Raw genomic sequence first — 112,973 nt, forward strand, 5'->3', positions numbered from 1 at the left:
TTCTGCGTCCGTAGCTCAGTTGGTTAGAGCACCACCTTGACATGGTGGGGGTCGGTGGTTCGAGTCCACTCGGACGCACCATTTCAGTCCTGAAATGGTGCAAATCCTCTTCTTAAGCCCTGATTTTTCTTAATACCCCAATTTCATCATTATTCTCCTGCTACGCTTTTCTTATGGAAAAAAAACAGGAAGACTGTCGATGAAGAAAATCGCCATTATCGGCTCCGGCCCTACAGGGATTTACACCTTTTATTCTCTTCTTAAGAACGCGTCGCCGCTCTCTGTCTCCGTTTTTGAACAGGCAGACGAAGCTGGCGTGGGAATGCCCTACAACGACGACGATAACTCTCGCCTGATGCTGGCCAACATTGCCAGCATTGAAATCCCGCCCCTTTTTATGACCTACCTCGACTGGCTTAAGCGCCAGAGTGAAGCCCATCTGGCGCGCTTTAAGGTTGATAAAGCCACCTTGCATGACAGACAGTTTTTGCCCCGTATTCTGCTGGGCGAGTATTTTCGCGACAGTTTCCAGACGATAGTCCAGGAAGCTAAGAGGCGGGGATTTCAGGTTGAGATCCACACGTCTGCCACCGTCACCGATGTTGCCCCGTCTTCCTCCGGCGTGACGCTTTCGGTCAATGACACGCCGTTTCCGGAACAATTCGATCTCGCCGTGATCGCCACCGGGCATGTCTGGCCAGAAGAAGAGGAAGCCACGCGCGCGTATTTCCCAAGCCCGTGGTCAGGGTTGATGGATGCCCGCATCCGCCCCTGCCGCGTCGGTATTATGGGAACATCCTTAAGCGGGCTGGACGCGGCGATGGCCGTGGTCATGCAGCACGGTGAGTTTCGCGACGGCACGTTCCTCCTCGATAAAGGAAGTGAAGCGTTAAAAATTGTACTCATGTCCAGGACCGGGATTCTGCCAGAGGCCGATTTTTACTGTCCTATTCCGTACGAACCGCTGTCGGTATTAACCGAATCGGTACTCGAAGCCGAAATCGCCAAAGGATCAGACGGTCTGCTTGACCGCATTTTCGCCCTGATGGTGAAAGAGCTTGAACTCGCCGACCCGGCCTGGTGTGAGAAAATATCGCTGCGCATGCAGACGGCGGACAGCCTTCGCGAAGCGTGGTTTGAGGATCGAAAACAGCACGGCCCGTTTACCTGGGCTGAAGAGAACCTGATTGAAGTCGAGCGGAACAAACGTGACCGGCGCACGGTGGCCTGGCGCTACACCGTGCTTCGACTGCATGAAGTGGTCCAGGAGATGGTTCCTCATCTTACCGAAAAGGACGCTGAACGCTTTAAAAACGGGCTGGCACGCGTCTTTATCGACAACTATGCCGCCATTCCCCCGCAGTCGATTCGCAGGCTTCTCGCGCTTCGTGAGGCCGGCATCATTAGTGTTGTGGCGCTGGGTGATGATTACACGCTGGATATTGGCAACGCGCAGACGGTCATCGCCACAAAAGAGATGACCTACCGTTTCGACGTTTTTATTGATGCCCGCGGGCAAAAGCCGCTTAAAACAAAAGATCTGCCCTTCCCTACGCTGCGCAAGCAGCTACAGGCGACGGGCGATGAGATCCCGGATATTGGCGAGGATTACACGTTAAAAGCGCCGGAAACGCTTCGCGGACGCATTGCATTTGGCGCAATCCCGTGGCTGATGCACGATCGCCCTTTTGTTCAGGGACTGGCGGAATGTGCAGAGATAGCAGAGGCGATGGCAAAAGCCGCAGAGAAAACCGCATCGGGTTCAAGACGGAAATTACCGTACAGTGATGACTGACAGGGCATCCGTGCCCTGCAACGCGGGATTACTCGAAGTAAACCTGCGGGTTATCGGATAAAGAGACGAAGGTTTTCGTCTCTTTATCCAGTGCAAGAATTTTGCCGCTTTCAATGTCATACACCCAGCCGTGAAGACGGATGGCGTTGTTGCGCAGGCCCACCGCCACTGACGGGTGAGTCTTAATGTTGCTCAGCTGCGCAAACACGTTTTCCTGCACCATCGCATTCACTTTATCGATTGGCTTATCCCAGGTTTTCTTCTCAACCACCGCTTTTGCCGCATCGGAATAGCGTAACCAGTGAGAAACCGCCGGCATAGGTTCGAGGTCCGCATTGTCAGCAATGGCTTTCATCGCCCCACAGTTGGAGTGGCCGCAGATAACAATATCGGTCACGCCCAGCGCAACAACCGCGTATTCAATCGTTGCGGAGACACCGCCTGGCTCAGGGCCGAACGGTGGCACGATGTTGCCAGCATTACGAATGACAAAGAGTTGTCCTGGCTCTTGCTGAGTGACCAGTTCTGGGACCAGACGGCTGTCAGAGCATGAGATGAACAGCGCTTTGGGATTCTGGCTGGACGCTAAACTGCGGAAGAGCTCTTTACGTTGCGGGAAAATCTCTTTTTGAAAGCTGAGAAAACCTTCAATGATATGTTGCATAGCAATTTCTCTTTTATCTGTTTTAGTTTAGGTATGATCGGGATCACACAAGTAAAGTTTACCCACCGGACTTTACTTCAGACAAGCAATATATTTCTGGCCCGACCGCTGCACAATCTCATCCGCATTCGCCAGGATATTTTGCCCTTCAAAAGCGCCGTACAGGCGAGCGAATTTTTTCCCCACCAGCCGCCCGGTCACGTCTTCGACGCTGCGGGCGGGCAACGGCAGCATATTCGGATAGCTCCACATAAACGAGACGGCATCTTTGCCCGGCGTGACCTGTAGAATATCGCCTGCCAGCAAGACACCACCACCCTCCTGCCAGTGCAGCACCGTTCCGCCAGCGAAATGCCCTCCGAGACGTAATAACGTTACCGCGGGGAAAATGTCCAGCGTATCGCCCTGCCAGAAGTGGAGCATCGGGCTGTCGCGCATAACCCACTCGCGATCGTTCGCGTGCAGGTAAACCGGCGCATCGAAAGCCCCGGCCCACTCCTGCATCGTGGTGTAGTAGTGAGGATGTGAAATCGCGATCGCGCTGATGCCGCCGAGCGCCGTGATGATGGTTCTGGTTGCCGGGTCGAGATTCGCAATGCAATCCCAAAGGATATTGCCGTGGGGGGTACGCAGAAGCAGCGCGCGCTGGTTGATGGCAAAAGCGGGCACCGTTTTGATACTGAGCAGCTGCGGCTCCAGCTGCTGCCATTTATTGCTGTGTGTGGCCGTCACCGTCGCAAAATCACTCCACGCCTGGCCGCTGGCCGGAACATACTGGCGTTCATCCTCGCACACAGGGCATCGCGCCGGCGTTGCGTCATAAGAGGTACCGCAGGTTTTACACAGTATAATCATGAGCTCTCCTCAGCGATAAAGCACTGAGTATGGCAGGGATTATCGTTATGTGCTGCGCGGTACATTGCCGGCTCTTTTTGCCCTATACTGTGCCAGTATCAAAAACCGAACAAAGCAGGTGCCATATGGAAATTGATCTCGAAAACTTGGTCTTTAACGGGCTGGATGAAGCTGAAGAGCGTAACGCGGAACGTCTCGACGACGCTGATAAAAAAGCGCAGTCGATTATCGCCGATGACGACTGCGGTGATGCCTGCAAGATCTGATGATAAAGCACCGGAAAACCCGGTGCTTTTTTATATTATTTCTTCAGCCCGTCAATCGCCGCCTGCGCGCACGCTTCATCCAGATGACCACCCGGCGCACCGCCGATCCCTATTGCGCCGATCACCTCATCCCCCTCTTTCACCGGCAGACCACCGGCCAGCAGCAGGAAGCCCGGAATATCACGCATGTTTTGTGCGCCGGCATTGCTCTGCGCGGCTTCCATAACCTTGCCTGACGCATTTTTTGCACTCAGCGCGGTATAGGCTTTCATTTCGCTGGCTTTTACCGTGTGGGGCCCGGCATTGTCGGTACGCTGCACCGCTTTGACCACACCGGCGCGGTCCACCACGGTGACCGTCACCTGGTAGTTTTTCGCTACGCAGGCCTGAATGGCGGAGGTCGCCAGCGCGTTGGCCTGCGCCAGGGAGAGATTTTTCTGGTTCAATGCGTCGGCCTGTGCCGTCAGGCTTACGCTACCGGCGACAAGCGCGGCTGCCATCATTACTTTTTTCATCGCACGTCCTCGAATGATTGAATACCGTTCGATCGTACTCAGACGCGCGATGAAGCGTAATTCGGTTGATTACGCAATTATCCTGGTAGTTATACGGATTGTAATTTGTCGTAATCGCGGATTGCCTGCACCAGGCTGGTCACGCCAAGCTTGGCGAACGCCGCGGCCCGGTGCGCTTCAACCGTTCTGGGCGAGAGGTTCAACTGCAGGGCCACCTCTTTATTGCTGCGTCCTTCCATCAGCACCGCCAGCACCTCGTGCTCACGCGCCGTCAGTTGTTCGAAACGCGCTTTAATCCGCGACGTTTCCTGCCAGCGGGTCAGTCGTCTCTGGCTCTCTTCGAAGGCGAGCCCTACCGTTTCAATGAGCTTATCGGCATCCAGCGGCTTGGTGAAAAACTCAAAGACGCCATTGCGAAAGGCGCGGCGGCAGGCATCAACGGTGCCGTGTCCGGTCATGACGATAACCGGCAGCAGCGGCCAGGGCCATTTGCCCTCCTCCAGCCAGGTCAGCCCGCCTTTTCCCGGCATGCGCATATCCAGCAGCAGACAGCCGACGAGCGCCGCGCGCCCACCGTGCGCTGACGTAAACGCGTCCACGCTTTCAAACCCATTGACCTGCCAGCCCATTCCCGAGAGTAAGAAGGCCAGCGACTCACGGATGGATTCATCGTCATCAATCAGCCAGACTGTGTTATCCACGTGTATTTACCTCTCCACTCGCCAGTTGTAACCGGACCTGCGCCCCGCCCTGGGGCGCATTGCCCAGCGTAATTGATCCATTCATGCGCGTCATCAACGACTCCGTTAACGTCATTCCCAGCCCTATTCCCTCCGTCCGCCCGCTGTAAAACGGCATAAAGGCGTTCTGCAAGGCCTCCGGGCTAAAGCCAGGTCCGCCATCGGTGAGGGTGATATAAATCCAGTTTTCCCGTTTCTCGCTGGTTATTTTCACCCACCCTTGCGCGCACTCTTGCTGGGCCTGAATGGCATTACTGAGCAGATTATGCAGCACCTGTTCAAGCCAGAGTCGGTCTGCCAGAACCCGCGTGGCACCTGCCGCGAACGCATGGCTCACCGCGATATGCTCAGAGCGGCGTTCATGTTCCAGGAGATCGACCACCTGCTGCCAGCACGGTTTCAGGTCGATATCGCGCAAGGTGACTTTTTCCTGAACCACATGTTCGCGAAAGCGGGTTAAGAGCGCGCTGATACGCTGGGTTTGTACCAGCGCGGCAGCCAGCGCCTGCGATACGGCCTGCGGATTCGCCTGCTGTTGCTGGCGCTGAGCACCCTGGATCCAGGTCTGAACGGCAGTCAGCGGCTGGTTTATCTCATGCACGATCCCAGCGGTGATCTCTCCCAGGGTGTTGAGCCTTGCATGCTGGTAATAGTGTGCGCGCTGTTCGGCGTGCTGGCGCTGCCGCCGTTGCCAGAGCAGCAGGCTGGCCGCGGCGATAAGCACCGCCCAGCCGAAGAACAGGAACGGATATACCCACCAGGAGACGGCCAGCCAGTGCGGCTTTGCCGTGGCCATAAGGGTAAAAGGTTGTGTGGGTTGCGTGAAGGTCCGCTGCCAGTGCCAGAAAGCCCCGGCAGGGGGCGCGTTATCTGCGTCATTGAAGCGAATGGCAAGTGCATCAAAGGTATGTTGGGTGCTGAGCAGCGGCGCAAGATCGATAAGTACGCGGATCTGACGCCAGGGATTATACAGCCAGTACTGACAATCGCGGGTCGATTCCACACGGGCAGCGTTCAGCGCACGGCCTGAAGTTTTCTCAAGGGCGAGGATGTGCGGGAATTTTTTGCGCAGGGCCGCGAGGTCTTCCTCACCGTTGAGTAACGGCAAAACAGATTCATTTTGCGTCAGTACGGCGCTAAGGGTGGAATAGCGTGTCGAAAACTCACGATCGCGTTCCCAGAACTGGCGGCGGATCTGTTCGGCATAAAGCAAAACGCCGCTGATGAGGCACGCCAGCAGCCAGACAATAACCGTGCGCCTGAAAAGAGTGTTATTCATTCCGTTAACGGGTCAGGAGATTCATCCTGCCGACATTAGCAGTTAACCGTTGTCAGAACAAAATTTCGCACAGCTCATTCCAGTACATTTCGCGCGTGCGGCGCAGTTCAGCGTGACGTTTTATCATGGAACCACTCCGGATCAATGTTGGCAACGTCTACGCCATACAGGCTGGCGACAGGCAGTACGGACTCAAGAACACGTTGCGCGCTGTTCTCCGCATTCGCTGGTCGGGTCGCAAAAAACCGCCGTAACGTGTTTATCCACTTTTTCATCGTCTTTCCCCCTTTCGCTTCACTTGCCCTAAGTTAAACACCCAACACCCGCGCAGGGGAAATACCAAAATCCACTGTCGATGTGCAGGATTTGCAAATAGCCTTCCATTCTTTTACTCACCATTAACACCTTGTTCAATAATGCTTTTTTGCTAATAGCAAAGAACGATTTCTTATTTGGCGAGAGCTTTCGCTTATGGGAGCGTAACGGGGTAAAACAAAAACAACGGGATGAACAATCACTATGGCAGCAAACACGAAAGGGTTTAAAAAAAGGACACTGGTGCTGGGCTTACTGGCGGCAGGCGGTCTGTTCTCGATGCAGGTGCAGGCCGATAAACTGGCGGATATTAAAGCCGCAGGCGTGGTCAAAGTTGCCACCTTTGATGCCAATCCACCGTTTGGCTCCATCGATGCAAAGACCCATGAGATTGTCGGCTACGACGTCGATTTCGCCAGAGCGCTTGCCAGTGCACTTGGCGTGAAGCTTGAACTGGTCGCCACCAACCCGGCTAACCGCATTCCCCTCCTGCAGTCCGGTAAGGCGGATTTGATTGTGGCAGATATCACCATTACCCCGGAACGGGCGCAGGTAGTTGATTTCTCCCTTCCCTATTTCGTGACCGGCCAGCAGTTCCTGGTACCGGTAAAAGCTGCCGATACGCTTGAGGCCTATAGCCGGGCGCGCATTGGCGCGGTAAAAGGCACAACGGGTGAGCAGGCGCTGCACCAGCGTTTCCCGCACGCCCGCGTGCTCTCTTATGACGATATTCCGCTGGCGCTGACGGCCCTGCGCAACGGTAACGTGCAGGCTATCACTCAGGACAGTACGATTCTGGCCGGTCTGCTGGCGCAGGCGCCGGACAAGGCGAACTTCAAAATCCTGCCCGATCTGCTCAGCAAAGAAGAGATTGGCGTGGGGGTAAAAAAAGGCGAAACCGCACTGCTGAAAGCCGTCAACGACGAGCTTGTTAACCTTGAGAAGAACGGTCAGGCGGCAAAAATCTATGACGTCTGGTTCGGTCCGGATACCCCCTCCCCACAGCCTCGTGCCTTTAAAATAGAAGCTCAGTAATATGCTCTCAGCGCTTTTTTCACACTCCGCGGCCGGTGCCGCGGATTTTTCACATCTGGAACACGCCAGCGTCGAGTTTCGCGATGTGCAGAAACATTACGGTAACCATCAGGTCTTAAAGGGCATTAACCTCACCATCACGCCAGGTGAAGTGGTGGCCATTCTCGGGCCTTCGGGTTCCGGTAAATCTACCCTGATCCGGCTTATCAATCAGCTTGAAACCCTGAGCGGTGGCGAGATCCTGATCGATAACAAACCCACCGGACGGCTCTCCGGTACCGCGCTGCGTCAGTTGCGCAGCCGCGTCGGGTTTGTGTTTCAGCAGTTCAATCTTTACGCCCACCTCACCGCCAGTCAAAACATCACTCTGGCGCTGGAGCATGTTCACGGCTGGAAGGCCCAGCCAGCTCAGGCGCGGGCGCTGGCACTGCTGGAAAAAGTGGGGATGCTGGAAAAAGCACACCATTTTCCTGCCGAACTTTCCGGCGGTCAGCAACAGCGCGTGGCGATTGCCCGCGCGCTGGCCTCTTCACCGCAAATCATTTTGTTCGATGAGCCGACCTCCGCGCTTGACCCGGAGATGATTGGCGAAGTGCTGTTCGTGATGAAGGCGCTTGCGCACAGCGGGATCACCATGATTGTGGTGACGCATGAGATGCAATTTGCCCGGGAAATTGCCGACCGGATTGTGTTTATCGACGCCGGGCACGTTCTTGAAACCGCGCCACCGGAGCAATTTTTCAGGCAACCGTCGCACCCACGCGCTCAGCGATTCCTGCAAAAAGTCCTGAACCCGCTGCATCAGGAGCATCTCTAATGCCCGCACTTGACTGGCAGGGCGTGCTGACCGGACAGCCCCTGCAGTGGATCGTATCCGGATTTCTCACCACCTTGTGGGTGACGCTCGCGGGGATGCTGCTGGCAACCCTGCTCGCGCTGCTTTTTCTGCTTCTGCGCCTGACGGGTGGACGTGTCGGGAACGCGGTCGTCAGTAGCTGGGTGTCGCTGTTTCGCAATACGCCGCTGCTGGTGCAACTGCTGTTCTGGTATTTCGCCGCCTGGAACGGGTTACCGCAGGCGTTCCGGGATGCCGTGAATGCGGATCACCGCTGGTCCGTTTTACCCGGTGACGTCTGGTGGTTTACCCCTGAGTTTTTATGCTCTGCATGGGGGTTAGGCGTATTCACCTCGGCTTTCTTGATTGAGGAAGTGGCATCGGGACTACGTTCAGTCCCTGCCGGGCAACGGGAAGCGGCGCTCGCACAGGGATTTTCCGCGTGGCGCTTGTTTCGTTACATCCTTCTGCCGCAAGGGCTGGCCAACGCCTGGCAACCCGTTGTCGGGCAGTATCTCAATCTGATGAAACTCTCATCGCTCGCCAGCGGCATTGGCTTTGCCGAACTGACCTATCAGGTGAGACAGATTGAAAGCTACAACGCCCATGCGCTGGAGGCGTTTACCGTCGGCACCGTCCTGTACCTGCTTACCGGTATGCTGATGGGGGCGGTGCTGGTGCGCCTCGGCCCAATCTCAGGGAGGGGAAACCATGCTTGCCGGACTTAATGTCATTACCGATAACCTGGATTACCTGCTCTGGGGACGTGCAGCAGTCGGTGAGCCTGGCGGGGTCTTGCTCTCGTTGCTGATGGCGCTGGGCGCGGCGGCTCTCGCCCTGCCCGGTGGAATTGCTCTCGCGTGCCTGGCCTGGCGTTTTACGGGGCTTGTGCGCAAGGCGCTCTTTGTATGGGCGGAGTTAATTCGCGGGATCCCGTTAATCTTTGTGATTTTCTGGATGTGGTATCTGCTGCCGCTCATCACCAGCGGCGATCTCCCGGGGGCGCTCACCGTCACGCTGGCCCTGGCCTGGTTTACCACGGCTTCGGTTATGCATTCAGTACTGGCCGGACTCAGCGCCTTACCGTCAGGGCAGTACGAGGCCGCCCTGTCTCAGGGTTTCAGTACCCGGCAAACGCTGTCGCGCGTGCTGCTGCCGCAGGCGCTGCGCAATATTCTGCCGTCACTGGTGGGGATTTTTATCAGCCTGCTGAAGGATACGTCGCTGGCGTTTATTGTGAATGTCCCTGAGCTCACCACGGTGGCCGGCCAGGTGAACAACCGGGTGCAAATTTACCCGGCGGCCATTTTTATCTTTACGGGTGTGGTCTATTACCTGCTCTGCTGCTCCCTTGAGCAGCTTGCGAAACGCTGGCGCTTCAACCGGCCAGCGCTTTGACCACGGTTTCCATCGCCTGGGTGGTTAACTCGCTACGTTTTACGCGCTGGTTCGCCAGCGCCGTACGCAGCACCCCCGCAATGACAATATGCTTCGGCTCCTGCCCCAAATCACGCATCTCCAGAACGACCTTCCCGACCACCCGACACATCTCCTGATACAGCGCTTCGTCTTTGGTCACATTACCCATCGTCATCACTCCATTGCCCTAAACTCTCAGCTTAAATGATTCATCGCCCGGATACAAAAAAGAAGCCCGGCGAGAGTCCCGCCGGGCTTCATTCGTAAAATCAATAAATTAGTTGTTTACCGGGATCACTGCGCCTTTGTATTTGGTGCGGATCCAGTCCTGAATCGCTTTGGAGTGCAGAACGTTCACCAGCGCGACGATATCTTTCTTCTTCTCGTCACCACGATGCACGGTAATGATGTTGGCATACGGGTTATTTTCACCACTCTCTACCGCAATCGGGTCATGTACAGGATCAAGGCCCGCATCAATCGCGTAGTTGGCGTTAATCACGACCGCGTCACCTTCGTCGTTGTTGTACATCTGTGGCAGCAGAGAGGCTTCCACGTTAGGCGTGAACTGCAGTTTTTTCGGGTTTTCCACGATATCGCTGATACGCGCGGTCACTTTGTCGATGCCCGGCTTCAGTTTGATCACCCCCTCTTTTTCGAAGATAGAGAGAATACGGCCCTCTTCAGATACAGCATCACGCATGATGATTTTGCCGCCCTGCGGCAGATCTTTCAGGGATTTGTATTTTTTGGAGTAGATCCCGATTGGCTCGATGTGGATCGCGCCCGCGCTGACAAAATCATAATCCTTATCACCGGCGTGATCTTTCAGCACGCTGTTCAGGTAAGGAATATGCTGGAAATAGTTAGCGTCAATATCATGACCCGCCAGCGCGGTGTTGGGCAGAATGTAGTCCTGGAAAGGTTTGATCTCCAGATCGATACCCTGCTTCGCCAGGATAGGCTTCGCCTGCTCCAGAATTTCGGCGTGCGGCGTGTTGGATGCCCCCACGGTCAGGGTATCAGCCCAGGTGGCAAAGCTCAGGGCGCTCAGGGTTGCTGCGGCGATCAGTGTCAGTGTTTTTTTCATGATGATGGTTCCTGTGTGTTATTAGAGATTATCGTTTATCTAACAGTGAGGTCAGGACGTCGCCGCAGAACTGGATAATGAAAACGATGATCAGAATGGTCACCGTCGCCACCAGCGTGACGTCGCCATGGTTGCGCTGGAATCCTTCCAGATAAGCCAGATTTCCCAAACCGCCTGCGCCAATCACCCCCGCCATGGCGCTGTAACTCACCAGCGCAATCAGCGTTACCGTAATACCTGATACCAGTGCAGGGGATGACTCCGGCAGTAAAACCCGAAACACCAGGGTGCTCAGTCGTGCGCCCATTGAGCGCGTGGCCTCAATAACCCCCTTGTCCACTTCACGCAGGGCAATTTCGACCAGGCGTGCGTAGAACGGTGCCGCACCGACAATCAGAGCCGGCAGCGCCGCGTTTGCGCCAAGAATGGTGCCGACAAGGGTTTTCGTGAACGGGATCAACAGCACAATCAGAATGATGAACGGGATAGAACGAAACACGTTCACCACAATTGAAATCACGCTGTAGACCGCGCGGTTGTGGAACAACCCGCCGCGCGCGGTTAAAAACAGCGCCAGGCCAAGGACGATCCCAAGAACAAAGGTTGCCACGCCGGAAAGCGCAGTCATGTACAGCGTTTCCAGCGTCGCCGCCCAGAGTTGCTCCCACTTCAGATGAGGAAAAAGCGTCTCAGCCATGTTTAATTACCTCGCCTTCAATATCGCTGTGCTTCAGGTCGGCGAGGATATTGCTCAGTTGTTCATCCGATGCCACGACGTGTACCCAGAGTTGCCCAAATACGCCGTGGGCCGTTTGGGTCATTTTTCCGTGCAGAATGTTAAACGGCAGGCCGTAGCGCAGAGTCAGCTCGCCCACGATCGGCTTATGGGTGCTGTGGCCCGTAAAGGTCAACCTGATGACGCTACCTTCAAGGTCCGCTGCCAGCTCCGTATTAAACGTCTCTTCCTCGGCATACTGGCTCACCTGGCGGACAAACTGCTGAGTGATAGGTTGCTGCGGACGGGTAAAGACGCTCAGCACCTCCCCCTCCTCCACCACTTTGCCGTTCTCCATCACCGCCACGCGGTCGCAAATTTTGCGCACCACGTGCATCTCGTGCGTGATCAGCACAATGGTCAGCCTGAAGCGGCGGTTAATGTCCAGCAGCAGATCGAGGATTTGATCGGTGGTCTGCGGATCGAGGGCTGACGTGGCTTCATCGCAAAGCAATACGTCGGGGTTATTGGCCAATGCACGTGCAATCCCCACACGCTGTTTTTGCCCGCCACTCAGCTGCGAGGGATAGGCGTTCTCGCGTCCCTTCAGCCCAACGAGATCGACCAGTTCGGCCACGCGGGCCTTAATGTTGGCTTTTGGCACACCGGCGATTTGCATTGAGAACGCGATATTCTCACTCACCGTGCGCGACCAAAGCAGATTGAAGTGCTGGAAGACCATGCTGATCTTCAGACGCGCCTGGCGCAGTGCTTCGCCCTTTGCGGCAGAAATGTCCTGTCCGTTGATGGTCACACTGCCGCGAGTGGGTTTTTCCAGTCCATTCAGCAAACGAATAAGAGTACTTTTACCCGCGCCGCTGTAACCGATAATGCCGTATATCTGCCCCTGCTCTATCGTCAAATTGACGTTATCAACGGCAGTGAGTGCAACCTTCCCGTTGTCAAAAACCTTCGAAATATTGCTGAGTACAATCATTCTTATGTGTAATCCGTCCCGCGCATGGCGGTTTAGCAGTATGGATGTCCAAATGATAGTAAACAGGCGTTATCACCTTTTAAATGAACAAAAAGGAATTTGTTATAACTTGCAGGAATAAATAGCGATTTTCGTACCGGCAGGCATTTAGACCAATTTCAGAAATGATTATCTGGCATGTGCATATCAGTGGTTCATCACCTGATGAAAACGGTTAATTTTTCAGCATTTTTGACTGATATAGCCATCCTCACATCCAGAGCACTTTACGTCTTGCTATCCCTCCATCCAAAAACGGCATTTATATTCTTTTCTGTTCTAAAACGGAGTGAAGGATTCTTTAAGGGGTTAATTTCCCCGCCCTATCATCCTGTCATGACCTCCTGAAAGGAAAACACCATGACGATTTACCACTCCGTCACCGAACTGATTGGCCACACCCCGCTTATCCAGCTGCATAAGCTTGATACCGCTCTCTGCTCGTTGTTTCTGAAGCTGGAAAACCAGAACCCGGGCGGTTCGATTAAAGACCGCGTTGCACTGTCGATGATTAACGAAGCGGAGCGCAACGGTCAGCTGCAGCCAGGCGGTACCATCATTGAGGCGACGGCGGGAAATACCGGTCTTGGCCTGGCCTTGATCGCCGCGCAGAAAGGCTATTCGCTGATCCTGGTGGTGCCAGACAAAATGAGCCGCGAGAAGATTTTCCACCTGCGGGCACTGGGGGCTCAGGTGGTACTGACCCGCTCCGATGTCAATAAGGGCCACCCTGCCTACTATCAGGATTACGCGCAACGTCTGGCGAATGAACTGCCGGGGGCGTATTACATCGATCAGTTTAATAACGAAGCCAACCCGCTGGCGCACCGCACCACCACCGCGCCTGAATTGTATGAACAGCTTGACGGTAAGATTGACGCCATCGTCGTCGGCGTGGGGTCTGGCGGGACGCTGGGTGGGCTACAGGCGTGGTTCGCTGAGCACTCACCGCAGACTGAATTTGTACTGGCCGACCCGGCCGGTTCGGTCCTGGCCGATCAGGTAGAAACGGGACGCTATCAGGATGCGGGTTCGTGGCTGGTTGAGGGGATTGGTGAAGACTTTATTCCTCCGCTGGCACACATCGAAGGGGTGAATCGTGCCTGGCGCATCACCGATCGCGAAGCTTTCACCACCGCCCGCGAGCTGCTGAAAACGGAAGGCATCCTGGCAGGCTCCTCCAGCGGCACCCTGCTGGCGGCTGCGCTGAAATATTGCCAGGCCCAGACCACCCCGAAACGGGTTGTGACCTTCGCCTGCGACAGTGGCAACAAATATCTCTCAAAGATGTTCAACGATGACTGGATGCGCCAGCAGGGTTTGATCTCCCGGCCGCAGGCTGGAGATCTCTCCGACTATATTGCCCTGCGCCACGATGAAGGCGCAACCGTCACCGCCGCGCCGGATGACACCCTCTCCACCGTACTGGCGCGGATGCGTTTGTATGACATCTCCCAGCTGCCGGTCCTGGAGAACGGTCAGGTCGTGGGCATCATCGACGAGTGGGATCTTCTGCGCCATATCGGTGGCGATGGCGACCGCTTCTCGCTTCCCGTGACCGCGGCAATGACCCGTCAGGTGGAGTTCCTCGATAAAAACGCCCCGGAAAGCGCCCTGAACGCCATTTTCGATCGCGGTCTGGTGGCGGTCATTAATGACAATGACCGCTTCCTGGGCCTGATTACGCGCAGCGATGTTCTTACCGCCTGGCGCAACCGTCTTCAGCAATAAAGGAATACATGATGAAAAATCTGGCAACCCTGAGCGTACACAGCGGTGAGTTTAACGATCGGCATGGCGCGGTCATGCCCCCGATTTACGCCACCTCCACGTTTGCGCAACCGTCACCCGGCGAGCACACCGGCTATGAATATTCGCGCAGCGGCAACCCGACCCGCCATGCGCTGGAAACCGCCATCGCCGAACTGGAAGGCGGGACCCGCGGCTATGCCTTCGCTTCCGGCCTCGCCGCCATCTCTACCGTGCTTGAACTGCTGGATAAAGACAGCCATATCGTCGCCATTGACGATGTCTACGGCGGGACCTGGCGCCTGATTGAAAACGTGCGCAAACGTAGCACCGGCCTGCAGGTGAGCTGGGTCAAGCCGGACGATTTGGCCGGTCTTGAAGCCGCCATTCGGCCGGATACGCGGATGGTATGGGTTGAAACGCCAACCAATCCGTTGCTTAAACTGGCGGATCTGGCGGCTATCGCCGACATCGCCCGTCGTCATCACGTCATCAGCGTGGCCGATAATACCTTCGCGTCGCCCATCATCCATCGCCCGCTGGAAACGGGTTTCGACATCGTCGTGCACTCTGCCACCAAATACCTGAATGGTCACTCGGACGTGGTCGCCGGACTGGCGGTTGTGGGAAATAACGCCGCGCTGGCGGACAAGCTTGCCTACCTGCAGAACGCGGTCGGCGGTGTACTGGATCCGTTTAGCAGCTTCCTGACGCTGCGCGGTATTCGTACGCTGTCGCTGCGGGTAGAAAAGCACAGCACCAACGCGCTGGCCATTGCGCAATGGCTGGAGCAACAGCCGCAGGTCGAAAAGGTATTTTATCCTGGGCTGGAATCACACCCGCAATATTCGCTTGCCCGCACGCAGATGGCGCTGCCGGGCGGCATGATTTCTCTGGTGGTGAAAGGCGATGCGCAACGGGCCACAGAGGTGATCCGCGCACTGAAATTATTCACCCTCGCCGAAAGCCTGGGTGGCGTGGAAAGTCTGGTCAGCCAGCCTTACAGCATGACTCACGCTTCGATTCCGCTTGAACAGCGGCTGGCCAACGGCATAGTACCGCAGCTGATTCGCCTGTCCGTGGGCATTGAAGATGCCAAAGATCTGATTGCCGACCTCAGCCAGGCGCTGAAAAACTAAGCAAAACGCGGCAGGTCACGCACCTGCCGCGATAAGATGTCATCTAACCTTAACGCCTTGATAACAATCTCATGTGGATCTGCACAGATTATTTTTGAAACGCTGTTTTCATTTTCCTTTTATCTTAAAATCAGCGTATAATGCGCGCCTAATCCCTGGTGAATGGTTTCAGCGCTTGGAATACAAAAAACAACGTACAACTACTCCTCTCCTTCGTTGGGCTGTCACTCAGGCACACTTTCTTCTGCACGCTCATTTGATGTCTCCTATCCTTAGTGCGTGTCATATACTCTTTTGCAACACAGGTTTGACTCCGCGGCGGTGCGCCCCCGGAGCGAGATTTCCATATCCTTCCCAACTTAAAGACTAAGACTGTCATGAAAAAGACGAAAATTGTTTGTACTATCGGCCCGAAAACCGAATCTGAAGAGATGCTGAGCAAAATGCTGGACGCCGGCATGAACGTTATGCGTCTGAACTTCTCCCACGGTGACTATGCTGAACACGGTCAGCGTATCCAGAACTTGCGCAACGTGATGAGCAAGACCGGTAAAAAAGCAGCCATCCTGCTGGATACCAAAGGTCCAGAAATCCGCACCATCAAACTGGAAGGCGGTAACGACGTCTCTCTGAAAGCCGGCCAGACCTTCACCTTCACCACTGACAAGACTGTTGTCGGTAACAACGAAATCGTTGCGGTCACCTATGAAGGTTTCACCAGCGACCTGTCCGTTGGCAACACCGTGCTGGTAGACGATGGCCTGATCGGCATGGAAGTGACCGCCATCGAAGGTAACAAGGTTATCTGTAAAGTGCTGAACAACGGCGACCTGGGTGAAAACAAAGGCGTTAACCTGCCAGGCGTTTCCATCGCGCTGCCAGCCCTGGCTGAAAAAGACAAACAAGACCTGATCTTCGGTTGCGAGCAAGGCGTCGACTTCGTTGCGGCATCCTTCATCCGTAAACGTTCCGACGTGGTTGAAATCCGTGAGCACCTGAAAGCGCACGGCGGCGAGAAGATCCAGATCATCTCCAAAATCGAAAACCAGGAAGGCCTGAACAACTTCGACGAAATCCTCGAAGCATCAGACGGCATCATGGTTGCACGTGGTGACCTGGGTGTTGAAATCCCGGTTGAAGAAGTTATCTTCGCGCAGAAGATGATGATCGAGAAGTGTGTTCGCGCGCGTAAAGTGGTTATCACCGCAACGCAGATGCTGGATTCCATGATCAAAAACCCACGCCCAACCCGCGCAGAAGCTGGCGACGTGGCTAACGCCATCCTCGACGGTACCGATGCAGTCATGCTGTCCGGCGAATCCGCGAAAGGTAAATACCCGCTGGAAGCCGTTGGCATTATGGCGACCATTTGCGAACGTACTGACCGCGTGATGACCAGCCGTCTGGACTTCAACAACGACAGCCGCAAACTGCGTATTACCGAAGCAGTCTGCCGCGGTGCGGTAGAAACCGCTGAGAAACTGGAAGCGCCTCTGATTGTGGTTGCCACCCAGGGCGGTAAATCTGCTCGCGCAGTCCGTAAATACTTCCCGGACGCGACGATCCTGGCGCTGACCACTAACGAAACCACTGCCCGTCAGCTGGTGCTGAGCAAAGGCGTGGTTGCGCATCTGGTGAAAGAAATCGCGTCTACTGACGATTTCTACATTCAGGGTAAAGCGCTGGCGCTGGAAAGCGGCCTGGCACAGAAAGGCGACGTTGTGGTCATGGTTTCTGGTGCGCTGGTACCAAGCGGAACCACCAACACAGCATCTGTTCACGTGCTGTAATAATTCCCGAACGAATTAATTTTCATAAAAAGCGTCCTCCGGGACGCTTTTTTTATTTCATGCATTAGCCAAAGTCATTCAAAAAGCAAATCGGGTTTCTCTATTTAATTGCGAATTATCTAAGATGAATCCGATGAAAAATGCCTTTTTTTACAGAGCTTTTTGCCAAAAAAGGGCCGATTCGATGCTTCTTTGAGCGAACGATCAAAAATAGGCGTATTCCCATCAAAAAAATATTCTCAACCTAAAAAACTTTGTGTAATACTTGTAACGCTACATGGAGATTAACTCAATCTAGAGGGTATTAATAATGAATCGTACTAAACTGGTACTGGGCGCGGTAATCCTGGGTTCTACTCTGCTGGCTGGTTGCTCCAGCAACGCTAAAATCGATCAGCTGTCTTCTGACGTTCAGACTCTGAACGCTAAAGTTGACCAGCTGAGCAACGACGTGAACGCAATGCGTTCCGACGTTCAGGCTGCTAAAGACGACGCAGCTCGCGCTAACCAGCGTCTGGACAACCAGGCTACTAAATACCGTAAGTAATAGTACCTGTTAATAAAATGGCGCACATTGTGCGCCATTTTTTTTGTCTGCGTCAAACCCCTACTGCGTCACCTTCTCACCGTCATTTTCCGCGACCACAGCGGATGTCCGACTGTTCTGTACTGACAACACGTTCTGACGCGCTGACGCGCCGTTATCGGCCGACACGGCTACCGGGATCCCCGCGCGGCGTGACAAGGCTTTATCGATAAGCGCTTTATCACTTCCTGACTGCGAGACAAACGTCGCAAAGTCTGCGGAATGCGAAATGGGTGTCATCTGGGGGTTTTCACCCTCAACCTGCGCCAGCGGACGATGCACTTCAATATAGCGTTTACCGTCAGGCTCAACGGAGAACTTCACCGGCTCATTAATGATTTGCACCCGCGTGCCGACCCGCACCTGCTCAAACAGCGCTTTGATATCTGGCGCGTTCATGCGCATACAGCCGGAGCTGACCCGCAGGCCGACGCTGTCCGGCGCACTGGTGCCGTGTATCAGGTATTCCCCGTGCCCCACGCCTAAACGCAATGCAAAGCGTCCTAGCGGGTTATTTGGCCCGGCCGGGACCACGGGCGGTAATTTAATGCCCTGCTCCAGAGAGCGCGCTCTGATGCCCGGTGTTGGGGTCCAGGTAGGATTAGGGATCTTCTGGCTGACCCGGGTGGTGGTGACCGGCGTTTCAAGTCCCAGTTGCCCAATGCCGAGCGGGAAAACCTGAACGATGTTTTCGCCCGGCGGGAAGTAGTAAAGCCGCAGCTCCGCCAGGTTCACGACAATCCCCTCACGGGGCGTGTCGGGCAACAGCATCTGCGAAGGGATCGTGATCACCGTCCCCGGCGCAGGGTTTACCGGCGCAATAGTATTATTGGCTTCAAGGATAAGCTGCGCTGCAGTATTAAACCGGCGAGCGATGGTCTGAAGTTTATTATCCCCTTCCTGTATCGTGTAGGTTTGATTTTGCCCAATCAGACGGCTGCCTGCGGGCGGCAACGGGTAATCCATCGCGCGGGCCGAATTAAGAGCACCGAGCGAACCCAGGAGTAATAGAGTTATTAGAGACGCGCGCTTCATGCTGAGATTCCTTATTCACTGGCCGGATGCCAGAAAGCTGAAAAACCAGCGAGGCGGGAACCACCTCGCGAAACAGAATGAATGCTGTTCTGTAAGTCTAGCTAAGGATTGCAGCTTTGGCGCGGATGGCGCGAATCATCGCTTCCAGCCCCTGGGAACGGGACGGAGTGAGGTGTTGGGTCAGGGCCATTTTTTCAAACCACGGGCGGACATCAAAAGCGACAATATCCTGCGCTGACATCTGGTGATAGAGAATAAATACCAACGCAATAAGCCCTTTCACAATAGCGGCATCACTGTCGCCCTGTAATTCGATCACGCCGTCGCGCGTCTGCTCCATCACAATCCAGACCTGGCTCTGACAGCCCTGTATAATATTTTCCGGGTTGTGTGCCTCTTCGCTGAGCGGCGGTAAACGCTGGCCCAGTTCAATGATATAGAGGTACTTCTCTTCCCAGTTTGCGCAACGCCCGAAGTTACGCAGTAATTTTTCTTTATCCGGCAAATCTGCCATCTTTCGCCTCTCCGTTAGCCCAGCAACTGGTGAATGCGTTTAAGCCCCGCCACCAGCCTGTCGACCTCTTCCGTTGTGTTGTACATCACCAGCGATGCGCGGCACATCGCCGGCACCTGGTAAAACGCCATCAACGGCATAGCACAGTGGTGTCCGGTACGCACGGCCACGCCGTAATTATCGAGGAAACTGCCCACATCGTATGCATGGTGTTTACCGAGATTGAACGCAATTACCCCCTGGCGGTCCGCCGGGCCGTACAGGGTCAGCGCCGGTACGCTGGCAAGCTCCTGCAGCGCGTAGTGCATCAGCAGTTGTTCGTACTCCTGAATCGCGTCAAGGCCAACAGACGTGACATAGGCGATGGCCGCCCCCAGCCCGATAATCCCGCCGGTATTCGGCGTGCCAGCTTCAAAGCGCCACGGCGCGCGTGCATAGGTGGTCCCTTCCGACAGACTGACGGTCGCGATCATCGAGCCGCCCCCTTCCCACGGTGGCATCGCCTGCAGAATATCTTCTTTCACGTACAGCACGCCAATCCCGGTCGGCCCATAGAGCTTGTGCCCGGAGAAGACGTAGAAATCGCAGTCCAGCGCCTGGACGTCGACCGCGTGGTGCATGACCGCCTGCGCACCATCAATCAGCACCTTCGCGCCGGCCTGGTGGGCTTTCTCAATAATCGCTGCCACCGGGTTCTCGGTTCCCAGCACGTTAGAAACCTGGGTCACGGCCACCAGCCGCGTACGCGCATCCAGCAACGCGTCGAGTTGCTCAAGCTGCAGGGTGCCATCAACATTCAATGGGATCACCCTCAGTTGCGCACCGACACGCTCACAGAGCATCTGCCACGGCACGATATTGGCATGGTGCTCCATCTGGGTGATGATGATGTTATCCCCCGCGTGGACCTGCGCGTTGCCCCAGCTGTTGGCGACGAGGTTGATCCCCTCGGTGGTACCGCGCACAAACACCAGTTCCTCTGGCGAGCGTGCATTGAGGAAAGCGGCGATTTGGGTACGCACATTTTCCATACGCTGGGTCGCCTCCGCACTCAGGGTGTGGATCCCCCGGTGCACGGCAGCATAACCGTGGCGGTAGAATTCCGCTTCCGCTTCGATCACCTGATTCGGTTTCTGCGCGCTGGCCGCACTGTCCAGATACGCCAGGGGCAGACCGTTCACTTCACGGGTCAGAACCGGAAAATCTGCCCGTACTTTCTCTACGGGAAAACTCATGCTTCGCCTCCAGGCAGACGCTGCCCGATACGGGCCAACACCTGCTGTTTTAACAGGCCATCGTGCAGCGCTTCCGTCAGTTCAGCGGCAAACGCATAGATAATCATTTGCTGCGCCGCCTGCTGGTCGATACCGCGGGAGCGTAAATAGAACATCTGTTCGTCATCAATTCGCCCGACCGTCGCGCCATGGCTGCACTTCACGTCATCAGCATAGATTTCAAGCTGTGGTTTGGTGTCCACTTCCGCCAGGCGTCCTAACAGCAGGTTGTTGTTGGTCATCTGCCCGTCGGTTTTAATCGCGTGCTGCGCCACGTTAATCAGGCCGTTAAACACCGCCCGCCCTTTGTCGCTGACAATGGTTTTGTGCAGCTGGCGACTGTTACAGTAGCCTTTGTTGTGCTCAAGCCAGGTGCGTGTATCGCACACTTGCGTTTTAACCGGCATCGCCAGGCTGTTGATGCGAAGCGTTGTATTCTCGCCGTTAAGCTGCGTGCTGGTGTTATGGCGCAGTACCGCGCCGCCCAGCAAAAAGCTGTGGCTGTATGCCGCGGCATCTTGTCCAAGCAGCATGTCGTTATGCGCAAAGTGGTGGCTCTGCGGGTTTTCAAACGCCAGTTTGATATGGTGAAGCTGGGCATTGGCGGCAACATGCATTGTCAAACGCGCCCCGGTAAAGTGCCGGGCCTCGTTGAGGCTGACGTAATGCTCAATCACCGTGGCCTCCGCCCCTTCCGCCAGCTCAAGATGGTGGCGGTAGTGAGCAGTGTTGATCTCGTCGCCGTCTGCTCCCTGAGTGATGTGCATCAGCAGCAGTGGTTTTACCGGACGCTGGTTACGCTTAACGCGAATATGCGTCACGCTCCGCGCCAGGCTCTCGGTGAGATGCAGGAAGACCTCAGGCTGTACCGGGGCGCTCAGGTTCTGACGGTCATCGTTAATGGCAATCTCAAACCCACAGTCCTGGGTGCTGTCACTCAGCTCAGGGCGGAACTGACCATCGACGAAGACCAGACGCACGGCATCCACGGTCAATGCCAGGGCATCGCGCTGCGCCGGGCTGATGTCTGCCAGGCGGGTGACAAACTCGCCGTTCAGCAGGCCATCAAGCGGCGTGTACTTCCAGTTCTCCTGCTTGCGTGACGGCAAACCGAGACGCAGCATCTGCTGCAGGTGCTGTTGCGCCTGTTCCGAGCGCGTATTGCCCTGCGCTTCAAACAGACGGTGCCACTGCTGGAGCGCATTACTGCTGTTCGGTAAGCCAGCCATAACCCTGCTCCTCCAGTTGTTTAACCAGCGTGAAATCACCGGATTTCACAATACGCCCCTGGTAAAGCACATGGACGTAATCCGGCTTGATGTAATCCAGAATACGCTGGTAGTGAGTGACGATGATGAACGCGCGTTTGCCGTCGCGCAGGGAGTTCACCCCGTCGGCGACAATCTTCAGGGCATCGATATCCAGACCGGAGTCGGTCTCATCCAGAATACACAGTTCAGGCTCAAGGACCGCCATCTGCAGAATGTCGTTACGCTTTTTCTCACCGCCTGAGAAACCGACGTTGACCGAGCGGGTCAGCAGGTCTTCCGGCATTTTCAGCAACTTAATCTTCTCTTCCATCAGGTCCTGGAAATCAAAGCGGTCCAGCGCTTCCAGTCCGCGATATTTACGTACCGCGTTCAGCGCCGTTTGCAGAAAGAACTGGTTACTCACCCCCGGGATCTCCACCGGATACTGAAAGGCCATAAAGATACCTTCACCGGCCCGCTCTTCCACCGACATCTCCAGCAAATCTTTGCCGTTAAACTCGACCGACCCGTGGGTCACTTCGTAATCTTCGCGCCCTGCCAGCGTCGCGGAGAGCGTACTTTTCCCGGAGCCATTGGGCCCCATAATGGCGTGGACTTCACCCGGTTTGACGTCAAAATTGAGACCACGCAGGATCTCTTTGTCTTCCACGCTAACCTGTAAATCTTTAATACTTAACATGTGCTTTCCTTAACCGACGCTGTGTTCAAGACTAATGGCGAGGAGTTTCTGGGCTTCAACGGCAAATTCCAGCGGCAGTTCAGAGAACACATCCTTACAGAAGCCGTTCACAATCATTGAGATGGCATCTTCCTCACTGATCCCGCGCTGCAGGCAGTAGAAGAGCTGATCTTCCCCAATACGTGACGTCGTCGCCTCGTGCTCAAGCTGGGCGGTATTGTTACGGCATTCAACGTACGGGAAGGTGTGTGCCCCGCACTCTGCGCCAATTAACATTGAGTCACACTGGGTAAAGTTTCGGGCATTGGTGGCCGTCGGCATGATTTTGACCAGCCCACGATAGCTGTTCTGACTGTGCCCGGCTGAGATGCCTTTGGAAATAATGGTCGACCGGGTGTTTTTACCGATGTGGATCATCTTGGTACCCGTATCTGCCTGCTGATGGCCGCTGGTCAGCGCCACGGAGTAGAACTCACCGATCGAGTTATCCCCACGCAGAATACAGCTCGGGTATTTCCAGGTGATCGCAGAGCCGGTTTCCGACTGGGTCCAGGACATTTTGCTGTTTTCGCCTTCGCACAGCGCACGCTTGGTCACGAAGTTCAGAATACCGCCGGTGTTGCCATCGCCCGGGAACCAGTTCTGCACCGTGGAGTATTTCACCTCGGCATCTTTATGGATGATGACTTCAACCACCGCGGCGTGAAGCTGGTAGCTGTCACGGACCGGTGCGGAGCAGCCTTCAATGTAACTGACGTAGCTGCCTTCATCGGCCACCAGAATGGTGCGTTCGAACTGACCGGTTTTTTCCGCGTTGATGCGGAAATACGTCGACAACTCCATCGGGCAGCGAACGCCTTTTGGCACGTAGATAAAGGTGCCATCAGACGCTACCGCCGCATTAAGCGCGGCAAAAAAGTTATCGTTACTTGGCACCACGGTGCCGATGTACTTTTTCACCAGCTCAGGGTGCTCGTGAATCGCTTCGCCGAAGGAGCAGAAAATAATCCCCTGCTCTGCCAGTTTTTCACGGTAGGTTGTCGCCACTGAGACGGAGTCAAAAATGGCGTCCACCGCCACCTCTTTCCCTTCGCGAACGGGCACCCCCAGCTGGTTAAACGCCTCTTCCACTTCTTTGCTCAGGAAGCTGTTGTCCGCACCGGTTTGCTGCACCGCGCCAGGCTGTGAGGCGCAGGTGTCGTCGCAACTCCCGCAGGATGGCGCAGAGTAGTAGCTGTAATCCTGATAGTTCAGCTTGTCATAATGCGCTTTCAGCCAGTGAGGTTCTTCCATTTCCAGCCAGGCCCGGAAGGCGCTCAGACGAAACTCCAGCATCCACTCAGGTTCATTGCGTTTGGCCGAGATCGCCCGGACGACATCTTCATTGATGCCTTTCGCCAGTTCATCGGTCTGCAGCTGGGTAAAGAACCCCTCTTTATAATTGAGGTGGCCGCCACTCCAGGTGTTAACATCACTCGTTGCTTCAGTATTACGAGACATAGTACCGCCTATACCCCAAAGCTTTCGCCGCACCCACATTCGTTCTGGGCTTTCGGGTTATGAAATTTGAATAACTGGTTTAAACCTTCACGTACGTAGTCCACTTCCGTGCCGTCAATAAACGGCATGGCCTGCAGGGCGACATACAATTTTGCGCCGTCAGTTTCGAATACCAGATCATCTTTCTCGGGTTCTGTGACGGTATCGAGCACGTAACCGAATCCTGCGCAGCCGGTCTGTTTCACCCCCAGGCGCACGCCGAGGATCTCTGGCTTTTTCGCCACAAGTTCGTGAATATGTGCCGCCGCCGCTGGCGTGAGCGTTAAGCCACGCCAGGCGAAGTCGGCAGGATTGAAGGTTTCTGAATGCAGTTCCATAGGTCCACCTCATCTAATAAGCCCCAGGGCATAACACCATGTTAGTGATAACGATTATCACTTCAACCCTCTGTCAGCAGGGGCATTGGGCTAAATCGCCCTTTTTGCATACTTTTATTAAGCATAGACCCTGTCAGCGGATGCGGGCGGGATGGATTTAATTGTGCAATACTTTGAAAAATAATGGGTTATCGAATCAGAAAAGTGGAGTAAAGGGGAAAAGTAAAATATGCATCGGAAATGCCTATTTTTAAGATAGATTTTATCCAGAGAAACGACGGGCAAAAAAAAAGGCCTTCAAGGCCTGCGGAAATTAATGATGAAAGGAGACAACAAAACCCTGTTCACGCCAGTGGTCAAGCAGTTCCTGCTGACGCGGCGTTGGCGCTTTACCGGTCCAGACGAAAATTCTTTGCCCAGGAAAAAGCTCCGGACGAGGGGAATCAATCGGGTCGGCCAGCACGTCAATATGCCACCCCTTTTGTGCCAGACGCGCAGCCTCAAGCCACAGGTGGGTGCGGTCATCACACTCCCAGCCAATAAGCAGAGCATCTTTACCGGCTTTCTTACGTGACTCCGCCAGGCTTGCGACAGCAAACTCTATCAGCACACCGTCAAGCAGGCTCGCCATATGACGCACCGTATTTTGATCCTGATTCATTCGCTGACGAACGGGAGAAATAATATTATCGATAAGCGCATCCATCGCGTGATCGCGGCGGAACTCGCCTATTTTGGCGCGCAGCTTTGCCGGGCTGGCATAACGCAAAACCGTCATCATCTCTTCCTGGATTGATGCCCAGTTACCCTGAGTCATCACTTCTTTGTTTTCCAGCAAGCCTTTGACTTTGCCGACCGAAACGCCGCTTTTCATCAGGCGTTTGATCTCTTCAATACGCAGGATATCTTCATCGTCAAACTGACGATGGCCCCCTTCGCTTCGCTGCGGCTTCAACAATCCATAACGGCGCTGCCAGGCACGCAGCGTAACGGGGTTGATACCGCATCGTTCGGCCACTTCGCCGATACTGTAATAGGCCATTAACTCCCTCACGCTTAGAACTTCCATACCCAACCAGACCAACCTTATCAGATTGTACAAACCATTTGTATAACTAAGGCCTCTTTTTGAGCGGGTGAAGGGTATACAAGTTCCTTCACCCGTTAATGTATTGTTGTACAAATTTTGCCGCGCGTACAGTCAAGCTTGCAGGTTTATGTACAGCTTTCTCAAAATTCAAACTTCTTCTCTGGCCACGCGATCGCCGGAATTCCCCCGTGACGCGGGCTGGCAAACAGATGCCCCTGGAACTGGGAAATGCCTGCAGACTCCAGCCACATCCACTCTTCAGGCTTCTCAACGCCAACGGCACAGAACTGGATCTCCAGCGAGGAACAGCAGGTGATAATCGCCTGAATGATGGCCTGCCGCGGGCCGCTTTTGTGCACATTCGCGACCAGATCGCGGTTAATCTTAATTCTGTCAGGCTGGAATTGCGCCAGTAACTGCAGACCGGCAAAACCGGCACCAAAGTGATCGATGGTTACGCTGATACCGGCACTTTTTAGCTGCCTGACCGAATGGGTAAACTCTTCAAAACGGGAAATCGCTTCGCTCTCGGTGAATTCCACCACAACCTGCTCCGGCACAAAGCCATTCGCGTCAATGGCCGTCAGCAGGAAATCCACGGCGCCAGGCACGTTGACCAGCGTCATGGGCAGCAGGTTAATGGATAATGTCTGATCCTGTAATCCCAGTGCGCTCGCCATGGAGAGCGCGACCTGCTTGCTTTTCAAATCAGAGGCGTACACTTCTTCACGAGGAATTTGGGCAAAATAGGCCCCAGGCGATTCACCGGTGGGCGTGCGGATCAAGGCCTCCCAGGAGACGACCTGCTGCATAAACGGATCCACGATAGGCTGGAACGCAAAGCTGCAATCCGCACCTTTAGCCACCACCTCCGGTTGCGCCGATAAAGGCGTCTCTTCCGGGATAAAATCCCAGGCATCTGCAGGGGGCAGTTCAAAGTAGTTGGCTTTCTCCGTGGCCTCCACGAAAGTGCGGAAAAACTGCAGGGCGCGATCGCTATATGTCAGCTGATACCTGCTGGTGCCTTTGTCGAGAACCTGCTGAAGCACCTCTTCCCTGTCGAACTGACGCAAGTCAAAAAGCTCCATGCCAACCTTGCCGAAGCGTCGGGAGGGGCCGTGATCGCGCATCAGCTCCACCACGTTATGGTGGCGCGTGTCCTGGCAAATCTGCTCGTAAATGGATGAAACGTTTTCCGCTGGGCCTTCGAGCAACTGAAAAAAATGCGTGCCGTTAAACAGCAAGATCCCCGTGACATTGGATTGCCGGTTTTTACTATTTGCAGCAGCTACCATGTTTTCCAGCGCTTTCACTGGAACGTCCTCGCAGATATGACTGCGGTATATGATGGTTGTAAGCATGCTTATCCTGAAGGGGGTTAGGGGTTGGCCACAAAAACACGTCGGTAAACATCTGTTATAGCATATTAATTACGTGACAAATAATTTACATCTCAACCATTTACGGCACCTAATGCATCCGTTTCCTGCGTTGTACAACTTATCCATCACCGGGCGTATTGTACAATATATTCTGTAACGGAAATGCTTCACTTTCATGACTCAACAGACTGATAAACATAGAATTTATAAAATATATCACAATTATTTTAAAAAATTGTACATTTTCTATGTACAGATTTGGAAATTGTGTATACCTTAAATGTAACGTTAGTGATTACATTTTTTTACAGGAGCGAAACATGCAGCAGAAGGACTATGTCGCAGATTCAGCAGCAGCGATCGCGCACTACTTCGAGAAGGCCGCGCTTCCTACCCAACAGGAGACGCTCGGTCAGGTCGTGGTTGAGATTCTTAGCGACGGGCGAAATCTGAATCGCAAATCGCTCTGTACCAAACTCTTAAGCCGCCTCGAAAAGGCCGATGGGCCTGAAGAGGAACAGCATTACCACATGCTGCTTGGTCTGCTTTTCGAACGGTAATGTTATGAACAGCAGTGATGCAGACCGACTGATTGACCAGCTTATCGGTGAAGCCGTTCTTTCTCTTTTGAAAGAGCGAGGCCCCGTCACAACCGAAGCTCTGGTTCAGCGTCTGCGGGATATGAAAGCGCATGAAAAGGATCCCCAGCGGCGGGAGACACTTGCGATGGTGATTGCCGACATCGGTTCAAACAACATCGCCCTGAAACGTCGCAGAACCGCGCAAGGACGAACGGATAGAGAGGGATCTCTCAACGTTAAAAGAGACAATGTAGTGCCGTTATTTGGAAATGGAAAACCGTCCGATCCCAGGAAAATACATTGACTGCAATTTTACAGCTACGGTGAGAACAAATGAGACAAAATATTCAGCTTCAACCCGAATACCATTCCGCTTTTTTAGAAAGCGCGCTGTCGGAATATTTCCGTCACGCAGGCGATCGTTTTGCTGAAGAGTCCGCTGTTTTTTCTACTGCAGTACGCTGTGTTCTGGCTTCTGAAGGACACCTGTCCAACAAAGCGATTATTCTGTGGCTGATCCAGACGCTGGAATCCACAAACGACGTTGTGCAGGCAGATGTCATTCGTAAGACCCTGGAAATCGTTGTGGGTCACACCATGGACGATCTCTAAAAACCCTCCCCTCTGTGAAGGCTAACGTGTCATCGTCAAAACTGACGATCGGGCTGACGATGACACGTTCCCTCCTCGTATAACACCCTGTAAAACCTACAAAGTAAATATGGCATGGTTCCTGCTTACTCCCGTTTACGGGACTGGGCTACCCAGTCAACTTTGCTTCATTTCTTAACAGGTCTGTTATTGATGAAAAAAATCGCCAGCGTCTGCCCCTACTGTGGTGCAGGCTGCAAATTAAACCTTGTCGTCGAAAATAACCGTATCCTCCGTGCCGAAGCGGCCGAAGGCGTAACAAACCAGGGCACCCTGTGCCTGAAAGGCTTTTATGGCTGGGACTTCCTGAACGATACGCGTCTGCTTACCCCCCGTCTGACTCAGCCCATGATCCGCTACCACAAGGGAGAGGCTTTTACCCCCGTCACCTGGGAAGAGGCGATCCGCTATACCGCCCATAAACTCAGGAGCATAAAAGAGCAGTATGGCCCGCGGTCCATCATGACCACCGGTTCCTCCCGGGGAACAGGGAATGAAACGAACTATGTGATGCAAAAATTTGCCCGTGCGGTACTGAATACCAACAACGTGGACTGCTGCGCGCGCGTCTGTCACGGCCCTTCTGTTGCCGGGTTACAGGAAACCCTCGGCAACGGTGCAATGAGCAATTCCATTAACGATATTGAAAACTCAAAATGTCTGCTGGTGTTTGGCTATAACTGCGCCGATTCGCACCCCATCGTCGCCCGTCGGGTCTTAAAAGCCCGCGAAAATGGCGCGAAAATTATCGTCTGCGATCCCCGTCGTATTGAAACCGCACGCATTGCCGACCAGCACCTGCAGCTGAAAAACGGCAGCAACATGGCACTGGTCAATGCGTTTGGCTATGTCCTTCTGGAAGAGGAGCTGTACGACAAAAACTACGTCGCGCGCTTCACCGAAGGGCTTGACGCTTATCGGGAAACGGTTAAAGACTACGCGCCCGAAAACGTCGAACATCTCACCGGCATTCCAGCCCGGGATGTGCGTCAGGCGATGCGGACGTTCGCGGCTGCGCCTTCCGCCACCGTCATGTGGGGCATGGGCGTAACGCAATTTGGTCAGGCTGTAGACGTGGTCAAAGGTCTCTCCAGCCTGGCGCTGCTGACCGGAAATCTTGGTCGACCTGCCGTCGGCGTTGGGCCAGTACGTGGTCAAAACAACGTTCAGGGCGCGTGTGATATGGGCGTTCTGCCCAATATGTTCCCGGGGTATCAGGACGTTACGAACCCGGCGGTCCGGCAGAAATTCGCCACTGCCTGGGGAATCGATGTCGGGATTATGGACAAAGAGGTTGGAACGCGTATCACCGAAGTCCCTCACCTTGCGCTGGAAGGTAAGGTAAAAGCCTATTACATCATGGGCGAGGATCCGCTGCAGACTGAAGCCGATCTGGGGCTGGTGCGCCGCGGTTTTGAAGCACTCGATTTTGTGGTGGTTCAGGACATCTTTATGACGAAAACGGCGGAAGTGGCGGATGTTCTGTTACCTGCCACATCGTGGGGAGAACACGGGGGCGTCTTTACCTGTGCCGACCGCGGTTTCCAGCGTTTCGGTAAAGCCATTGAGGCCAGCGGCAACGTGAAACGTGACTGGGAGATCATCAGCCTGCTTGCTACCGAAATGGGCTATCCGATGCATTACGCATCCAACCAGCAGATCTGGGACGAGATGCGCGAGCTCTGTCCGCTGTTCTATGGCGTGACATACGAAAAAATGGGTGAAATGGGCCATGTGCAATGGCCGTGTCCAACGCTCGATCACCCCGGGACGCCGTATCTCTATAAAGATAACCAGTTCGATACGCCGAGCGGCAAAGGCCAGCTTTTTGCGGCAGCCTGGCGCGCGCCAGCCGAGATACCGGACGAAACGTATCCGCTGGTGCTCTGCACCGTGCGCGAGGTCGGCCACTACTCCTGCCGGTCAATGACCGGCAATTGCGCCGCGCTGCAAAGCCTTGCCGACGAACCAGGCCGTGTACAAATGAACCCCCTCGATGCGGACAGCCTGGGCATTAAAGACGGGCAGCTGGTGTGGGTGCATTCCCGTCGGGGCAAAGTCATTACCCGTGCCAGCATCAGCGAGCGCATCAACGCCGGTGCGGTTTATATGACCTACCAGTGGTGGATTGGCGCCTGTAACGAACTGACGCAGGATAACCTTGACCCGGTCTCCAAAACCCCAGAAACCAAGTATTGTGCGGTTAAGCTTGAGGCGATTGAAGACCAACGCTGGGCGGAAGACTTTGCGGCGTCGTCTTATCAGACCATGAAGACGCGGTTAATCACGGCAGTAAACGTCTGAGGAAAAAGAGGCTCGCCACGGCGAGCCTCGTTATACGTTTGCTTATAATCATATGTAACATCGCTAAATATCAGTAGTCATAGATTTTTTGTTCTTTATATAAACGCCTCAAAACAAGGGCGGTCCTGGAAACCCTGTCTCACAGGATCACGAAAAATATTGGGGGTGCCGTTTTTCTTCACCATCCTGTTGAGCAGCGCGATAAGCTCATAATCACTTCGCAGGTTAAATTTTTGCATGATCATGTACTTGTGTGCAAAAACGGTCTTATAGCTGATCTGTAACGCGTCTGCCGTCTGCATAACGGATAAGCCTTTATACAGGTTCATGACGATGCGTATTTGCTGCGGTGATAATATTTTATGCTCGCAATCGAAACAGGACGTTTTCTGCAGCACATGCCCCTTCAACTGCGTTTTACGCCACGCGCACCATACCGTCTCGCCAATCATGTCAAGAGAGGCCCTGCGGGAGATGAAAATAATATCCTGATAACAGGATTGCGACGCCGTAGACCGTTGCTCATCGTCAACCCAGCCGATCACAATGCCTTTTTGCCGTGACTGTAATTCCGGAAAACAGGTCAGGGTTTCTCCCTGGCATAAAGAGAGGACAATAATATCCGCCGTGCTGACGTTATGCGGCGTCATTTCATAATCAAAGTGAATACAGTCATTAAAATTACGCCAAAAGAAATCCATAAAAAAATACTGCAGACCAGACTGAAATAACGAATCCGTCTCGCTAATTAAAATATTCAACATAGACCACACCGACGGGAAGCAAAAATGCGCGTGAAATCCCGCGCGACTTAATTGTATTGCAGCGTAATGACCACCACTGCGCTGAGGGTGCCGGGCGTCGCCCTGCCTCCGGTGGATATAACCGCAGCCTGCATGGCCATCTTCGCCGTCCGGTCTGAGGCGACATATTCCGTCATGCTGGAGCCGTTCCCTTTCAGTATGCCACTTCCGGCCTCGCGCATTGCTATCGCCACGTGGGTGGCCGTACCGCGGTTAATGTAATAGTCGGCGCCGGCAACAGGGTCGGGTGTACCCGTAAAGGTAGCGGTGACGCTACGCGTCCCCACCGGACATTGGGTAAATAACAGATCAAACGTAACCGGGTCTGAGGATGATCCTGGCGTCACCATATTACTCGCCTGGATATTGCCCAGATTAATATCGAGATTCGTATTGCCGTTATTAAACAGGCAGGGTGAGGCCACGATATTTCCGGTGACCCCGATATTTACGCTGTCTGCACATAGCGCTTTGCCGCACAGTAAACCCGACACAAGCAACGCCGCGGGAATTATTTTCATCATCTCACCGGTTATTGATAGGTTATCGTGAGCGTGGCTGACGCATTTGCCGAGCCTGATTCCACGGTGGTTAACGTCTGGTAATAGCGCGCGGTTAACGGGAGCGTCTCCTGTCCTCCCGCAGACTGTTTTAATAACAGGCGACCGTTCATTACCAAAGGAGAACCGTTATAAAGTAGCTGAACCCCTACCCCTTTTGCCGTACCGGCATTCCCCTGACCGGTTAATGCCATGACGCTGGTATTGGCGCTGTCCGGATTTTGCATACCACTGAGTGACACACTGATATTGGTGCCGGCACTGCAGGTTAACCCCAGATTTTGCGTATTTTGGGCGCCGGATGGCGTGGTTCCAATAACGGAGCCAAACGATGAGGCCGGAATATCGCCTATCGGGAACGTCAACTGCGCCGTCGTTATCGTGCATGCCAGCGCATTAATTGTGCCGTCAGTTAACTGGACCGTCAGACCGTCACGATAAACACCGTCACTTCCCTGAAGCGCCACGGTTCCGATAACGCCCGGCGTTAAAGCGCCCGACGTTACCGGGCCGGTCACCACCAGCTCAACTTTTCCACCAAACCAATCCACATAAGACGTCACCGCGTTATACGAAAACGTGTAAGCCGGGTTTTCAAAATAATTCCCCGAGGAAAAGCGAATACCAATACCGCTGACATTGGTGGCATAAACATGGTTACCGTAGCTGCTCAGGTTCCCATTGTTATATCGCATACTGAATCCCAGCATCAGCGGGTTAGAACATCCCGTTAAATAGGTTCCCGTTGATGAAGCAGCGCGAGAAAAAATAATGGTGCCCACGGGGGCATCACGCTGCACGTTAATCGTGCCCACAGATATCGTCGATATTTGCGGCGTGATGGTTGTACAGGTGCCGGCACGGGCGCTATTCCACCCGCTCAGTAAACAGAGCAGGATCAGAGATAAAGCAAATTTCATTTTTAACCTTCCTGGCGGCAAAGCGCGTTAACGTCGGTTATTCCGCCGTAGGTGGGTTGTGCAGGCAGGCTAAACTGCGCGCGGCACTGCTGACCGGGTTGATTTCCCCAGGTTGCCACGATTTCTCCCTGTCCGGGCAGTCCCGTTAAATAGACCTGACCACGGTCGCCCACAATAAAGCTGCTGTTGCTGTCGCCTTTGAGCGTGACGACCGCACCAAACGGAACGGCATATTGCCCGTCGGACAGGGTCATTAGCACCCGCCGCCCGATTTTAGACACATAATCGGCTTCCACTATCGCCCCGCGAGTCGGTGTTACGGTGCGCGTATTAATCTCAAGTTCCACGTCATCCGGCATAGTTTCCGGCTCAAGAGTGATGTCGTTTTTTCGGTATACCGACAGATTGTTAACCACCGTATACCCGCGGTAATCCGTACGAACCCCGGGTTGATTGCGAATATCGACACCGTGTGCACCCGGCGCTTTCACCAGGATATTGGTTTCACCGAGCGGCTGCGAAAGCGTGATGCCGTCACGGTGAGCAATGACGCCCCCCTGCAACCCGTAATTCAGGCGCTCGCTGTGTTTGTCGTAGCTGTAGCCCGCGACAATTTCGCCATAGGTGCCTTTATAGTCGCCGTTCAGGTTGCCGGTATTTCCCGTGCCCTGTGTGCCATAACCTTGCTGCACGTTCCAGTTCAGGGCACTGTTTTCCAGAGACACGCCGTTCAGCCCGACCACGTGCGTCGTGCCGTTGTGCTTACTGGCGTTCATGCCATAGTTAGCCCAGGTACGCGGCAAGAATTTGTCCAACGGTACGCTGACGTTAAAGGCCAGCAACCGATCGTGGTCCGCGTTTTGCGCGCTCCCGCGTCCATTCTTGCTGTAGGTCCAGGTCAAACCGTAACTGACGTTGTTCCAGTCATTGTTGTAGCCCACGCTCCAGGAGGCCATCGCCTGACCAGAATTCCAGTAATCTTCGCGTGCGGCGCTGAGCGTCAGTGAACCCAGCGCGCCGCCCAGCGCCTGGCTCATGGTTAGTTCAGCACGGTTACGCCGCCGATCCCGCAGGGCGCTGCTGTCGCCGTAGGAATCCAGCACGTCCTGCATCCCGTAATAGCCACGGGTTGAATATCGGTATCCCGCAATTGAAAAGTTTGTCCCGGTCTTCGCCATATTTTTGCTGTAACGCGCGCGCAAGGACTGACCGGATGTTTTGTCGGTGTTATTCGGCGTTGACCAGGCCTGGGTCACGTCGGCAGAGATCGCGCCGATATCCCCCATATTTTTACCGACGCCAAACGCCACTGAACGGTATTTATCAGACCCCTGCATCCCGCCGTAAAGGGTGATGCCGTGCTGAATCCCATAAATACCGGTGATTTGACCAAAAGACGTTTTCTCCACGCGGCTGTTGTAGGCGCGATACTGCCCGGCCGTCACCGCATACTTCAGTCGTCCTTCCCGCTGCAGGACCGGCAGCGAGGCATAAGGCAGCGTGAAATGCTGCTCACTCCCGTCAGCCTCTTTGATGGTCACATCCAGATCGCCTGCGCCGCCGGTGGGATACATGTCCGAGATTTCAAACGCGCCTGGCGCCACGTAGCTCTGATAAATTTGATAACCATTCTGGCGGACCACCACCTGCGCATTGGTTCGCGCGATGCCGCGGACCACGGGCGCATAGCCTTTAAGAGAGTCCGGCAGCATGTCATCATCCGAGGCCAACTGACCGCCGCGAAATGGCATACTGTCGAAAACATCCGCCGGTGCGGTACTGTCCCCGATAATCAGCTGTGCTTTCAGCGGAATGACGGCGCGCTGCGCATAGGTATACACATTGTCCCACCGATCCTCACCGCTGGAATCCCGTGACCAGGTGGTGTAATTACGTAAGCGCCACGGCCCGATATTGACCCCGGGGCGCAGGTTGGCGTACTGGCTATCATTCTGGCTGCCGCGAGTGTTCTTCGCCCACGCGTTTGCGCCGCTCAGACTGTAATTAAGCATGGCGGCATTAATCCCCTCATCCCACATCTCTGGCGGGACCGCGTCCCTGGCAGGCAGGTCGATGGCGGCCTGAGGAATGCTGATCACCAGCCGCTGTGCGCCAAACTGAAAATCGCTGCTGGCCTGCGGGATCGCCTGAAGGTTTGCGCATTCACCGTTGTTCGCCGCCAGCTGCGGGAAAAGCGTGGTTCTCACGCCCCACTGTTTTAACTGGTCAAGACTCAGGCACGGCCGGAGGACGTCATTGCCCTTTTCGTCTTTTACTGCAGTAAAGGTGATATCGCGGGTCGCCATTAGCTGGTCATCAAGAACAATATCGACGTGATAGGTGCCGGGTGCCTGCGATCCGGATTCAAATGCCGATAAATCGGTTCTCCCCCTTCCTGGATTATCAAGTTCAACCAGTTCGGCATTAAATGTCTCACCGGCAAAAAGCGCCTGCGATGAACCTGCAAGTATTAATCCGATCACTGTCGCCAGGGGTGCAGGTCGAGCCCGAAAATAGTGTATTGCCATCGCTTTTAACTCATTTATGACAGGCAATGCCCGCGTTTCACCGGTTATAAGGTTGCCTGATGCGCCCCCCCAGGGCTGCCGAAGTCATTAATCACTTTAAACGTCAGTACACTGCCGCTGGCCCCTTGCGGTAACGTGAAACGGACTGAGCCACCGGGTAAGACATACGACACGTCATCGATTTTTTTACCTCCAAGGGTGATTTCATTAAAATTGATGACATACGCGGTCGGGTTATTAACCTGAAGTTCATTCCCGGTTCTGCGCCAGCGTAATTGACTGGCCTGTTCGTCAGGCGTGGACGCGTGCAGCTCAGCGGGCCGATAAATCAGTTTGATGCGCGTTTTAACCGCAATTTGTAATGCGTTCATCTGCGTTGAGGCAGACGGAATCGCTTTAATATTCAGCCAGAATAAACTTTCCCGATCCTGAGGCAGTGCCCCCGTCATCACGATGCGCTCAACGTTTTTTTGCCCGCCATCCAGACGATACAAAGGCGGCGTAATAATAAAAGGCACCTTGCCTGACGCCCCTTCCTGCACGTCGATCCATGACTGAATTAAATACGGTGTACCATCAGGGTTATTCACACTGAGTGACGTTTCCTTTTTAGCGCCATCAAAAATAATGCGCGTACCACCAATAATGACGCCGGCATGAGCCGTTGACAGCATCAGAGATAACAACGCTGTTGCCAGTAAAGGGGTTCTGAAAAAATACATTCTGTTCCTCATAAAATTGGGGGCCGGGGCGGCCCCGACGTTCAGGCAAAAGAGCTAGTTATAAACCACCCAGAAGTTGGCGACAGAATTCGCCGGGCCCGCCGTGACGCTGGCCGTGGTCGAAATATACTGGGCATAGAAATTGAGCGTATTGTCTGCAGAGCTGCTGAGCATGTAGGTGTAACCATTACTGCCATGCAGAGGCAGGTCGGCTTTATCCGCGGTCATCAGGTTGATCGCCACGCCCGTTGCGGCACCCGCCACGGAGGTGTCAATGGCCAGAAGATTGCTATTAGACGCATCCGGAGTACCGTCAAAGCGCACTTTGGCATTCGTGACCGAGACCGGACAGTTTTTCAAAATAATATCGAATTTCGTTGCCGCGGTTCTCGCCCCCGTCGCGGTAAACTCTGTTTTATAATAATCCCCAAGTACAACCACCTGGTTCAGCGATGCCACATCAACATCACAGGCAGAATCCAGAATATTTCCGTTAAAATTAACGGTACCTGCAGCGGCAAACGCATTGGCCATTGTCAGTACGGAACCTGCTGCGATCGTTGCCAGAAGAAGTGTTTTTTTCATCATGCTATATCCTGTATCACTTTATTTATTATTAACATTCAGACAAAAAGACGCGTCGGTTTTTTCACCCACTTAATGTTTTGTCTTTTACAGACAGCAGCAAAAAAAATGAAATAATTTTATTTCATTAAACGTCTGAAGACGCATATGACTTGCTGTCGATGAAATAAAATTTATACAACTCCGTTGACGTCGACAATCATTTTCGGAGTCTTTCCGTAGACCCGTAATTAACAAAAATAAAACATTGTAAATAAGGAATGCCTTATGCATATAACGGGCAGTCTATTAATAGACCGGAGTGTTAAGATCATTAAATTCAAAATGTTAGTCAGGATAATATTGAAAGTCTACTTTTAGACCTGTGCTGCATATTCCCGTAGTCGCTGTTTTTTAAGATAATTCTCTACGCCGGTCACCCATGATCGCAATGAAAGCAGTGGAGCACCTTATGAACACGCGAATGACAGCGGTCCTCACCGATGTAAAATCTACCGTACTGGATTTAAAGCCGTATGCCCATATTGATAAGTTAATCAGTACTGTGCTGCCTTTTACGGAAAGGCATATTCTCGCGAAAGGCGAAATTATTCAGTATCACAATAATGATGTTCGCCTCTGTTTTTTGCTGTTACACGGCAGCGTTGCGCTGCATCGTCGTGGCGATGGTATTGTTTTAAACTCAGAGTCCTCACCTTTTATTCTGGGTGTCAGCAGCCAGTTCTCCTCTGAACATCTGTACGTCAGAGCGCTTGAAACCTCAGAAATAGCGCATGTCTCTCTGGATAATTTTAATAAGATCGTGGCGGAAAAAAACTTATGGGAACATTTTTCAAAGCTACTCATCTATACCGCCTCCCGGGTATACGAGCACTGCGCGCAAATATCGCAGATGTCAGCCTATGACATTATCCGGTTCCAGCTGGTCGAATTGATGCAGGAGCCAGATGCCGTACGGAAAAACATCACGGCGGCAGCGTATATCAAGAGTCGAACCTACCTTTCACGCAGTGGGATTATGCGTATTCTCGCGGAACTGCGTACCGGAAAGTACATCACGATGGAGCGTGGCGTGCTGCTGGAAATCCGTCATTTACCACGTAAATACTGATTAGCCTCGTGTTTACGATAAGGAGTAACGCTATAATCAGGGGGGTTATCGCTACGGGTTATAGGTTATGTCCTCTACTGAAAAAACGCATCGTGGTTCTCCTTACGCGCGAGAACTGATTTCATTCCTGCAACCCTACTGTACCACGCGCAATGTTGCTCCCGGCGAACAGCTGGATCTCCAGGTTAATGGCCAGAGCGTGTGCTATTTGATCCTCGAAGGCACCGTTGCTATCTACCGCAGAAGCGACAACATGATGCTCACCACCGCACGTAGCCCGGCGCTTTTTGGCCTCGCCAATCTGACAGACATCTACTTCAATGATTATCTTAAAACCGTGACCCCCTGCCTGACGGGTATGCTTACCACCGCTCAGGTGGAAGCCGTTATCAAAGAGAATGGGTTATGGGGGTTGTTGTCTAAGCACCTGATGTTTGTTTATAACCGGCTATACAATAATGTGATGCCTCAGGGCGCGCCCACGGCCTATGAGATGATTCGCCAGCAATTGATAAAGCTGATGGATGAAGATGAGAGTTATCGCAACGCCATCACCGCAGAGCGGTATATTCGCGAAAAAACCCAGCTGTCGCGCAGCGGGGTGATGCGTATTCTGGCGGATTTAAAAACAGGCGGGTTCATTGAGATAGAAGATGGCAGGCTCGTTAAAATCAATAAACTGCCTGCCCGGTACTGAACGTCAGATACAAAAAAGACCGCTGACGCGGCCTTTTTTTTACTGTCACGATCAATGGACGTGAACGCCCAACCGCCAGGCAAAGTAGATCTCTTCTTTAAGCTCATTTGAAGAGAGCGCCAGCAAATCTGTGAACTCCAGTTCAAGCTGTTTCAGCTTTTTCAGGTACTGCGCCGGAGACAGGTTGCTTTTATCACGACGTAAATATTCAATTGCCAGCTGTGTTGGGGTTATTTCAGTATCCATGATGTCCTCGCTTATGTACAAAACCTGACCAGTATATCACAAGAGGCTGGCTAGTTTTTGACCAAAGGCAAAACATCTGAAAACTTTACACGACCGCCGTCGTCAGTCGCGACGAGCAGCAGAGCCGATCCTGCTCGTCAAGAATGTCAATCTGCCACACCTGATGGCGGCTACCGGCGTGTAGCGCGCGACAAACGCCGCGCACCCGTCCACTTCGCACCGAGCGAATATGGTTCGCGTTCACCTCCAGCCCGACGACCTTTTGCTCCCCTTCGGTGCAAAGATAACCCGCCACGGACCCCAGGGTTTCGGCCAGCACGACGGATGCGCCGCCGTGCAATAAACCAAACGGCTGATGCGTGCGATGATCGACAGGCATCGTGGCCTCCAGTTCATCCTCGCCAATACGCGTGAACTGAATGTCCAGCAGCCCTACCATATTCCCCTCGCCCATGGCATTCAGCGCCTGCAGCGTCACGGCTCGTTTCCAGATCATCCAATTATCTCCAGTAAGGCCTGTAATGGGTGACGCACCCCGTTCCCTTCAACCCGTTTCACCTGGCTTCGGCAGGAGTAGCCCGTGGCCAGACAGCGGTTCCTCGGCAAACGCTGCATCGCCTGATGCCACGACAACTCATAGATACCGAGCGAGTTCGCGTGGTTTTTCACTTCGTGCCCGTAGGTACCTGCCATGCCACAGCAGCCCACGTTGACGCTCTCAAGCTTCGCCCCGAAGCGGGCAAAGATAGACGCCCACTGCGCCGGGGCGCCCGGCAGTGCCGTCACTTCCGTGCAGTGACCGAACAAATACCACGATTCACCGCTCACATCCTTCACGGTCGCCTGTTGCAGCGCCGCCGGCAGCCACTCGTGCACCAGCATGACGTGGAAATCACCGCGTTGCTCCCCCAGCGTCTGCTTATACTCATCGCGGTAGCAGAGCACCAGCGCCGGATCGACACCGACCATCGGCATCCCTAGCTGCGCCACCCGGTTGAGGAAGTCAGCGGTTTTCCGCGCCGTTTTCGCAAAACGGGTAAGGAAACCTTTAATGTGCTGCGCTTTGCCGTTTGGTGAGAACGGCAGTACCACCGGCTGATAGCCCAGTTTTTCTACCAGACGGATAAAATCGGCTACCACCTGGGCATCGTAGTAGCTGGTAAACGGATCCTGCACCACCAGCACCACATTGGCTTTCTGCTCAGGGGTCAGCGCCTCAAGCTGCTCCAGCGTCATGTTCGCCGAGCGGTGCCCCACGAGCTGACGCTGTAGCGAAGGGACCGACAGCAGCGGCAGGTCCACCATCCCGATATGTTTTTCGGAAAGCTTTCGCACCAGCGGCTGATTGATGAAGAAGTTAAAGGTCTTCGGCGCACGCGCCATCAGCGGGGCATAGCTCTCCACCGTCGCCACCAGATGGTCACGCATTGGACGCAGATAGCGGGTATGGTAAAGCTGCAGGAACCGTGAGCGAAACTCCGGCACATCAATCTTGATCGGACACTGGGTTGAGCAGGCTTTACAGGCCAGGCAGCCGGACATGGCCTCCTTCACCTCGTGGGAGAAATCATACTCGCCTTTGTTCGCATGCCAGCTGTTGCGGGTACGTTCAATCAGCGAGCGCAGACTGGCGCGTTTTTCCGGTAATTCCTGTTCCAGCTTCAGCGGATCAACCCCGCGGTCGGCCAGCAGACGCAGCCATTCGCGGACCAGCGTCGCGCGGCCTTTGGGCGAGTGAATGCGGTTACTGGTAATTTTCATCGACGGACACATTGGGCTTTTCACGTCGAAGTTGAAACACAGACCGTTACCGTTACACTCCATTGCACCGCGCCAGGAGGCGCGCACCGCAATCGGGATTTGTCTGTCATAGGTGCCGCGCTTGACGGCGTCCACCTGCAGCATTGGGGCATCGACGCCCTCTGGCGGGCAAATTTTACCCGGGTTGAGACGGTTATCCGGATCGAATGCCGCTTTGACCTTACGCAGTTCAGCGTAGAGCGTTTCACCGAAGAACGCCGGGCTGTACTCCGCGCGGAACCCTTTCCCGTGTTCTCCCCAGAGCAGGCCGCCATATTTCGCGGTCAACGCCACCACATCGTCGGAGATCTGTTTCATCAGGATCTCCTGCTGCGGATCGCACATGTCCAGCGCCGGACGCACGTGCAGCACCCCGGCATCCACGTGGCCGAACATGCCGTAGCTCAGACCGTGGCTGTCCAGCAGGGCGCGGAACTCAACGATGTAATCCGCCAGATGCTCAGGCGGGACGCAGGTGTCTTCAGCAAAGGGAATCGGTTTGGCAGCCCCCTTCGCGTTGCCCAGCAGCCCCACCGCTTTTTTACGCATCGCGTAAATACGCTCAATGCCGGAGAGTTCGCTGCAAAGTTGCCAGCCAATGACCCCACCTTCGCCTGCTGCAATCAGTTCGTCCAGCCGCTGACAGAGCGTGGTGACCTGGCTTTCAATCAGCGCTTCGTCATCGCCGGCAAATTCAACGATGTTGAGACCCAACATCTCTTTATCAGGTACATCGGTGATAAGCTCACTCACCGAGTGCCAGACGATGTCTTCCCGAGCCAGATTAAGCACTTTAGAGTCGACGGTTTCCACCGACAGCGCCCGCGCGTCAACCATAAAGGGCGCATTGCGCAGGGCAGAATCGAAGGAATTGTATTTGACGTTCACCAGCCGACGCACTTTCGGCAGCGGCGTAATATCCAGCCGCGCCTCGGTAATAAATGCCAGCGTCCCTTCGGAGCCGGTCAGCACGCGGGTTAAATCAAACTGCGTCAGGTCATCGTTAAAGACATGACGCAGATCGTAGCCGGTTAAGAAGCGGTTCAGTTTAGGGAATTTGTCGAGGATCAGCTGGCGGTTATCGCGACAGCGCTCAAGCACGGTGCGGTAAATCCGCCCGTTGGCCGTGTTGTCTTTACCCAGCGTTTCCGCCAGTTCGACCGGCATCGGCTGGGTATCCAGGATATCGCCGCCCAGCAGCACCGCGCGCACGCCAAGAACGTGATCGGAGGTTTTACCGTAGACCAGCGACCCCTGCCCGGAGGCATCGGTGTTAATCATCCCACCGATTGTCGCACGGTTGCTGGTAGAGAGCTCGGGGGCAAAGAAGTAACCATAAGGCTTGAGGTACTGGTTAAGCTGATCTTTGATGACGCCCGCTTCGACACGCACCCATCCTTCTTCGGGATTGATCTCAATGATGCGGTTCATATAGCGCGACATATCAATGATGATGCCCTGGTTCAGCGCCTGACCATTGGTGCCGGTGCCGCCGCCGCGTGGCGTGAACACCAACGAGGTAAATCGCTCCTGCGTTGCGAGCCGCGCAATAAGCGCCACATCGGCCGTTGAACGGGGAAACACGACTGCATCGGGAAGAAGCTGGTAGATACTGTTGTCGGTCGCCATTGTCAGCCTGTCGGCATAATGTGTGGCGGTATCACCTGTAAAACCCTGTTGCTCCAGTGCCTGCAAAAAATTAAGCACCAGCTGAACGACGCCAGGTGCCTGAGAAATCTGTGGGATCATTACTGTCGACCCTAATTAGAGGTGTGAAATCGTTTGCGTGTATCGTAAAAGTTTTATCACATTTTTTTCTTATACGCTCTGCAGAATTACAGGCAGAATTCGCCTGTCAAAAATCGCTGAAATCATTAATGATTAGAGAATCGCGGTTTTCCGTTCCCGCCAGCCACGCTGGTGTTCAATTAAGGAAAGTTTCATTTATGGTCAATCTTCGCCAGCCCAGGGATGTTGCGCAAATTTTGCTGTCGGTGCTGTTCCTGGCCCTCATGATTATTGCGTGTTTGTGGATCGTTCAACCCTTCATTCTCGGCTTCGCCTGGGCTGCAACCGTTGTGGTTGCCACCTGGCCTTTACTGTTACGGTTGCAGAAACTACTCTTCGGACGTCGTGGGCTGGCGGTCCTGGTGATGACGTTGCTGTTGTTCCTGCTGTTCATTATTCCCGTTGCGCTGCTGGTCAACAGCCTTGTCGACTCCAGCGGCCCGGTGATTCGCGCCGTGACCAGTGGCGATCTGACGCCGCCGGATCTCGCCTGGCTTAACAGCATTCCGGTTGTTGGCGCAAAACTTTACAGCGGCTGGCATGGCCTGCTGGAGATGGGTGGCAGCGCGCTGATGGCGAAAGTGCGCCCGTATATTGGCACCACTACCACCTGGTTTGTGGGTCAGGCAGCGCACATTGGCCGCTTTATGATGCACTGTACGCTGATGCTGGTCTTTAGCGCCCTGCTGTACTGGCGCGGTGAGCAGGTGGCTTTAGGCGTGCGTCATTTTGCCACTCGCCTGGCGGGCAAACGGGGTGATGCCGCGGTTCTGCTGGCGGCGCAGGCCGTGCGCGCGGTTGCGCTTGGCGTCGTGGTAACGGCGCTCGTTCAGGCGGTGCTGGGCGGTATTGGTCTTGCGATTTCTGGCGTGCCGTACGCCACCGTCTTCACCGTGGTCATGCTGATGACCTGCCTTGCGCAACTGGGTCCGTTGCTGGTGCTGGTACCCAGCATTATCTGGCTGTACTGGACCGGCGATACCACGTGGGGCACCGTTCTGCTGGTCTGGAGCTGCGTGGTTGGCACCATGGATAACGTTATTCGTCCCATCCTTATTCGCATGGGCGCAGACCTGCCGCTGATCCTTATTCTCTCAGGCGTCATTGGTGGATTGATTGCTTTTGGGATGATTGGTCTGTTTATTGGTCCGGTGCTTCTGGCCGTGACCTGGCGTCTGTTCTCCGCCTGGGTGCACGAAATCCCGCCTCCGGGAACGGACCCGGACGTGATTTTGAGCGAACTGGAAGAGCTGGAAGATAAGAACAAGCAGTAATGGACAGGCCGGGTAACGCAGTCGCGTACCCGGCCTACATATTCCCCTTTAATACTTAAACATTGCTAAAGTATTTATTCGTTGCGCACTGGTCATACCCGCTATTACGGCTCTAAGTCCCCTATTAACCTCAAGAAATCTTTACGTCTCTTTAACTATTGAGACGAATCTGATCGACGCTAAAAGCTGACATGCCTACTATTAGGACACGGTTATAAATCAACACCTTGATTTATAAGCATGGAAATCCCCTGAGTGAAACAACGAATTGCTGTGTGTAGTCTTTGCCCATCTCCCACGATGGGCTTTTTTTTATCCTGATTACGCGCGGCTGACGTCACAGGTGCTGAGCATCCGCCATTCCGTTGACAATACACGGGTTTCCCCGGTCACATTGACCGTCACCACCTCGCGAATATCCGCCGACGATGCACCAATCTGCAGCTCAAATTCACCCGGTTCGACGATCCGTTTGCCGTCACGACGGGTAAAGTTGAACATCTCAACGGGCAACGTAAAGGTGACCGTGGCGGTTTCACCCGGTGAGAGCGTGACGCGCTGGAACGCCTTCAACTCCTGCAGGGGCCGCACCTGCGTGGCGACGTTATCCCGGACATAGACCTGTACCACCTCGCTGCCGCTGCGCTCACCGCTATTGGTGATATCCAGGCTTACGACCACCTCGCCGTCGATCGGAACGCGGGGTTCAGCCACGCGCGCCGTTCCCCAGCTAAACTGCGTCCAGCCGAGACCGAAGCCAAAGGGATAGCGGGAGCCAAAATGGAAAGCGAACGGTGTGCCGCCACTTTTGAGCTTGTGGTTGTAGTAATAGGGCATTGCTCCCGCGCTTTTCGGCACGCTGACCACCAGACGTCCCTGCGGTTCAGCGCGGCCCGTTAATACATCCGCAATCGCCCAGCCGCCCTCCTGCCCTGGTGCCCAGGCCATCATCAGCGCGGCGACGTTATCTTCCAGCCCCTGAAGGTTGTAAGGCCTCCCGCCGGTCATGACCACGATAACCGGCTTGCCGGTGGCCACCAGCGCAGCCAGCAATTGTTGCTGTACGCCCGGCAGATTCAGAGAGTCGGTATCAGAGCCCTCCCCGACGGTTCCGCTCTGGAACAGCCCGGCGAGATCGCCAACGCAGGCCACCACCACGTCACTCTCCTGTGCGGCTTTTACGGCTTCAGGGATCAGGTCGGTACGCTGCGAGACCGGAGATTGCTGCATGGGTTTACCGCCGCTGTCACCCGGAAACACCGGCGCACCCGCCATCCGTTTTTCGATAATGTGACAGCCTTTGGCATAACGTACCCGCGAGGCCCCCAGATACTGCTCAAGCGCCGCGCGCGGTGTCGTGACCTGCGAGGTCTCTTCCACCATGTCGCTAATAATTAAGTGCACCGGAAAACTGTAACCGCTGAGGAGCGCCAGCGGATCGTCTGCCGTTGGCCCGACGACCGCCACGCGAGGGTTGCCGCCGAGGGGCAAAATGCCGTTATTCTCAAGCAGCGTCAGCGAACGGGTCGCCACTTCCCTTGCAACCTGACGCGTTGCCTCATTTTGCAAATCGATGCCCTCTTCATCGGCATACGGTTTTTCAAACAAGCCAAGACGGAATTTTTCGGTCAGGACGCGTGCCACTATTTCATCGACTTTCGCCATGGAAATCAGTCCGCGCTCAACGGCTTGTGCCAGATGACGCGCGCAGTCATCTTTTGGTAGTTCGACATCCAGCCCGGCATTGAAGGCCAGCGCTGCAGATTCGGCGGCATCGTGCGAGATGCCATGATGCTGGTGCAGCAGGCTCACGCCGCCGTAGTCCGCAACGATGATCCCATCGAACCCCCACTGTTCACGCAGCACGGTTGTCATCAGGAAGTGGTCGCTGTGTCCGGGCTGGTTATCGATATCGTGATAGGCAGGCATCACCGAACCGGCATTGGCCAGCTTCACTGCCATCTCAAACGGCAGCAGGAAGGTGTCGTTCAGTTCGCTAAAGCCCAGATGCACCGGCGCGTGGTTGCGTGCCCCTTCGCTGAAGGAGTGGCCCACATAATGTTTGAGCGTTGCCAGAAGATCGCGCTTATCGCCCTGCAAACCCTTCACGTATGCCGTAGCCATCACCCCCACCAGCCACGGGTCTTCTCCGAAGGTCTCTTCGGTGCGTCCCCAGCGAACGTCGCGAGAAACATCCAGCACCGGGGCCAGCCCCTGCTGGCAGCCAACAGAGCGTGCTTCTTTGCCAATCTGTTCTGCCGCACGCTGCACCAGCTGCGGATCCCAGGTCGAACCGTAGTTCAGCGACGACGGGAACAGCGTGGCATCTTTGCACAACAGCCCCACCAGGCACTCTTCATGGAACAGCGCCGGAATACCGAGGCGCGTCTCTTCCATCATCATGCGCTGCAGGCGGTTAGCGGCACGCACGCCTGTTTTCGCATCAACGATATGGGTGCCCAGTGGACGCGTAATCTGTCCCACCCCCAGTTTCAGCCGTTCGCTAAGCGCAGCCTGTTCGCTCACACCCGCGAATTCATCGCTCAGATCGCTGCGTTCGCGGTGGTTACCGTTTTCATCGAGGATCAACCAGTAGGCATGCATCTGGGCGAACTTCTCTTCCGGGGTCATGCGTGCCAGTAGGTCGGCGACGCGTTCATGCACGGGACGTCCCGCGTCCTTATAAATCGCAGTCATGTGTTACTCCTGTATTGCGGAATGGGTGGCCGGGGTGAGTTGTCCTGTCTCGTCTCGCACCTCGCGTTTGCTGGCCAGCTCGCGGGCGATGGAATTGACGAGCTTGCTGTTGAGTTTGTAAATGGTCAGCAGCGCGACCATACAGAGGAACAGCACGCAGGGGATGAGGGTGAAGAGCGCATTAATGGTAGAGAGCACGTGCGGTGCCTGGGTTGCCTGACCGGGCGCATAATCCACCATCCCGAGAACCCAACCGACCACCGCCCCGCCCAGCGCCAGACCAAATTTGATGGCAAACAGCGCGGTAGAAAAGACCAGACCATCCAGACGACGGCCGCTGCGATGCTCCTCATAATCGACCACATCAGAGAACATGGTCCACTGCAGCGGCGTGGTCAGGTTCTGAAAAAAGCTAAAGATAATGTTGAGGCCAAAAATCAGCCAGATCTGCGAAGGCGGCAGAAAGAAAATCAGCGCGCCGAAAATCACGAAGGAAATAATGGTCCACTGATAGGCACGGACGCGGTCAAATTTCCCCAACAGACGTTCAGATAATAATGCCCCCGTTAAGGACGCCACCATCCCGGAAACAATAAAGGCAAATACCAGCTCCGGGCGCAGAAGCACATATTTCACGTAATACATGGTGGCAGAACCACGCGTCACCACTGCGGTTAACAGCAAAATATTAAACAGGAAAACAATTCGCCACTGGCTATTTCCGGCCAGCAGTTTTAAATCGCCGATCATCGAACCCGAGGTGTCATTGCGCGGGGAATAACGCTCGCGGGTCATCAGAAAACAGCAGAAGAAGAGAATAATACCCAGCAGGCCCATCATGCTCATGGCATAGAAATAGCCTTTCTGAACGTTGCCCTGGCCTAACAGCGAGACCAGCGGTAAGGCGATCACTGTCACAATCAACCCGCCGATGAACGACAGGCCGAAGCGCCAGGACTGCAGCGAGTGACGCTCACGCGGATCCAGCGTCAGCGCCCCGGGCATGGCGCAATACGGGACGTTAATCGCGGAATAAATAAGGCTTAAGATGGCGTAAGTAACGCAGGCATAGACGATTTTCGCCGTCGGCCCGACGTCCGGTACATAGAAGGTGGTAAGGCAGCTTACGCCAAATGGGATGGCAAACCACAATAGCCAGGGACGAAAGCGACCGTGCCGCGTCTGAGTGCGGTCGACCAGCGCGCCAATGCAGGGGTCGACAAAAGCATCCACCACGCGCACCACTAAAAACATGGTGCCCATGATGGCCGCTGGCAAACCGAAAACATCCGTATAAAAATAGGCGAGAAATAAGGTTGCCGTTTGCCAGACCAGCGCACTGGCCATATCACCTAAGCCATAACCTATTTTATCTTTGGTACGCAATACAGAGGAGATTGTCATTGTTATTTGCCTTTTTATCAGGTTAAAACGTATTTCAACCAGTTGCGCATCAGCGAGGGAAATGCGCGGTAAGGCTCAAGTATTAGCAACGCTTTGCGCGCTAACAATTGTCTAAATTAACAGACAAATTATGATATTTGGTTTTTTACTTTATTTGTGATGGGGAGCAAATAAGGCATGAAATAAAAAAGGCGAGGAATATATCCTCGCCTTTTTCTGGTGCTGATGGCGTTACTTGTTGAGTTCGGCCAGGCTCAGCCAGGTTTGCACCACGGTGTCCGGGTTCAGGGACAGGCTGTCAATCCCCTCTTCCATCAGCCATGCGGCAAAGTCTTCATGGTCAGACGGACCCTGACCGCAAATCCCGACATATTTACCCTGTTTCTTCGCCGCGCGGATGGACATCGACAGCAGCGCTTTCACCGCCTCGTTACGCTCATCAAACAGTTCAGAGACCACGCCGGAGTCACGGTCAAGACCGAGCGTCAGCTGCGTCATGTCGTTCGAGCCGATAGAGAAGCCGTCGAAGTACTCCAGGAACTGCTCAGCCAGCAGGGCGTTGGACGGAATTTCACACATCATGATAATCTTCAGCCCGTTTTCGCCGCGCTTCAGACCCTGACGTGCCAGCTCCTCCACCACCGCTTTCGCCTGATCCACGGTACGCACGAACGGGATCATGATCTCAACGTTGGTCAGTCCCATGTCGTTGCGCACGCGCTTCACGGCGTCACATTCCAGCGCGAAGCAGGCACGGAAGCTGTCAGAAACATAACGTCCGGCGCCACGGAAGCCGAGCATTGGGTTCTCTTCTTCTGGCTCGTAACGCTCACCCCCCACCAGATTCGCGTATTCGTTTGACTTAAAGTCGGACAGACGCACGATCACGCGCTTCGGATAAAACGCCGCGCCCAGCGTGGCGATCCCCTCGGTCAGACGACCGACGTAGAACTCTTTTGGCGAGTCGTAACCTTTCATCATCTCGCGGATTTCGTTCTGCAGCTTCGCGTCCTGGTCGTCGAATTCCAGCAGCGCGCGCGGGTGAACGCCAATCATACGGTTGATGATAAATTCCAGACGCGCCAGGCCAACGCCTTCGTTCGGCAGGCAGGCAAAGTCAAACGCACGGTCCGGGTTACCAACGTTCATCATGATCTTCAGCGGCAGATCCGGCATGGTATCGACGCTTGAACTCTTCACGCTGAAGTCGAGAATATCGGCATACACGTAACCGGTATCGCCTTCCGCACAGGAGACGGTCACTTTCTGATCGTCCTTCATGCGCTCGGTCGCGTCACCGCAACCGACAACGGCAGGGATCCCCAGCTCACGGGCGATGATTGCCGCGTGGCAGGTACGGCCACCGCGATTGGTGACGATGGCCGCCGCTTTCTTCATGATCGGTTCCCAGTCCGGGTCGGTCATGTCGGTCACCAGCACATCGCCTGGCTGAATGCGGTTCATCTCGCTGATGTCATGGATCACTTTGACAGGACCGGCACCGATGCGATGGCCAATCGCGCGGCCTTCCGCCACGATTTTGCCCTGTGCGTGCAGGGTATAACGCTCCATCACCTGACCGCGGGAGCGGACAGTTTCCGGACGCGCCTGCACGATAAACAGCTTGCCGGTGTTGCCATCTTTGGCCCATTCGATATCCATCGGACGGCCGTAGTGTTTTTCGATCTGTACCGCCTGTTTCGCCAGCTCCTGCACTTCTGCATCGGTCAGGGAGAAACGGTCACGCATTTCCTGCGGTACGTCTTCAATCTTAACCTGCTTACCATGCTCCTGCGTCGGGGCATAGATCATGCGGATTTTTTTCGAGCCCATCGTGCGGCGAACGACCGCCGGACGGTTTGCGGCCAGCGTCGGCTTATGAACGTAGAATTCGTCAGGGTTCACCGCGCCCTGTACTACCATCTCACCCAGACCCCACGCCGAGGTGATGAACACCACCTGGTCGAAGCCGGATTCGGTGTCGATGGAGAACATCACGCCGGAAGAGCCCACGTCGGAGCGCACCATGCGCTGTACGCCAGCAGAAAGCGCCACGCCGCGATGGTCATAGCCCTGGTGCACGCGGTAAGAGATGGCGCGGTCATTGAACAGGGACGCGAAGACGTGCTTCACCGCCACCAGCACGGCGTCATAACCCTGGACGTTAAGGAAGGTTTCCTGCTGTCCGGCGAATGACGCATCGGGCATATCTTCCGCGGTGGCAGAAGAACGCACGGCAAACGACGCCTGGGCATCATCTGCTGAGAGCTGGTTATAGGCTTCGTGAATGGCTTTTTCCAGTTCCGGCTGGAAAGGTGTGTCGATAATCCACTGGCGGATTTGGGCACCGGCTTTCGCAAGCTCGGTCACATCATCAATATCCGTTTTATCCAGCAGGTCATAAATGCGCTGGTTTACACCGCTCTGGTCTAAAAACAGGTTAAAGGCATCGGCGGTTGTGGCAAACCCGTTCGGTACGGAGACACCCATACCCGACAGATTTGTAATCATTTCACCCAGGGAGGCATTTTTGCCCCCAACTCTGTCTACATCATTCATGCCGAGTTGGTTATACCAAAGCACCAGCGGTGACGAGCCATTGTTGGACATCGAAACAATCCTTTTGTGATATTTGATCGGAGTAAGAAACACCTGACTACGTATTTATACTGGCATAATTATTTCCGCTAAAAAAACGGTGAATCGTGTAAGCAATTTAAATTTTCAACTTTTCGGATACTTTCCCACCATCCGCTAACCCGATGATTCCTATATATTCAGCCAAAAACCCTAAAAATAAAGTCGCTAATTGAAAAATGAAATCCACTTTTCAGGAAAATCAAAAACACCGTTTCATTTATAATTAGGATAAGTTCTTTGCTGTGTAATTTACTTTTTTAATTTATGCTTTCAGACAATTACGTACGATATTCAGGGTGGGTAAAATGGATAATGCTGTCGATCGCCACGTTTTTTATATTTCTGATGGTACGGCGATTACCGCCGAAGTGCTGGGACATGCGGTGATGTCGCAGTTCCCCGTTTCGATTAACAGCATCACGCTGCCGTTTGTGGAAAATGAGAGCCGTGCAAAGGCGGTGAAGGACCAGATTGACGCCATCTTCCAGCAGACGGGGGTCCGCCCGCTGGTCTTCTACTCCATCGTGATCCCTGAAATTCGCGCGATTATTTTGCAAAGTGAAGGGTTCTGTCAGGATATCGTCCAGGCGCTGGTGGCCCCGCTGCAGAGCGAATTGAAACTCGATCCGACGCCTATCGCCCACCGAACGCACGGGCTGAACCCCGGCAACCTCACCAAATACGATGCGCGTATCGCCGCCATTGATTACACCCTGGCGCACGACGACGGTATTTCGCTGCGTAACCTCGACCAGGCGCAGGTGATACTGCTTGGCGTCTCGCGTTGCGGGAAAACCCCGACCAGCCTTTACCTGGCGATGCAGTTCGGTATCCGTGCCGCCAACTACCCCTTTATTGCTGACGACATGGACAATCTGGTGCTGCCAGCCGCCCTTAAGCCGCTCCAGCACAAGCTGTTTGGCCTGACCATCAACCCGGAACGGCTGGCGGCAATACGTGAAGAACGCCGTGAGAACAGCCGCTACGCCTCAATGCGCCAGTGTCGAATGGAGGTTTCCGAGGTGGAGGCGCTGTACCGCAAAAACCAGATCCCGTGGCTAAACAGCACTAACTATTCGGTAGAAGAGATCGCCACCAAAATCCTCGATATCATGGGACTCAACCGCCGCATGTACTAACATGCTAGTACAATAACTCAGAATCGGGTATCATCACCACATCCTCGACGCGCAGACGCGCCGAACTTGAATTCAGCAGGGATTGGTTTAAGGTGATGCCCATCACTTCCCGGTAGTCTGCCGATGAAGCAAAAATTTTTCTGAGACATTTCATGAATAAAACCGATGAACTCCGCACTGCGCGCATTGACAGCCTGGTCACACCGGCTGAACTGGCACAGCGGCATCCTGTTTCCGCGGGTGTAGCGGAACATGTCACGGCATCCCGCCGTCGCATTGAAAAAATCCTTAATGGTGAAGACAAACGTCTTCTGGTGGTGATTGGCCCTTGCTCCATCCACGATCTGGATGCCGCAATGGATTACGCAAAACGGCTTCAGGGACTGCGGGACAAGTACCAGCATCGCCTTGAAATTGTCATGCGCACCTACTTTGAAAAACCGCGCACCGTCGTGGGCTGGAAAGGGCTGATTTCCGACCCGGACCTGAACGGCAGCTACCGTGTTAATTATGGCATTGAGCTGGCGCGTAAACTGCTTTTGCAGGTCAATGAGCTGGGCGTACCGACGGCCACCGAGTTTCTCGATATGGTGACCGGACAGTTTATCGCCGATCTCATCAGCTGGGGCGCTATCGGTGCGCGCACCACGGAAAGCCAGATCCACCGTGAGATGGCCTCTGCCCTCTCCTGCCCGGTTGGTTTTAAAAACGGTACCGATGGCAACACGCGAATTGCCGTTGACGCGATCCGTGCATCGCGTGCCAGCCATATGTTCCTGTCGCCGGATAAGCGCGGTCAGATGACCATTTATCAGACCAGCGGCAACCCATACGGGCATATCATCATGCGTGGCGGGAAAAAGCCTAATTACCACGCGCAAGATATTGCTGCGGCGTGCGAAACGCTGGCCGAGTTCGACCTGCCGGAACACCTGGTGGTGGATTTCAGCCACGGCAATTGCCAGAAACAGCATCGCCGCCAGCTGGACGTGTGTGATGAGATCTGCCAGCAGATCGTCAGCGGTTCAACCGCCATCGCGGGCATTATGGCCGAAAGTTTTATCCGGGAAGGCACGCAAAAAATCGTAGCCGGACAGCCAATGGTTTACGGCCAGTCGATCACCGACCCGTGCCTGAGCTGGGAAGACAGCGAACTTCTGCTGGAGAAACTGGCGGCAGCGGTCGATTCACGTTTTTAGTCCTTGCCTTTTACCCTCTCCTGCGGGAGAGGGTCTACGTTCGCGCACGGCCACATCCGCTTCTGTTTTGATCCCATCACAGTTTTTTCACAAAATCGCTTGCCGTGAATTTTCACTTTGTTGATAATGATTATCATTGTTACATTGATTGTTATTTATAAACATTATGTCACGTACGGATAACAACGCGGCAACGCCCGAAAACACACACACAGCACCTGCCCCAGCGCGCACCGATCGTCGGATCGACAGTAAAAGCCTGCTGGGGGACGAGGGACGCGTGATCATCGAGCATGACGGCCAGCTTTATCTGTTGCGCCAGACCCATGCCGGGAAGCTGATCCTCACCAAATAAATACCACAATACCTTCGCCAGCCACCCAGGTGATCCCCAGGCAGCCAGCGCTTTCGATTCTTTATGGAGAGTTGCTATGCCACACCTGCATTCCGCATTTTTGCGCCCGTCCTGCCTTGCGCTATCCGTTGTCAGCGCCCTGCCGGGCGTCGCGTTTGCGGCCACAGATGACATGACCGTTATCGCCACCGGCAACGCCCGCAGCGCCTTCGAAGCCCCGATGATGGTCAGCGTGATTGACACCGCGGCCCCGGAAAACCAGACCGCCAGCTCGGCCGCCGACCTGCTGCGCTACGTCCCAGGCCTGATGCTTGACGGCACCGGGCGCACCAATGGTCAGGACGTCAACCTGCGCGGTTACGACCGTCGCGGCGTACTGGTGCTGGTGGATGGCGTGCGCCAGGGGACCGACACTGGCCACCTGAACAGCACGTTCCTCGACCCGGCTCTGATTAAACGTATCGAAGTGGTTCGCGGCCCGTCAGCCTTACTGTACGGCAGCGGCGCGCTGGGGGGCGTGATCGCGTATGACACCGCCGATGCAAATGACCTGCTGGAACCGGGCAAAAACAGCGGCTACCGCGTGTTTGGTACGGGCGCGACGGGCGATCACAGTCTGGGCATGGGGGCCAGCGCTTACGGGCGTACCGAAACCCTGGACGGACTGGTTGCCTGGTCGAGCCGCGATCGCGGCGATCTGCGCCAGAGCGACGGTGGAACAGCACCGAATGACGAATCCATCAACAACATGCTGGCAAAAGGCCGCTGGGCCATCGACCCGGCCCAGACGTTGAGCGGATCCCTGCGCTATTACAATAACGCGGCGCAGGAGCCAAAAAACCCGCAAACCCCCGCCGCGGACGCCAGCAGCAATCCCATGACCGATCGCTCCACCATTCAGCGAGACGCTCAGCTGGGCTATCACCTGGCTCCCCAGGGCAACGACTGGCTGAATGCCGATACGAAACTCTACTGGTCTGAAGCGCGCATTAACGCCCAGAACATTGACGGCACCGGCGAGTTTCGCAAGCAGACCACCCAAGGTGGCAAAGTGGAAAACCGCACCCGTCTGTTCAGCGACACGTTTGCCTCACATCTTCTGACCTATGGCGGCGAATACTACCGTCAGGAGCAACATCCGGGGGGCACCACCACCGGCTTCCCGGAGGCTAAAATCGATTTCAGCTCCGGCTGGCTGCAGGACGAGATCACCCTGCGCGACCTGCCGGTCACGCTTCTCGGCGGTACCCGTTACGATAATTACCGCGGGAGCAGTGAAGGATACGACGATGTGAACGCGGACAGATGGTCCTCCCGTGCCGGACTGACCGTCAGCCCGACCGACTGGCTGATGCTGTTCGGCTCTTACGCACAGGCCTTCCGTGCGCCGACCATGGGTGAAATGTATAACGACGCCAAACACTTCTCCATCGGCCGCTTTTACACTAACTACTGGGTACCGAACCCGAACCTGCGTCCGGAAACCAATGAAACGCAGGAATTTGGCTTCGGACTGCGCTTTGACAACGTCATGCTTGCTAACGATGCGCTGGAGTTCAAGGCCAGCTACTTCGACACCAAAGCCAAAGACTACATCTCCACCAGCGTCGATTTTGCGGCTGCGACCACCATGTCCATGAACGTTCCCCACGCCAAAATCTGGGGCTGGGACGTGATGGCGAAATACACGGCCGACCTGTTCAACCTCGACGTCGCCTATAACCGCACCCGGGGAAAAGATACCGATACGGGCGAGTATATCTCCAGCATCAACCCGGATACCGTCACCAGCAAGCTGGATATCCCGGTGGCGCAAAGCGGTTTCTCCGTCGGCTGGATCGGCACCTTCGTCGATCGCTCAACCCATATCAGCAGTAGTTACAGCGAACAGCCTGGCTATGCGGTTAACGATTTCTACGTAAGCTATAAAGGCCAGGAGCAGCTCAAAGGGGTAACCACGACGCTGGTGCTGGGTAACGCGTTCGACAAGGCGTACTGGTCTCCTCAGGGCATTCCTCAGGACGGACGCAACGGTAAGATTTTTGTGAGTTACCAGTGGTAATCCCCACGCCCCGGCCTGCCGGGGCCCTTATTCGAAAGGAAGAGACAATGAATCACTACACACGCTGGCTTGCGCTGAAAGAAGAAAACCCGGGTCAATACGCACGTGACATCGCAGGCTTAATGAACATCAGCGAAGCAGAGCTGACCTTCGCCCGCGTGGGCCACGACGCCTGGCGCCTGCACGGCGACATCCGCGAAATCATCGGCGCGCTGGAAGCCGTGGGCGAGACCAAATGCATTTGTCGTAACGACTATGCAGTTCACGAGCAGGTGGGCGCGTTTACGCATCAACACCTTGGCGGCCACGCCGGGCTGGTACTGAATCCGCGGGCGCTGGATCTGCGCCTGTTTCTCAACCAGTGGGCGAGCGCGTTCCACATCAGTGAAACCACCGCCCGCGGTGAGCGTCAGAGCATTCAGTTCTTCGACCTTCAGGGCGATGCCCTGCTGAAAGTTTACACGACCGATAACACCGATATTTCTGCCTGGGGCGACCTGCTTACGCGCTTTATCTTTGCCGATAATCCGCCACTGGCGCTGAAGCATGCCGATGTCCCTGCCCACAACGAAAAGGCTGATGCCGCCCTCGTTGACCAGGAGTGGCGCGCCATGACCGACGTGCATCAGTTCTTCGGCCTGCTGAAGCGCCACAATCTGAGCCGCCAGCAGGCGTTTCGTCTGGTGGGCGACGATCTGGCCTGCAGGGTAGACAACACCGCTCTGGCACAGCTGCTGGAAACGGTCCGCCTGGAGGGGAATGAAATGATGATCTTCGTCGGCAACCGCGGCTGCGTGCAGATCTTTACCGGCGTGGTGGAAAACGTCGTCCCGATGAAAGGCTGGCTCAACATCTTCAACCCAACCTTTACCCTGCATCTGCGGGATACGTCCATCGCCGAAACATGGGTGACGCGTAAACCCACCGCTGACGGGCACGTCACCAGCCTGGAGCTCTTCGCCGCCGACGGGACGCAAATCGCTCAGCTGTACGGTCAACGCAGCGAAGGTGAACCAGAGCAGCGTCAGTGGCGCAGCCAGGTCGACGCCCTGACCCGAAAAGGGCTGGCCGCATGAAAAAATGGCTCGCCCTGCTCTGCGCCCTGCCGCTGGTGACGTTCGCGGCCACACCGCAGAAAATTGTCGCCCTGGGGGGTGACGTGACTGAGATTGTTTATGCCCTTGGCGCGGGATCGTCACTGGTTGCCCGCGACAGCACCAGCCAGTGGCCGCAGGCGGCGAACGCCCTGCCCGACGTCGGCTATTTGCGCCAGCTTAACGCGGAGGGGATCTTATCCATGCGCCCGACGCTGGTGCTGGCCAGTGCTCAGGCGCAGCCCTCGCTGGCGTTAAAACAGGTCGAGGAAAGTCACGTCAGTGTCGTCACCGTTCCCGGCAGTCATGACCTGAGCGTGATTGACGAAAAGGTGCGAGTCATTGCCGAAGCGACGCATCGCGAAGCACAGGGTGACGCATTGCGCGCTACGCTGCGCCAGGCGCTGGCAGCCCTGCCCACCTCGCCACTCGACAAACGGGTGCTGTTTATCCTCAACCACGGCGGGATGACCGCGATGGCTGCCGGACAACAGACCGCCGCGGATGCTGCCATTCGCGCAGCGGGTTTGCAAAACGCGATGCAGGGCTTTACCCGTTATCAGCCACTGTCCCAGGAAGGCGTGATTGCCAGCCAGCCTGACCTTGTCGTGATTTCGCAGGACGGCGTAAAGGCATTGGGCGGCGAAGCGAATGTGTGGACACTTCCCGGCCTGGCGCAAACGCCGGCGGGACGGAACAGGCAGGTGCTGGCCATCGACGATATGGCGCTGCTGGGCTTTAGCGTGCGCACGCCGCAGGCCATACAGCAATTGCGCACCCGGGCGGAGCAACTGCCCTGATGTCCCGACGGATCGCGTTGTCGCTGTGGATGCTGGCCGCCATCCTGACGATCATGACGCTGGCGGCCTCCGGGGCTGGCGCACTGCATCTGCCGGTCAGTCTGCTGTGGCGCGGCAGTGATGAAACCCTGCGTCAGATCTGGCTGACCATTCGTCTCCCCCGGGTCCTGCTGGCGCTGGTCACCGGCGGCTCGCTGGCGCTGGCAGGCTGCGTAATGCAGGGGCTTTTTCGTAATCCGCTGGCGGATCCGGGGCTGCTTGGGATCAGCAGCGGCGCGGCTCTGGCCGTGGCGCTGTGGGTGGTCATTCCCCTCTCGCTCCCTGCGCTGATGATGCTTTACGCTCCCATGATCGCGGCATTTGGGGGTGCGCTGGCGGCCACTTTGGTCATTTTCGTCCTAAGCCAGCAGCGTAACAGCACACTTTCACGGCTGTTACTGGTAGGCATTGCCCTCAATGCCCTGTGCGGTGCGGCAGTCGGCGTGCTGTCATGGCTCAGCAATGATGCCCAGCTTCGCCAGCTCTCCCTCTGGGGCATGGGCAGCCTGGGTCAGGCACAGTGGTCTACGCTGCTGGCCGTCACCTCGCTGATGGTGCCAGGCGTTCTGATTATCTGGCGTCTTGCCTGCGCGCTCAATTTACTGCAGCTGGGGGAAGAAGAAGCGCACTACCTTGGCGTGGCGGTAGCAAAGGTACAGCGGATCCTGTTGCTGTGCAGCGCCTTACTGGTTGCCGCCGCGGTTGCCGTCAGCGGGGTGATTGGTTTTGTCGGTCTGGTGGTGCCGCACCTGATACGGATGTGGCTGGGCGCCGATCACCGGGCCGTGATCCCCGGCTCCGTACTGGCCGGGGCGTCGCTGCTGCTGGTTGCCGATACGGTGGCGCGCACGCTGGTCGCACCGGCTGAAATGCCGGTCGGTTTACTGACCAGTCTCTTCGGCGCGCCGTGGTTCCTGTGGCTCATTTTTCGTCGTGGAGGCGCACATGGCTGAACGCTACCGCGCGGAACGTCTTGTTTATCAGGTCGGGCAACGGACGCTTATCAACGACGTGTCGCTGGCGTTATCTCCGGGGGAAATGGTGGCGTTGATTGGGCCTAACGGTGCCGGAAAATCGACGTTACTGCGCCTGCTCACGGGCTATCTCACGCCTTCAGGCGGGCAATGCAGCCTGGCGGGTACGCCGCTTGAGGCGTGGCACCCGCAAAAGCTTTCACGCCGCCGGGCAGTGATGCGCCAGAATACGCAGCTCGGGTTCGACTGGCCGGTCGACGCGGTGGTGGGTATGGGCCGCGCGCCCTGGACGCGCTACCCTGAAGCCCCGGTTGTCGAAGCCGTAATGGCGATAACGGGCTGCCTGCCCCTCGCAGACCGACACTTTTCGGCCCTCTCCGGTGGCGAGCAACAACGGATCCAGCTCGCCCGCGCCCTGGCGCAGCTCTGGCATGACGGCGGTCCGCGCGGCTGGCTGTTTCTCGATGAACCCACTTCCGCGCTGGATCTTTACCACCAGCAGCATCTGCTGCGGCTGTTGAAATCCCTGACCCGTCAGGGCGATTTTCACGTGTGCGTGGTGCTGCACGACCTCAATCTGGCAGCGCTGTGGGCGGACCGGATCCTGCTGCTGCATAACGGCACGCTGGTTTCTCAGGGCACGCCGGAAATGGTTTTACAGGCCGACGCGCTGGCCCGGTGGTATGGCGCGCAGGTATACGTTGGCCCACATCCGGTTCACGCCTCACCGCAGGTGTTTCTCGCCCCCTGACCGGGCTGATAAAAATCTTTCAGCGTCTCAAGCAGGGCATGCGCCGCTTTTGAAAGCTGCGTGTGCCCGGGATGGATCACGCCGATGCATTTTTCAATCGGCGGGTTATCGAGTGGAATACAGACCGCGCCTAACGAGGTCATCTGCGCCTCGCACAGTGCCGGGACCGCACTGCCGCCCAGGCCGCTGGCGACCATTCTGCCCACCGTCACCAGTTGATGGCTCTCCAGCGCCACATCCAGTTTACGACCGCTGCGGGCCAGCTCTTCTTCCATCATCAGACGAACGGCCGAAGGGCGTTGCAGGGTAATGAAATCCAGCGTCAGTAGCGCTTCCCATGACAGGCGTTTTTTGGCTGCCAGAGCGGACGATTTCGGCACAATGGCAACAAATCGATCGAGACCCAGCGGCGTAAAAAGCAGGTTATGGGTCGGCGCCGGTTCAAACGCGATCCCCATCTCGACCCGCCCTTCCCGCACCATTTCAATTACCTGCTCGTTGATAACATCGTGCACGGTGACGTTGATCCCAGCGTGGCGATCGCGAAATGCCTTGAGCACCTCCGGCAGGACATTCGCCGCAAATGACGGCATCGCCGCGACTGAGATTTTGCCGCGCTGCAGCGTAAAGCACTGATGCATGGCTTCTTCAGCGTTATCCCAGTCCGCCAGCAGCTGCCGCGCCATCGGTAAAAAGGTCTCCCCCTCCTGCGTCAGCGCCACCTTGCGGGTGCTGCGCTGCAACAGCGGTCCCCCCAGCGCCTCCTCCAGACCCTTGATCGTCAGGCTAAGCGCCGGCTGGGAAAGATTCAGCCGTTCACTGGCATGCGCGAAATTCAGAGTGTGAGCTACCGCTAAAAACGCGCGTAACTGTTTGACACTCATTCTCATTTTTCACCTTGTTAACTAATTGAAAAATTTTAGTTAACAGGAAATTAATAAAAAAACCAAATGAGTGGGTCACAAATTCAAAATTAACAAATGAGTCGCCGCCCCCTAATGATACCGGCACGGATAACGGGAGGGATGATTATGGCGGGACTGGATAAGCGCGTCGGCAGCTATGCGCAGGCGCTGGACGGGCTGACGGACGGAATGACATTGCTGGCTGGCGGCTTCGGCCTGTGCGGCATTCCTGAGAACCTGATTGCCGAAGTCAGACGCCGTCAGGTGCAGGGGCTGACGGTGGTTTCAAACAACTGCGGCGTCGATGGTTTTGGTCTCGGGATACTCCTTGAGACGCGCCAGGTACGAAAAGTGGTGGCGTCGTACGTGGGCGAAAACGCGCTGTTCGAGCAACAGGTGTTGAGCGGCGAGCTGGAAGTGGAACTCACCCCACAGGGAACCCTGGCAGAAAAGGTTCGCGCTGGCGGAGCGGGTATTCCGGCGTTTTACACGGCCACCGGCTATGGCACCCCCGTGGCTGCTGGCAAGGAAGTTCGCCAGTTTGCCGGCAAGCATTATGTCCTCGAAGAGGCCATCACCGGCGATTTTGCGCTGATCAAGGGCTGGAAAGCGGACTGGTACGGCAACGTTATCTATCGCCATACCGCGCAAAACTTTAACCCGCTGATGGCCACCGCGGGCCGGATAACGGTGGTGGAAGTGGAAGAGATCGTCGCCCCGGGCGAACTGCCCCCGTCGGCCATTCATACCCCGGGGATCTACGTCGACAGGCTGATTGTCGGCCAGTTCGAGAAACGCATTGAACAGCGCACGCTGCGCGCAGAGGGAGTCTGAAGATGTTAACCCGTGAACAGATGGCCATGCGCGTCGCCCGAGAACTGCGCGACGGTTACTACGTCAACCTGGGGATAGGGATCCCGACCCTTGTGGCGAACTATATTCCGGCGGGAATGGACGTGATGCTCCAGTCTGAGAACGGCCTGCTGGGGATGGGGGCCTTTCCGGATGAGCAGAGCCTTGACGCCGACATGATCAACGCCGGTAAGCAGACCGTCACCGCGAGGATCGGTGCCGCCATTTTCGACTCGGCTCAGTCGTTTGCCATGATCCGGGGCGGTCATGTTGACCTGACCGTACTCGGGGCGTTCGAAGTGGATGTCGAAGGCAACATCGCCTCGTGGATGATCCCGGGCAAGATGGTGAAAGGGATGGGAGGCGCGATGGATCTGGTCGCCGGGGCGCAGAACATCATTGTGGTGATGACCCATGCCGCAAAAAACGGCGAGTCAAAACTGCTGCCGCGCTGCACGCTGCCGTTGACCGGCGCTGGCTGTATCCGTCGGGTGTTAACCGACCTTGCGTTGCTGGAGATTGAAGACGGCGCGTTCATTCTGCGGGAATACGCCCCCGGTGTCAGTATTGACGACATCGTCAGTAAAACAGCCGGGAAAATCATCGTGGCGGACGACGTGCGCGAGATGCGCTTCAACTGAGGAGTGAACATGAATGAGGTCATGATTGTCGGGGCCACGCGAACCCCTGTAGGCAGTTTTCGCGGATCGCTCTCCTCCCTTTCCGCGGTTGAACTGGGTGCCGTAGCGGTTCGTCGCCTGCTTGAGAACAGCCGGCTGTGCGCAGATCAGGTAGACGAACTGATTTTCGGTCAGGTGCTGACGGCAGGGTGCGGACAAAACCCCGCCCGTCAGACCGCTCTCACGGCCGGATTGCCCGTCAGTACCCCCGCGACAACCGTCAATCTGGTGTGTGGTGCCGGCTTAAAAGCGGTGCAGCTCGCCGCGCAGGCTATCCGCTGCGGCGACGCCGACGTGGTTATCGCTGGCGGCCAGGAGAGCATGAGCAATGCCCCTTACCTGCTGGACGGTGCGCGGTCAGGGTTGCGTTTTGGTCATACAGGAATGCAGGACAGCATGATAACGGACGGCCTGTGGGACGCATTTAACGATTATCACATGGGCATCACCGCGGAAAACGTTGCCCGCCAGTATGGCATCTCCCGCGAGCAGCAAGACGCTTTTGCCGCCCGGTCGCAGCAAAAAGCGGCGTCGGCCATTGAGCACGGTCTGTTTAACGCGGAGATGGCTCCGGTCACAGTGAGCGAGGGTAAAAAGCCGCCGCGCCTGGTTAGCAGTGATGAACAACCCCGGCCGGGAACCACCGCTGAGCAACTCGCTCAGTTGCGCCCTGCCTTTCGTCGTGAAGATGGAACGGTCACGGCGGGTAATGCCTCAACCCTGAACGATGGTGCCGCTGCGGTGCTGTTGATGAGCGGTGAAAAAGCGCGGGAAAGCGGGTTACCGATCCTGGGACGGATCGTGAGTTATGCCGTGACCGGCGTTGATCCCTCGGTGATGGGCATCGGGCCGGTCAGCGCCTGCCAGACGGCTCTGGCCCGGGCAGGCTGGGCGCTGGATGAAGTGGACGTCATTGAAGCAAATGAAGCCTTTGCCGCGCAGGCGCTGGCCGTTGGCAAACTGCTCGGCTGGGATGAACGCAAGGTGAACGTTAACGGTGGTGCGATTGCGCTTGGCCACCCCATCGGCGCCTCTGGCTGTCGGATCCTCGTCACGCTGCTGCATGAGATGCAACGCCGCGACGCGAAAAAAGGGCTCGTCACCCTGTGTGTGGGAGGTGGGCAAGGCATTGCGTTAACCCTTGCGCGCTAACCGCGCCCGGACATCTCGTTGGTACCCGAATATAACAATGATAGTGAGGAGTCATAATGAGTGTGTTGATTGCCCTGGCGGCGCTGGCATTGCTGATGCTTGCGGCCTATCGCGGATACAGCGTTATTCTGTTTGCCCCCATCGCGGCGCTGGGTGCCGTGCTGCTGACCGATCCGGGGGCCGTCGGCCCGACGTTTACCGGTCTGTTTATGGAAAAGATGGTCGGCTTCGTCAAGCTCTACTTCCCGGTGTTCCTGCTGGGTGCCGTGTTTGGCAAGCTGATTGAGCTTTCCGGTTTCTCACGCGCTATCGTCGCTGCAGCGATCCAGATCCTCGGGCGCCGCCATGCGATTCCGGTCATTGTGCTGGTGTGTGCATTGTTAACGTACGGCGGCGTTTCGCTCTTCGTGGTGGCCTTTGCCGTCTATCCTTTTGCGGCCGAACTGTTCCGCCAGAGCGGCATCCCCAAACGTCTTATCCCGGCGACCGTGGCTCTGGGTGCGTTCTCGTTTACCATGGACGCCCTGCCCGGTACGCCGCAGATCCAGAACATTATCCCCACCAGCTTCTTTGGCACTAACGCCTGGGCCGCGCCGTGGCTTGGGCTGATTGGCTCGCTGTTTATCCTCTGTTTTGGCCTGCTCTGGCTGGAGCGTCAGCGGCGAAAGGCGCTCAACAACAATGAAGGTTACGGTTCCGATCTGAAAAATGAACCTGAAACGCCGGACAACATTAATCTGCCCCATCCGCTGATCGCCATTTCCCCTCTGCTGCTGGTCGGGATCCTCAACCTGCTGTTTACCCGCTGGATCCCCGGCTGGTACGGGACGCACCATGAGCTTATCCTGCCCGGACTGGCGAAGCCGATTGTCACCGAGGTCAGCAAAATCACCGCCATCTGGGCCGTGGAAGCGGCGCTGATCGCGGGTATTGTCATGGTACTGCTTTTTGGATTTCGCAATATCCGGGGACGGCTGGCAGAAGGCAGCCGGACGGCGGTCAGCGGCGCCATTCTGGCGGCAATGAATACCGCGTCTGAATACGGTTTCGGGGCGGTGATCGCTGCGCTGCCCGGTTTTCTGGTCTTATCCAAAGCGCTCGCCGCTATCCCGAACCCGTTGCTCAACGAAGCCATCAGCGTGACCGTGCTTGCCGGGATCACCGGTTCGGCGTCGGGCGGGATGAGCATCGCCCTTGCGGCCATGGCCGATACGTTTGTCGCGGCCGCCCACGCAGCCAATATCCCTCTGGAGGTTCTCCACCGCGTGGCCTCGATGGCCAGCGGCGGCATGGATACGCTTCCCCATAACGGGGCCGTGATTACGTTGCTTGCCATTACGGGTCTGAGCCATCGTCAGGCGTATGGCGGCATTTTCGCTATCACCCTCATCAAAAGTCTGGCGGTGCTTTTTGTCATTGCCGTGTTCTATCTCACCGGCATTGTGTAAGGAGAATAAAATGAATCTGAACGGTAAAACCGCACTGGTGACCGGCTCGACCAGCGGTATTGGACTTGGGATCGCTGGCGTGCTGGCGAAGGCCGGCGCGCAGTTGATTCTTAACGGTTTCGGCGACAGTGAATCGGCAAGAGACGAAATCGCGAAACGGGGTAAAACGCCGGGCTATCACGATGCGGACCTGCGTGACGTCCAGCAGATTGAAGCCATGATGCACTACGCCGAAAGCCGGTATGGCGGAGTCGATATTCTGATCAACAACGCCGGTATACAGCACGTCGCACCTGTTGATGCGTTCCCGGTGGAGAAATGGAACGACATTATCGCCATCAACCTCTCTTCCGTCTTTCACACCAGCCGGCTGGCGCTGCCTGCGATGCAGGCGAAAAACTGGGGGCGCATCATTAATATCGCCTCCGTGCATGGGCTGGTCGCGTCGAAAGAGAAATCCGCCTATGTTGCCGCCAAGCATGGCGTGGTGGGCTTTACCAAATCCCTGGCGCTGGAGACCGCCCGCACCGGTATTACCGCCAATGCCATCTGCCCGGGCTGGGTGCTGACCCCGCTGGTGCAGCAGCAAATCGACAGACGTATTGCCGATGGCGTCGCACCGGATGTCGCTCGTGAGCAACTGCTGGCAGAGAAACAGCCCGCCGGTGAGTTTGTTACGCCGGAACAGCTAGGCGAGCTGGCGTTGTTTTTGTGCAGTGACAGCGCCGTACAGGTCCGCGGCGCCGCCTGGAATATGGATGGCGGATGGGTCGCACAGTGACCGCGGTATCGGCATAAAAAAACCTGGCACCGCAAGGTGTCAGGTTTTGTCGGCCCGGGCTAGCTCGAACAGCTCACTTCCAGGCGTTTTCCCCAGTCCGGCGGACGGCTGACATAGTCGTCATCACGGTCAGCAAACGGCGTACGCAGAGCCACATGCAGGCGATGTAGTTCGTCATACTCCCCCTGCTCTGCCTGTTCAATGGCCCGCTGCGCCAGCCAGTTGCGCAACACCATCGCCGGGTTCGCCGCGTTCATTTGTGCCTGCCGGGTTGCGTCGTCGACTTGCTCTTGCTGCAACCGCGCACGGTAAAGCGCAAACCAGTCGTCAAAGCCCTGCCTGTCAATGAACTCGTCGCGCAGCGGTGAGGCACTACTGTGTTGCTCAGTCTGGCTCAGCATCCGGAAGGTGCGGGTGTAATCGCTGCCTTCACGTTCCATGAGGGCAAACAGAGCGTTCAGGATGTCGTTATCGCCCCTCTCCTGCGTCACCAGCCCCAGCTTGTTGCGCATCAACGCGCCGTATTCGCGCAGTAAAATGTCCTGGTAGCTGTCGAGCGCATCATTCAGGGCATCAACGTCGATAAACGGCGACAGAGTTTGCGCAAGGCGCTGCAGGTTCCACAGGCCAACAGCCGGCTGATTGTCGAAACTGTAACGTCCCTGATAGTCAGAATGGTTGCAGATGTACCCCGGCTGATAGTCATCAAGGAAGCCAAACGGACCGTAATCAAAGGTCAACCCGAGAAGCGACATGTTGTCCGTGTTCATCACCCCATGGGCAAACCCGACCGTCTGCCAGCGGGCAATCATGGTTGCGGTAAGGGCTACCACATCGCGGAACCAGAGAATGTACTTATCGGCCTCGTCCTGGAAATGAGACCAGTGATGACGAATGGCATAATCCGCAAGCTGGCGGACTTTTTCCGGCTCACGACGATAATAAAAGTGTTCAAAGTGGCCAAAACGCAGATGGCTTTGCGCAACGCGCATGAGCATCGCCCCTTTTTCCATCGTTTCACGCGCCACCGGGGTGTCACTGGTTACAATCGACAGTGCGCGGGTGGTGGGGATCCCCAGCGCATGCATCGCTTCTGAGGCCAGACATTCGCGAATAGTCGAACGCAATACCGCGCGCCCGTCGCCCATTCGCGAGTAAGGGGTCAGACCGGCCCCCTTCAGGTGCCAGTCCACCGTCTCCCCGTTGGGCAGCCGTTGTTCGCCCAGCAGGATCCCCCGGCCATCGCCCAGTTGTCCTGCCCAGACGCCAAACTGATGTCCGCTATAGACCTGAGCCAGAGGCTGCATACCGGCAAGCAGCGCTTCGCCTCCCCAGACGCCAGCGCCGTCGGAGGGCTGAAACATCTCAGGTGGAACAGCCAGCTCATCTGCCAGCCGATCGTTATGCCAGATAAGACGGGAATTTTGTAACGGTGTGGGTTTGAGTGCGGTATAAAAACCCGGCAACTCGTCATGCCAGTGAGCAGTAAAAGACAGGGTCATAGGTCCTCCTGCTTTTAGTGTAGAGGGTTTACCCGGACTTAAACACGGGCGAAAGAGAGGGTTATCACTGAACGAGCGTGGTGACGTGCTCTGCAGAGACGGCTGGCCAGAGCGCCCCCTGCATTGCGCCAAAGTTAAAGGACAAGACGCGCTGCAATAAACCGTGGTCATCAATGCCGCCGACGAGCACGGACTGACAGTGAGGCGTTATTTGCCAGAGGATTGCGCGCATAAAAGGCTCAAAAGAGAGTTCAGAAGCACGCTGCTGGATAAATCCCTTGTCGAGAATGACCCGTTTAAACAATCCATCATAAACGGCTTTCAACGACGCTGCGCCTGCGCCAAAGTTTGCCAGCACCAGCGGAAAATGGATTGCCATTCTCGCCAGTTGCAGATCGTCCTTCCCGTTATTTAAACCTGGATAATTCTCATTAACAGTAAACTCAAGAAACGGATAACGCTCAAGTATTGAAACAGCGTTCCCATTACTTAATAAAAATTCAACAATTACAGGTGTAATATTGATCCATGCAATTAACTGATGCTGAATAAAAAACAGTTTACAGGTATCAAGCAATTGCAATTTCTCGTTAAACAACGCTAACTCTTCTTCAGCCGAAAGCCGCGGGATAACGAGTTCGGTGGGGATCCGAACGTGGGTACCGACGCCAGTAAAGTTAACCAGAACCTCTAAACCTTTAAGCTCGCCAGCGCTATTACGGGCAGGCAGAAGCATCAGTTCAGACTGGTAAGCATTATCTAGCGTAATAATCATTGCACTCGCCCCGCATTAAAGATGAGAGAGGACATCCTGGAGCAATTGCCGACACAATTCCACTGTCTTGATTTTAATAAGATTAATTTCATTAGTTCCGTATTATTTTTCAGATTTATCCCTGAATCTAAAATAATCTTATCCTGGTTGCTCAGTAATAGCCAGTTTTAGATAAAACAGACTCCTGAGGAGATAAGTCATTTTTCGTAAATTTAACTTTAAACCTCTTATTTGAGAAAAAATGGCATGATTTATTAGTTATCATGCCATCATAAGAGACTGCTCTTTGACAGACTAAATACGTCGTGCCTGCCAGAAGTTTTTACGCCAGTAAACATTATCGAGCGACGAGCGCATCACCCCACGACTGGTCGAGGCGTGAATAAACTGATTATCGGTATCATAAATACCGACGTGAAGCCCACTGTCACCCGAGCCGGTTTTGAAAAAAACCAGGTCGCCGGGCAGCAAATCATCTTTATCGATTTCCGTGCCAATTTCCGCCTGTTTGCGCGTTTCGCGCGGAAGCTGTAAATCAAACTTATCGCGAAACGTCATCAGAACAAAGCCAGAACAATCTACGCCCCCACGGCTCATGCCGCCATAACGATAGGGCGTGCCGCGCCAGTTGCTCAGCTGATCGTTAAGGCTGGCAATGACGGTAATAGAATCTGAAAGCCGCGGGTTAGGCGGCGGCGCACGATGGCTACTGCATCCCGCAAGAAATAACGCGGCCATCAGGAGAAACCAGAATCGCATTTTCAGACGAATCCTCTGCTTTTTTTGTTCTTTTCGTAATTTAGCGTGCAACGGCGTTAACAGGCAAGAAACGGTTACGCCTGCGCGGTAGAAATCAGCATCTTATGCCCTTCTATATCCAGCCTGCGGAAAGACATATTGTACGCGCGGGCAAGATTTGGCGGCGTCAATACCGCATCGCGCGTGCCGCTGGCAATCATCTTTCCTCGCGCCAACAGCCACACCCGGTGGGCGTGACGCAGCGTATGGTTCAGGTCATGACTGCTCATGACCACGCCGATCCCTTTTCTGCTCAGGGAGCTTAACAGGGTGTCCAGCGCGGCCTGTTGTGCCACATCCAGACCGCTCATCGGTTCATCCAGAAGCAGCAGTCTGCCGTGCGGATTGCCGGCCGGGTGAATCTGCAAAATGACGGCCGCCAGACGCACGCGCTGCCACTCGCCCCCCGAAAGCTGGCTGGCATGCCGGGACAGTTTATCTTCTAGCCCTAATCCCGCCGCCACCTCAGTGAGCAGCGACGTATGCTGTTTATCGTGCAGATGCAGCATCAGGTAGTGCCAGACGGGCATCGCAAAGGGCGGGACCTGCTGCTGCACCAGATAGCTGCGCCTGTGCGCCAGCGAGACTGGCGACCAGTCAGCAAGGTTATGCTCCAGCAGGGTTATCTCCCCCGCGCCGGCGGTCAGCCCTGCCATGCGCGCCAGTAAGGTGCTTTTTCCTGCGCCGTTCGGCCCGACAAGATGCAGGATTTCGCCTGCATTGATGGCACCGGTTATCGGCTCCAGACGCCCCGTATCGGCGACGTCCGTGAGCTGCATCAGCAACGTCATTATTTCGCCAGCGCCAGCTTGATAGACTCCATAACAATCGGATCTTCAGGCGTCATGTCCGGTGAAAAACGCTGCACCACCTGTCCGTCACGACCGATAAGGAATTTTTCAAAATTCCACAGGATATCGTCCGGATAGAGCGGCGCGCGTCCTTTACTGGCCATGCGCTCATAAAAACCGCTGCCTTCCGGCGCAACGGCGGTCGGCGCGGCCGCCACCAGCTTGGCATACAGGGGATGGCGATGTTCACCGTTAACGTCGATTTTGCTGAACATCGGGAACGTCACACCGTAGGTGGTGCTGCAAAACGTTTTGATTTCGTCTTCGCTGCCCGGCTCCTGGCCCAGGAACTGGTTGCACGGGAAGCCCAGCACGGTGAAACCGTCTTTCTCCCAGGCTTTTTGAATGTTTTCCAGCTGTTCGTACTGCGGCGTCAGGCCACATTTGGAGGCCACATTCACGATGAGCAGCACGTTGCCTTTATAGCTTTCCAGCGTGGTTTTCTCACCCTCAATGGTGGTCACTTCGGTATTCAAAATATCAGACTGCATAGCATTCCCTCAGGTTATCTTACGGGTAGTGATTTAACGTCCGGATTTTAATAGTAGCCAGATAAATACCGGCGCGCCCAGCGTGGCGGTCACCACGCCTATTGGCAGCTCAGCGGCTGTCAGGGCGAGCCGGGCGATGATATCCGCCACCAGCAGCGTTACCGCCCCGGCAACCGCCGAGGCCGGCAGTAAGGTTCGATGGTCGGTGATACCGCACAGACGCAGCATGTGCGGGATAACCAGCCCAATAAAGCCAATCGCCCCGGCCAGTGCCACACTCACACCAACCAGCCAGCCAATGGCAATGACCAGCACGTTACGCCAGAAGCCTATCGGCATGCCAAGCTGGCGGGCCGAGGTTTCCCCCAGCGCGAGAATATTCAGCGGCTGTGCCTGCAGGCCTGCCCACAGCAAGACCGGTATCAGCAGTGCCATCAGCCAGCCCTGGCGCCAGTCTACGCCCCCGAAGCCGCCCATCATCCAGTACATCAACTGACGCAAGTCAAAGGACGTGGAGAAATACACCGCCCAGGTCATCAGCGCGCTACAGATGATCCCCAGAGCCACCCCGGCAAGCAGCAGCCGACTGGTTGATAAGTGCCGTCTGGCAAAGCGCAAAAGGATTACCGTTATCAGCAACGCGCCGATAATGGCGCTGAGGCTAATCCCCCATGAGGAGAGTTCCCCCCCGCCCAACATCACCGCCGCCACCAGCCCTACGCCCGCGCCATTCGACACGCCGAGCAGCCCGGGCTCCGCCAGTGGGTTATCAAATAATGCCTGCATAATGGTGCCGCACAATGCCAGCGCGGCGCCCACCAGGATCACCGCCAGCGTGCGCGGCAGACGGATTTGCCAGACGAAAAGCTGCCCCTCAGGCTCAAACCAGTGTTCAGGCCCTATCCACTGTTCCCCGGCGCACAGGCTAACGCCTGCGGTAACAATGAGCAGCAGCACGAGCAAAAGCAGGTGTCGTTGATCTAAACGGTGCTGGCGATGGGCATAATCAAGCATGGACATGGTTTTAGTAGCGTGTGATGTAATTGATTTTACGGCGGGTTTGCCAGAGAGCGCAAAGAAAAAAGGCCGCGTGAGCGGCCTTTTTAGTTAGTTCATATTACTCTGCTTTGGGCGTTGCGTTTTCGACACGGCTTTTTAACTTCTGGCCGGGTCTGAAGGTCACCACGCGGCGGGCTGTAATCGGAATATCTTCCCCCGTCTTTGGGTTACGGCCCGGACGTTGGTTTTTGTCACGCAAATCAAAATTGCCAAAACCGGAGAGTTTTACCTGCTCACCATTTTCCAGAGCACGACGGATCTCTTCGAAAAACAGCTCTACCAGCTCTTTGGCATCTCGTTTGCTAAGCCCAAGCTTATCAAACAGATATTCTGACATTTCAGCTTTTGTAAGCGCCATAGGTTCAATCCCTCAATGATGCCTGGAATCGCTCTTTTAATGCCTCTACACATTTGGCGACGGTAGCGGCAATCTCCTCTTCTTCGAGTGTACGGCTGGTATCCTGAAGGATAAGGCTAATAGCGAGGCTCTTGAAACCTTCTGCTACGCCCTTGCCGCGGTACACGTCAAATAAGTTTACGCCAACTACCTGATTTACGCCAACTTTCTTACATTCGGCCAAAATATCTGCTGCGGGCACATTTTCCGCGACCACAACCGCGATATCACGGCGGTTTGCCGGGAAGCGTGAGACGTCACGGGCCTGAGGAATGACGCGGTCCGCAACCGGGCTCCATTCCAGCTCGAACACGATGGTACGGCCGTTCAGGTCCAGCTTACGCTCCAGCTCAGGATGAACAACGCCAATGAAACCAATGCGTTTGCCGTCTAAATAGATAGCCGCGCTTTGGCCTGGATGCAGCGCAGGGATCGCTTCTGCACGGAATTCAATTTCAGATAATTTACCGGTCAGATCGAGAATTGCTTCCAGATCTCCCTTCATATCGTAGAAATCAACCGTGCCTTTTGCCAGGTCCCAGTGCTCTTCGTAACGGTTACCGCTGATGGCACCAGCCAGCATGAGATCCTGACGGATGCCTAAATTTGCCTGATTATCCGGTACAAAGCGTAAACCACTTTCGAAAATTCGTACGCGGTTTTGCTGACGATTCTGGTTGTAAACGATAGTCCCCAGCAGACCGGTCCACAGGGACAGGCGCATCGCGGACATTTCGCTGGAGATTGGGCTTGGCAGGATCAGCGCTTCCTGGCCCGGATGGATCATCTGCTGCAGTTTTGGATCAACAAAGCTGTAGGTGATCACTTCCTGATAGCCTTTGTCGTTCAGCATGGTTTTCACACGCTTAAGAGACAAATCTGCTTCACGGTGACTTCCCATCACCAGACCCGCCTGAACAGGCTCATCGGGGATGTTGTTGTAGCCATATACGCGAGCCACTTCTTCCACCAGATCTTCTTCGATCTCCATGTCGAAACGCCAGGATGGCGCAACGGCTTTCCACTCGTCCTGCCCTTCGGTCACGTCACAACCCAGGCGGCGAAGGATATCGCTGACCTGTGCGTCAGCAACATGGTGACCAATCAGACGATCCAGTTTGCTACGACGCAGGGTAATGGTCGCACGCTTCGGCAACGTCGCTTCGTGGGTGACGTCGATAACCGGGCCCGCTTCACCGCCGCAGATGTCGATCAGCAGACGCGTCGCACGCTCCATCGCTTTGTGCTGCAGTGCCGGATCGACGCCACGCTCATAACGGTGAGAGGCATCGGTATGCAGGCCGTGACGACGTGCGCGACCGGTGATAGAGAGCGGGCTGAAAAACGCACACTCCAGCAGAACGTTTTGCGTTTCATCGTTTACACCGGAGTGTTCGCCACCGAAGATACCGCCCATCGCCAGCGCTTTAACGTGGTCCGCGATCACCAGCGTATCAGCATTCAGTTTTGCTTCGCTACCGTCGAGCAGAACCAGGGTTTCGCCCTCTTTCGCCATACGCACCACAATACCGCCTTCGATACGATCTTTATCGAACGCGTGCATCGGCTGACCCAGCTCCAGCAGAACATAGTTGGTCACGTCAACGACGGCGTCGATAGAACGAATACCGCAGCGACGCAGCTTCTCTTTCATCCACAGCGGGGTTGGCGCTTTTACGTTGATGCCTTTCACCACACGACCAAGGTAGCGTGGGCACGCATCAGCGGCTTCAACCTGAATCGGCAGTGTGTCACTGATGGTAGCGTCAACCGGTACGATTTCCGGTACGTTCAGTTCAGTCTGGTTCAGCACGGCCACATCGCGGGCCACGCCGATAATGCCTAAGCAGTCCGCACGGTTTGGCGTCACGCTGATTTCAATGGTGTTGTCATCAAGTTTCAGGTATTCGCGGATGTCGGTACCAATAGGCGCATCAAGCGGCAGCTCAATGATGCCATTGTGATCGTCGGAAATACCCAGCTCAGAGAACGAACACAACATGCCTTCAGACGGCTCACCGCGCAGTTTCGCTGCTTTAATTTTAAAATCGCCCGGCAGTACAGCCCCCACGCTCGCCACGGCCACTTTCAGGCCCTGACGGCAGTTTGGCGCGCCGCAGACGATATCCAGCAGGCGATCGCCGCCTACGTTAATTTTTGTCACACGCAGCTTGTCAGCGTTAGGGTGCTGACCGCACTCAACCACTTCGCCCACAACGACGCCATTGAAAGCGCCAGAAACCGGCTCAACACCGTCAACTTCCAGACCCGCCATGGTGATCTGGTTGGAAAGCGCTTCGCTATCAAGCGTGGTGTTCACCCATTCGCGTAACCACAGTTCACTGAATTTCATTGTTCTGTCCTGCCCTTATTTAAACTGTTTGAGGAAACGCAGATCGTTTTCGAAGAATGCACGCAAATCGGTCACGCCATAGCGCAGCATTGTCAGACGCTCCATGCCCATACCGAACGCAAAGCCGGAGTAGACTTCTGGATCGATACCCACGTTGCGCAGAACGTTTGGATGCACCATGCCGCAGCCCAGCACTTCCAGCCATTTGCCGTTTTTACCCATCACGTCAACTTCCGCAGACGGTTCAGTGAACGGGAAGTAGGACGGACGGAAACGAACCTGCAGGTCTTCCTCAAAGAAGTTGTTCAGGAAATCGTGCAGCGTACCTTTCAGGTTGGTAAAGCTAATGTTCTTATCAACAATCAGGCCTTCCATCTGATGGAACATCGGGGTATGGGTCTGATCGTAGTCGTTACGGTACACGCGGCCCGGTGCGATGATGCGGATCGGGGGTTCCTGTTCCTTCATGGTACGGATCTGAACGCCCGAGGTCTGAGTACGCAGCAGACGGGTGGCGTCGAACCAGAAAGTGTCGTGGTCAGCACGTGCCGGATGATGGCCTGGAATGTTGAGGGCGTCGAAGTTGTGGTAATCATCTTCGATTTCCGGGCCAGTCGCCACGGTAAAGCCGAGCTCACCGAAGAAACTTTCAATGCGATCAATGGTGCGGGTAACCGGATGCAGGCCACCGTTTTCGATACGGCGCCCCGGCAGGGAGACATCGATAGTCTCTGCCGCCAGACGCGCATTCAGCACCGAGCTTTCCAGCTCAGCTTTGCGCGCGTTCAGTGCCTGTTGCACCTGCTCTTTGGCTTCGTTAATGACCGCACCCGCTGCCGGGCGTTCCTCTGGCGGCAGTTCACGCAGGGTTGTCATTTGAAGGGTCAAATGCCCTTTCTTACCGAGATATTCGACGCGGACATTGTCTAACGCGGCAACATCTGAGGCCTGATTAATGGCGGCTGTTGCACTGGCAACCAGCTCTGCGAGATGTGACATGATTTTCCTCATTATGTCGGTGCAGACACCGATTTGGTGGAGTTATTCTCTCGAATTTAGACACAAAAAAAGCCTCCATCAGGAGGCTTATCTGGCGCTGTTTTTCGTTTCATCTTTCACGCGCTAGCCTCCTGAATTCAGGTGCTAAAGTAAAAGAAGAAGCGGAAAATAGCAGCATTCATGCTTGCGTTACCTTGTGTGGTAAAAAACCGTTAAGACCTTATTGAAAAGGTTGCACGGGTAAAAGTCAATCTTCTGATGGTGTTAAATGAAAAGAGGGAGCGAAGCCCCCTCTTTCAACTGGCTTATGCCAGTGCTGCTTTCGCTTTTTCGACCAGAGCGGTGAACGCTACTTTGTCGAATACTGCGATGTCAGCCAGGATCTTACGGTCGATTTCAACAGAGGCTTTTTTCAGGCCGTTGATGAATTTGCTGTAAGAAATACCGTTCTGACGTGCTGCTGCGTTGATACGCGCAATCCACAGTTGACGGAACTGACGCTTACGTTGACGACGGTCACGGTAAGCGTACTGACCTGCTTTGATAACAGCCTGGAAGGCAACGCGGTATACGCGTGAACGCGCACCGTAGTAGCCTTTAGCTTGTTTCAAAATTTTCTTGTGACGTGCACGTGCAATTACACCACGTTTTACGCGAGCCATATGTGCTCTCCTGTATCTATATTCTTAGTAAAAAATTAAACGTTAACGGCTTATGCGTACGGCAGGCACGCGATAACCAGACCCAGATCGCCTTTAGAAACAAGGCCTTTTGGACGCAGGTGACGTTTACGCTTAGTAGATTTTTTGGTCAGAATATGACGCAGGTTTGCGTGCTTACGCTTAAATCCACCACCACCGGTTTTTTTGAAGCGCTTAGCAGCACCGCGTACGGTCTTAATTTTTGGCATCTTAATTACTTCCACTTCGCATTGTTAAATAAACGAAACATAGGCGAACAAAACCTATGAGACCCGAAGGCTCCACAGGTTTTGCTGCTTGAAGGCCTTACTGTTTCTTCTTAGGAGCGAGCACCATGATCATCTGGCGGCCTTCGATCTTCGTAGGGAAGGATTCGACTACTGCCAGTTCACTCAGATCGTCACGGACGCGGTTAAGCACTTCCATACCAATCTGTTGGTGGGCCATCTCACGACCGCGGAAACGCAGTGTGATCTTGGCCTTATCGCCATCTTCCAGAAAGCGAATCAGGCTGCGGAGTTTTACCTGATAATCGCCATCGTCGGTACCAGGACGGAATTTAATTTCCTTAACCTGGATAACTTTTTGCTTTTTCTTCTGTTCCTTAGAAGACTTACTCTTTTCATAAAGGAACTTGCCGTAGTCCATGATACGACAAACTGGCGGTTCGGCGTTAGGGCTGATTTCAACTAAATCTACTCCAGCTTCTTCAGCCTTTTCGATCGCTTCTCTCAGACTCACAATCCCCAGCTGCTCGCCTTCCAGACCTGTTAAGCGAACTTCCTGGGCGCGAATCTCGCCATTGATACGATTCGGACGTGCCGTTTGAACTCGTTTTCCGCCTTTAATACCTTATTCCTCCAGTTGTTGAAGACTGCGGCTGCGAATCTCTTGTTGCAGCTTCTCAATCACTTCACTTACGTCCAGGCTCCCCAGGTCTTTACCACGGCGGGTGCGAACGGCAACTTTGCCTGCTTCCACCTCTTTATCACCACAGACCAACATATACGGGACACGACGTAAAGTGTGCTCGCGGATTTTAAAGCCAATCTTCTCATTTCTCAAGTCTGCTTTTACGCGAATGCCCGCATTTTGTAGTTTCTGCGTCAATTCTTTAACGTATTCAGCCTGAGAATCGGTAATGTTCATCACCACGACCTGCACTGGCGCAAGCCAGGTTGGGAAGAAGCCGGCAAACTCTTCAGTCAGGATGCCGATGAAGCGCTCCAGAGAACCGAGGATTGCACGGTGAATCATAACCGGTACCTGACGTTCGTTGTCTTCGCCAACATAAGAGGCGCTTAAACGCTGCGGCAGGGAGAAGTCCAGCTGTACAGTACCGCACTGCCATGCGCGATCGAGGCAGTCATACAGGGTAAATTCAATTTTCGGACCGTAGAATGCGCCCTCGCCCAGCTGGTATTCAAACGGAATGCCGTTCTCTTCCAGCGCCACGGCGAGATCCGCTTCTGCGCGATCCCAGGTCTCATCGCTACCGATACGTTTTTCCGGACGCGTTGAGAGTTTGACAACGATCTTCTCGAAGCCAAAGGTGCTGTACATATCGTAGACCATACGAATACAGGCGTTAACTTCATCACGAACCTGATCTTCAGTACAGAAGATATGCGCATCATCCTGAGTAAAGCCACGAACACGCATCAGACCGTGCAATGCACCTGATGGCTCGTTACGGTGGCAGCTACCGAACTCTGCCATACGCAGCGGCAGATCGCGGTAGGATTTCAGACCCTGGTTGAAGATCTGAACGTGGCCAGGGCAGTTCATTGGCTTAATGCAGTATTCACGGTTCTCAGAAGAGGTGGTGAACATCGCATCTTTGTAGTTGTCCCAGTGGCCGGTTTTTTCCCACAGCACACGGTCCATCATGAACGGGCCTTTCACTTCCTGATACTGGTACTCTTTCAGCTTGGAGCGTACGAACGTTTCCAGTTCACGGAAGATAGTCCAGCCGTCATTGTGCCAGAACACCATACCCGGCGCTTCTTCCTGCATGTGGTACAGGTCAAGCTGCTTACCGATTTTACGGTGGTCACGTTTAGCCGCCTCTTCCAGGCGCTGCAGGTAGGCGTTAAGGGCTTTTTTATCGGCCCACGCGGTACCATAGATACGCTGCAACATCTTGTTGTTGCTATCGCCACGCCAGTAGGCGCCCGCGATTTTCATCAGCTTAAAGTGATGACAGAAGCGCATGTTCGGCACGTGCGGACCACGGCACATGTCGACGTATTCTTCGTGATGGTACAAGCCAGGCTTGTCATCATGAGAGATGTTTTCATCAAGAATAGAGACTTTATAGCTCTCGCCACGCTTCACGAAGGTTTCACGCGCTTCGTGCCAGCTGACTTTCTTCTTAATGACGTCATAGTTAGTTTCGGCGAGCTCGTGCATACGTTTTTCGAGCGCGTCGATATCTTCCTGAGTCAGGGTATGGTCAAGATCAACGTCATAGTAGAAACCGTTGTCGATAACCGGACCGATCGCCATTTTGGTGTTCGGCCACAGCTGTTTGATCGCATGACCTAACAGGTGCGCGCAGGAGTGACGAATGATCTCCAGACCTTCTTCGTCTTTCGCTGTGATGATAGACAGCTGCGCATCGCTTTCAATCAGGTCAGATGCATCAACCAGCTCACCATTAACACGGCCAGCGATGGTTGCTTTCGCGAGTCCAGGACCAATGTCCAGGGCAACATCCATTGGGCTTACAGCGTGGTCGTAATGGCGTTGGCTGCCATCAGGAAGAGTAATTACAGGCATTTTATATCCTTATTTGCAGTGATGCCCCACACATAAGAGCATATACAAAGAAAATAATCGTGATTTGACAATAGATTACGACACCATCTGACCAACAATCGTCAAATTGGCTCGCGATCATTCACCCACCGAAAATCAGATAAATGCGGATTTACGGCAAGCCCTGCAATGGTAACACTAACAAAAGAGAGATTGCACCCTTTGCGGGCAGATTGCTGCGCTGGCACTTTCGCATGAATTTGCAGGGCGCATATCTCCGGTGCTCGCATTCCAGAGATGCTGGGCTACTCTTGAACAAGTCTTTAAACCCAAAGGTGCATACCATGAACGTATCAAGTAGAACGGTTGTGATATTGAACATCCTTTCAGCCACCGGTTTATTGTTGATTCTTGCAGAACGATTCCACTGGTTCTAACCGAACCGGAAGCAGGCATAACCTGATTCACCACTGGAGAAGGGGCATTTCCCCGCCCTGTTTGGTAGACTGTTCGCATCAACTTACAAGGATCAGGTTATGCCAACAAAACGATTTGCCGTAAAACACTGGAAAATGGTACTGGTGCTGATTGCCATCTGCGGCGCGATGCTGCTTCTGCGTTGGGCGGCAATGATTTGGGGCTGAATGTGGATATAAATAACTGCGCAGGGAATAACATCGTTATCCGTAATACCCTTTTGCGGACATTCACCGCCAGGACGAAATACGGACGATACGTTTACGTCAAATAGGTTTACCGCGAAAAAACCGGTACCACAAAATCCGGTTTTTTTGGCGCGTTGAATTAGCGTTTAAACGTCAATAACAACACGGCAAAACCCATCAGGACCATTCACCTGCAACCAGTTTATGGACGTCAAAAGCATCATTCATAGACTGACCTGTGGACTGAGAGGCTGGCGCGATGTTAGACCCGGCTTCAACGTCAGCGGCTTTCGCAATGCCGATTTGGCTGTGGGTCTCACTGGCTGTCGGGGTGGTTTCATCAGCAGCAAATACGCCAAAAGACAGTGCGGAAAGCACCATCGCTGCTGCGGCAGTTTTGATTTTTTTCATAATGTTTTTTCTCTTTCTACATTTAATGCTAATAATGCTAAATACCTTAAGGCCGAATTCTGCCCGTGCTAAGAGTGTAGATCCAGATCACACTTTTGCCTAGCCTGTCACGTTATCAATTCGTGTCAAATAAGCCGAAAATTAATGAAAATGCATTATGAAGAAATTATGGAGATATCAGCAGACCAGATATTTCAAAACAGCGTTTAATATAAAACAGCACAGTTTCAAAAAATAAAAAACGGGCCGATAGCGTAATCGGCCCGAGAATATTACATTTTATAACCCAGTGAAACCGTGGTTCTGCGGTCGGTATGATCCGGAGCAGAATCAGGAGGAGAAGAGTTCCAGGTGACGTTGTAGGCCACTTTCAGGCCAAAGTGTTCGTTGATGGCCACGTTCAGCGCTGTTTCTGAGTTCAGCGTCGTATCGTCGGCACCAAACACAGACACCCCCTGGGTAAATTTGGTGTTGTCAGTCATCTGCCAGGCATAGGTGCCGGAAGCGTAACCGAGCGGTTGAGTTTTGGTTTCGCCGTCGGTGTACTCGTCGTAGCGCACACCTGGACCGAATTCAAAACGTAAACTGTGTACCGGACCGTTCAGGAACTGACGACCGTAACCGGCAGTGAACACATCACGCTGGCGATAGCCGTTGTAACGGTCAGTTAACCAGCTGGCCTGACCAAACAGGTAGTCAAAGTCGGTCATGTTGTAACGGCTACGTCCGCCAACCGCATATTTCTCGGAAGAGCGTTCGTCATTCGCGGAGGTGTTACTGGCATTTCCCCACAGAGACCAGGCGGTGGTATTACCGTACCAGGTCAGCGTACTGTCCGCCGTGAGAGAGGAGCTTTTCGTGTTACCGGATTGTGCAAGATAGCCAGCGTTCAGGTTACCTTCAAACGGTTTTTGCGCGGTGGCTGGATCGTCCATGACAGTAAAAACGGAATCATCTGCGGTCGCGTTCATTGCAGCAAACACGCCACCCGCCAGCATCAGTGCAGCGGGTACTGTCTTCAAAAGCTTCATTTTATTAAGGAGTCCGTACAACAAAAAAAGAGACCACACGGTCCCGGAAACTTTCTTGAGGATCAATGACAAGGCGTCCAGAGAAAGGTAACAAATTATAAAAAGCCGCAAATAACATAGCAATGATTTCTTATTTCATTTTTTGAATAAGAACGATCTCAAAAAGCGTTTTATTTTATATAAGCCGCAGCAGACTTTATGTCAGTATTCATATTTAAAATCATACTGTTATTTACATTGCCTTCCTGACAAATGGTGCCAGACTAAAAGGAACCCACGCTAAAAGGAGGTAATGATGGTTTCTATCTACACCCTGACGCTCTCCCCTTCCCTCGACTCCGCCACCCTGACGCCCCAGATTTACCCGGAAGGTAAATTGCGCTGCAGCGCCCCGGTGTTTGAGCCCGGCGGCGGCGGTATCAATGTGGCGCGAGCCATAACGCACCTCGGTGGAAAGGCGACAGCAATTTTCCCCACAGGCGGCGCGACCGGTGAGCACCTGGTCTCTCTGCTGGCCGATGAACAGGTGGCCTCGCAGACCGTCGAGGCCAAAGACTGGACGCGGCAAAACCTGCATGTGCACGTGGAGTCCAGCGGCGAGCAATACCGTTTCGTCATGCCGGGTGCAAAACTCAGTGAAGATGAGTTTCGTCAGCTTGAAGAGAAGGTGCTGGCCATTGAGAGCGGTGCTCTGCTGGTGATAAGCGGCAGCCTGCCGCCCGGTGTCAGCACGGAAAAACTGACGGCGCTGATTCGGGCCGCGCAGCAACGCGGTATCCGCTGCATTGTCGACAGTAGCGGCGAGGCACTGCAGGCAGCCCTGACGCCGGGCAATCTTGAGCTGGTTAAACCCAATCAGAAAGAGTTAAGCGCGCTGGTGAACCGCGAGCTGAACCAGCCGGACGATGTCCTCACCGCCGCGCAGGAGCTGGTTCACAGCGGCAAAGCGCGACGGGTCGTGGTCTCCCTTGGCCCGCAGGGTGCCCTGGCCGTGGACGAAACGGGGTCCGTTCAGGTTGTCCCGCCGCCGATGAAAAGCCAGAGTACCGTGGGCGCAGGTGATAGCATGGTTGGAGCGATGACCCTGAAACTGGCCCAGGGTGCTTCATTACTGGAGATGACACGCTACGGCGTCGCAGCGGGTAGCGCTGCCACCATCAACCAGGGCACACGTCTCTGTTCGCTTAGCGACACGCAAAAAATCGTCGATTACCTGTCCCGAAATTAATCCCCCTTTTCCCCTTCTCTGTGAAGGGGAAATACGCGGCATAGTCGCCAAACGCAGCCTATCGACTATGCTAAGAAAACTTCCAAGATAACAATGAGGTGAATTATGAGCAGTGGTGACATCACCCGCTACGTCGTTACCATCAACATTCATCAAGCGTCGCTGACCGAGCTTAATGAGCTCAACAACGCCTTTACCCGGGCCAATTTCCTGCTCACACTCACGGATGACGAGGGCAATATCCATGATTTAGGCACCCTGACGTTTGGCCTGATCAGCGCCCTGAGTAAAGAAGAGGTTCACGCTCTGGCGGCCAGTCTGGTCGAAAGCGTGACCGACAAAGCGGCAGAAATTGATCTTGATACCTGGGAAAGCTGGCAGAAAAAAGAACAATAAGTGCCCTGCATGAATTTAAACCGCTCAGGTGTGCGTTAGTTCGTATTTTTTTACCGCAATTATGCGCTAACTTTATGATCTGGCAGACAACATGGGAGAGACAACATGTGGCAGGCTATCAGTCATCTTTTAAGTGAGCAACTGGGTGAAGGTGAAATTGAACTGCGGAACGAACTGCCAGGCGGAGAAATCCACGCCGCATGGCACTTACGCTACGCCGGGCGCGATCTCTTTGTTAAATGCGATGAGCGAGAGCTGCTTCCGATTTTCACCGCCGAAGCCGACCAGCTGGAACTGTTGTCGCGCAGTAAAACGGTGACGGTCCCGCAGGTCTGGGCCGTGGGCAGCGACCGCGACTACAGTTTTCTGGTCATGGAATTTCTTCCTGCCCGCCCGTTAGACGCCCATAACGCCTTCATTCTCGGCCAACAGTTAGCGCGACTGCATCAATGGAGCGACCAGCCGCAGTTTGGTCTCGATTTTGACAACGACCTCTCCACCACTCCACAACCTAACGCCTGGCAACGACGCTGGTCGACATTCTTTGCTGAGCAACGCATTGGCTGGCAGCTGGAACTGGCTGCGGAGAAAGGTCTGGAGTTTGGCAATATCGATGCCATCGTCGAACACATTCAGCAGCGTCTGGCATCCCACCAGCCTCAGCCGTCTCTGCTGCACGGCGATTTGTGGTCAGATAACTGCGCGCTGGGTCCTGACGGCCCCTATATCTTCGACCCGGCCTGTTACTGGGGCGACAGGGAGTGTGACCTGGCGATGCTGCCACTGCACCCTGAGCAACCGCCGCAAATTTACGACGGGTACCAGTCCGTGCTGCCTCTGCCGCAGGGTTTTCTTGAGCGCCAGCCGGTGTATCAGCTGTACACACTGATGAACCGCGCCATTCTGTTTGGCGGAGAACATCTGGTCAATGCCCAGAGGGCACTTGAACGTGTGCTTGCCGCGTAATGGCGGGACGGGTGGCTATGTCGCCACCCTTATCGGTTACAGGAATCCCAACAGCGAAAAGAAGAAGTACCCCGCCACGATGATAATGACTGGCAGGATATACAGCGGGAAAATTTGCAGGAAAATGGTGTGACGCGGCACAACAATGCGGGACTCAATCTGCTCGCGGCTCATCCCTTCCGGGCCTTTCGCCTGTTCGAGAATCATCTGGTCTTCCACACCTTCGCGTAAAAAGCGCGTCTGACGGCTCATGCGTGCGCCAGAGGCCTGCAACGCCATACCAATAAAGATCAGCGCGTAGATCACCCAAAACCCGAGATTCAACTGCTGATGAAAATTCGGCGTCGGCGAATTGAACCAAAAGACATTCAGAAACGGCGTGTTAAAACGCATCATTTCAATCATGACATGAGCAAAATCAAGCATTACCGCATTAATACCTGGCTGTTTTTCACTGTGATCGTACATAAATTTGAGCACAGAGATCAGCGTCGAAATGACGGCTGGAATAAAAATTACCCAGCCAGCAATACGTTTTAAGACAGCAATGCGTCCAGCTTGTTGATACGTCATCAGTTCCCCTTCATAAAGACGCGTTATTTCTGCCTAAGTCTACCTGCTGACCATCATTTTCGCCCGCTCTTTAAAGGCAATATGCTAAATTGCAGAGTGCACTTAGCATTTATCGTCTGTCGTACACCCTGGATAAGGAGACGTTGTGATGTCGACACCGCGCCAGATTCTTGCCGCAATTTTTGACATGGATGGATTACTGATCGATTCCGAACCGTTGTGGGATCGCGCCGAACTGGACGTTATCGCCAGCCTGGGCGTTGATATCAGCCGCCGTAATGAACTTCCGGATACGCTTGGTCTGCGCATCGATATGGTGGTGGACCTGTGGTATGCCCAGCAGCCGTGGGTGGGACCCGATCGCGACGAAGTGACCGCGCGCATTATCAGCCGCGCCATCTCACTGGTGGAAGAGAGCAAGCCCCTGCTGCCCGGCGTGCGTGAAGCCGTCGCGCTGTGTAAAGCGCAGGGGTTGAAAGTTGGCCTGGCGTCAGCTTCACCGCTGCATATGCTGGAAAAAGTACTGACCATGTTTGAGCTGCGCGACAGCTTCGACGCGCTGGCCTCAGCGGAAACGTTGCCATACAGCAAGCCGCACCCGCAGGTCTATCTCGACTGCGCCGCTAAACTCGGTCTTGATCCTCTCTGCTGTGTCGCGCTGGAAGATTCCGTTAACGGAATGGTGGCCTCGAAGGCCGCGCGCATGCGCTCGATTGTTGTTCCCGCGGAGGAAGGCCGACACGATCCCCGTTTTGCCCTTGCCGACGTGAAGCTGAACTCACTGGTTGAGCTGACGGCGCAGCACCTGCGCGGCGAGTAACCCGCCCCTTTCAGGCAGCGTCAGGCTGCCTGCTTTAAAAACAAAACATCGTTTCATTTTGTTTGCTTTTCTTATCCCCCGCTTCTATCCTTAGCGTCAGAATGACAATAACCTTACTTCTGAGGCGCGTATGATACTGGATAACTTCACTCTGTCAGGAAAAGTGGCCATCGTCACCGGATGCGATACCGGTCTGGGACAAGCCATGGCCATTGCGCTGGCGCAGGCGGGATGCGACATCGTGGGTGTTAACCGCAAAGCGCCGGAGGAAACGGCTGCCTGCATTAGCGCACTCGGAAGGCGGTTCAGGGCGATTCGGGCCGACCTCAGTCAGCAAGAGAGTCTTCAGAACGTTGTTGACAGCGCGGTTGCTGAGATGGGGCGAGTCGATATTCTGGTGAATAATGCCGGGACCATACGCCGTGAAGATGCTCTCGCGTTCAGCGAAAAGGACTGGGACGACGTCATCAACCTGAATCTGAAATCGCTTTTTTTCCTCTCCCAGGCCGTGGCTAAACAGTTTATTGCGCAGGGCCAGGGCGGGAAAATCATTAATATCGCCTCGATGCTCTCATTCCAGGGCGGCATCCGCGTGCCCTCTTACACCGCGTCCAAAAGCGGCGTGTTGGGGATCACGCGTCTGCTGGCGAATGAATGGGCGACACACGGCATCAATGTTAACGCCATCGCGCCAGGCTACATGGCGACCAACAACACTCAGCAACTGCGAGATGACCAGCAGCGCAGCCAGGAGATCCTCGACCGGATACCTGCCGGGCGCTGGGGAGTTCCGGAAGACCTGCAGGGACCGGTGGTCTTTTTAGCCTCCGCCGCCTCGGATTACGTGAACGGTCATACGTTAGCCGTCGACGGGGGCTGGCTGGCGCGCTAGGCGCGTTTGTGACATACAGTTACACCGTCACCTCTTTCGTCTACTGTATAAAAACCCTATACTGTATGAATTGACAGTTTTGTGGGTTTTATCATGACGGCGGAAGGCCATCTGCTTTTTTCCATTGCGTGCGCAGTTTTTGCCAAAAACGCTGAACTTACCCCTGTGCTCGCACAGGGGGACTGGTGGCATATTGTCCCGTCCGCCGTGTTGACCTGTCTGCTGCCCGATATCGACCATCCAAAGTCATTCCTGGGACAGCGGCTAAAGTGGATATCAAAACCCATCGCCCGCGCGTTTGGTCACCGTGGGTTTACCCACAGCCTGCTGGCCGTATTCGGCCTGCTCACCCTGTTCTATTTAAAAGTCCCTGAGAGCTGGATAGTGCCCGCCGATGCTATCCAGGGAATGGTGCTGGGTTATTTAAGCCATATCCTTGCCGATATGCTGACGCCTGCGGGCGTGCCGCTGCTCTGGCCATGCCGCTGGCGTTTCCGTTTGCCCATTCTTGCGCCGCAGAAAGGTAATCAGCTTGAGCGTGTGTTGTGTATGGCGCTCTTTGCCTACGCCGTCTGGATGCCGCAAACCTTGCCCGAAAACAGTGCAGTGCGCTGGTCATCCCAGATGATCAATTCGCTGCAATTTCAGTTCAATCGTTTCATTAATCACCAGATTGAACATTAAGCACACAAATTATTTCCATTTGTCATAACCCATTCCATTTGAATATAAGCGCCACATCACACTTCTGATAACCTTGCGCCAACAGGATCGGTAAAAACCGACCGTATAATAAATCAGGAGAACGGGGATGAATTTTCCACTCATCGCGAACATTGTAGTGTTCGTTGTATTGCTATTGCTTCTCGCGCAAGCGCGCCACAAACAGTGGAGCCTCGCGAAGAAAGTGCTGGTTGGTCTGGCCATGGGTGTCGTGTTTGGTCTGGCGTTGCAGGCTATTTACGGCTCCGATAATCCAGTTCTGAAAGATTCTATTCAGTGGTTCAACATCGTCGGTAACGGCTATGTCCAGCTGCTGCAGATGATCGTTATGCCGCTGGTGTTTGCCTCTATTCTGAGCGCCGTTGCCCGTCTGCATAACGCCACCCAGTTGGGTAAAATCAGCTTCCTGACCATCGGTACGCTGCTATTTACCACGCTGATTGCAGCTCTGGTCGGTGTGCTGGTCACCAACCTGTTCGAGCTGACCGCTGAAGGTCTGGTCCAGGGTACGGCTGAAACGGCGCGTCTTACCGCGATTCAGACCAACTACGTGGGTAAAGTCGCTGACCTGACGGTGCCACAGATGGTGCTCTCTTTCGTGCCGAAGAACCCGTTTGCTGACCTGACCGGTGCCAGCCCAACCTCCATTATCAGCGTGGTGATCTTTGCGGCCTTCCTCGGTGTGGCGGCGCTGAAGCTGCTGAAAGACGACGCGCCGAAAGGCGAGCGCGTGCTGGTGGCTATCGATACCCTGCAAAGCTGGGTAATGAAGCTGGTCCGTCTGGTGATGCAGTTGACCCCTTACGGTGTTCTGGCGCTGATGACCAAAGTGGTTGCCGGCTCTAACCTGCAGGACATCATTAAGCTGGGTAGCTTCGTCGTCGCCTCTTATCTGGGCCTGGGCATTATGTTCGTGGTGCACGGTATCCTGCTGGGCGTCAATGGCGTTAGCCCGCTGAAATACTTCCGTAAAGTGTGGCCGGTACTGACCTTTGCGTTTACCAGCCGTTCCAGCGCCGCGTCTATTCCGCTGAACGTTGAAGCGCAGACCCGTCGTCTGGGCGTACCGGAATCTATTGCCAGCTTCTCTGCCTCCTTTGGTGCCACCATTGGTCAGAACGGTTGCGCAGGTCTCTACCCTGCAATGCTGGCGGTAATGGTTGCTCCGACCGTGGGTATCAACCCACTGGATCCCGTCTGGATTGCCACGCTGGTCGGGATTGTTACCATCAGCTCCGCAGGCGTTGCGGGTGTTGGCGGTGGCGCAACCTTCGCCGCGCTGATTGTCCTGCCGGCCCTGGGTCTGCCGGTGACGCTGGTTGCCCTGCTGATCTCCGTTGAGCCGCTGATCGACATGGGTCGTACTGCGCTGAACGTGAGCGGTTCCATGACCGCCGGTACGTTGACCAGCCAGTGGCTGAAGCAGACCGATAAAACCATTCTGGAAAGTGAAGACGACGCTGAACTGGCGCACCGTTAATCACGGATGGATAAATGAAAAAAACCGCCTGATGGCGGTTTTTTTTGGCTGTTATTCTTCAATCTCTTCATCCTGGCGGACCTGGTTCGCCCATCGCTGGGCCGACTCCGGCCCCGAAAACGCGGGCGAACGGCGGAAGTGTTCTCCCATCAGAACAAACGCTACGTATTTACCGCGCAGTTGCCAGACATCACGAAAACCATCCACCTTCAGGGCGTGTTCGGGCGGCGCGGGTTCGACGCGGGGCACGTAGCTAATGACAGGGCGGTTTTGTTGACGAAAAGGTTTCATAAGCGACGGGTTCACTAAAGCACATTCTGGAAGCAGGAAAATTCTATGATAGCCGATCCTCCCCCCACGCGTCGCGCCCTGCATCGCTCTGATAGCGCATTCCTTAACCAGGTCATCTGAAAACTCTTAGTTCGCCCGCCCTTTCGCCACATTGTTCTATAGTTAACAAGGTTTTTAGCAATGGATAAAGGAGAAGCGTGCAATGTCGAACAAAGATAAAACACATCAATCACCCATTCATGGCACTGAAGAATCTCAACCAGGCATGGACTCTCTGGCCCCAGCGGACGGCTCTCACCGCCCGTCCCCCGGCCCTTCCGCACCTGGCGAACAGCCTACCGCGCCGGGAAGTATGAAATCCCCGGATACCGGAAACGAGAAGCTGAAATCCCTTGAGTCCCACCGTAAAGGCGGCGAAGGTTTTGCACTTACCACCAACCAGGGCGTGCGCATTGCTGACGATCAGAACTCGCTGCGTGCGGGAACGCGCGGACAGACCCTGCTGGAAGATTTTATTCTGCGGGAAAAAATCACCCATTTTGACCATGAACGTATACCTGAGCGCATCGTTCACGCGCGTGGCTCCGCGGCACACGGCTACTTCCAGCCCTACAAAAGCCTCAAAGAGATAACCAAAGCGGATTTCCTTTCCGATCCAGACAAAATCACACCGGTCTTTGTCCGCTTTTCTACCGTGCAGGGCGGCGCGGGTTCGGCAGATACCGTGCGTGATATCCGCGGCTTCGCCACCAAATTTTATACCGAAGAGGGTATTTTCGATCTCGTCGGTAATAACACCCCGGTGTTCTTCATTCAGGATGCGCATAAATTTCCTGACTTTGTCCATGCGGTAAAACCGGAGCCCCACTGGGCCATACCGCAGGGACAAAGTGCGCATGACACCTTCTGGGATTATGTCTCACTGCAGCCAGAAACGTTACACAACGTGATGTGGGCGATGTCAGACCGGGGTATTCCGCGCAGCTACCGCACGATGGAAGGGTTTGGTATTCATACCTTCAGGATGATCAACGCGGACGGGAAAGCCACATTCGTACGCTTCCACTGGAAGCCTGTGGCGGGCAAAGCCTCGCTGGTGTGGGATGAAGCCCAGAAGCTGACCGGGCGCGATCCGGACTTCCACCGCCGTGAGTTGTGGGAGTCGATTGAAGCCGGTGACTTCCCGGAATATGAACTGGGGTTACAGCTGATCCCGGAAGAGGATGAGTTTAACTTTGATTTCGACCTTCTCGACCCGACAAAGCTGATCCCAGAGGAGCTGGTGCCGGTTCAGCTGGTGGGTAAAATGGTGCTCAACCGTAACCCGGACAACTTCTTTGCCGAAAATGAGCAGGTCGCGTTCCACCCGGGACATATCGTTCCGGGGCTGGATTTCACGAACGATCCCCTCCTGCAGGGGCGATTGTTCTCCTATACCGATACGCAGATCAGTCGCCTTGGCGGGCCCAACTTCCACGAAATTCCGATTAACCGTCCAACCTGCCCGTACCACAATTTCCAGCGCGACGGGATGCATCGCCAGGATATCGATACCAATCCGGCTAACTATGAGCCGAACTCCATCAACGATAACTGGCCGCGCGAAACGCCGCCGGGACCGAAACGCGGTGGTTTTGAGTCGTACCAGGAGCGCATCGATGGCAATAAAATCCGCGAGCGTAGCCCGTCATTCGGCGAGTATTATGCCCAACCTCGCCTGTTCTGGAACAGCCAGACGCCGATCGAGCAACAGCACATTATCGGCGGCTTTAGCTTTGAACTGAGCAAAGTGGTGCGGACTTACATCCGCGAGCGCGTGGTCGATCAGCTCGCCCATATCGATATTCAGCTTGCCCAGAGCGTGGCGGATAACCTTGGCATTACGCTGACGGATGAGCAACGCAATGCGGCCCCACCGAAAGACGTTAACGGCCTGAAGAAAGATCCGTCCCTGAGTCTGTATGCGGTGCCGGGTGGCTCGATAAAGGGCCGGGTAGTGGCCATTCTGCTGAATGACAACACCCGTGCCAGCGACGTGCTGGGGATTATGCAGGCGCTGAAAACCAAAGGCGTTCACGCCAAACTGCTCTATTCCCGCATGGGGGAAGTGACCGCCGACGACGGTTCAGTGCTGCCGGTTGCGGCCACCTTTGCCGGAGCACCATCGCTCACCGTTGATGCGGTGATTGTGCCGTGCGGCGACATCGACAGTCTGCTGAACAATGGCGATGCGATTTATTATCTGCTGGAAGCCTATAAGCACCTGAAGCCGATCGCCCTGTCCGGCGATGCGCGACAGTTTAAAGCGCACCTGAAGGTGGCTGAGCAAGGTGAAGATGGTATTGTCGAAGGCGATAACGTCGATGATGCGTTTATGACGAAGCTGTTCGATCTGCTCGCAGCGCACCGTGTGTGGTCACGCAGCAGTAAGATTGATCGGATACCAGCATAAGAAAAGCCGGGTCTGGCTTTGCCCGACCCGGCGCTGATTGACATCGTTTACTCAGCCCGGCAGGCACCGCGCCTCCGGGCTATTTTCATACATCCTCAAAGGTGCCCAGACGGTACCCACGCTCGGCAATGGCGTATTTCAGCGATGCCGACGTCAGCACATCCAGTTCCGCCAGTCGCGGCCAGCAGTAGGCACTTTTACGCACAATGTTATCGACAAACGCAGGGTGTGCCATCACTTCCAGCGACCGTTCCCCGCGCGCGGCGGACTCATCCAGCACCTGCAGGAACAGCGCTTCGCTAATCTCGTCGCCGTAGAACGCGCTACTGAATCCGTCCGTTGTGGGCACAGAAGACAATGACAGCCCGTGCAGCGCCTGCACCTCACGATCCACGCGCATTGCCACGCCTTTGCGCTGTGCAAATTCCGCCACTGACGGGAAAAGTGCCGGGATCATATGCACGTGATGATGGCTGTCAATATGCGTGGGTTCACGGCCAAAGAGATCGACGAAACGGTTGAACTGACAGTCCAGCTCGCGGGTAATCTCCTCGAGCGGCAGCGTGCCCTGCTCTGCCTGCTCCCAAATCCATTTGCCCAGCTGTCCGTCCCGCGTCAGTCCTGGCATCGGTGAAAGCGGCATCCCGAGCGTCAATACAAAGTGCATGCCGACGCCCAGCGCTGGCACTTCGCGGCTGAGCTGCGCGGCGTGTTCAACCGCGTCACCATTAACCAGTGCCGTTGTTGAGGTCACCACACCCCGGCGGCAGGCTTCAATAATGCCGTAGTTTTGACCTTTTGAGAGACCAAAATCATCAGCATTGACGATCAGCAGGTTTTCCATCACACATCCTCTCAGTGCTGTTTGAATTTCAGCTTCTCAATCGTGGCGGCAAAATTAGGCAACCATTTTTCATGCGCCAGAATCATTTCGCTGGCCAGTTGCTCGGCATCGCGATCGGAATGGACCAGCGGGCTGAGATTGAGTGCCAGAAGAACGTCATTGAGTTCACCGCTCAGCGCCGCGTTGCTGGCTGCCACTTCAAACCCTTTGATGGTGTGGATCAACCCCATCACTTTGTCGTCAAAGTGGGTAATCCGTGGATGCGGCCTGGCGCCATCACGTCCCAGAATGCAGGTCATCTCAACGGCCCAGTCAGCCGGGATATTGTCGATATGACCGTGATGCGGCACATTGACGTAGTGCTCGGCCTGCTTGTCGTTGTAAATGGCGTTGATCACTTCACACGCCGCATCGGAATAATACGCTCCGCCGCGCAGCTCAAGCTCTTTCGGTTTCACGTTCAGGTTCGGATCTTTATACAAATCAAACAGCTGCTTTTCAACTTTCTGCACCACCTGAGCGCGTGCGCCACCCTTATAGTACTCACCCATCTCGATGGCCAGCATCTCTTTCTGTTTGAAGTAGTAAAGCAGGTATGAGCAAGGCAGCAGATTAAGCGAGCGGATCAGCCCTTCGCTGAACGGCAGGTCAAAGATGTTTTTCACTGACGCAGCGGTCAGACGTCCGGAGGCTACGCCGTCAAGCAGTTCGCTAAAGCGAGACTGACCATTCACGATGACATCTTTGATAAACACCATGTGGTTCAGGCCAAAGAGATCGATAGAAAGATCGTCGTTATCGGTCAACTCCAGCACATCGCTGATGAACATCTTCATGCCAATCGGAATATTACAGACGCCGATAAAGCGTTTGAAATCGGTGTGGCGATAGACCGCCTCGGTCACCATCCCGGCCGGGTTGGTAAAGTTAATCACCCACGCGTTGGGGCAGATCGCTTCCACATCGTTGATGATGTCAAAAATGACCGGAATGGTACGCAGCCCCTTGAACAGGCCGCCCGCGCCGTTGGTCTCCTGTCCCAGATAGCCGTGGCTCAGTGGAATACGTTCATCCATTTCACGCGCTTTGAGCTGGCCGACGCGCAGCTGGGTCGTCACGAAGTCGGCATCCTGCAGCGCCAGACGACGGTCGAGGGTTTTATGCACGGTCAATGGCACACCGGCTTTCGCGACCATCCGCTTGCAGAGCTCAAAAATGATATTCAGTTTCTCCTGACCTTCCTCAACGTCCACCAGCCATAATTCGCTGACCGGTAATTCATGATAACGTTTCAGGAAACCTTCGAGTAATTCCGGGGTATAACTGCTGCCGCCGCCAATGGTTACGACTTTTAATTTCTTCTGCATAATATCTCCCTTAGCATATCAGGTTAATCGCCTGCAAGGTGTAGCGTACTCTTCCCGCTCTGTGGGCAAGCAATCAAGGCAATATTTGTGGCGGGTAAATCCGCCGAAATTTAATTAATTACCGTCAGGTTCTTCCGGTAACTGTTCGGTGTGAACGAAGTCAATTTCTTAAAGGTCTTAATAAACAAGCTGGGGCTACTGTAGCCTGACTCATAAGCAATATCGGTAACCGAGTAGTTGGTTATTTCCAGCTGTTTTTTAGCAAAATTAATGCGGATTTCATTAATAATTTGCACTGGCGTTTTACGATAATAACGCTGAGTTGCTCGGGTCAGATATTCCTGTGATTTACCGGACAAAGCGACCATATTTTCCAGCGCATTTTCGCTGAATTGTCCTTTATCGTGCATCAGTTCAACCGTACTGCGCAGCCACTGCGGAATATCATCGCTTACCTGCTGCTCTTCACGATGATGGCGCAGACGGTTCATCACATAAAACGTCACCGTTTCAATAAACTCATCAAATTCATTCTCGCGAAAGTTAAGCGAGGCGATAACCGTTTCAATCCAGGTCATGAACTCGTTTTTGATGCGATAGACCTGCGAGGCCACAAAGCAGAACGGCACCAGCGGCAGATAGTGTTTCTCAAAGAAGCGTCTGCTGACACCTACATTAAGAATGCGGGTTGCACCAAATTCATAAAAGCTCTGGTGATGGGACCCCATCGGCAGGAAGACGAAATCTCCCCGCTCAAGCAGGACGCGCTTGCCGTTGATTTCCTGGTAGTAGCGACCGGTCAGAACAATCGTGAACTCATAGTAGTCATGCTGATGCAGACCGCTCGCGCTCTCCGTCTTGTTGTAAATAATCACGTGAAAATTTTTGCCATTAAACAGTTGCTGTTCAAGTGCGGTTTTTATTTCCATCGCGCTGACCTCCTGCTGCAAAATCTGCCTTACTGCATCTTCTCGTGAAGCTCAATTAACTCGGCCACCAGTTCACGTGCCAGCATCGACGTCATCAGATGATCCTGCGCATGCACCAGCACCAGACTGACCTTCATCTTGCCTTCACCCTGGTCGCTTTCGATAAGCTTTGTCTGCACCAGGTGCGCTTCATTCAGCGCCGTACGGGACTGTTCCATCATGGTTTTCGCGGCTGCGAAATCACCCTGCTTGGCCTGCTTGAGCGCGGCATACGCCAGGCTACGCGCCTGCCCGGAATTGATGATAAGCCCCATCACCACCTCTTCCAGATCGTTCTCTGCGGTTTCTTCTGCGACAATACTGTCCAAATCTAACATTTTTAAGCTCCTTTTGGCTGGCGCGGGTTGCCCCGCGCCGTGCAATTTTAGAATTTCAGTGCGAGGGCGATATCCTCTTCGCTCTCTTCTTCATCGATAACGGTTGCAGCTTTGTTTGCTATCGCCACGAATGGCATATAGAGCAGTGTTGCAATCCCGAGGTTGAATATCGCCAGCAGGAAGGCAGCCACGCTACCGTTGGTGTTGAAGAACGCCCCCAGACCCGCCGGCATGGTCCACGGCGCAATGTTGGTGACGGGCGGGATAATGCCCAGGTAATAGGCCGTCAGGGTTATGGCCGCCAGCAGTGGCTGAACCAGAATGAACGGAATGAACATCACCGGGTTCATGATGATTGGCAGACCAAACAGAATCGGCTCGTTTATCTGGAAGATGCCTGACGGCAGTGCCAGCTTCGCAACCTGACGATGGTCAGCGCGACGAGAAACAATAAAGACCGCGATGATCAGACCCAGCGTCGCCCCGGTACCCCCCAGGAAGATATAAGAGTCGAGCATCGGCTTCGCCCACACATGGAAGGTTTTACCGGCTGCCAGCGCCGCGTCAACAGAGCCGTACTGCTGGTAAAGTGCAACGTTTTCCAGTGCCCATGGGGTCATGATACCGCTGTCCAGCGCCGCCAGTGCCAGTGAACCATGCACGCCAAAGAACCACAGCAGGGAGGTGAAAATCACATACGCCCAACCGACCACGCTACCCATTGACGCCAGCGGCGTTGAGATAGAGTCCATGATGATCTGGTGGAAGTTAGTGCCCCAATGAGAGAGCGCCCAGGCGATAATCCCCATGATGGAGAGAATAATGAAGCCTGGAATCAACGCGGAAAATGAACGAGAAACGGACGCCGGCACGCTATCCGGTAAACGGATAACCCAGTTGCGACGAATAATAAAGGTGAACATCTCCGCAACCACCAGACCGATAACGATACCGGAGATGATATTAGCGCCCCCCAGCCAGTTGGCCCCTACGGCATAGGCCTCACCGACGCTGTATGGCGTCACGGTCATAAAGGCGGCAATGGATAATAAACCTGCGGCCAGCGGATCCACTTTCCGCTCTTCCGCCAGTGCCATGCCAATAAAGAAAGGGGCCATCAGCGACATAATACCTAACGTACCGTTATATACGTTGCCGCCGATGGCTTTTAAACCATTAAGGGTTTCAATTGTGGAAGCGTCTAATCGAATTCCTAATGAATAAAAAAAGGAACCTTCACCAAAGCTCAGAAAAACATTGTTAATTAAAACGAACATTGCCCCAGCCAGCGTCAACGGCATTAATCTAATAAAACCGTTTTTGATGGCATTAACGTGAGGCTGCTTTCCTATTTTAACAGCAAAAGGAAGGAGTACCTTTTCAAGTGAAGCGATGACTTTACTCATAGGAAAATACCCTTAAATGCCGCAACGCAGGTTACGGCGTATTGTGTGTGAAATAACTCTTTGACGGGAAAAATAAAAATTAATTAGCAGCTTTTTTAATTGCTGCAACAGCAGCTTTCAATACACCTAAACCATCAATCTTGCCGTACAATCCCGAATCGATCACTTCGACCGGTTTATTGGGTAACAGACGTTGAATTTCGGGCAACATATAGGCAATTTGCGGCCCCAGTAAAACGACGTCGGCTGTCTGGCCCTTTTCGCCCGCCAGCGTCTCCGGAAACGCTTCGATCACCACCGGGACTTCATACTTCTCAGCCTGAGCACGCATCTTTGACACCAGAAGCGAGGTTGACATGCCTGCTGAGCAGAACAGATAGATATGTTTCTTTTCCATAGTAACTTCCCTCTCGTATGACTACCTGCCATCGCGCTATCACTCGACTCGCTATCCTGGCAGACAGGTAGTTTGCTTACTGTTGTTTGTCGTTGGAGTGAGTATACGCAATGGTACAGACAGGAGATAATTCTGCACAGGGGCAAATTGTCTCTCATTGACCTGGCGTGTTGACTACCTTCACATTTCAGGCAAATAATTCGCGAGAAGAAATAAGATTTACGTATGTATAAAAAAACCGGCCAAACGGCCGGTTTGTTAACATACTCAGGCAAGAAGGGTTACTGCGCCTTAGGTGCCTGCGGATCGGTATCGTATTCAGTACAGGTCTGGTAACCGGAGTTGATCACATGACCGGTCTCATCCAACGCAACGAAGTAGGTCTCTGCCTTACCATCACGTTGACCCAGGATATAGGTCTGGCAGGTACCGCGTGCATGAATCATTGTCACTTCAGAAGAAGGCTTGCCGGCAATCGCAGCCACCTGCGAACGGGTCATGCCTTTTTTGACATCTTTCACTACGGGCTGTGTAAACTGATCTTTGGTGCGGTCGTAGGCCGTACACCCTGCCAGCATAGTCAGTACCGCCGCTGCGCTAAGAATTCCTGCTACGTTCTTGTTCATATTCCGTCCTCTTGTTTATCAGCGTGTTATCTAAGCATGGAATAAAAAGTACTATTGTTCAACTTTGTGAATTCCGCCAGACGAATTTCGGAAAATTCTAATAAAACAACGATAACCTGCTAAATCGCCGCAATTTAGCGCACTCGAAACTGTGATCCTTGTCGTTTCTCGTTCAAAGGGTTAGTTTTAACAGTTAACACAATCTGTTTATGTTCTGCATATGGAGGGCGTGATGGCTCTGCAACAAGAGATTATTCAGGCGCTGGGCGCAAAGCCCGCGGTAGACGCACAAGAAGAGATCCGCCGCAGCGTGGATTTTTTAAAGTCTTATTTAAAAACTCACTCGTTCCTGAAATCCCTGGTGCTGGGCATCAGCGGCGGTCAGGACTCTACCCTGGCCGGTAAACTCTGCCAGATGGCAATTTCAGAGCTCCGCGAAGAGACGGGTGATGACGCGCTGCAGTTTATTGCCGTGCGTCTTCCCTATGGCGTGCAGGCTGATGAACAGGATTGCCAGGATGCCATCGCCTTCATCCAGCCCGATCGCGTGCTCACCGTCAATATCAAAGGATCGGTGCTGGCCAGCGAGCAGGCGCTTCGCGAAGCAGGCATTGAGTTGAGCGATTTTGTCCGCGGCAATGAAAAAGCCCGTGAACGTATGAAAGCGCAATACAGCATTGCCGGGATGACCAAAGGCGTTGTGGTCGGTACCGATCATGCGGCAGAAGCCATCACGGGTTTCTTCACCAAGTATGGCGACGGCGGTACCGATATTAACCCGCTCTTCCGTCTGAACAAACGTCAGGGTAAGCAGCTGCTTGCCGCGCTGGGTTGCCCGGAGCACCTTTACAAGAAAGCGCCAACGGCAGATCTGGAAGACGATCGCCCCTCCCTGCCGGATGAAGCGGCCCTGGGTGTCACCTATGACAATATTGATGATTATCTGGAAGGCAAAAAACTGGATGAAGGTACCGCGAAGATCATTGAAAGCTGGTATCTGAAAACCGAGCACAAGCGTCGCCCGCCGATCACCGTGTTCGATGATTTCTGGAAAAAGTAACACTCTGGCACCCTCTCTCTGGGGAGGGGGTGTTCGCCCGCACCGTCCGTTGCGCCATCCGGCTCTTTTTTAACCAAACCGGCTCTGCTACACTGTATGCCTGAACAGTATATGGAGTAGTATGTGAGCAGGCGTCAATCCGCCCCGCGTCTTGAGTTTGAAGCGGCGGCTATCTACGAATATCCCGAACATCTTCGCCCCTGGCTTGAGGAACTGCCTAAACAGCCGGGCGTGTATATCTTTCACGGTGAGAGTGACACCCTTCCGCTCTACATTGGCAAAAGCGTAAATATTCGCAGCCGGGTCATGTCTCATCTGCGTACGCCAGACGAGGCGGCAATGCTGCGCCAGTCGCGACGTATCACCTGGTTTCGTACCGCCGGAGAGATGGGCGCGCTCTTACTGGAAGCGCGGCTGATCAAAGAGCAACAGCCGCTGTTCAATAAGCGCCTGCGCCGCAACCGGCAACTCTGCTCCCTGCAGATAAACGCCGGTAAGCCGCAGGTTGTCTACGCACGCGAAGTCGATTTTTCTCACGCCCCCAATCTCTACGGGCTGTTCGCTAACAAACGGGCGGCTCTGCAGGCTCTGCAAACGCTGGCCGATGAGTTACAGCTGTGCTACAGCCTGCTAGGCCTCGAAGCAACCACCCGCGGGCGTGCCTGTTTCCGCTCAGCGTTAAAGCGCTGCGCAGGGGCCTGCTGCGGGAAAGAAAGCATTGAGGAACACCACGCCCGGCTCCTTGCAGGGCTGGCGGCGCTTAGCGTTAACTGCTGGCCGTGGGAGGGTGCCGTTGCGCTAAAAGAAGTCGGTGACGCGATGACCCAGTATCACATCATCAATAACTGGCTCTGGCTGGGAGCTGTTGACGATGTAAACGATGCGGCAACCTTGCTGCGCACACCCGCCGGTTTCGACCACGATGGCTACAAAATTCTCTGCAAGCCCGTGTTAACCGGCAAGTATGAGGTCATTGAGCTTAGTGCCCCGGCAGCCAGTTAATTTCGCTGAATAATAAGGTGCCCTGAGCCTCCAGCAGGCGGAGAGTATGGACGCCCTCCTCCCAGCTGGCGCCCTGATCGGCCGTCAGCAACTTATCGCCAAGCTGCCACGCCCCGCTTAACACGAACGCGACGCCCCCGCGGGAGCCGAACGTGGTAAAGGTGCGGTCAGCGACACGCACTTTCGCCTGACAACGGTCACGCCGGGTCATGATGTTGAAATCCATCGACATCCGTCCTTCGGAAAGCAGCGCTTTCACCGGCTGATCGCCGGAAAAATGGTATGGCTGATGATGTTTCAGGGTATGGCAGAACGCCTGACCGGCATCCAGCGTTACCTCACCCCCTTCAAGCAAGGTAATCACCCGATCGACACCGGGAAAAGAGGAGAATTCGCCATTGCTGGCGATGGTCGCGATACTGGCACGCCAGTAAAAATCGCGCGTTGCGGGCGGAAAACAACAAATTTCCCGCGTCTCGCCTGCGCCATTGCGCCAGAGGCTGACCGGCATCTTACGGATATCAAAGAACTCCATCACCACTCCTGAAAGGCACAACCTGTGCCAGGGCAAGGATATCGCTATCGTTGCTGTCTTGTTTGTTATCGTTGGGTTTTCACAGACACAGTATCGGCAGCAGAGCGGGCAGGCCTTAGCGGAACGTTAATAAAAATTATAACGCCATGACTCTGCAAACATTCTCTGAAGCGACTACAGGAGAATACCGCTCTGGCGGCGGCAGACAAGAGGGCAGGAAAGAAAAACCGCCGGTCCTGTCCACAGCGTTAGCGCTTTTGTGGACAGGATCCCGGCGGTCTTAAGATGTTGAACCGATTATTCGGTTGGTGCTGGCATTTTACCTTCCATTGCTGGACGTTCTGTCAGACGCTTCTCAAAATTGGCATTAAATTGTTTTTTCTGTTCCGGCGTCAGAATGTTGTAGATCTTGTTCTGGGTTTCCATATGCGCCAGCATGCGGGCTTTATGCTGCTCAGCCATTTTGTCGATCTGCGCTTCGGCTTTTGCTTTATCGAAGCTGTCGCTGGCGATGATGTCATGCATCGCGCGGCGTTCGTCCAGTGACGGACGTTTCATCTGGTCGCGCTGGCTTTTCATGATGTCGCGGACCTGCTGTTTCTGTGCATCCGTCAGGTTCAGATCTTTAAACATCATCATCTCGTGGTGCATACCCGGCTTGCCTTTATGGTGCATCATCATTTTTCCTTCGACAGGCGCGGCAGTGGTGGTGGTCGCGGTATCTGCAGCGAACGCCATGCCGGTAGCGCCCAGAGCCAGGGTAGAAGCAACAAACAGTGCAGTAAACTTACGCATAATTTATTTCCTTACTTTCAGTTATTCTTCGGCGCTATGCCGTGTTGACGAGATTAACTTTACGGGGTTTATCGTCAATTAATCAGAGCAACAGTAAAACAATGAAAGTGTAAAAAACAAATTATCGCCAAATGTGGAGGAATTAAGGATAAAGGATGGAGAGTTGCAACGAAAATATTCAAAATGATGATTTTCAAGCAATTTAAAAAAGTATAGCGAAGTGAAGACCAATAATAAAGCAATTCACCAGGAATATTCTGCAATAGTTGTCATTGCGCTTTAATCGCTAAGAAAAATATTTTGACGTTCCCCTCTCAGGCAATGAGAGGGGAGATGTTCAGGACACTTTTTCCAGCATCAGCCCGGCGCGCAGGCCAAACGCTACCGATGGATTAGGGAACAGAACATATTCAGTGGTTTTCTGCACCTCGTAACGCTCGTCGCCATCTTCCGCAAGCAGAACGCCTTTGCGAAAAGGGGTGAAGTTCAGCGTGTGGGCGGCCATATGCAGCCGGAAGGCCTCGCTGCGGCGAGTGATCTGCTGTACGACCCGATAGCGCACGACAGTCTGTTGCGTTGGCTCGGGTGCCAATCCCCCGAGCAGCGCGCGAAGCGCAAGATGCGTTGGCGCGAAGCGCGTGAGATCGTTCTGGCCAAACGGTAGCGCTTTTCCCAGTTCCAGCGTGCAGGCCAGCGCGCTGAAATGCTCACAGGTGAAATGGGTAAATGTGCCCCCCGGCGACTGATGAAACACCAGAGCCTCCAGCCCGGCGTCGCCCAGCCAGCTCAGAAACGCCTCATCCCACGGCTGGTTACGCTGGGGCAGAACACCAAAGCGCACATGATAAGAGGCGCGAATTGCCGTATGCAGGTCGAGATGCCAGCGCACGGGACCGGCCGCGGCGAAAAATGTTGCAACCACGTGCTCAAGCCACTGCGCCCGCGACGTTTCATCGCTTGGCACAAACTGTGACCAGCGGCCGCCAAACATGCGGTTAAGGTCGCTCTCAAGATAACGTTTGTTTTGCGCCAGCGCAGGCGGGTTGCCAAACACCACCAGCAGACGGCACTGCAGGGTGATATCTCCCAGATACAACGCGCGAAGCAGCAGGTCGACAATTTCAACCGGCGCGGTTTCATTGCCATGGATACCGGTTGAAAGCAGCAGCGATAACTCACTCTTCGCGGCCGGTGTCAGTTCAAGGACGCCGCGACCCAACCACCGCCAGTGAAATGAGGGGCCCTCCCCCTCACGCTCTTCGGGGGTTTCATCGGCCAGTGTCAACGCCAGTAAATTTTCCATAGCCACTCCTTTAGCGCTGGAACGGATAAACCGATCCCAACTGCAGGATTGTTGTTAACGCGTCCAGTGCCTCACGCCCCTCACGCAGTAGCTGAGGGTCGACCAGATCGGCCTGCGTTAATCTGTCACGATAGTAGCGGTCCACCCAGTCATTCAGGGAGTTAAACAGCGTCTCATTCATCATCACGGCCGGATTAACAGCCTGCATTTCGTTCTGCGTCAGCACTACGCGCAGGCGTAAACAGGCCGGACCGCCGCCGTTGGCCATGCTTTCGCGCAGGTCAAAGACGCGCAGTTCATCGATCGGGTTATCGGCTTTCACCAGTTCAGACAGATAACGCCACACCCCTTTATGGTCCTGCGACTCTTGCGGCAGCACCAGCATCATGCTGCCGTCCTCACGGCTCAACAGCTGGCTATTAAAGAGGTAAGTTTCAACCGCGTCCTGCACGCTGACCGCCTGGGTCGGCACCTGAATCGGCATAAATCCCGGCACCCGCTCATGCAGCGTAGCGAGCAGCTTCTCCTGATGGGCAAACGCCTGCTCATGGCAGAACAGCACCTGGCGGTTAGAGACGGCAATGACGTCATTGTGGAAAACCCCCTGGTCAATCACCTGCGGGTTCTGCTGAGCAAAAATCACCTGTGAGGGATTCACCTGGTTCAGCCGCGCGACGGCCTGGCTTGCCGCCAGCGTCTGGCGGGCGGGATAACGGACAGGCGCCGAATGGCCGCCCTCTTCTCGCCCGTAAATGAACAGTTGCACGCCGGGATCGCCATAATCCCCCCCAAGACGGTTATGGTTTGCCGCTCCTTCATCCCCGAACATGGCCACCTGTGGCAACGCCTGATGGACCTCAAAGTGAGCCTCATTACGGAAAATCGCACGCAGAACGCGCTCGGTCGTCTCCGCTTCAGTGGCACGGTGGAATTTGTTATTCAGGTTCGCCACCGTTAAATGCACTTTGCCATCCAGCGTATCAGCCGACGGTGCAACGGTAGCAGCGTTTGCCACCCACATCGACGAGGCAGAGCTCGCCGCTGAAAGCAGGTGCGGCGTCTGCGTACCCGCTTTTTCGATAACCTGCTCATCGCTGCCGCTAAAGCCGATCTGACGTAACACCGCCACGTTCGGGCGCTCCTGCGGCGGGATCACCGCCTGCGGGAAACCGGCATCCGACAGGGCTTTCATTTTCAGCAGCCCCTGCTTCGCCGCCAGTTTCGGGTTGGAGACCTGAAAACGGTGCTTCGTCGAGGCTTCATTACCAAATGAGAGGCCGGCATAGTGGTGCGTTAGCCCCACCAGCCCGTCAAAGTTGACTTCACGCGCTTTCATGACGATCCCCCTGAGTAAAATCCAGCCCCGGACTCAGCGTTTCCGGCAGCGTCAGCGCAGGCGTTTCCAGGCTCGCCATCGGCCACGCGCAGTAATCTGCGGCATACCATGCGCTGGCGCGGTGGTTACCCGAAGCGCCTACCCCGCCAAACGGTGCCGTACTCGCCGCACCGGTAAGCGGTTTATTCCAGTTCACAATCCCGGCGCGTGCTTCGAGCAGCAGCTGATCAAATTTCTCACGATGCGGGGAAATCAGACCGCTCGACAGTCCATAGCGGGTGTGATTGGCCATCTCAATGGCGCTGTCAAAATCGTCATAACGCCAGACGCAGAGCAGCGGGCCAAAGACCTCTTCATCCGGCACGTTGCGTGCGCCACTCATCTCAACAATGCCCGGCGTCAGCAGCGATGTTCCGGGCTTGATTTGCTTTGGCTCAAGCAGGGTTTTCGCCCCGCGCGCCACGTGATCCTGCCAGGCTTTCAGCACGTTCAGCGCGGCCTGCTCGGAAATCAGCCCCCCAATAAACGGCTGTGGGTCGGCATCCCACTGCGCAGGCACCAGACGCGCGCTGATTTCCACCAGCCGCGCGAGGAAGGCGTCGCCCTGTGCACCCCGTTTCACCAACAGACGACGCGCGCAGGTGCAGCGCTGTCCGGCGGTAATAAACGCTGACTGGAGGGTCAAATGCACCGCCGCGTCGATATCATCGGGATCTTCAACGATCAGCGGGTTGTTACCGCCCATCTCCAGCGCGAGAATTTTTTCCGGCTGCCCCGCCAGCTGGCGATGCAGTTGGTAGCCCGTTCCGGCGCTGCCGGTAAACAGCAGGCCGTCGATATCACTCAACGCACTCAGCGCCTGGCCGGTTTCACGTCCCCCCTGCACCAGATTGAGCACCCCGTGCGGCAGACCAGCCTGTTCCCAGAGCTTCACCACCACTTCACCGGTCAGTGGCGTTAACTCACTCGGCTTGAAAATCACGCTATTGCCCGCCAGCAGCGCGGGCACGATATGCCCGTTCGGCAGATGCCCCGGGAAGTTATAGGGGCCAAATACCGCCAGCACGCCGTGCGGACGGTGGCGCAGCGTGGCCGCGCCGTCAGGCATATCGGTATGTTGCTCACCGGTACGGGTATGGTACGCCTTCACCGAAATGGCGATTTTATTGATCATCGCCGTCACTTCCGTGGCCGCCTCCCAGCGCGGCTTGCTGGTTTCCTGAGCGATAACGCGCGTCAATTCGGCTTTATTGGCCTCCAGCAGTGATGCAAATTTCTCGACTATTCCCTGACGTACGGAGAACGGTTGTTTCGCCCATCCCGGGAAAGCGCGACGGGCGGCATGACAGGCCTGTTCGACCTGCCCGGCGCTGGCGTCATTTCCCTTCCAGAGCACTTCTTGTCCGACCGGATTGGTCTTTATGCGCGGCTCGCCTTCGCCCGTGACCCAGTCACCGTTGATCCATAAAGTCATGCTGTTTTCTCCTCAGGGCAGAGACGCACCAGGCGAACCGTGTCGCCGGCGTTACATTTCAGGGCATCCAGTTGCGCGGCCGTCAGCACCAGACGTTCACTTTTCGGGTTGGTTCGCACCAGCATGGCGCGGAAATTGTTGTACTGCTCGTTAGCCACCAGACATGCCGGCCACTCACCCGGTGCAGGCTGGCCTTCGGAAACCTCAACCAGCCGGCTTTTACGGATCGCACGCACGCGGTCGATATCGCACTCCAGGGTGGGTCCGCCGTCAAAGATGTCCACATAGTTACGGTAGCGGAAACCCTCTTTTTCCAGCACCGCCCGGGCCGGCGCGGTTTGCGGGTGCACTTCGCCAATCACCGCCTGCGCCTGTGGGCTTAAGAAATGGGTATAGATGGGATGTTTCGGCATCAGTTCGGCGATAAACGCTTTCTGCCCGGTGCCGCACAGATAGTCCGCCCGGCTGAACTCCATCGAGAAGAAGCGCTCGCCGAGGCTCTCCCAGAAAGGTGAATAGCCGGTGTCGTCGATCACGCCGCGCATCTCGGCGACGACCTTTTCGTTAAAACGATCGCGGAACGCGGCCATAAACATGAAGCGCGACTTGGAGAGCAGATAACCGTTGCCCTCTTTCCGCCACGCAGGATCGAGGAACAGCGTGCAAAGCTCGCTGGCTCCCGTGTGGTCATTACAGAGAAAAAGCGTGGGCAGCGCGTTATAGACGTTCAGCTCTTTTGAGGCGTGAACCATCGTACCGACACGGTAGTTGTACCACGGGTCGTTAAGCCCGACGGCCACTTCGATTGCGCAAATGCCGGCCACGGTACCGGTGTCGGTATCTTCCAGAACGAACACATAACCCTGTTCGCTTTTTGGCAACGTCCCCTGCCAGGTTTGCAGGGCGCGCTCAATGCGCGCCGACAGCGTTTTTTCATCGGCAGGAAGCGAGGTCAGCCCGCCTCCCGTCTTACCGGCAAGCTGCATGAGCCCGGCGATATCGCCGCGCTCAACGGGACGGATGACCATCATGATGACACCCCGGACTTCACATGTTCACAGGCCAGTGCAAAACGGTCTAAACCGGTTCTCACCTCTTCCTCGCTGACAATCAGCGCAGGGGCAAAACGCACCACGTTGGCACCGGCAATCAGTACCATCACGCCCATTTTTGCCGCTTCCTGTGAAATAAGTTTAGCTTTTCCGGCAAACTCAGGTGTGAGTTCGCAGCCAATTAACAGACCCAGACCGCGGATCTCTTTAAACAGTCCCGTCTTGCTGTTGATGGCGTTCAGGCGCTCAACAAACCAGTCATGACGTTGTTTAACGCCCTTGAGCACTTCCGGCGTGTTAATGATGTCGAGAACCTGTCCGGCCACGGCGGTAGCCAGCGGGTTACCGCCGTATGTTGTACCATGCGTACCCACGGTCATTACGCTGGCGAATTTATCGGTGGTCAGCATGGCGCCAATCGGGAAGCCACCGCCCAGCGCTTTCGCCGTAGAGAGCACGTCCGGCGTTACGCCGTAGTGCATATAGGCATACAGCTCACCAGTACGCCCCACCCCCGTCTGGACTTCATCGAAAATCAGCACCGCGTGATGACGATCGCACATCTCACGCAGCCCCTGCAGGAACGCTTTTTGCGCCGGAAGGACCCCGCCCTCACCCTGCATAGGCTCGACGATCACCGCACAGGTGGTGTCGTTGATAAGCTCGCTGGCGGACTGCAGATCGTTATACACGCCGTGACGAATATCCGGCGGCAGTGGCGCAAAATCCTGCGAGTATGACGGCTGACCGCCGGCGCTGACGGTAAAGAGCGTGCGGCCGTGAAACGCGTTTTTAAACGCCACAATGCCGCTCTTATGAACGCCGAATTTATCGTGTGCATATTTACGCGCCAGCTTCAGGGCAGCTTCGTTTGCTTCCGCACCTGAGTTACAGAAAAAGACTTTTTCGGCAAACGTTGCGTCGATCAGTTTTTTCGCCAGTCGCAGAGCGGGCTCGTTGGTAAAACCGTTACCGGTATGCCAGAACTTCGCCGCCTGGTCGTTTAACGCCTGACGCAGTGCCGGGTGCGCGTGACCCAGCGCGTTTACCGCAATCCCGCCTGCAAAGTCGATATACTCTTTGCCCTGTTGATCCCACAGGCGTGAGCCTTCCCCCCGTACCGGAATAAAAGCCGCCGGAGCGTAAACCGGCATCATCCATTCATCGAAATTTTCACGCGTAATTGACAGAGACATAGCGACCTCATCCGGTAAATAAAAGGTTATTTAGATGTTAAATAATTGAGTGTTTGCACTGTGAATGTAGATTGCAGCCTTCGTGCCAGCCAGCGATAAAAATGCATAAACGGGTTAGGGTTACAGAATATCAATAAGTTACGATATGGAGTTATTCACTGTTATTGCATAAAAAGTGAATATTTTTACGACAAGCGGCGCTTTGCCGCACGAAAATAAGAAAGAGTATGCAGAAGCCAAATATAATTCTGGAATTGTGATCGCTCGCGAAATTTATCGGTCCTTTACGCCCTGTTGGGGGGCAATGCTCGTCAGAATGGTGCAAATATTGCACCGTTGGCATGATCTGTCGCAGTTATTGGTCGAACCCCGTAACAGTTGACGCAAATTCTGCTACCATCCATGCACTATTCACCTTGCATTGGCAGCGACTATGAAATTTGTCTCTTTTAATATCAACGGCCTGCGTGCCCGCCCTCACCAGCTTGAAGCAATTGTTGAGCAACATCAGCCAGATGTGATCGGCCTGCAGGAGACAAAAGTTCACGACGATATGTTCCCCCTCGAAGAGGTGGCGAAGCTCGGTTACAACGTCTTCTATCACGGACAGAAAGGTCACTATGGCGTGGCGCTGCTGACCAAAGAGACGCCGGTTTCCGTACGTCGTGGCTTCCCGGGCGATGATGGCGAAGCGCAGCGTCGCATCATCATGGCGGAAATTCCTTCACCACTCGGCAATATCACGGTGATTAACGGGTATTTCCCGCAGGGTGAGAGCCGCGACCATGAGACAAAATTCCCGGCCAAGGCAAAGTTTTATCAGGATCTGCAGGATTACCTGACCACCGAACTGAAAAAAGAGAATCCGGTGCTGATCATGGGCGACATGAATATCAGCCCGACCGATCTCGATATCGGCATTGGAGAAGAGAACCGCAAACGCTGGTTGCGTACCGGTAAATGTTCTTTCCTGCCGGAAGAACGCGAGTGGATGGAACGCCTGCTCGGCTGGGGTCTGGTTGATACTTTCCGCACCGCCAACCCGGAAACGCAGGATCGCTTCTCGTGGTTTGACTACCGCTCAAAAGGCTTTGATGACAACCGCGGTCTGCGTATAGACCTGCTGCTGGCCAGCCCGCCGCTGGCGGAACGCTGCATCGAAACCGGCATCGACTACGATATCCGCAGCATGGAAAAACCGTCTGACCATGCGCCGGTCTGGGCGAAATTCAAACTGTAACCTCGTGTGAACACGCAAAAAATACTCCTGATGTGCGCCCTTCTGGGCGCATTTGTTCTGACCTTCGTCTTTCTTCCGCCGGGGACGCTCTCCCTGGAAACCATCAAAACGCACCAGCAGTCGCTCCTCTCGCACGTGGAACAGGCACCGTGGCAAAGCGCGTTTTTCTTTTTCGCCCTCTACGTGTTGGTCTCCGCCCTGTCGATACCCGGTGCGGCGATACTGACGCTACTGGCGGGAGCGCTGTTTACGCTGTGGGAAGGCACCCTGCTGGTCTCGTTTGCTTCTACCCTCGGCGCCACGCTGGCGATGCTTGCCAGCCGTTATCTGCTGCGCGACTGGGTACAGCGGCGATTCACATCACAGATGAATACGGTGAACGCCGGTATGGCGCGGGACGGTGCAGGGTATCTTTTTGCCCTGCGTCTGATGCCCTTGTTCCCGTTTTTTCTGGTGAATCTGCTCATGGGGCTGACACGTATTGCGGTCAGTCGCTACTGGTGGGTGAGCCAGGTCGCCATGCTGCCTGCAACCATTATCTTTCTGAACGCCGGACGCGCGCTGGGGAAAGTGAATTCGCTTCGCGATATTTTATCGCCGGGACTGATATTCGCCTTTACACTACTGGGGTTATTGCCGCTGGCGACGCGCTGGCTGTTTTCCCGTTTTACCCCTTCATCAAAAAAGTGAGGCATTATGCGCCGTGTGCGTTTTTGCACGTTTCTGAGCGGTCTGCTGCTGGCAGCCCCGCTGTTTGCAGCGGACAACTGGCAGGCTATCCAACAACAAGCCAAAGGCCAGACCGTCTGGTTTAACGCCTGGGGCGGCGATCGGGCGGTAAACCGCTACCTCGAGTGGGTAAGCGGTGAGATGAAAACGCATTACGACATAACCCTTAAAATCGTCCCACTGGCGGATGCCGCCGATGCGGTCAAACGTATTCAAACAGAAGCCGCCGCAGGCCGGAAAACAAACGGTTCAGTCGACCTCTTATGGGTCAACGGTGAGAACTTCCGTACCCTGAAAGCCGCTAACCTGCTGCAAACCGGATGGGCGCAGACCTTGCCCAACTGGCGCTATGTCGATATCCGCAAACCGGTTATGGAGGATTTTGCTGTCCCCACCGATGGCGCGGAATCCCCGTGGGGCGGTGCGCAGCTCACCTTTATTGCCCGCCACGCAAGCCTGCCTGCGCCCCCAAACGATCCTCAGGCGTTACTGGCGTATGCGCAGCAGCATCCGGGCAAAGTCAGCTACCCACGCCCGCCCGATTTTACCGGTACGGCATTTCTGGAACAGTTGCTCCTGACCCTCACCGCTCACCCGGAGGCGTTGCAAAAAGCCCCTGATAACACCTTTGCCCAGGTGACGGCTCCGCTGTGGCACTACCTGGACAAATTACACCCGCTGCTGTGGCGAAAGGGAGAGGACTTTCCTCCCTCGTCCGCCAGAATGGATACCTTGCTTGCCAGCGGTAGTCTTAATCTCTCCCTGACCTTTAACCCGGCACATGCGCAGCAAAAAGTGGCCAGCGGTGAACTGCCTGCCGACAGCTACAGCGTTGGTTTTGACAACGGAATGATAGGCAACGTCCATTTTGTGGCCATTCCGTCGAATGCCAGTGCAAGCGCAGGCGCGAAGGTGGTCGCCAATTTCCTCCTTTCACCGCAGGCGCAAATTCGCAAGGCCGACCCGGCCATCTGGGGAGACCCGAGCGTACTGGATGCAAAAACACTGCCCGAAAAAGAAGCGAAGCAGCTCGCTGCCCATACGCCGGCAGGGCTGCCGAAAATGCTTCCCGAGCCGCACGCTGCCTGGGTTAACGCGCTGGAGCAGGAATGGCTGCGTCGTTACGGCACCCGCTGAGCTGGCTCGTCTGGCTGGCGATGGCGGTCATCTATCTGCCGCTGCTCCCCGCCGCCGCCATACTGTTTGCCCCGGCATTCTCGCTGAACAACTGGCAGTTGCTGCTTAACGACCCGCAACTGCCACAGGCTACGGTCGCCACGCTGGTCTCAACGCTTATCGCGTCGCTGGGGTCGATGTTTATCGCTCTGGTGATCGTGGCCCTCCTGTGGCCGGGCGAGCGCTGGCGACGGCTCAGCAGCCGACTGCCGTGGCTGCTCGCCGTTCCTCATGTGGCCTTTGCCACCAGCGCTTTACTGCTGTTTGCCGAAGGGGGCCTGTTGTATCAGGTGTGTAGCGTCTGTACGCCGCCGCTTGACCGATACGGTGCAGGGCTGGGGCTGACGCTTGCGGTAAAAGAGAGCGCGTTTGTGCTGTGGGCACTTTACGCCGTCCTGCCGGAAAAACGCCTTGCGCAGCAAAAGGTCGTGCTGCATACCTTCGGCTACGGGCGTTTTCAGGCGCTGAACTGGCTCATCCTTCCAGCGATCGCGCCGGCTCTTGGCGCGGTGATGCTGGCGGTGCTGGCCTGGTCCCTGTCGGTTGTGGACGTGGCGATGGTGCTCGGGCCCGGCAATCCCCCGACGCTTGCCGTACTGGCGTGGCAGTGGCTCAGTCAGGGCGATGCGCAGCAGCAGACAAAGGGAACGCTGCTGTGCCTGCTTCTCTTTCTGCTGCTGGCCGCGCTTTCTGTACTGGGTTACGGCGCATGGAGACTCTGGCGTCGCACGCTGCCGGATCTGAGCGGACGCCGTCGAATGTCGCTTATCGCGCCACCAGCGCGTCTGTTCAGCGGATTTCTGCCCGCCTGCGGGGTGCTTTGCGCGGTCGTGCTGCTCATGCTGGCGCAGCGGGACGATATCGGTGCGGTTGGCGCCAGCCTCTCCTTTGGCCTGCTCGCCAGCCTGATTTCGCTGGGGGTAATTGTTCTCTGGCTTGAGTGGGGACCGCAGCGAGGCACGCAGTGGGTGTGGTTGCCGCTGGCGCTGCCGGCGCTGCCGCTCGTAACCGGACAATACGTTATCGCGTTGCGACTGGGTATCGACGGGCACTATGCCGCCGTGCTGTGGAGCCATCTGCTGTGGGTTTTACCGTGGATGTTGTTGGTCCTCCAGCCAGCCTGGCAGAGGATCGATCCCCGGCTGATCCTTACCGCCAGAACGCTCGGCTGGCAGCGGGGAAAAATCTTCTGCTTACTGAAATGCCCCTTGCTGGTACGCCCGGCGCTGCTGGCTTTCGCGACCGGGTTTTCCGTCAGCATGGCGCAATACATGCCAACCCTCTGGCTGGGCGCAGGCCGTTTTGCGACGCTGACCACTGAAACCGTGGCGCTCAGCAGTGGAGGCAGCATTCCGCTTCTGGCTAACCGGGCGCTGGGGTTGCTGTTGGTCACGGGGAGCGTGTTTGCCCTTGCCGCCCTGCTATCCCGGCTCGCAAGCCGTTACCGACGAGGATTACGTTAATGCTGCAGGTCAGCAATCTCACCATTGAACCGCTTTTCCGCGAGGTCAATTTTTGTGTGCCACGCGGCGAAATAGTCACGCTGATGGGCCCTTCCGGCAGCGGAAAATCAACCCTTTTTGCCTGGATGGTGGGCGCATTGCCAGACGACTTTCAGGCTCAGGGCGAACTGTGGCTTGATGAACGTCGCTGCGACGGACTGCCCGTGGAGGCCCGCGGGTTGGGGATCCTCTTTCAGGATGCCCTGCTGTTTGACCATTTCAGCGTCGGACAAAATTTGCTGCTGGCATTACCTGAACGGATTGTCGGACGAGCACGGCGGGAAGCGGTCGAGCAGGCGCTCGGTTCTGCCGGGCTTGCCGGACATTACGCCAGCGATCCGGCGACCCTTTCCGGCGGCGAACGTGCTCGGGTCAGTCTGCTACGTGCCCTGCTTGCAGAGCCGCAGGCGTTACTGCTGGATGAACCGTTCAGCCGTCTCGATAATGCGTTACGCGCCTCGTTTCGGGCATGGGTATTTGACACGACCCGCGCACGCAATATTCCGGTGGTTCTGGTCACGCATGACGACGAAGACGTGCCCCCGGGCGGCGAAGTGATTGAGATTTCTCGCTGGCAATAATGTGCTAACGCAATGTTTTACCTTTCAGGAGAGACGACAATGCCCCCCTCTTTTACTGACGTCAGGTTATTCGATGAAACGTGTTTCTCAACTGACCGCGCTGGCCATGCTGTGCGGCCTCGCTTCATTTTCCTCTCTGGCTGCTGATATGCCGCACGCCATGACGCTGTCTCAACTTCAGGCACAACATGGCGCGGTGATCGACACCCGCGCCAGCACGTTTTACAACGGCTGGCCGCAAACGCTGAGCGCGCCCTCCGGGCATGAGCCCGCCGCACTTAACCTTTCCGCCTCCTGGCTTGGCGCGATGAGCGATGACCAGATTGCCGTCTGGGCCAGACAGCACCAGCTTACGCCGGCCATGACGATCGCGCTCTACGGTCGCGACGCCGATAATCAGGCGGTCAAAGCGCGGCTGGAAAAAGCTGGCTACCACCAGATTTCCGTGCTCAACGATGCCCTGCAGGTACCTGAACGTCTGCAGCGTTTGCCGCACTTTGAACAACTCGTCTACCCGGAGTGGATCCACCAGCTTCAGCAGGGTAAACCCGTCACTGCTGCGCCAACGGGCGACTGGAAAGTCATTGAAGCCGCATGGGGCGCGCCGAAGTTTTATCTGCTGAACCATATTCCCGGTGCCGGCTACATTGATACCAACGAAGTGGAAAGCGAACCGCTGTGGAATAAAGTTTCTGACGACACGCTAAAAGCGATGCTGGCGAAGCACGGGATCCGTCACGATACGACCGTCATTCTGTATGGCCGTGACGTATATGCCGCCGCCCGCGTGGCGCAGATCATGCTGTATGCTGGCGTGAAGGACGTCCGCATTCTTGATGGCGGCTGGAAAGCCTGGTCTGACGCGGGTCTGCCGGTTGAACGGGGAATGCCCAAAGACGTGAAGCCCGCCCCCGATTTTGGAGCACCGATCCCCGGCCAGCCGCAGTTGATGGTGGATATGGCGCAAGCACGCGGGATGCTGCATCGCCAGGACGCGTCGCTGGTCAGCATTCGTTCCTGGCCGGAGTTCATCGGCGAAACCAGCGGCTACAGCTACATCAAGCCAAAAGGTGAAATTGCCGGTGCCCGCTGGGGTCATGCCGGTAGCGACGCCACCCATATGGAAGATTTCCATAATCCGGATGGCACCATGCGCAGCGCTGACGACATCGCCGCCATGTGGAAAACCTGGAACATCCTGCCGGAACAGCACGTCGCGTTTTACTGCGGCACCGGCTGGCGTGCGTCCGAGACGTTTATGTACGCACGGGCGATGGGCTGGAAAAATGTCGCCGTCTATGACGGCGGCTGGTACGAGTGGAGCAGTCATCCACAGAACCCCGTCTCCAGCGGAAAACGCGGGCCAGAAAGTTCACGCTAACGGATAAGTGACTTCAGCGTCACATACCCGCTCCAGATGCGCGTTGTGGTGGTCAGCCAGCACAACGCGCCAAATATCCACGCCAGCACGCTGAAGTGCGCCGGAAAGAGGCAGCACAGCACAAACAGCGCGATCGTCTCCGTCCCCTCCGTTAACCCCCCGAGATAGTAAAACGACTTATGCGCGTAGCCGGGGTTGTCGATGTTGTGTTTCGCTGCCAGCGCGGCAAATGCCAGAAAACTGCTCCCGGTACCGATAAAGGCAAACAACAGCCAGCCAGCGGCAAGCGCATTCTCTGCGGGGGCCGCCAGCGCGAATCCGAAGGGAACCAGCGCGTAAAACAGAAAATCGAGGGCGATATCAAGAAATCCTCCCGCATCCGTCAGCCCGCGCCGGCGCGCCAGCGCACCGTCCAGACCATCCAGCAGGCGATTCAGCACGATGGCGACGAGCGCCGCCGAATACCAGCCGAGGGCCAGAAACGGTAAGGCCAGCACGCCTATGGCAAACCCGGTCAGGGTTAATCCGTCAGGCGTGATCCCCGGCTTATCCAGTACTGACACCAGTCGGTTGAGCGTGGGTTTAATCCGCGGGTGCAGATGACGATCAAGCATGGGGATCCTCTTTAAACGTAGCACATAACCCCTGCGCCGGGATGTCCAGCGCGGCATTAAAGCGTGCAGAGAGATTCTGAAACGCAATCAGCGCCGTCATTTCGGCGATCGCGTCCTCGCTGAAATGGCGTGTGATCTCACTTTTGATTTCGTCATCCACACGGGGCGGCGTCGCGGTGACAGCCTCGGCATAGGCCAGCGCCGCACGCTCCTCTTCGCTAAAAAGAGCGGAATCACGCCACGCGTTGACGGCCTGAACCTTATCCAATGCGCCCGAGCGTTCCGCCAGGCGCAAACTGTTGGCATCGATACAAAAAGCACAGTGACAAAGCTGCGATACCCGGGTCATTAACAGCGAACGAAGCACCGGCGACAGGCGCGCGTGACGACGTTCGAGAAAACCGACGAACAATGCCACCAGCCAAAAAAGACGTGGCATCCTTCCCCACCAGCGCGTGGGGTTAAGCACGGCACCAAAGTGTTTTTTCTGCATGGCGGCAATCGGTTTTATGCTGACCGGAAGGGTGGCGATGGGATCTACCCAGGTGGACGTCTCTTTCACCTGATTCTCCTGATGGCTGGACTCTTAGAAAGGGCACGATAATATAGTGTTTTTCGCTAACAAGTATTGACGACCATGCTAAAAACAGTCGATGTCGTTGCGGCAATCATCGAAAAAGACAACAGAATTTTACTGGCCCAGCGCCCGGCTCATGCCGACCAGCCGGGCATGTGGGAATTCGCAGGCGGAAAAGTAGAAGCCGGTGAGACGCAGCCCGAGGCGCTTGTCCGCGAGTTGCACGAAGAGCTCGGCATCCACGCGCAGCCAGGTGAGTATGTGGCAAGCCATCAGCGTGAGGTGTCACAGCGGTTAATCAACCTTCACGCCTGGCACGTTCCGGCGTTCAGCGGCGCGCTGACGGCGCATTACCACAGTGCGCTGGTGTGGT

The 112,973-nt window shown here is 55.1% G+C and carries 115 protein-coding genes, 1 tRNA gene, 1 other RNA gene and 1 other annotated feature (1 of these 118 running past the window's edge); of the genes, 51 read left to right on the plus strand and 66 right to left on the minus strand.

All coding sequences use genetic code 11. From position 1 onward, the window contains the following. The first annotated feature begins 4 nt into the window (after positions 1 to 4). Both QLG09_RS20220 and QLG09_RS20225 read left to right on the plus strand, forming a co-directional pair. Positions 5 to 81: transfer RNA gene (locus QLG09_RS20220), tRNA-Val, on the plus strand. 118 nt (positions 82 to 199) lie between these two features. Further along, on the plus strand, positions 200 to 1,795 hold the full coding sequence (locus QLG09_RS20225) for an FAD-NAD(P)-binding protein (protein WP_282489333.1): 1,596 nt from the start codon (positions 200 to 202) through the stop codon (positions 1,793 to 1,795). Positions 1,796 to 1,823: 28 nt separating this feature from the next. Here QLG09_RS20225 and QLG09_RS20230 read toward each other — a convergent pair whose 3' ends face one another. Together QLG09_RS20230 and QLG09_RS20235 are read right to left on the minus strand one after the other, a co-directional pair. After that, positions 1,824 to 2,459, minus strand: coding sequence for a carbonic anhydrase (locus QLG09_RS20230; protein WP_014169762.1), 636 nt, complete (start codon positions 2,457 to 2,459; stop codon positions 1,824 to 1,826). 72 nt (positions 2,460 to 2,531) lie between these two features. After that, a complete protein-coding gene (locus tag QLG09_RS20235) occupies positions 2,532 to 3,314 on the minus strand; it encodes an MBL fold metallo-hydrolase (protein WP_282489335.1) in 783 nt (260 codons plus the stop codon). A 125-nt stretch (positions 3,315 to 3,439) separates the two neighbouring features. Between QLG09_RS20235 and QLG09_RS20240 the strand changes: the two genes are divergently transcribed. Then, on the plus strand, positions 3,440 to 3,580 hold the full coding sequence (locus QLG09_RS20240; protein ID WP_020884349.1) for a hypothetical protein: 141 nt from the start codon (positions 3,440 to 3,442) through the stop codon (positions 3,578 to 3,580). A gap of 35 nt (positions 3,581 to 3,615) precedes the next feature. On the opposite strand, the gene QLG09_RS20245 is transcribed toward QLG09_RS20240, so the two are convergent. From QLG09_RS20245 to QLG09_RS20260, 4 genes are all read right to left on the minus strand, one after another. Beyond that, positions 3,616 to 4,095: a heme-binding protein gene (locus QLG09_RS20245; RefSeq protein WP_020884350.1), complete on the minus strand. Its 480-nt coding sequence runs from the start codon at positions 4,093 to 4,095 to the stop codon at positions 3,616 to 3,618. Between the two features lie 89 nt (positions 4,096 to 4,184). Continuing rightward, a complete protein-coding gene (locus QLG09_RS20250; protein WP_014169758.1) occupies positions 4,185 to 4,796 on the minus strand; it encodes a LuxR C-terminal-related transcriptional regulator in 612 nt (203 codons plus the stop codon). Further along, positions 4,789 to 6,114, minus strand: a complete 1,326-nt coding sequence (locus tag QLG09_RS20255) for an ATP-binding protein (protein WP_163304236.1) — start codon at positions 6,112 to 6,114, stop codon at positions 4,789 to 4,791. The genes QLG09_RS20250 and QLG09_RS20255 overlap by 8 nt, the downstream gene beginning before the upstream one ends. A gap of 107 nt (positions 6,115 to 6,221) precedes the next feature. Further along, on the minus strand, positions 6,222 to 6,389 hold the full coding sequence (locus QLG09_RS20260; protein ID WP_014169756.1) for a hypothetical protein: 168 nt from the start codon (positions 6,387 to 6,389) through the stop codon (positions 6,222 to 6,224). Between the two features lie 244 nt (positions 6,390 to 6,633). Between QLG09_RS20260 and QLG09_RS20265 the strand changes: the two genes are divergently transcribed. From QLG09_RS20265 to QLG09_RS20280, 4 genes are read left to right on the plus strand one after another with little or no spacing between them, the layout of a single operon-like run. Next, positions 6,634 to 7,464 carry an ABC transporter substrate-binding protein gene (locus QLG09_RS20265; protein WP_150343758.1) on the plus strand — a complete coding sequence of 277 codons (831 nt, stop codon included), beginning with the start codon at positions 6,634 to 6,636 and terminating at the stop codon, positions 7,462 to 7,464. Between the two features lies 1 nt (position 7,465). Continuing rightward, positions 7,466 to 8,281, plus strand: coding sequence for an amino acid ABC transporter ATP-binding protein (locus tag QLG09_RS20270; protein WP_014169754.1), 816 nt, complete (start codon positions 7,466 to 7,468; stop codon positions 8,279 to 8,281). Continuing rightward, positions 8,281 to 9,027: an amino acid ABC transporter permease gene (locus tag QLG09_RS20275; protein ID WP_040017295.1), complete on the plus strand. Its 747-nt coding sequence runs from the start codon at positions 8,281 to 8,283 to the stop codon at positions 9,025 to 9,027. Before QLG09_RS20270 ends, QLG09_RS20275 begins: the two co-directional genes overlap by 1 nt. Beyond that, complete coding sequence (locus QLG09_RS20280; protein WP_282489337.1) at positions 9,011 to 9,697, plus strand: ABC transporter permease subunit; 687 nt, start codon at positions 9,011 to 9,013, stop codon at positions 9,695 to 9,697. The genes QLG09_RS20275 and QLG09_RS20280 overlap by 17 nt, the downstream gene beginning before the upstream one ends. Here QLG09_RS20280 and fumD read toward each other — a convergent pair. The 4 genes from fumD to QLG09_RS20300 form a co-directional block, all read right to left on the minus strand. Next, the gene (gene fumD, locus QLG09_RS20285; protein ID WP_014831602.1) at positions 9,678 to 9,887 is read right to left on the minus strand and encodes a fumarate hydratase FumD; all 210 of its coding nucleotides are present in this window, start codon (positions 9,885 to 9,887) and stop codon (positions 9,678 to 9,680) included. The genes QLG09_RS20280 and fumD overlap by 20 nt on opposite strands. 108 nt (positions 9,888 to 9,995) lie before the next feature. After that, complete coding sequence (locus QLG09_RS20290; protein WP_014169750.1) at positions 9,996 to 10,808, minus strand: MetQ/NlpA family ABC transporter substrate-binding protein; 813 nt, start codon at positions 10,806 to 10,808, stop codon at positions 9,996 to 9,998. A gap of 28 nt (positions 10,809 to 10,836) precedes the next feature. Continuing rightward, positions 10,837 to 11,505 carry a methionine ABC transporter permease gene (locus QLG09_RS20295; RefSeq protein WP_025204366.1) on the minus strand — a complete coding sequence of 223 codons (669 nt, stop codon included), beginning with the start codon at positions 11,503 to 11,505 and terminating at the stop codon, positions 10,837 to 10,839. Beyond that, positions 11,498 to 12,520, minus strand: a complete 1,023-nt coding sequence (locus tag QLG09_RS20300) for an ATP-binding cassette domain-containing protein (protein ID WP_020884357.1) — start codon at positions 12,518 to 12,520, stop codon at positions 11,498 to 11,500. Before QLG09_RS20300 ends, QLG09_RS20295 begins: the two co-directional genes overlap by 8 nt. Positions 12,521 to 12,919: 399 nt before the next feature. Here QLG09_RS20300 and QLG09_RS20305 point away from each other — a divergent pair, with 399 nt between their 5' ends. The 4 genes from QLG09_RS20305 to lpp all read left to right on the plus strand — a co-directional run bounded on the left by QLG09_RS20305 (position 12,920) and on the right by lpp (position 17,784). Then, the gene (locus tag QLG09_RS20305; protein WP_063435084.1) at positions 12,920 to 14,290 is read left to right on the plus strand and encodes a pyridoxal-phosphate dependent enzyme; all 1,371 of its coding nucleotides are present in this window, start codon (positions 12,920 to 12,922) and stop codon (positions 14,288 to 14,290) included. Positions 14,291 to 14,301: 11 nt separating this feature from the next. After that, the gene (locus QLG09_RS20310) at positions 14,302 to 15,447 is read left to right on the plus strand and encodes a PLP-dependent aspartate aminotransferase family protein (RefSeq protein WP_049022368.1); all 1,146 of its coding nucleotides are present in this window, start codon (positions 14,302 to 14,304) and stop codon (positions 15,445 to 15,447) included. Positions 15,448 to 15,824: 377 nt separating this feature from the next. Then, on the plus strand, positions 15,825 to 17,237 hold the full coding sequence (pykF, locus tag QLG09_RS20315) for a pyruvate kinase PykF (RefSeq protein WP_014169744.1): 1,413 nt from the start codon (positions 15,825 to 15,827) through the stop codon (positions 17,235 to 17,237). Between the two features lie 310 nt (positions 17,238 to 17,547). Further along, on the plus strand, positions 17,548 to 17,784 hold the full coding sequence (lpp, locus tag QLG09_RS20320) for a murein lipoprotein Lpp (RefSeq protein ID WP_001082307.1): 237 nt from the start codon (positions 17,548 to 17,550) through the stop codon (positions 17,782 to 17,784). A gap of 60 nt (positions 17,785 to 17,844) precedes the next feature. On the opposite strand, the gene QLG09_RS20325 is transcribed toward lpp, so the two are convergent. The 9 genes from QLG09_RS20325 to QLG09_RS20365 form a co-directional block, all read right to left on the minus strand. Next, complete coding sequence (locus QLG09_RS20325; protein WP_014169743.1) at positions 17,845 to 18,858, minus strand: L,D-transpeptidase family protein; 1,014 nt, start codon at positions 18,856 to 18,858, stop codon at positions 17,845 to 17,847. A gap of 97 nt (positions 18,859 to 18,955) precedes the next feature. Continuing rightward, complete coding sequence (gene sufE / locus QLG09_RS20330) at positions 18,956 to 19,372, minus strand: cysteine desulfuration protein SufE (protein ID WP_047744533.1); 417 nt, start codon at positions 19,370 to 19,372, stop codon at positions 18,956 to 18,958. 14 nt (positions 19,373 to 19,386) lie between these two features. Then, complete coding sequence (gene sufS / locus QLG09_RS20335) at positions 19,387 to 20,607, minus strand: cysteine desulfurase SufS (RefSeq protein ID WP_032681180.1); 1,221 nt, start codon at positions 20,605 to 20,607, stop codon at positions 19,387 to 19,389. After that, on the minus strand, positions 20,604 to 21,875 hold the full coding sequence (gene sufD / locus QLG09_RS20340; protein WP_049022366.1) for a Fe-S cluster assembly protein SufD: 1,272 nt from the start codon (positions 21,873 to 21,875) through the stop codon (positions 20,604 to 20,606). The genes sufS and sufD overlap by 4 nt, the downstream gene beginning before the upstream one ends. Further along, positions 21,850 to 22,596: a Fe-S cluster assembly ATPase SufC gene (gene sufC / locus QLG09_RS20345; RefSeq protein ID WP_020884365.1), complete on the minus strand. Its 747-nt coding sequence runs from the start codon at positions 22,594 to 22,596 to the stop codon at positions 21,850 to 21,852. Before sufC ends, sufD begins: the two co-directional genes overlap by 26 nt. A 9-nt stretch (positions 22,597 to 22,605) precedes the next feature. Continuing rightward, positions 22,606 to 24,096, minus strand: a complete 1,491-nt coding sequence (sufB, locus tag QLG09_RS20350) for a Fe-S cluster assembly protein SufB (protein WP_049022365.1) — start codon at positions 24,094 to 24,096, stop codon at positions 22,606 to 22,608. 8 nt (positions 24,097 to 24,104) lie between these two features. Next, complete coding sequence (gene sufA, locus QLG09_RS20355; protein WP_008500631.1) at positions 24,105 to 24,473, minus strand: Fe-S cluster assembly scaffold SufA; 369 nt, start codon at positions 24,471 to 24,473, stop codon at positions 24,105 to 24,107. 313 nt (positions 24,474 to 24,786) lie between these two features. After that, the gene (locus QLG09_RS20360) at positions 24,787 to 25,515 is read right to left on the minus strand and encodes a MerR family transcriptional regulator (protein WP_020884367.1); all 729 of its coding nucleotides are present in this window, start codon (positions 25,513 to 25,515) and stop codon (positions 24,787 to 24,789) included. Between the two features lie 188 nt (positions 25,516 to 25,703). Then, the gene (locus tag QLG09_RS20365; protein WP_047744529.1) at positions 25,704 to 26,924 is read right to left on the minus strand and encodes a diguanylate phosphodiesterase; all 1,221 of its coding nucleotides are present in this window, start codon (positions 26,922 to 26,924) and stop codon (positions 25,704 to 25,706) included. A gap of 341 nt (positions 26,925 to 27,265) precedes the next feature. Between QLG09_RS20365 and ycgZ the strand changes: the two genes are divergently transcribed. The 4 genes from ycgZ (at position 27,266) to fdhF (ending at position 30,481) form a co-directional block, all read left to right on the plus strand. Then, the gene (gene ycgZ / locus QLG09_RS20370) at positions 27,266 to 27,505 is read left to right on the plus strand and encodes a regulatory protein YcgZ (RefSeq protein WP_020884368.1); all 240 of its coding nucleotides are present in this window, start codon (positions 27,266 to 27,268) and stop codon (positions 27,503 to 27,505) included. Positions 27,506 to 27,509: 4 nt separating this feature from the next. Further along, on the plus strand, positions 27,510 to 27,830 hold the full coding sequence (locus tag QLG09_RS20375) for a hypothetical protein (protein WP_020884369.1): 321 nt from the start codon (positions 27,510 to 27,512) through the stop codon (positions 27,828 to 27,830). Between the two features lie 29 nt (positions 27,831 to 27,859). Next, on the plus strand, positions 27,860 to 28,138 hold the full coding sequence (locus QLG09_RS20380) for a biofilm development regulator YmgB/AriR family protein (protein ID WP_014169732.1): 279 nt from the start codon (positions 27,860 to 27,862) through the stop codon (positions 28,136 to 28,138). A 192-nt stretch (positions 28,139 to 28,330) separates the two neighbouring features. Continuing rightward, entirely contained in the window at positions 28,331 to 30,481 is a 2,151-nt protein-coding gene (gene fdhF / locus QLG09_RS20385; RefSeq protein WP_049022363.1) for a formate dehydrogenase subunit alpha, read from the plus strand. Between the two features lie 95 nt (positions 30,482 to 30,576). Here fdhF and QLG09_RS20390 read toward each other — a convergent pair whose 3' ends face one another. From QLG09_RS20390 to QLG09_RS20415, 6 genes are read right to left on the minus strand one after another with little or no spacing between them, the layout of a single operon-like run. Then, positions 30,577 to 31,245 (minus strand): LuxR C-terminal-related transcriptional regulator, encoded by a 669-nt coding sequence (locus QLG09_RS20390; RefSeq protein ID WP_049022362.1) that lies wholly within the window; start codon positions 31,243 to 31,245, stop codon positions 30,577 to 30,579. Between the two features lie 47 nt (positions 31,246 to 31,292). Then, positions 31,293 to 31,805: a fimbrial protein gene (locus QLG09_RS20395; RefSeq protein ID WP_025204376.1), complete on the minus strand. Its 513-nt coding sequence runs from the start codon at positions 31,803 to 31,805 to the stop codon at positions 31,293 to 31,295. An 11-nt stretch (positions 31,806 to 31,816) separates the two neighbouring features. After that, complete coding sequence (locus QLG09_RS20400) at positions 31,817 to 32,764, minus strand: fimbrial protein (RefSeq protein ID WP_020884374.1); 948 nt, start codon at positions 32,762 to 32,764, stop codon at positions 31,817 to 31,819. Positions 32,765 to 32,766: 2 nt separating this feature from the next. Next, entirely contained in the window at positions 32,767 to 35,292 is a 2,526-nt protein-coding gene (locus QLG09_RS20405) for a fimbria/pilus outer membrane usher protein (protein ID WP_063435259.1), read from the minus strand. A gap of 44 nt (positions 35,293 to 35,336) precedes the next feature. Beyond that, positions 35,337 to 36,014: a molecular chaperone gene (locus tag QLG09_RS20410; RefSeq protein ID WP_020884376.1), complete on the minus strand. Its 678-nt coding sequence runs from the start codon at positions 36,012 to 36,014 to the stop codon at positions 35,337 to 35,339. Between the two features lie 54 nt (positions 36,015 to 36,068). Then, positions 36,069 to 36,599: a fimbrial protein gene (locus QLG09_RS20415; RefSeq protein ID WP_282489356.1), complete on the minus strand. Its 531-nt coding sequence runs from the start codon at positions 36,597 to 36,599 to the stop codon at positions 36,069 to 36,071. 451 nt (positions 36,600 to 37,050) lie between these two features. Here QLG09_RS20415 and QLG09_RS20420 point away from each other — a divergent pair, with 451 nt between their 5' ends. Next, positions 37,051 to 37,710 (plus strand): winged helix-turn-helix transcriptional regulator, encoded by a 660-nt coding sequence (locus tag QLG09_RS20420; RefSeq protein ID WP_025204381.1) that lies wholly within the window; start codon positions 37,051 to 37,053, stop codon positions 37,708 to 37,710. Between the two features lie 67 nt (positions 37,711 to 37,777). Next, positions 37,778 to 38,407, plus strand: a complete 630-nt coding sequence (locus QLG09_RS20425; protein ID WP_014169722.1) for a winged helix-turn-helix transcriptional regulator — start codon at positions 37,778 to 37,780, stop codon at positions 38,405 to 38,407. Between the two features lie 51 nt (positions 38,408 to 38,458). Here QLG09_RS20425 and QLG09_RS20430 read toward each other — a convergent pair whose 3' ends face one another. The 3 genes from QLG09_RS20430 to QLG09_RS20440 all read right to left on the minus strand — a co-directional run bounded on the left by QLG09_RS20430 (position 38,459) and on the right by QLG09_RS20440 (position 42,202). Further along, the gene (locus tag QLG09_RS20430; protein ID WP_003857766.1) at positions 38,459 to 38,653 is read right to left on the minus strand and encodes a YdiH family protein; all 195 of its coding nucleotides are present in this window, start codon (positions 38,651 to 38,653) and stop codon (positions 38,459 to 38,461) included. 85 nt (positions 38,654 to 38,738) lie between these two features. Next, entirely contained in the window at positions 38,739 to 39,149 is a 411-nt protein-coding gene (gene menI, locus QLG09_RS20435; protein WP_020884381.1) for a 1,4-dihydroxy-2-naphthoyl-CoA hydrolase, read from the minus strand. Next, a complete protein-coding gene (locus QLG09_RS20440) occupies positions 39,146 to 42,202 on the minus strand; it encodes an FAD-binding and (Fe-S)-binding domain-containing protein (protein ID WP_014169719.1) in 3,057 nt (1,018 codons plus the stop codon). The genes menI and QLG09_RS20440 overlap by 4 nt, the downstream gene beginning before the upstream one ends. A 197-nt stretch (positions 42,203 to 42,399) precedes the next feature. On the opposite strand from QLG09_RS20440, the gene ydiK reads away from it, so the two are divergent. Beyond that, positions 42,400 to 43,515 carry an AI-2E family transporter YdiK gene (ydiK, locus tag QLG09_RS20445; protein WP_020884383.1) on the plus strand — a complete coding sequence of 372 codons (1,116 nt, stop codon included), beginning with the start codon at positions 42,400 to 42,402 and terminating at the stop codon, positions 43,513 to 43,515. Positions 43,516 to 43,723: 208 nt separating this feature from the next. Next, an RNA gene (gene rprA / locus QLG09_RS20450) (antisense sRNA RprA) lies at positions 43,724 to 43,831 on the plus strand. Positions 43,832 to 43,836: 5 nt separating this feature from the next. On the opposite strand, the gene QLG09_RS20455 is transcribed toward rprA, so the two are convergent. From QLG09_RS20455 to ppsA, 3 genes are all read right to left on the minus strand, one after another. Continuing rightward, positions 43,837 to 46,212 (minus strand): glycoside hydrolase family 3 N-terminal domain-containing protein, encoded by a 2,376-nt coding sequence (locus tag QLG09_RS20455; RefSeq protein ID WP_049022956.1) that lies wholly within the window; start codon positions 46,210 to 46,212, stop codon positions 43,837 to 43,839. Between the two features lie 3 nt (positions 46,213 to 46,215). After that, a complete protein-coding gene (locus QLG09_RS20460) occupies positions 46,216 to 47,616 on the minus strand; it encodes an MFS transporter (protein WP_282489338.1) in 1,401 nt (466 codons plus the stop codon). 231 nt (positions 47,617 to 47,847) lie between these two features. After that, positions 47,848 to 50,226, minus strand: coding sequence for a phosphoenolpyruvate synthase (ppsA, locus tag QLG09_RS20465; protein ID WP_020884386.1), 2,379 nt, complete (start codon positions 50,224 to 50,226; stop codon positions 47,848 to 47,850). 335 nt (positions 50,227 to 50,561) lie between these two features. On the opposite strand from ppsA, the gene ppsR reads away from it, so the two are divergent. From ppsR to QLG09_RS20505, 8 genes are all read left to right on the plus strand, one after another. Next, positions 50,562 to 51,395, plus strand: a complete 834-nt coding sequence (ppsR, locus tag QLG09_RS20470; protein WP_020884387.1) for a posphoenolpyruvate synthetase regulatory kinase/phosphorylase PpsR — start codon at positions 50,562 to 50,564, stop codon at positions 51,393 to 51,395. A gap of 152 nt (positions 51,396 to 51,547) precedes the next feature. Further along, on the plus strand, positions 51,548 to 52,594 hold the full coding sequence (aroH, locus tag QLG09_RS20475; protein WP_025204385.1) for a 3-deoxy-7-phosphoheptulonate synthase AroH: 1,047 nt from the start codon (positions 51,548 to 51,550) through the stop codon (positions 52,592 to 52,594). Positions 52,595 to 52,760: 166 nt separating this feature from the next. Next, positions 52,761 to 52,949, plus strand: a complete 189-nt coding sequence (gene hemP, locus QLG09_RS20480; protein ID WP_020884389.1) for a hemin uptake protein HemP — start codon at positions 52,761 to 52,763, stop codon at positions 52,947 to 52,949. 76 nt (positions 52,950 to 53,025) lie between these two features. Beyond that, positions 53,026 to 55,011, plus strand: a complete 1,986-nt coding sequence (locus tag QLG09_RS20485) for a TonB-dependent hemoglobin/transferrin/lactoferrin family receptor (RefSeq protein WP_282489340.1) — start codon at positions 53,026 to 53,028, stop codon at positions 55,009 to 55,011. 47 nt (positions 55,012 to 55,058) lie between these two features. Continuing rightward, complete coding sequence (locus QLG09_RS20490) at positions 55,059 to 56,087, plus strand: hemin-degrading factor (protein ID WP_044867859.1); 1,029 nt, start codon at positions 55,059 to 55,061, stop codon at positions 56,085 to 56,087. Beyond that, the gene (locus tag QLG09_RS20495) at positions 56,084 to 56,905 is read left to right on the plus strand and encodes a hemin ABC transporter substrate-binding protein (protein ID WP_049022953.1); all 822 of its coding nucleotides are present in this window, start codon (positions 56,084 to 56,086) and stop codon (positions 56,903 to 56,905) included. Before QLG09_RS20490 ends, QLG09_RS20495 begins: the two co-directional genes overlap by 4 nt. Then, a complete protein-coding gene (locus QLG09_RS20500) occupies positions 56,905 to 57,897 on the plus strand; it encodes an iron ABC transporter permease (protein WP_049022952.1) in 993 nt (330 codons plus the stop codon). Before QLG09_RS20495 ends, QLG09_RS20500 begins: the two co-directional genes overlap by 1 nt. After that, entirely contained in the window at positions 57,890 to 58,669 is a 780-nt protein-coding gene (locus QLG09_RS20505) for a heme ABC transporter ATP-binding protein (protein ID WP_032681199.1), read from the plus strand. Before QLG09_RS20500 ends, QLG09_RS20505 begins: the two co-directional genes overlap by 8 nt. Here QLG09_RS20505 and QLG09_RS20510 read toward each other — a convergent pair. Next, entirely contained in the window at positions 58,636 to 59,559 is a 924-nt protein-coding gene (locus tag QLG09_RS20510; protein ID WP_020884395.1) for a LysR family transcriptional regulator, read from the minus strand. The genes QLG09_RS20505 and QLG09_RS20510 overlap by 34 nt on opposite strands. Positions 59,560 to 59,700: 141 nt before the next feature. Here QLG09_RS20510 and QLG09_RS20515 point away from each other — a divergent pair, with 141 nt between their 5' ends. From QLG09_RS20515 to QLG09_RS20535, 5 genes are read left to right on the plus strand one after another with little or no spacing between them, the layout of a single operon-like run. Then, positions 59,701 to 60,408, plus strand: coding sequence for a CoA transferase subunit A (locus QLG09_RS20515; protein ID WP_032677981.1), 708 nt, complete (start codon positions 59,701 to 59,703; stop codon positions 60,406 to 60,408). A 2-nt stretch (positions 60,409 to 60,410) separates the two neighbouring features. Beyond that, entirely contained in the window at positions 60,411 to 61,067 is a 657-nt protein-coding gene (locus tag QLG09_RS20520) for a CoA transferase subunit B (RefSeq protein ID WP_014169704.1), read from the plus strand. Positions 61,068 to 61,076: 9 nt separating this feature from the next. After that, on the plus strand, positions 61,077 to 62,258 hold the full coding sequence (locus tag QLG09_RS20525; RefSeq protein ID WP_049021872.1) for an acetyl-CoA C-acetyltransferase: 1,182 nt from the start codon (positions 61,077 to 61,079) through the stop codon (positions 62,256 to 62,258). 53 nt (positions 62,259 to 62,311) lie between these two features. Continuing rightward, complete coding sequence (locus tag QLG09_RS20530) at positions 62,312 to 63,706, plus strand: GntP family permease (protein ID WP_196761986.1); 1,395 nt, start codon at positions 62,312 to 62,314, stop codon at positions 63,704 to 63,706. A gap of 10 nt (positions 63,707 to 63,716) precedes the next feature. Next, positions 63,717 to 64,487 (plus strand): 3-hydroxybutyrate dehydrogenase, encoded by a 771-nt coding sequence (locus QLG09_RS20535; RefSeq protein WP_049022628.1) that lies wholly within the window; start codon positions 63,717 to 63,719, stop codon positions 64,485 to 64,487. A 59-nt stretch (positions 64,488 to 64,546) separates the two neighbouring features. Here the strand turns inward: QLG09_RS20535 and selO are convergent, their stop codons facing one another. The 14 genes from selO to thrS form a co-directional block, all read right to left on the minus strand. Next, complete coding sequence (gene selO / locus QLG09_RS20540) at positions 64,547 to 65,989, minus strand: protein adenylyltransferase SelO (protein ID WP_049022629.1); 1,443 nt, start codon at positions 65,987 to 65,989, stop codon at positions 64,547 to 64,549. A 64-nt stretch (positions 65,990 to 66,053) separates the two neighbouring features. Then, positions 66,054 to 66,764: an EAL domain-containing protein gene (locus tag QLG09_RS20545; protein ID WP_020884402.1), complete on the minus strand. Its 711-nt coding sequence runs from the start codon at positions 66,762 to 66,764 to the stop codon at positions 66,054 to 66,056. Positions 66,765 to 67,058: 294 nt separating this feature from the next. Next, complete coding sequence (locus QLG09_RS20550; protein ID WP_020884403.1) at positions 67,059 to 67,523, minus strand: NlpC/P60 family protein; 465 nt, start codon at positions 67,521 to 67,523, stop codon at positions 67,059 to 67,061. A gap of 74 nt (positions 67,524 to 67,597) precedes the next feature. After that, a complete protein-coding gene (gene btuD, locus QLG09_RS20555; RefSeq protein ID WP_020884404.1) occupies positions 67,598 to 68,353 on the minus strand; it encodes a vitamin B12 ABC transporter ATP-binding protein BtuD in 756 nt (251 codons plus the stop codon). Further along, positions 68,353 to 68,904, minus strand: coding sequence for a glutathione peroxidase (locus tag QLG09_RS20560; RefSeq protein WP_014169696.1), 552 nt, complete (start codon positions 68,902 to 68,904; stop codon positions 68,353 to 68,355). Before QLG09_RS20560 ends, btuD begins: the two co-directional genes overlap by 1 nt. Before the next feature lie 33 nt (positions 68,905 to 68,937). Continuing rightward, the gene (gene btuC / locus QLG09_RS20565; RefSeq protein WP_025204397.1) at positions 68,938 to 69,918 is read right to left on the minus strand and encodes a vitamin B12 ABC transporter permease BtuC; all 981 of its coding nucleotides are present in this window, start codon (positions 69,916 to 69,918) and stop codon (positions 68,938 to 68,940) included. A 103-nt stretch (positions 69,919 to 70,021) separates the two neighbouring features. Beyond that, a complete protein-coding gene (gene ihfA, locus QLG09_RS20570; protein ID WP_003857805.1) occupies positions 70,022 to 70,321 on the minus strand; it encodes an integration host factor subunit alpha in 300 nt (99 codons plus the stop codon). Positions 70,322 to 70,325: 4 nt separating this feature from the next. Continuing rightward, the gene (gene pheT / locus QLG09_RS20575; protein ID WP_049022630.1) at positions 70,326 to 72,713 is read right to left on the minus strand and encodes a phenylalanine--tRNA ligase subunit beta; all 2,388 of its coding nucleotides are present in this window, start codon (positions 72,711 to 72,713) and stop codon (positions 70,326 to 70,328) included. Positions 72,714 to 72,728: 15 nt separating this feature from the next. After that, on the minus strand, positions 72,729 to 73,712 hold the full coding sequence (gene pheS, locus QLG09_RS20580; protein WP_049022631.1) for a phenylalanine--tRNA ligase subunit alpha: 984 nt from the start codon (positions 73,710 to 73,712) through the stop codon (positions 72,729 to 72,731). A gap of 62 nt (positions 73,713 to 73,774) precedes the next feature. Continuing rightward, positions 73,775 to 73,899, minus strand: a sequence feature (Phe leader region). Then, complete coding sequence (gene pheM, locus QLG09_RS20585; RefSeq protein ID WP_001386830.1) at positions 73,850 to 73,894, minus strand: pheST operon leader peptide PheM; 45 nt, start codon at positions 73,892 to 73,894, stop codon at positions 73,850 to 73,852. It overlaps the preceding feature by 45 nt. 118 nt (positions 73,900 to 74,017) lie before the next feature. Next, on the minus strand, positions 74,018 to 74,374 hold the full coding sequence (gene rplT, locus QLG09_RS20590) for a 50S ribosomal protein L20 (protein WP_000124850.1): 357 nt from the start codon (positions 74,372 to 74,374) through the stop codon (positions 74,018 to 74,020). Positions 74,375 to 74,424: 50 nt separating this feature from the next. After that, positions 74,425 to 74,622, minus strand: coding sequence for a 50S ribosomal protein L35 (gene rpmI, locus QLG09_RS20595; RefSeq protein ID WP_003030583.1), 198 nt, complete (start codon positions 74,620 to 74,622; stop codon positions 74,425 to 74,427). A 97-nt stretch (positions 74,623 to 74,719) separates the two neighbouring features. Continuing rightward, positions 74,720 to 75,262, minus strand: a complete 543-nt coding sequence (infC, locus tag QLG09_RS20600) for a translation initiation factor IF-3 (protein ID WP_023616141.1) — start codon at positions 75,260 to 75,262, stop codon at positions 74,720 to 74,722. Between the two features lie 3 nt (positions 75,263 to 75,265). Continuing rightward, entirely contained in the window at positions 75,266 to 77,194 is a 1,929-nt protein-coding gene (gene thrS / locus QLG09_RS20605; protein ID WP_014169692.1) for a threonine--tRNA ligase, read from the minus strand. Between the two features lie 323 nt (positions 77,195 to 77,517). Between thrS and yncL the strand changes: the two genes are divergently transcribed. Beyond that, a complete protein-coding gene (gene yncL, locus QLG09_RS20610) occupies positions 77,518 to 77,610 on the plus strand; it encodes a stress response membrane protein YncL (protein ID WP_021241082.1) in 93 nt (30 codons plus the stop codon). A gap of 99 nt (positions 77,611 to 77,709) precedes the next feature. Beyond that, a complete protein-coding gene (yniD, locus tag QLG09_RS20615; RefSeq protein WP_008500658.1) occupies positions 77,710 to 77,817 on the plus strand; it encodes a small membrane protein YniD in 108 nt (35 codons plus the stop codon). Between the two features lie 198 nt (positions 77,818 to 78,015). Here yniD and QLG09_RS20620 read toward each other — a convergent pair whose 3' ends face one another. Further along, positions 78,016 to 78,249: a hypothetical protein gene (locus QLG09_RS20620; RefSeq protein ID WP_014169691.1), complete on the minus strand. Its 234-nt coding sequence runs from the start codon at positions 78,247 to 78,249 to the stop codon at positions 78,016 to 78,018. Positions 78,250 to 78,521: 272 nt separating this feature from the next. After that, positions 78,522 to 79,280, minus strand: a complete 759-nt coding sequence (locus QLG09_RS20625; RefSeq protein ID WP_025204400.1) for a YdiY family protein — start codon at positions 79,278 to 79,280, stop codon at positions 78,522 to 78,524. A gap of 295 nt (positions 79,281 to 79,575) precedes the next feature. On the opposite strand from QLG09_RS20625, the gene pfkB reads away from it, so the two are divergent. The 3 genes from pfkB to QLG09_RS20640 all read left to right on the plus strand — a co-directional run bounded on the left by pfkB (position 79,576) and on the right by QLG09_RS20640 (position 81,870). Beyond that, positions 79,576 to 80,508 carry a 6-phosphofructokinase II gene (gene pfkB / locus QLG09_RS20630; protein WP_020884409.1) on the plus strand — a complete coding sequence of 311 codons (933 nt, stop codon included), beginning with the start codon at positions 79,576 to 79,578 and terminating at the stop codon, positions 80,506 to 80,508. Between the two features lie 105 nt (positions 80,509 to 80,613). Further along, positions 80,614 to 80,904: a type V toxin-antitoxin system endoribonuclease antitoxin GhoS gene (ghoS, locus tag QLG09_RS20635; RefSeq protein ID WP_014169688.1), complete on the plus strand. Its 291-nt coding sequence runs from the start codon at positions 80,614 to 80,616 to the stop codon at positions 80,902 to 80,904. Between the two features lie 105 nt (positions 80,905 to 81,009). Further along, positions 81,010 to 81,870, plus strand: a complete 861-nt coding sequence (locus QLG09_RS20640; RefSeq protein ID WP_014169687.1) for a fructosamine kinase family protein — start codon at positions 81,010 to 81,012, stop codon at positions 81,868 to 81,870. 36 nt (positions 81,871 to 81,906) lie between these two features. Here QLG09_RS20640 and QLG09_RS20645 read toward each other — a convergent pair whose 3' ends face one another. Continuing rightward, positions 81,907 to 82,443: a YniB family protein gene (locus QLG09_RS20645; RefSeq protein ID WP_014169686.1), complete on the minus strand. Its 537-nt coding sequence runs from the start codon at positions 82,441 to 82,443 to the stop codon at positions 81,907 to 81,909. A gap of 148 nt (positions 82,444 to 82,591) precedes the next feature. Between QLG09_RS20645 and hxpB the strand changes: the two genes are divergently transcribed. The 4 genes from hxpB (at position 82,592) to QLG09_RS20665 (ending at position 86,358) form a co-directional block, all read left to right on the plus strand. After that, positions 82,592 to 83,263, plus strand: a complete 672-nt coding sequence (gene hxpB, locus QLG09_RS20650; protein ID WP_025204401.1) for a hexitol phosphatase HxpB — start codon at positions 82,592 to 82,594, stop codon at positions 83,261 to 83,263. A gap of 130 nt (positions 83,264 to 83,393) precedes the next feature. After that, entirely contained in the window at positions 83,394 to 84,155 is a 762-nt protein-coding gene (gene kduD, locus QLG09_RS20655; protein ID WP_014169683.1) for a 2-dehydro-3-deoxy-D-gluconate 5-dehydrogenase KduD, read from the plus strand. Between the two features lie 93 nt (positions 84,156 to 84,248). Next, complete coding sequence (locus QLG09_RS20660) at positions 84,249 to 84,839, plus strand: metal-dependent hydrolase (protein ID WP_020884412.1); 591 nt, start codon at positions 84,249 to 84,251, stop codon at positions 84,837 to 84,839. Positions 84,840 to 84,966: 127 nt separating this feature from the next. Continuing rightward, a complete protein-coding gene (locus tag QLG09_RS20665; protein WP_282489347.1) occupies positions 84,967 to 86,358 on the plus strand; it encodes an L-cystine transporter in 1,392 nt (463 codons plus the stop codon). Between the two features lie 51 nt (positions 86,359 to 86,409). On the opposite strand, the gene cedA is transcribed toward QLG09_RS20665, so the two are convergent. Next, entirely contained in the window at positions 86,410 to 86,649 is a 240-nt protein-coding gene (gene cedA / locus QLG09_RS20670) for a cell division activator CedA (RefSeq protein ID WP_025204404.1), read from the minus strand. Positions 86,650 to 86,851: 202 nt separating this feature from the next. Between cedA and katE the strand changes: the two genes are divergently transcribed. Then, positions 86,852 to 89,101, plus strand: a complete 2,250-nt coding sequence (gene katE / locus QLG09_RS20675) for a catalase HPII (protein WP_282489348.1) — start codon at positions 86,852 to 86,854, stop codon at positions 89,099 to 89,101. An 85-nt stretch (positions 89,102 to 89,186) separates the two neighbouring features. On the opposite strand, the gene chbG is transcribed toward katE, so the two are convergent. The 7 genes from chbG to osmE all read right to left on the minus strand — a co-directional run bounded on the left by chbG (position 89,187) and on the right by osmE (position 95,047). After that, complete coding sequence (gene chbG / locus QLG09_RS20680) at positions 89,187 to 89,945, minus strand: chitin disaccharide deacetylase (protein ID WP_032677967.1); 759 nt, start codon at positions 89,943 to 89,945, stop codon at positions 89,187 to 89,189. A gap of 11 nt (positions 89,946 to 89,956) precedes the next feature. Beyond that, complete coding sequence (locus QLG09_RS20685; RefSeq protein WP_049023184.1) at positions 89,957 to 91,312, minus strand: 6-phospho-beta-glucosidase; 1,356 nt, start codon at positions 91,310 to 91,312, stop codon at positions 89,957 to 89,959. 110 nt (positions 91,313 to 91,422) lie between these two features. Further along, the gene (gene chbR / locus QLG09_RS20690; RefSeq protein ID WP_127341458.1) at positions 91,423 to 92,265 is read right to left on the minus strand and encodes a transcriptional regulator ChbR; all 843 of its coding nucleotides are present in this window, start codon (positions 92,263 to 92,265) and stop codon (positions 91,423 to 91,425) included. A 5-nt stretch (positions 92,266 to 92,270) separates the two neighbouring features. Continuing rightward, the gene (chbA, locus tag QLG09_RS20695) at positions 92,271 to 92,618 is read right to left on the minus strand and encodes a PTS N,N'-diacetylchitobiose transporter subunit IIA (RefSeq protein WP_020884417.1); all 348 of its coding nucleotides are present in this window, start codon (positions 92,616 to 92,618) and stop codon (positions 92,271 to 92,273) included. A gap of 47 nt (positions 92,619 to 92,665) precedes the next feature. Beyond that, the gene (gene chbC / locus QLG09_RS20700; protein WP_014169674.1) at positions 92,666 to 94,024 is read right to left on the minus strand and encodes a PTS N,N'-diacetylchitobiose transporter subunit IIC; all 1,359 of its coding nucleotides are present in this window, start codon (positions 94,022 to 94,024) and stop codon (positions 92,666 to 92,668) included. Positions 94,025 to 94,103: 79 nt separating this feature from the next. Next, positions 94,104 to 94,421 (minus strand): PTS N,N'-diacetylchitobiose transporter subunit IIB, encoded by a 318-nt coding sequence (gene chbB, locus QLG09_RS20705; protein WP_008500676.1) that lies wholly within the window; start codon positions 94,419 to 94,421, stop codon positions 94,104 to 94,106. 281 nt (positions 94,422 to 94,702) lie between these two features. After that, positions 94,703 to 95,047: an osmotically-inducible lipoprotein OsmE gene (gene osmE, locus QLG09_RS20710; protein ID WP_014169673.1), complete on the minus strand. Its 345-nt coding sequence runs from the start codon at positions 95,045 to 95,047 to the stop codon at positions 94,703 to 94,705. Positions 95,048 to 95,279: 232 nt separating this feature from the next. Here osmE and nadE point away from each other — a divergent pair, with 232 nt between their 5' ends. Then, a complete protein-coding gene (gene nadE, locus QLG09_RS20715) occupies positions 95,280 to 96,107 on the plus strand; it encodes an ammonia-dependent NAD(+) synthetase (protein WP_020884418.1) in 828 nt (275 codons plus the stop codon). A 123-nt stretch (positions 96,108 to 96,230) separates the two neighbouring features. Continuing rightward, on the plus strand, positions 96,231 to 97,109 hold the full coding sequence (gene cho / locus QLG09_RS20720) for an excinuclease Cho (RefSeq protein ID WP_014169671.1): 879 nt from the start codon (positions 96,231 to 96,233) through the stop codon (positions 97,107 to 97,109). Here cho and ves read toward each other — a convergent pair. The 7 genes from ves to QLG09_RS20755 form a co-directional block, all read right to left on the minus strand. Further along, entirely contained in the window at positions 97,087 to 97,644 is a 558-nt protein-coding gene (ves, locus tag QLG09_RS20725; protein ID WP_020884419.1) for an environmental stress-induced protein Ves, read from the minus strand. The genes cho and ves overlap by 23 nt on opposite strands. A gap of 297 nt (positions 97,645 to 97,941) precedes the next feature. Then, positions 97,942 to 98,439 (minus strand): ATP-independent periplasmic protein-refolding chaperone Spy, encoded by a 498-nt coding sequence (spy, locus tag QLG09_RS20730; protein WP_049023186.1) that lies wholly within the window; start codon positions 98,437 to 98,439, stop codon positions 97,942 to 97,944. Positions 98,440 to 98,776: 337 nt separating this feature from the next. Beyond that, complete coding sequence (astE, locus tag QLG09_RS20735) at positions 98,777 to 99,742, minus strand: succinylglutamate desuccinylase (protein ID WP_049023187.1); 966 nt, start codon at positions 99,740 to 99,742, stop codon at positions 98,777 to 98,779. 10 nt (positions 99,743 to 99,752) lie between these two features. After that, a complete protein-coding gene (gene astB / locus QLG09_RS20740) occupies positions 99,753 to 101,078 on the minus strand; it encodes an N-succinylarginine dihydrolase (protein ID WP_049023188.1) in 1,326 nt (441 codons plus the stop codon). After that, entirely contained in the window at positions 101,065 to 102,552 is a 1,488-nt protein-coding gene (gene astD, locus QLG09_RS20745; RefSeq protein ID WP_020884423.1) for a succinylglutamate-semialdehyde dehydrogenase, read from the minus strand. Before astD ends, astB begins: the two co-directional genes overlap by 14 nt. Beyond that, positions 102,549 to 103,583, minus strand: a complete 1,035-nt coding sequence (gene astA / locus QLG09_RS20750) for an arginine N-succinyltransferase (protein ID WP_014169664.1) — start codon at positions 103,581 to 103,583, stop codon at positions 102,549 to 102,551. The genes astD and astA overlap by 4 nt, the downstream gene beginning before the upstream one ends. Next, on the minus strand, positions 103,580 to 104,800 hold the full coding sequence (locus QLG09_RS20755) for an aspartate aminotransferase family protein (RefSeq protein WP_181216473.1): 1,221 nt from the start codon (positions 104,798 to 104,800) through the stop codon (positions 103,580 to 103,582). Before QLG09_RS20755 ends, astA begins: the two co-directional genes overlap by 4 nt. Before the next feature lie 433 nt (positions 104,801 to 105,233). On the opposite strand from QLG09_RS20755, the gene xthA reads away from it, so the two are divergent. From xthA to QLG09_RS20785, 6 genes are all read left to right on the plus strand, one after another. Then, complete coding sequence (gene xthA, locus QLG09_RS20760; protein ID WP_020884424.1) at positions 105,234 to 106,040, plus strand: exodeoxyribonuclease III; 807 nt, start codon at positions 105,234 to 105,236, stop codon at positions 106,038 to 106,040. A 6-nt stretch (positions 106,041 to 106,046) separates the two neighbouring features. Further along, on the plus strand, positions 106,047 to 106,730 hold the full coding sequence (locus QLG09_RS20765; RefSeq protein WP_025204411.1) for a TVP38/TMEM64 family protein: 684 nt from the start codon (positions 106,047 to 106,049) through the stop codon (positions 106,728 to 106,730). 6 nt (positions 106,731 to 106,736) lie between these two features. Then, on the plus strand, positions 106,737 to 107,906 hold the full coding sequence (locus QLG09_RS20770) for an ABC transporter substrate-binding protein (RefSeq protein ID WP_074164922.1): 1,170 nt from the start codon (positions 106,737 to 106,739) through the stop codon (positions 107,904 to 107,906). Then, a complete protein-coding gene (locus QLG09_RS20775; RefSeq protein WP_063435256.1) occupies positions 107,879 to 109,408 on the plus strand; it encodes a hypothetical protein in 1,530 nt (509 codons plus the stop codon). Before QLG09_RS20770 ends, QLG09_RS20775 begins: the two co-directional genes overlap by 28 nt. Further along, the gene (locus QLG09_RS20780; protein ID WP_032681219.1) at positions 109,408 to 110,028 is read left to right on the plus strand and encodes an ATP-binding cassette domain-containing protein; all 621 of its coding nucleotides are present in this window, start codon (positions 109,408 to 109,410) and stop codon (positions 110,026 to 110,028) included. The genes QLG09_RS20775 and QLG09_RS20780 overlap by 1 nt, the downstream gene beginning before the upstream one ends. A 73-nt stretch (positions 110,029 to 110,101) precedes the next feature. Beyond that, positions 110,102 to 111,409, plus strand: a complete 1,308-nt coding sequence (locus tag QLG09_RS20785; RefSeq protein WP_049022338.1) for a rhodanese-like domain-containing protein — start codon at positions 110,102 to 110,104, stop codon at positions 111,407 to 111,409. On the opposite strand, the gene QLG09_RS20790 is transcribed toward QLG09_RS20785, so the two are convergent. Beyond that, on the minus strand, positions 111,406 to 112,023 hold the full coding sequence (locus QLG09_RS20790) for a CDP-alcohol phosphatidyltransferase family protein (protein ID WP_049022340.1): 618 nt from the start codon (positions 112,021 to 112,023) through the stop codon (positions 111,406 to 111,408). The two genes, QLG09_RS20785 and QLG09_RS20790, sit on opposite strands and share 4 nt — an antisense overlap. Continuing rightward, the gene (locus QLG09_RS20795) at positions 112,016 to 112,585 is read right to left on the minus strand and encodes a carboxymuconolactone decarboxylase family protein (RefSeq protein ID WP_032677957.1); all 570 of its coding nucleotides are present in this window, start codon (positions 112,583 to 112,585) and stop codon (positions 112,016 to 112,018) included. Before QLG09_RS20795 ends, QLG09_RS20790 begins: the two co-directional genes overlap by 8 nt. Before the next feature lie 75 nt (positions 112,586 to 112,660). Between QLG09_RS20795 and QLG09_RS20800 the strand changes: the two genes are divergently transcribed. Next, positions 112,661 to 112,973, plus strand: the 5' portion of a protein-coding gene (locus QLG09_RS20800) for a pyrimidine (deoxy)nucleoside triphosphate diphosphatase (RefSeq protein ID WP_049022343.1). 104 nt of this gene lie beyond the right edge of the window; 313 of the gene's 417 nt are visible here — the first part of the coding sequence; it begins with the start codon at positions 112,661 to 112,663; its stop codon lies off the right edge, out of view.

Origin of the sequence: Enterobacter sp. V89_11, assembly GCF_029967775.1 — a bacterium.
In the GTDB taxonomy this organism is placed as follows: Bacteria; Pseudomonadota; Gammaproteobacteria; order Enterobacterales; family Enterobacteriaceae; genus Enterobacter; species Enterobacter ludwigii.

Excerpts from the sequence above, each read along its gene's own strand:
- chbA (WP_020884417.1), bottom strand. The coding sequence starts at position 92,618 with ATGTTAGATTTGGACAGTATTGTCGCAGAAGAAACCGCAGAGAACGAT.
- cedA (WP_025204404.1), bottom strand. The coding sequence starts at position 86,649 with ATGAAACCTTTTCGTCAACAAAACCGCCCTGTCATTAGCTACGTGCCC.
- QLG09_RS20495 (WP_049022953.1), top strand. The coding sequence starts at position 56,084 with ATGAAAAAATGGCTCGCCCTGCTCTGCGCCCTGCCGCTGGTGACGTTC.
- sufA (WP_008500631.1), bottom strand. The coding sequence starts at position 24,473 with ATGGAACTGCATTCAGAAACCTTCAATCCTGCCGACTTCGCCTGGCGT.
- katE (WP_282489348.1), top strand. The coding sequence starts at position 86,852 with ATGTCGAACAAAGATAAAACACATCAATCACCCATTCATGGCACTGAA.
- menI (WP_020884381.1), bottom strand. The coding sequence starts at position 39,149 with ATGATCTGGAAACGAGCCGTGACGCTGCAGGCGCTGAATGCCATGGGC.
- QLG09_RS20230 (WP_014169762.1), bottom strand. The coding sequence starts at position 2,459 with ATGCAACATATCATTGAAGGTTTTCTCAGCTTTCAAAAAGAGATTTTC.
- kduD (WP_014169683.1), top strand. The coding sequence starts at position 83,394 with ATGATACTGGATAACTTCACTCTGTCAGGAAAAGTGGCCATCGTCACC.
- QLG09_RS20645 (WP_014169686.1), bottom strand. The coding sequence starts at position 82,443 with ATGACGTATCAACAAGCTGGACGCATTGCTGTCTTAAAACGTATTGCT.
- lpp (WP_001082307.1), top strand. The coding sequence starts at position 17,548 with ATGAATCGTACTAAACTGGTACTGGGCGCGGTAATCCTGGGTTCTACT.
- QLG09_RS20415 (WP_282489356.1), bottom strand. The coding sequence starts at position 36,599 with ATGAAAAAAACACTTCTTCTGGCAACGATCGCAGCAGGTTCCGTACTG.
- ppsA (WP_020884386.1), bottom strand. The coding sequence starts at position 50,226 with ATGTCCAACAATGGCTCGTCACCGCTGGTGCTTTGGTATAACCAACTC.
- astB (WP_049023188.1), bottom strand. The coding sequence starts at position 101,078 with ATGAAAGCGCGTGAAGTCAACTTTGACGGGCTGGTGGGGCTAACGCAC.
- QLG09_RS20625 (WP_025204400.1), bottom strand. The coding sequence starts at position 79,280 with ATGAAGCTTTTGAAGACAGTACCCGCTGCACTGATGCTGGCGGGTGGC.
- QLG09_RS20360 (WP_020884367.1), bottom strand. The coding sequence starts at position 25,515 with ATGGCCTATTACAGTATCGGCGAAGTGGCCGAACGATGCGGTATCAAC.
- rplT (WP_000124850.1), bottom strand. The coding sequence starts at position 74,374 with ATGGCTCGCGTAAAACGTGGTGTAATTGCACGTGCACGTCACAAGAAA.
- QLG09_RS20405 (WP_063435259.1), bottom strand. The coding sequence starts at position 35,292 with ATGGCAATACACTATTTTCGGGCTCGACCTGCACCCCTGGCGACAGTG.
- sufB (WP_049022365.1), bottom strand. The coding sequence starts at position 24,096 with ATGTCTCGTAATACTGAAGCAACGAGTGATGTTAACACCTGGAGTGGC.
- QLG09_RS20390 (WP_049022362.1), bottom strand. The coding sequence starts at position 31,245 with ATGTTGAATATTTTAATTAGCGAGACGGATTCGTTATTTCAGTCTGGT.
- QLG09_RS20265 (WP_150343758.1), top strand. The coding sequence starts at position 6,634 with ATGGCAGCAAACACGAAAGGGTTTAAAAAAAGGACACTGGTGCTGGGC.
- sufE (WP_047744533.1), bottom strand. The coding sequence starts at position 19,372 with ATGGCAGATTTGCCGGATAAAGAAAAATTACTGCGTAACTTCGGGCGT.
- QLG09_RS20510 (WP_020884395.1), bottom strand. The coding sequence starts at position 59,559 with ATGAGAATGAGTGTCAAACAGTTACGCGCGTTTTTAGCGGTAGCTCAC.
- QLG09_RS20400 (WP_020884374.1), bottom strand. The coding sequence starts at position 32,764 with ATGAAATTTGCTTTATCTCTGATCCTGCTCTGTTTACTGAGCGGGTGG.
- chbG (WP_032677967.1), bottom strand. The coding sequence starts at position 89,945 with ATGGAAAACCTGCTGATCGTCAATGCTGATGATTTTGGTCTCTCAAAA.
- chbB (WP_008500676.1), bottom strand. The coding sequence starts at position 94,421 with ATGGAAAAGAAACATATCTATCTGTTCTGCTCAGCAGGCATGTCAACC.
- QLG09_RS20535 (WP_049022628.1), top strand. The coding sequence starts at position 63,717 with ATGAATCTGAACGGTAAAACCGCACTGGTGACCGGCTCGACCAGCGGT.
- QLG09_RS20440 (WP_014169719.1), bottom strand. The coding sequence starts at position 42,202 with ATGATCCCACAGATTTCTCAGGCACCTGGCGTCGTTCAGCTGGTGCTT.
- QLG09_RS20255 (WP_163304236.1), bottom strand. The coding sequence starts at position 6,114 with ATGAATAACACTCTTTTCAGGCGCACGGTTATTGTCTGGCTGCTGGCG.
- btuC (WP_025204397.1), bottom strand. The coding sequence starts at position 69,918 with ATGCTTGATTATGCCCATCGCCAGCACCGTTTAGATCAACGACACCTG.
- ghoS (WP_014169688.1), top strand. The coding sequence starts at position 80,614 with ATGAGCAGTGGTGACATCACCCGCTACGTCGTTACCATCAACATTCAT.
- QLG09_RS20525 (WP_049021872.1), top strand. The coding sequence starts at position 61,077 with ATGAATGAGGTCATGATTGTCGGGGCCACGCGAACCCCTGTAGGCAGT.
- QLG09_RS20290 (WP_014169750.1), bottom strand. The coding sequence starts at position 10,808 with ATGAAAAAAACACTGACACTGATCGCCGCAGCAACCCTGAGCGCCCTG.
- ycgZ (WP_020884368.1), top strand. The coding sequence starts at position 27,266 with ATGCAGCAGAAGGACTATGTCGCAGATTCAGCAGCAGCGATCGCGCAC.
- QLG09_RS20410 (WP_020884376.1), bottom strand. The coding sequence starts at position 36,014 with ATGTATTTTTTCAGAACCCCTTTACTGGCAACAGCGTTGTTATCTCTG.
- QLG09_RS20430 (WP_003857766.1), bottom strand. The coding sequence starts at position 38,653 with ATGGATACTGAAATAACCCCAACACAGCTGGCAATTGAATATTTACGT.
- QLG09_RS20270 (WP_014169754.1), top strand. The coding sequence starts at position 7,466 with ATGCTCTCAGCGCTTTTTTCACACTCCGCGGCCGGTGCCGCGGATTTT.
- QLG09_RS20780 (WP_032681219.1), top strand. The coding sequence starts at position 109,408 with ATGCTGCAGGTCAGCAATCTCACCATTGAACCGCTTTTCCGCGAGGTC.
- ydiK (WP_020884383.1), top strand. The coding sequence starts at position 42,400 with ATGGTCAATCTTCGCCAGCCCAGGGATGTTGCGCAAATTTTGCTGTCG.
- QLG09_RS20460 (WP_282489338.1), bottom strand. The coding sequence starts at position 47,616 with ATGACAATCTCCTCTGTATTGCGTACCAAAGATAAAATAGGTTATGGC.
- QLG09_RS20660 (WP_020884412.1), top strand. The coding sequence starts at position 84,249 with ATGACGGCGGAAGGCCATCTGCTTTTTTCCATTGCGTGCGCAGTTTTT.
- QLG09_RS20425 (WP_014169722.1), top strand. The coding sequence starts at position 37,778 with ATGTCCTCTACTGAAAAAACGCATCGTGGTTCTCCTTACGCGCGAGAA.
- nadE (WP_020884418.1), top strand. The coding sequence starts at position 95,280 with ATGGCTCTGCAACAAGAGATTATTCAGGCGCTGGGCGCAAAGCCCGCG.
- pykF (WP_014169744.1), top strand. The coding sequence starts at position 15,825 with ATGAAAAAGACGAAAATTGTTTGTACTATCGGCCCGAAAACCGAATCT.
- QLG09_RS20395 (WP_025204376.1), bottom strand. The coding sequence starts at position 31,805 with ATGAAAATAATTCCCGCGGCGTTGCTTGTGTCGGGTTTACTGTGCGGC.
- QLG09_RS20515 (WP_032677981.1), top strand. The coding sequence starts at position 59,701 with ATGGCGGGACTGGATAAGCGCGTCGGCAGCTATGCGCAGGCGCTGGAC.
- QLG09_RS20375 (WP_020884369.1), top strand. The coding sequence starts at position 27,510 with ATGAACAGCAGTGATGCAGACCGACTGATTGACCAGCTTATCGGTGAA.
- yniD (WP_008500658.1), top strand. The coding sequence starts at position 77,710 with ATGCCAACAAAACGATTTGCCGTAAAACACTGGAAAATGGTACTGGTG.
- sufS (WP_032681180.1), bottom strand. The coding sequence starts at position 20,607 with ATGAGTTTTCCCGTAGAGAAAGTACGGGCAGATTTTCCGGTTCTGACC.
- QLG09_RS20520 (WP_014169704.1), top strand. The coding sequence starts at position 60,411 with ATGTTAACCCGTGAACAGATGGCCATGCGCGTCGCCCGAGAACTGCGC.
- QLG09_RS20420 (WP_025204381.1), top strand. The coding sequence starts at position 37,051 with ATGAACACGCGAATGACAGCGGTCCTCACCGATGTAAAATCTACCGTA.
- QLG09_RS20245 (WP_020884350.1), bottom strand. The coding sequence starts at position 4,095 with ATGAAAAAAGTAATGATGGCAGCCGCGCTTGTCGCCGGTAGCGTAAGC.
- aroH (WP_025204385.1), top strand. The coding sequence starts at position 51,548 with ATGAATAAAACCGATGAACTCCGCACTGCGCGCATTGACAGCCTGGTC.
- QLG09_RS20235 (WP_282489335.1), bottom strand. The coding sequence starts at position 3,314 with ATGATTATACTGTGTAAAACCTGCGGTACCTCTTATGACGCAACGCCG.
- QLG09_RS20790 (WP_049022340.1), bottom strand. The coding sequence starts at position 112,023 with ATGCTTGATCGTCATCTGCACCCGCGGATTAAACCCACGCTCAACCGA.
- sufD (WP_049022366.1), bottom strand. The coding sequence starts at position 21,875 with ATGGCTGGCTTACCGAACAGCAGTAATGCGCTCCAGCAGTGGCACCGT.
- QLG09_RS20685 (WP_049023184.1), bottom strand. The coding sequence starts at position 91,312 with ATGCAGAAGAAATTAAAAGTCGTAACCATTGGCGGCGGCAGCAGTTAT.
- fdhF (WP_049022363.1), top strand. The coding sequence starts at position 28,331 with ATGAAAAAAATCGCCAGCGTCTGCCCCTACTGTGGTGCAGGCTGCAAA.
- QLG09_RS20260 (WP_014169756.1), bottom strand. The coding sequence starts at position 6,389 with ATGAAAAAGTGGATAAACACGTTACGGCGGTTTTTTGCGACCCGACCA.
- QLG09_RS20775 (WP_063435256.1), top strand. The coding sequence starts at position 107,879 with ATGGCTGCGTCGTTACGGCACCCGCTGAGCTGGCTCGTCTGGCTGGCG.
- QLG09_RS20560 (WP_014169696.1), bottom strand. The coding sequence starts at position 68,904 with ATGCAGTCTGATATTTTGAATACCGAAGTGACCACCATTGAGGGTGAG.
- QLG09_RS20490 (WP_044867859.1), top strand. The coding sequence starts at position 55,059 with ATGAATCACTACACACGCTGGCTTGCGCTGAAAGAAGAAAACCCGGGT.
- QLG09_RS20550 (WP_020884403.1), bottom strand. The coding sequence starts at position 67,523 with ATGCGATTCTGGTTTCTCCTGATGGCCGCGTTATTTCTTGCGGGATGC.
- ppsR (WP_020884387.1), top strand. The coding sequence starts at position 50,562 with ATGGATAATGCTGTCGATCGCCACGTTTTTTATATTTCTGATGGTACG.
- ihfA (WP_003857805.1), bottom strand. The coding sequence starts at position 70,321 with ATGGCGCTTACAAAAGCTGAAATGTCAGAATATCTGTTTGATAAGCTT.
- chbC (WP_014169674.1), bottom strand. The coding sequence starts at position 94,024 with ATGAGTAAAGTCATCGCTTCACTTGAAAAGGTACTCCTTCCTTTTGCT.
- ves (WP_020884419.1), bottom strand. The coding sequence starts at position 97,644 with ATGGAGTTCTTTGATATCCGTAAGATGCCGGTCAGCCTCTGGCGCAAT.
- QLG09_RS20665 (WP_282489347.1), top strand. The coding sequence starts at position 84,967 with ATGAATTTTCCACTCATCGCGAACATTGTAGTGTTCGTTGTATTGCTA.
- osmE (WP_014169673.1), bottom strand. The coding sequence starts at position 95,047 with ATGAACAAGAACGTAGCAGGAATTCTTAGCGCAGCGGCGGTACTGACT.
- QLG09_RS20240 (WP_020884349.1), top strand. The coding sequence starts at position 3,440 with ATGGAAATTGATCTCGAAAACTTGGTCTTTAACGGGCTGGATGAAGCT.
- spy (WP_049023186.1), bottom strand. The coding sequence starts at position 98,439 with ATGCGTAAGTTTACTGCACTGTTTGTTGCTTCTACCCTGGCTCTGGGC.
- QLG09_RS20325 (WP_014169743.1), bottom strand. The coding sequence starts at position 18,858 with ATGAAGCGCGCGTCTCTAATAACTCTATTACTCCTGGGTTCGCTCGGT.
- hemP (WP_020884389.1), top strand. The coding sequence starts at position 52,761 with ATGTCACGTACGGATAACAACGCGGCAACGCCCGAAAACACACACACA.
- QLG09_RS20505 (WP_032681199.1), top strand. The coding sequence starts at position 57,890 with ATGGCTGAACGCTACCGCGCGGAACGTCTTGTTTATCAGGTCGGGCAA.
- rpmI (WP_003030583.1), bottom strand. The coding sequence starts at position 74,622 with ATGCCAAAAATTAAGACCGTACGCGGTGCTGCTAAGCGCTTCAAAAAA.
- QLG09_RS20280 (WP_282489337.1), top strand. The coding sequence starts at position 9,011 with ATGCTTGCCGGACTTAATGTCATTACCGATAACCTGGATTACCTGCTC.
- QLG09_RS20545 (WP_020884402.1), bottom strand. The coding sequence starts at position 66,764 with ATGATTATTACGCTAGATAATGCTTACCAGTCTGAACTGATGCTTCTG.
- yncL (WP_021241082.1), top strand. The coding sequence starts at position 77,518 with ATGAACGTATCAAGTAGAACGGTTGTGATATTGAACATCCTTTCAGCC.
- QLG09_RS20785 (WP_049022338.1), top strand. The coding sequence starts at position 110,102 with ATGAAACGTGTTTCTCAACTGACCGCGCTGGCCATGCTGTGCGGCCTC.
- QLG09_RS20225 (WP_282489333.1), top strand. The coding sequence starts at position 200 with ATGAAGAAAATCGCCATTATCGGCTCCGGCCCTACAGGGATTTACACC.
- QLG09_RS20455 (WP_049022956.1), bottom strand. The coding sequence starts at position 46,212 with ATGACTGCGATTTATAAGGACGCGGGACGTCCCGTGCATGAACGCGTC.
- pheT (WP_049022630.1), bottom strand. The coding sequence starts at position 72,713 with ATGAAATTCAGTGAACTGTGGTTACGCGAATGGGTGAACACCACGCTT.
- thrS (WP_014169692.1), bottom strand. The coding sequence starts at position 77,194 with ATGCCTGTAATTACTCTTCCTGATGGCAGCCAACGCCATTACGACCAC.
- astD (WP_020884423.1), bottom strand. The coding sequence starts at position 102,552 with ATGACTTTATGGATCAACGGTGACTGGGTCACGGGCGAAGGCGAGCCG.
- QLG09_RS20305 (WP_063435084.1), top strand. The coding sequence starts at position 12,920 with ATGACGATTTACCACTCCGTCACCGAACTGATTGGCCACACCCCGCTT.
- QLG09_RS20485 (WP_282489340.1), top strand. The coding sequence starts at position 53,026 with ATGCCACACCTGCATTCCGCATTTTTGCGCCCGTCCTGCCTTGCGCTA.
- fumD (WP_014831602.1), bottom strand. The coding sequence starts at position 9,887 with ATGGGTAATGTGACCAAAGACGAAGCGCTGTATCAGGAGATGTGTCGG.
- QLG09_RS20755 (WP_181216473.1), bottom strand. The coding sequence starts at position 104,800 with ATGTCTCTGTCAATTACGCGTGAAAATTTCGATGAATGGATGATGCCG.
- xthA (WP_020884424.1), top strand. The coding sequence starts at position 105,234 with ATGAAATTTGTCTCTTTTAATATCAACGGCCTGCGTGCCCGCCCTCAC.
- QLG09_RS20770 (WP_074164922.1), top strand. The coding sequence starts at position 106,737 with ATGCGCCGTGTGCGTTTTTGCACGTTTCTGAGCGGTCTGCTGCTGGCA.
- QLG09_RS20365 (WP_047744529.1), bottom strand. The coding sequence starts at position 26,924 with ATGCTTACAACCATCATATACCGCAGTCATATCTGCGAGGACGTTCCA.
- astA (WP_014169664.1), bottom strand. The coding sequence starts at position 103,583 with ATGATGGTCATCCGTCCCGTTGAGCGCGGCGATATCGCCGGGCTCATG.
- QLG09_RS20500 (WP_049022952.1), top strand. The coding sequence starts at position 56,905 with ATGTCCCGACGGATCGCGTTGTCGCTGTGGATGCTGGCCGCCATCCTG.
- QLG09_RS20295 (WP_025204366.1), bottom strand. The coding sequence starts at position 11,505 with ATGGCTGAGACGCTTTTTCCTCATCTGAAGTGGGAGCAACTCTGGGCG.
- QLG09_RS20380 (WP_014169732.1), top strand. The coding sequence starts at position 27,860 with ATGAGACAAAATATTCAGCTTCAACCCGAATACCATTCCGCTTTTTTA.
- pheS (WP_049022631.1), bottom strand. The coding sequence starts at position 73,712 with ATGTCACATCTCGCAGAGCTGGTTGCCAGTGCAACAGCCGCCATTAAT.
- selO (WP_049022629.1), bottom strand. The coding sequence starts at position 65,989 with ATGACCCTGTCTTTTACTGCTCACTGGCATGACGAGTTGCCGGGTTTT.
- QLG09_RS20310 (WP_049022368.1), top strand. The coding sequence starts at position 14,302 with ATGAAAAATCTGGCAACCCTGAGCGTACACAGCGGTGAGTTTAACGAT.
- astE (WP_049023187.1), bottom strand. The coding sequence starts at position 99,742 with ATGGAAAATTTACTGGCGTTGACACTGGCCGATGAAACCCCCGAAGAG.
- pfkB (WP_020884409.1), top strand. The coding sequence starts at position 79,576 with ATGGTTTCTATCTACACCCTGACGCTCTCCCCTTCCCTCGACTCCGCC.
- btuD (WP_020884404.1), bottom strand. The coding sequence starts at position 68,353 with ATGACGTTGCTGATGCAGCTCACGGACGTCGCCGATACGGGGCGTCTG.
- QLG09_RS20300 (WP_020884357.1), bottom strand. The coding sequence starts at position 12,520 with ATGATTGTACTCAGCAATATTTCGAAGGTTTTTGACAACGGGAAGGTT.
- QLG09_RS20275 (WP_040017295.1), top strand. The coding sequence starts at position 8,281 with ATGCCCGCACTTGACTGGCAGGGCGTGCTGACCGGACAGCCCCTGCAG.
- QLG09_RS20620 (WP_014169691.1), bottom strand. The coding sequence starts at position 78,249 with ATGAAAAAAATCAAAACTGCCGCAGCAGCGATGGTGCTTTCCGCACTG.
- sufC (WP_020884365.1), bottom strand. The coding sequence starts at position 22,596 with ATGTTAAGTATTAAAGATTTACAGGTTAGCGTGGAAGACAAAGAGATC.
- QLG09_RS20640 (WP_014169687.1), top strand. The coding sequence starts at position 81,010 with ATGTGGCAGGCTATCAGTCATCTTTTAAGTGAGCAACTGGGTGAAGGT.
- hxpB (WP_025204401.1), top strand. The coding sequence starts at position 82,592 with ATGTCGACACCGCGCCAGATTCTTGCCGCAATTTTTGACATGGATGGA.